The organism is Streptomyces sp. NPDC104106 (genome assembly GCF_055584345.1).
Genome location: NZ_JBVJMF010000007.1, coordinates 283,163 through 374,575, shown reverse-complemented (window position 1 = coordinate 374,575; position 91,413 = coordinate 283,163). Strand labels below are relative to the sequence as shown.

Here is a 91,413-nt window from a genome sequence, read left to right as displayed (position 1 = left end):
TCCGGCACGGACACCGAACCCGAAGCATCCGCCACGGACACGGCCGAGACCGAGCCCCAGCAGGCGCCCGAGACCGAGCCCCAGCAGCCGGCCGAGGCCGAGGCACCCGGCACGGACACCGAACCCGAGCAGATCACCGAGAGCCAGGACTCCGGCACGGACACCGAACCCGAAGCATCCGCCACGGACACGGCCGAGACCGAGCCCCAGCAGGCGCCCGAGACCGAGCCCCAGCAGCCGGCCGAGACCGAGGCACCCGGCACGGACACCGAACCCGAGCAGATCACCGAGAGCCAGGACTCCGGCACGGACACCGAACCCGACCAGCAAGCGGAGCCCGAAGCACCCACCACGGACACGGCCGAACCCGAGTCGACGGCACCGGCCGAAGAGCCCCTCGCGGAGACGACCGAAACAGAGGGCACGACCGAGGGCCACGCCCAGCCCCAGACGGAACCGCAGGCCGAACCGCAGGTCGAGACGACAGCCGAACCGGTGGCCCAGGCCGAGGCCGACGAAACGGTCGCGGAGGACGCCCACACCGAGCCCGAGTCCGCCGCCGTCGCCTCGGCCCCGGAGCCCACCCTCGAGGCCGCGAGCGCAGCGGAGGCAGAACCCGTCGCTCCGCAGGCAACCACCGAAGCGGCACCCGACAACGCGGCCACGCCGACCACGGACCCGGACCCGGCGACGACCACCCCGCAAGCCGCCGACGGCGAGGACACCCCACAGGGGCCACCCGCAGCCGACGACGAGAGCAGCACGGGTGGGGCGGGTGGGCACACCACCGCCGAAGCGCCGCAGGCCCAGGCACTCGCCGCCGCCCACACCGCCGCCACCACCGCCCTCGCCCGCACCTCCCTCACCGGCACCCGGGCGAAGCTCTACCTCGTGCTCGACCGCTCCGCGAGCATGCGGCCGTACTACAAGGACGGCTCCGCCCAGGCCCTCGCCGACCAGGCCCTCGCCCTCGCCGCCCACCTGGACGCCGAGGACGCCTCGGTCCACGTCGTCTTCTTCTCGACCGAGGTCGACGGCACCACCGACCTCACCCTCACCGAGTACCACGAGACGAAGATCGACGACGTCCACGCCGGCCTCGGCCGCATGGGCCGTACCAGCTACCACGCCGCCGTAGAGGCCGTACTCGCCCACTACGACCAGCACACCACCGACAAGAGCACCCCGGCACTCGTCCTCTTCCAGACCGACGGCGCGCCCGACGCCAAGACCCCCGCCACCCAGGCCCTCACCCAGGCCGCCGAGACGCACCCGGCCGTCTTCTTCTCCTTCGTCGCCTTCGGGGAGCACGACAACAAGGCCTTCGACTACCTCCGCAAGCTGAAGACCCCCAACACCTCCTTCTTCCACGCGGGCCCCACCCCCCGCGAGCTGACGGACGCGGAACTCTACGAAGGCGTACTGGCCGGCTGGCGGCCGTAACCCACAGTAGCCACCGCGCACCCCTCGGGCCGCCCCTTCCCAGCCGTCGAAACGGGAAGCGGGCGGCCCACCCCTGTCGGCTACGATTTCAAGGTTCGAAACCGCAGAAAAAGCAGCGACCTGGGAGCAGCCACGATGGCTCGACACCTCATCACCAGCGCCCTTCCCTACATCAACGGGATCAAGCACCTGGGCAACATGGTGGGGTCCATGCTCCCGGCGGACGTGTACTCCCGGTACCTCCGCCAGCGCGGCCACGACGTCCTCTACATCTGCGCCACCGACGAGCACGGCACCCCGGCCGAGCTGGCCGCCAAGGAGCAGGGGCTGCCGGTCGCCGAGTTCTGCGCGCAGGCGCACGACGCGCAGAAGGCGGTCTACGACGGCTTCCACCTCGCCTTCGACTACTTCGGCCGCAGTTCCTCGCCGGAGAACCGCGAGATCACCCAGCACTTCGCCCGCAAGCTCCACGAGAACGGCTTCATCGAGGAGCGGGCGATCCGCCAGGTGTACAGCCCGGCCGACGGCCGCTTCCTCCCCGACCGCTACGTCGAGGGCACCTGCCCCCACTGCGGTTACGACAAGGCCCGCGGCGACCAGTGCGAGAACTGCACCCGGGTCCTCGACCCCACCGACCTGATCAACCCGCGCTCGGCGATCTCCGGCTCCACCGACCTGGAGGTCCGCGAGACCAAGCACCTCTTCCTCCTGCAGTCCAAGCTGGAGAGCGAGGTCCGCGAGTGGGTCGCCCGGCACGACAGGGACTGGCCGCAGCTGGCCTCCTCCATCGCCCACAAGTGGCTGACCGAGGGACTGCACGACCGGGCGATCACCCGCGACCTCGACTGGGGCGTCCCGGTCCCGGCCGACACCTGGCCGGAGCTGGCCGCCGAGGGCAAGGTCTTCTACGTCTGGTTCGACGCCCCGATCGAGTACATCGGCGCGACGAAGGAGTGGGCCGACCAGGACCCGGAGAACCGCGACTGGAAGTCCTGGTGGTACGAGGCCGACGGTGTCCGGTACACCGAGTTCATGGCCAAGGACAACGTCCCCTTCCACACGGTGATGTTCCCGGCCACCGAGCTGGGCATCCGCGAGCCCTGGAAGATGGTCGACTACGTCAAGGCCTTCAACTGGCTGACGTACTACGGCGGCAAGTTCTCCACGAGCCAGAAGCGGGGCGTCTTCACCGACCAGGCCCTGGAGATCCTCCCGGCGGACTACTGGCGCTACTTCCTGATCGCCAACGCGCCCGAGTCCGACGACTCCTCCTTCACCTGGGAGCACTTCACGGCCACGGTGAACAAGGACCTCGCCGACACGCTCGGCAACTTCGTCAACCGGGTGCTGTCCTTCTCGAAGAAGCGCTTCGGTGACGAGGTCCCGGCCGGCGGCACCCCCGGCGAGGCCGAGGCGAAGCTCGGCGAGCAGATCGCCGAGCTCCTCGCCGAGTACGAGGGCCACATGGAGACGCTCCAGTTCCGCAAGGCGGCCGCCGCCCTGCGCGCCCTGTGGTCGGCCGGCAACTCCTACCTGGAGGAGAAGGCCCCCTGGCTGGAGATCAAGACCGACAAGGACGCGGCCGCGCTGACGCTGCGGACGGCGATGAACCTGATCCACCTGTACGCGGTGGTCTCCGAGCCGCTGATCCCGGCCACGTCCAAGGTCATGCGCGAGGCCTTCGCCCTGACCGAGGACAACGCCACCTGGGTCACCGCGCAGGAGGCGAAGGCCCTCGCCTCCGTCCCCGCCGGCACCGCCTTCACGGTCCCGCCGGTGCTGTTCGCCAAGCTGACCGACGAGGACCTGGCGGCGTACAAGGAGCGCTTCGGCGGCGACGAGGGCTGACGACGGAAGGGGGCGCCGAGCACGTGCTCGGCGCCCCCGCGGACTTCCGGGCAGATCCGAACGGACGGGTACTGGACCAGCGTCGGCGCGACGCATCGACGGCACGTGGCATCGGTCTGACCGACCTCTACAGCCTCGTTCACACGAGATCGTGGACCGGCTCCTTGCGCTGAACCCTGCCCGCTGCAAAGCAGAGGTGGCGAAGGGCCTGCACACGCCGGAGGCCAAGCGGCGCCGCGCTGCCGCTCGCAAGGCCAGGGCGAGGGCTCGGGCCGCCGCGCGCACCCCAAGACCGCCCCGGAGAACTTCGACGATGGCGGGCTCTTCCCTGAAGCGGACGCCTTGTTCTGAGCCGTATTGCAACGCGCCCCGTCCCTGATAACAACCAGGCACGGGGCGCTTGAAGTTGAGGAGTCAGCTCCCCGACGCGTACGCCACGAACTCCGCCCATGCCTCCGGCGCCAGCACGAGGCGGGGGCTGGCGTCCCGGTGCTTGGAGTCGCGGACGTGGATGGTGCCGGGAGCATGGGCGACCTCGACGCACGAGTTGCCGTCGTTTCCGCCGCTGTAGCTGCTCTTGAACCACGCCAGCCCGGAGGTTTCCCCGGCAGCGGTCTTGCGGATCATGTTTCTCCCAGCAGTTGCTCGATGCAGGCCAGCGACTCCCGGGGCGAGAGCGCCTGCGCCCGGATGGTGCCATACCGCAGTTCAAGGATGCGCAGGTGCTTGGGATCATGGATCGGCCGACCGTTGAACGCACCGTCGGAGCGGCCCGCCGCCGTACCGTCCACGAACTTGAGTAGTTCGATACGCCCGTCCAGGCCTGAGTGGGTGTCACACGACTCGTCAGTGGCCGCCGCGCCGGGAAGGGTTGCCGCCGGCCGGGGATTCTTCTCTGGCAGAGTCCGGTGTCGTGAACATCCCGGAACCCCATCACCGGCTGCTCGCCGACGTCGCCACCGCGGGCGGCGCGTACGGGCTGGTCCTCGCCGGCGGCTACGCCCTCCAGGCGCACGGTCTGCTCCGCCGGCCGCACGCGAACCTCGACTTCGCCACACAGAGCGCCGAGGGCATGGGAGTGATCGCCGGCGCCCTCGGCGCCGTACTGGAGGCGCGGGGCCGGCAGATGCGCGTGGAGTCCGTCAGCGCGCTGACCGCGCACGCGACGGTCACCGACCCGGACAGCGGCGAGCACTGCCCGCTCGCGCTGCACAAGGAGGCGTTCTGGCAGCCGCCGGAGCTGACCGAGTACGGCCCCACGCTGTCCCTGGAGGACGCGGTCGGTACGAAGATCCGCGCCCTGTACGACCGGGGCGCGGCCGTCGACCTCATCGACGCGCGGGCCGCGGCCGCCCGGTTCTCGCTGCCCGGTCTGGAGGAGCTGGGCCGCCGGCACGCCCACGACCCCTTCGACCTGCCCACCCTCCAGTCGCGTCTGACCGGCACGGACTTCTACGCCGACCGGGACTTCCGGGCGTACGGGCTGACGGAGGAGGAGGTCGTCGCCCTGCGCGCCTGGGCGCAGCGCTGGTCCGACGACATCGCCGAGCGCCTGCTGGAGGACGGCGCGTCCCCGGACGCCGAGCCCCCGGACGACGAGTCCCCCGCCACCGGCCCGGATGCGTGACTCCGGTCCCGGTGCGGGGGACTGACGAACGGCGCCGTACTACTTCGGCTGCGGCTTCCTGATGGTCAGGTGCAGCTCGCGCAGGCGGGACTCCTCCAGCTCGGTCGGGGCGCCCATCATCAGGTCCTGGGCGTTGCCGTTGAGCGGGAAGGCGATTGTCTCGCGGATGTTGGGCTCGTCCGCGAGGAGCATGACGATGCGGTCCACGCCGGGGGCGATGCCGCCGTGCGGCGGGGCGCCGAAGCGGAACGCGCGGAGCATGCCCGCGAACTCGCGCTCGGTGGTCTCGCGGTCGTAGCCGGCGATCTCGAAGGCCTTCAGCATGATGTCCGGCTCGTGGTTCCGGATCGCGCCGGAGGACAGCTCGACGCCGTTGCAGACGATGTCGTACTGCCAGGCCAGGATGTCCAGCGGGTCCTGGGTCTCCAGGGCCTCCATGCCGCCCTGCGGCATCGAGAACGGGTTGTGCGAGAAGTCGATCTTGCCGGTGTCCTCGTCCTTCTCGAACATCGGGAAGTCGACGATCCAGCAGAAGCGGAAGACGTCCTCCTCGAAGTGGCCGGCCCGCTTGGCGGCCTCGACGCGGACGGCGCCCATGATCTTGGAGACCTCGTCGAACTCGCCCGCGCCGAAGAACACCGCGTGGCCGGGGGCCAGCGAAAGACGCTTGGTCAGCTCGGCGACGTTCTCCTCGGTGAGGAACTTCGCGATCGGGCCGGACAGCGCGCCGTCCTCGCCCACGCGGACCCAGGCCAGGCCCTTCGCGCCGAGCGAGACGGCGAAGTCACCGAGCTGGTCGAAGAACTTGCGCGGCTGGTCCTGGACCGCCGGCACCGGCAGCGCGCGCACGTGCTTGCCGGCGAACGCCTTGAACTCCGAGCCCTCGAAGACATCGGTGATGTCCACCAGCTCCAGCTTGGCGCGCAGGTCCGGCTTGTCGGAGCCGTACTTCAGCATCGCCTCGCGGAACGGGATCCGCGGGAAGGGAGACGTCACATGGCGGCCGCCGCCGAACTCCTCGAACAGCTCCGTCATCAGCTGCTCGATCGGCTGGAAGACGTCCTCCTGCTCGACGAAGCTCATCTCGACGTCGAGCTGGTAGAACTCGCCCGGCGAGCGGTCGGCGCGGGCGTCCTCGTCGCGGAAGCAGGGCGCGATCTGGAAGTAGCGGTCGAAGCCGGAGATCATCAGCAGCTGCTTGAACTGCTGCGGTGCCTGCGGCAGGGCGTAGAACTTGCCCGGGTTCAGGCGCGAGGGCACGACGAAGTCGCGGGCGCCCTCGGGGGAGGTGGCCGTGAGGATCGGGGTGGCCATCTCGTTGAAGCCGAGCGCGGTCATCTTGTGGCGGATCGCGGAGATCACCGCCGTACGCAGCATGATGTTGCGGTGCATGCGCTCGCGGCGCAGGTCCAGGAAGCGGTACTCCAGACGCCGCTCCTCGTTGACCCCGTCCTCGGCGTTGATCGTGAAGGGCAGCGGGGCCGCGGCGCCGAGCAGCTCGACCTCGGCGACCTCGACCTCGATCTCGCCGGTGGGCAGGTCCGGGTTCACGTTCTCGGTTCCACGTGAAACAACGCGGCCGTCGACGCGGACCGTGGACTCCTTGGAGATCTTGTCCAGGGCCTCGTACGCGGGCGTGCCGGGGCGGGCGACGAGCTGCGTGATGCCGTAGTGGTCGCGCAGATCGATGAAGAGGATGCCGCCCAGGTCGCGCCGATTGTGCAGCCAGCCACTCAGCCGGACGTCGGTGCCGACGTCAGAGGCGCGGAGCTGGCCGCAGGTGTGGGACCTGTACCGATGCATCGTCGTTCATCGTCCTTCGTGGTGGGGTTCTCCCCGGCCGGCGTGCGCGGCCGGCCGGAACGGGCACGGGGCCCGGACCCATCAAGGGTACCGGGCACCCCAAGATCGGCTCCCCACCATTACCGCGCCCCCGCGCCCGCACGGCCACACGCCCCTTCGGTGGCATCCACGGGTCAGATCTTCTTAAAGTGGGTCAATGCGCACAGGCGAGCCCCTCCCGTCCGTCGGGGACGTCCTCGCCGCCCTCGCGACCGGGCTGTGGCACTGGGACACGGCCGCCGGTCTGGTCACCGTCGACGCGGAGGCGGCGCGGCTGCTCGGGCTGCCCGCGCGGGCCGTCACCCTCGCGGAGTCGCAGGCCCGGGCCCGGCTGCACCCGGTCGACTGGAACGAGATCACCGGTGTGGTCCCGCTGGCCGTCGCCGAGGGCACGCTCGCCGAGGTGCGCATCCGGGTCGTGGACGAGCAGGGGAACATCCTCCGGGTCGTCCGCAGCCGCTCGAAGCCGTCCTACGACCGCGAGCGGCAGGCGTTCGAGCTGATCGGCACCCTGCAGGAGGTCACCGAGCCGGTCCCTGGCACCCCGGCCGGGCGCGGCGCGGTCACCGGGGACTGGCGGCGCTCGCGGGAGGCGTTCCTGCTGGACGCGGGCCGGGCGCTGGCGGAGGCGCGCTCCACCGAGGAAGTGCTGCGGGTGGCCGGCGGTCTGTCGATGCCCGGTTTCTCCCCGGACGGGCTCCTGGTCTTCGGCGTCGAGGGCGACCGGCTGACCCTCATCGGCCAGCACGGGCACTCGCCCGGCGCCATGAACCCGTTCACGGACATGCCGCTGACCACCGACTACCCGGCCTCCGAGGTCGCCCGGACCGGCCGGGCCGTCTACCTCTCCTCCCCGGCGGAGTACAAGGAGCGCTACCCGGTCACCTGGCCGCTCGCCGAGCCCTTCGGCCGCCGCTCCTGGGCCTTTCTGCCGCTGACGGTCGCCGGGCGCACGATGGGCGCCTGGATGGCCGCCTTCAGCTACCCGGTGGCGTTCACTCCCGACGAGCGCGCCGTCCTCACCACGGTCGCCCGGATGCTCGCCCAGGCGCTGTCCCGGGCCAGTGCCGCCGAGTCCGAGCGGGAGCTGACGGAGGGCCTGCAGCGCTCCATGCTGCCCTCGCTCGGCCCGGAGGTCCCGGGCATGCGGGTGGCCGCCCGGTACATCCCGACCGGCGGCGGACTGCAGGTCGGCGGCGACTGGTACGACATGATCCCACTGCCCTCCGGCCGTTTCGCGGTGGCGGTCGGGGACGTCCAGGGGCATGACGTGCGCGCGGCGGGCCTCATGGGCCAGCTGCGCATCGCCCTGCGCGCCTACGCCGCCGAGGGCCACCGCCCGGACGCCGTGCTCTCCCGCGCCTCCCGCTTCCTGCACGGCATCACGCACGACGCCCGCGCCGACGAGACGGCCGATCCGCGCTTCGCGACCTGTGTGTACGCGGAGGTCGACCCGGCGACCGGGATGCTGGAGATCGCCCGCGCCGGGCATCCGCCCCCGGCGATCCGGATGGCCGACGGCACGGTGATGATGCGGCCGACGACGGGCGGGCTGCCGCTCGGCATCGACCCGGACGCCGACTATCCGACGACCCGGTTCGCCCTCGGTCCGGGCGAGACGATGATGCTGTGCACCGACGGGCTGCTGGAGACCGGCGGGCACGACATCGAGAGCGGCTGGCGGCGGCTGGGCGCGATCCTGGAGGCGCACGCGGGCCAGGGCGGGGTCGTCGATCCGGAGTCGCTGGCCGACGAACTGGTGCAGGGCGTGCACGGGCCGTCCTCGCACTACACCACCGGTCCGCTGGCCGACCGCCGCGAGGACGACATCGCGCTGGTGCTGCTGTGCCGGACGCCCGAGGGCGCGCTGCGGCGGCCGGTCCGGCGCAGCCTGCTGTCGGTGGCGCAGGACGAGCCCGAGCGGATCGCCGAGGCCCGCCAGCACCTGCGCGAGCTGCTGCACGACTGGTCCTCGCCGGACCAGGTCGACGCGGCGGTGCTGCTGGTCTCGGAGATGGTCACCAACGTCCTCGTCCACACCGACGCCGACGCCCTGCTGGTGGCCGAGATGACCGGCGAGCCGGGCGCGCGCCGGCTCCGCGTGGACGTCACCGACGCCGGCGACGACCTTCCGCACAAGCGCCGCCCCGGCGAACTGGCCTCCTCCGGACGCGGCCTGATGCTGATCGAACTGCTCGCCGGCGCCTGGGGCGTGGACCCGCGCGGCGAGGGCAAGAGCATCTGGTTCGAGCTGTACGAGTCCGGCGCCGGACCGGAGGCGGAGGCCACCGAGGGGGCCGCGTAGGAGGCGCGTGGTTCCTGGGCGCCCCTGAAGGCGGCCGCGGTCAGGCGGCGAACCCTCTCGCCGGCGAGTCGGGCGGGAAGGGGCGCAGGCCGGGCGCAGCAGGGGCCGAGCCCCTGCTGCGCCCGCACCTGCGTCGGCGCCGTCAGCCCTGCGGCCCGCTGTCGGTCATGCCGTGCACCGCCGGGACCGTTCCGAGCCGCCCCTTCTGGAAGTCCTCGAAGGCCTGCTGCAGCTCCTCGCGGGTGTTCATGACGAACGGCCCGTAGTGCGCCATGGGCTCCCGGATCGGCTGCCCGCCGAGGAGCACGACCTCCAGGTCCGGCGTGTGCGCGTCCTGCTTCTCGTCCGCGCGCACGGTCAGCGAGGACCCGGCGCCGAACACCGCGGTCTGACCGAGGTGGACCGGCCGCCGCTCGGTACCGACACTGCCCCGCCCCGCGAGGACGTACGCCAGCCCGTTGAAGTCCTCCCGCCAGGGCAGGGTGATCTCCGCGCCCGGCGCGAGGGTCGCGTGGATCATCGTGATCGGGGTGTGCGTGATGCCGGGACCCTGGTGGCCGTCCAGCTCACCGGCGATGACCCGCAGCAGCGCGCCACCGTCGGGGGAGGCGAGCAGCTGGACCTGACCGCCGCGGATGTCCTGGTACCGCGGGGCCATCATCTTGTCCTTGGCGGGCAGGTTCACCCACAGCTGGAGGCCGTGGAAGAGGCCGCCGGACACGACGAGGGACTCCGGGGGCGCCTCGATGTGCAGCAGGCCCGAGCCCGCGGTCATCCACTGGGTGTCGCCGTTGGTGATGGTGCCGCCACCGCCGTGGCTGTCCTGGTGGTCGAAGACTCCGTCGATGATGTACGTCACCGTCTCGAAGCCGCGGTGCGGGTGCCAGGGCGTGCCCTTGGGCTCCCCCGGCGCGTACTCCACCTCGCCCATCTGATCCATCATGATGAACGGGTCGAGATGGCGGTAGTTGATCCCGGCGAACGCCCGGCGCACCGGGAAGCCCTCGCCCTCGAAACCGCTCGGAGCGGTGGTGACGGCCAGCACCGGACGCGCGACGGCGTCGGGGGAAGCGGTCACGCGGGGCAGCGTCAGCGGGTTCTCGACGGTCACTGCAGGCATGGTCGGTACCTCCTCGTGCGCTCACTTTAGTTGAGCATTGAACTTTCTGCCAGCCCACAACACGAAGAGCCCGGAGGGCATTCCCTCCGGGCTCTCCCGGTCGAGACGGACGCGCGGCCCGGCCGCCGTCCGCGCAGCGACGGCGCCTAGCCGTACATCCGCCGCATCGCGAAGTCCACCATCTGCTCGACCGCCTTCGCGTCGAACACCATCCGGTGCTCGCCCTCCATGTCCAGGACGAAGCCGTAGCCGGTCGGCAGCAGGTCGATCACCTCGGCACCGGTGATCACGAAGTACTTGGACTCCTTGCCCGCGTACCGGCGCAGCTCCTTCAGCGAGGTGAACATCGGGATCACCGGCTGCTGGGTGTTGTGCAGGGCGAGGAAGCCGGGGGTGTCGCCGCGCGGGCAGTACACCTTCGACGTGGCGAAGATCTGCTGGAAGTCCTCGGCGGACATCTGCCCGGTGGTGAAGGCGCGCACCGCGTCCGCGAGCGACGGCGGGGACGGCTCCGGGTAGAGCGGCGGCTGCTGGCCGTACCCGCCGACACCGCCCTGCATCTGCTGCTGCGACGAGGCGTACTGCTGCTGCGCGGCGCCACCGCCCATGGGCTGGCCGTATCCGTACATGGCGCAAGAGTACCGAGGGGCGGCCTTCCGGCGGGCGGCGGGAAAATTATGTAGCGGCCACTAGAGAATAGGGGTACGGTCTTCCCAGCCGACCGCACAGCGACTCACCCGGGGGTATGCCATGTCCGACACCGCTTCCCGCCCCGCCCTGCTCCTCGCCCACGGCGCCGGCGGCTCCGTCGCCGCGAACTACGGCCCGGTGATGGCGCGGCTGACGGCCCGGTACCGGGTGATCGGCGCCGACTACCCCGGCTCGGGCGACACCCCGCGCGCACAGGGCCCGCTGGAACTCGACGCGCTGGCCGCCCGGTTGACCGCCGCGGCCGACGCGGCCGGGGCCGAGCGCTTCGCCGTCTCCGGCTTCTCGCTGGGCGCCCCGGTGGCGATACGGCTCGCCGCGCGGCACCCCGAGCGGGTCACGTCGCTCGTCCTGACCGCGCCCTTCGCCCGCGCCGACGCGCGGACGCGGCTCACCGCGCGCCTGTGGCGAGCGCTCCTCGACGCCGGGGACGCCGACATGCTCGGCCGCTTCAGCCTCGCGCACGGCCTGAGCCCGGCCGCGCTGGACGCGATGGACCCGGCGGAGCTGGAGCGAGCGGTGAAGGAGACGGGCACGGGCGCCCCGGAGGGCACGCCGGAGCAGGTGGAGCTGGTGGAGCGGCTGGACGTGACGGCCGACCTCGCCCGGATCGGCGCGCCCACCCTGGTGATCTCGCCGGCCGACGACGCCCTGATCCCGCCCCGGCTGCATCGCGCGGTGGCGGCGGGGATCCAAGGGGCCCGGCTGGTGGAGATACCGGGCGGCCATCTGCCGTTCGCCGAACATCCGGACCGGTGGGGCGAGCTGCTCGCGGACGGCGCCGAGTAGACCCTTCTCACACTTGAACGGGTAGGGGTTGCGTCTTATTACCGACGGGTAGCATCATCGGAGCTACTTGTTGGTACGTGAACTTAGGTGCGAGGAGCCAGTGCCTCGCCGATCTCTCTACGGAGCCGTCGCCATGGGGCACTACAAGTCGAATCTCCGCGACATCGAGTTCAACCTCTTCGAAGTACTGGGGCGCGACAAGGTGTACGGCACCGGCCCGTTCGAGGAGATGGACGTCGAGACCGCCAAGAGCGTCCTGGAGGAGCTGACCCGCCTCTCCGAGAACGAGCTGGCCGAGTCCTTCGCCGACGCCGACCGCAACCCCCCGGTCTTCGACCCGGAGACCAACACCGCGCCGGTCCCCGAGTCCTTCAAGAAGAGCTACCAGGCCTTCATGGACTCCGAGTACTGGCGCCTCGGCCTGCCCGAGGAGATCGGCGGCACCACGTCGCCGCGCTCCCTGATCTGGGCCTACGCCGAGCTGATCCTGGGCGCCAACCCGGCCGTGTGGATGTACTCCTCGGGCCCGGCCTTCGCCGGCATCCTGTTCGAGGAGGGCAACGAGGTCCAGAAGCACATCGCCAAGATCGCCGTGGAGAAGCAGTGGGGCTCCACGATGGTGCTCACCGAGCCCGACGCGGGCTCCGACGTGGGCGCCGGGCGCACCAAGGCGGTCCAGCAGGAGGACGGCTCCTGGCACATCGAGGGCGTGAAGCGCTTCATCACCTCCGGTGAGCACGACATGTCGGAGAACATCCTCCACTACGTGCTCGCGCGTCCCGAGGGCGCCGGCCCCGGCACCAAGGGCCTGTCCCTCTTCCTCGTGCCGAAGTACGAATTCGACTTCGAGACCGGCGAGCTGGGCGAGCGCAACGGCGTCTACGCCACCAACGTCGAGCACAAGATGGGCCTGAAGGCCTCCAACACCTGCGAGATGACCTTCGGCGACCGGCACCCCGCCAAGGGCTGGCTCATCGGTGACAAGCACGACGGCATCCGCCAGATGTTCCGCATCATCGAGTTCGCCCGCATGATGGTCGGCACGAAGGCGATCTCCACGCTCTCCACGGGCTACCTGAACGCCCTGGAGTACGCCAAGGAGCGCGTCCAGGGTCCGGACCTCGCGAACTTCATGGACAAGACCGCGCCCAAGGTCACCATCACCCACCACCCGGATGTGCGCCGCTCGCTGATGACGCAGAAGGCGTACGCGGAGGGCATGCGTGCCCTGGTGATGTACACCGCCTCGGTCCAGGACGCCATCCAGATCAAGGAGGCGAACGGTGAGGACGCCTCCGCCGAGCACGCCCTGAACGACCTGCTCCTGCCGGTCGTCAAGGGCTACGGCTCCGAGAAGGCCTACGAGCAGCTCGCCCAGTCGCTGCAGACCTTCGGCGGCTCCGGCTTCCTGCAGGAGTACCCGATCGAGCAGTACATCCGGGACTCCAAGATCGACACCCTGTACGAGGGCACCACGGCGATCCAGGGCCAGGACTTCTTCTTCCGGAAGATCGTCCGCAACCAGGGCGCCGCGCTGAACGGCCTCGCCGAGGACATCAAGAAGTTCCTGGCGCTCGGCACCGGCGGCGAGGAGCTGGCCGGCGCCCGTGAGCACCTGGCCAAGGCGGCCGTCGAGCTGGAGGCGATCGTCGGCCTGATGCTGACCGACCTCGCGGCCACCGAGCAGGACACCAAGAACATCTACAAGGTGGGCCTGAACACCACCCGCCTGCTGCTGGCCTCCGGTGACGTCATCGTCGGCTACCTGCTCCTCAAGGGCGCCGCGATCGCCGCGGAGAAGCTGCCCACCGCCTCCGCGAAGGACAAGGCGTTCTACACCGGCAAGATCGCCGCGGCGAAGTTCTTCGCGGCGAACGTCCTGCCGGGCGTCACGCTCGCCCGCAAGGTCGCCTCGGGTGTCGAGCTGGACCTGATGGAGCTGGACGAGGCCGCGTTCTGATTCCGTAGGTCCCCCCGCGGGCCCGCTCCCCTGACGAGGGGGAGCGGGCCCGCACCCGTCGTTAAGGTGAACCCATGAGCGCACCAGCTGCCCGCTTCGACCGCGGCCACACCGACGACCTGATGTCCTTCCTGGCGGCCGGACCGTCGCCGTACCACGCGGTGGCCGCCGCCGCGGAGCGGCTGGAGAAGGCGGGCTTCAGGCAGGTCGCGGAGACGGACGCCTGGGACGGCGCGTTCGGCGGGCGGTACGTGCTGCGCGGTGGCGCGATCGTCGCCTGGTACGTCCCCGAGGGCGCGCAGCCGCACACCCCGTTCCACATCATCGGCGCGCACACCGACTCCCCCAACCTGCGCGTCAAGCCGCGGCCGGACAGCGGGGCGCACGGCTGGCGCCAGGTCGCCGTCGAGATCTACGGCGGTCCGCTGATGAACTCCTGGCTCGACCGTGACCTGGGGCTGGCCGGCCGGCTGACCCTGCGCGACGGGTCCTCGGTCCTGGTGAACGTGGACCGCCCGCTGCTGCGCGTCCCCCAACTGGCGATCCATCTGGACCGCTCGGTGTCCTCGGAGGGCCTCAAGCTCGACAAGCAGCGTCACCTGCAGCCCGTGTGGGGCCTCGGCGACGACGTGCGCGAGGGTGACCTCATCTCCTTCCTGGAGCAGGAGGCGGGCCTCGCGGCCGGTTCGGTGGCGGGCTGGGACCTGATGGTGCATCCGGTGGAGCCGCCGGCCTACCTGGGCCGGGACCGCGAGCTGGTCGCCGGGCCGCGCATGGACAACCTGCTGTCGGTGCACGCGGGCACGGCGGCCCTGGCCGCCGCCGCGGCCTCCGGCGCCGCGCTCGGCCGCATCCCGGTCCTCGCCGCCTTCGACCACGAGGAGAACGGCTCCCAGTCGGACACCGGCGCGGACGGGCCGCTGCTCGGCTCCGTCCTGGAGCGCTCGGTCTTCGCCCGCGGCGGGTCGTACGAGGACCGCGCCCGCGCCTTCGCCGGCACGGTCTGCCTGTCCTCCGACACGGGCCACGCCGTCCACCCCAACTACGCGGAGCGGCACGACCCGACCCACCACCCCCGGATCAACGGCGGCCCGATCCTCAAGGTCAACGTCAACAACCGCTACGCCACCGACGGTTCGGGCCGGGCCGTCTTCGCCGCGGCCTGCGAGAGGGCGAACGTCCCCTTCCAGTCCTTCGTCTCCAACAACTCCATGCCGTGCGGCACCACGATCGGTCCGATCACCGCGGCCCGCCACGGCATCCGCACGGTCGACATCGGCGTGGCGATCCTGTCGATGCACAGCGCCCGTGAACTCTGCGGCGCCGACGACCCGTTCCTCCTCGCGAACGCCCTCGTGGCGTTCCTGGAGGGCTAGTCCGGGCCACGCCGGGTACCCGGACGGGACCGGAGATTCCGGCACCGAAAGGGGAGGCGAAGCCACATGGGGCTCGGCGGATGCATCATCCTCATCGCCGTGGGCGCCATCCTGACGTTCGCGACCGACTGGCACATGCACGGTGTCAACCTCACGGTCGTCGGCCTGATCCTGATGGCCGTGGGGCTGATCGGGGTCGCGACCTTCAGCAGCATCGCCCGGCGCCGGCGAGTCGTGGTCCCGCCGGCACCGGTGGTGGAGGAGGAGCCGCGCCGCCATCACCGCTACGGCGACGACGGCTACACCGACGGCTACGGCGTCTGAGACGGCCGGCCCGGGGAGACTGACGCGGTCTCACCCCGGGCCGGGCCGCCTACCGCTCGTCCATCGCCGCCTACCGCTCGTCCATCCCCGCCAGCACCAGCGGCAGCCGGTCCGCGCCGCCCGCGACGAGCCGGACCGGAACCCCCCAGTCCTGCTGGTGGACATGGCAGGCCGGGTACTCGTTGTCCGGGTCGTCGTCACAGGAGGCCGCCATCGCAGAGACGTGCAGCACGCCCTCCGGCACGTCGGGGTTCAGCTCCAGCTCGCGTATGAGGTCCGTGCCGGCGCCCGCGCCTTTGAGCAGCAGCTCGGACGGGGTCGAGGAGACCAGCAGGCGGGTGGAGGGACCGTACCGCGTGTCCAGCTTCTGGCCCGCCGGGGCCTGGAAGATCACGTCCACGCCGAGGCGGCCGGGGGCGACGTCGGTCGCCGCCCGCTGGGTGCGGTGGGCGACCGCCGCCACGCGCACCGCCTCCTCCGGCAGCCGCAGCCGGGTCAGCCGGTGCCGGGCCGACTCCACGACCAGGATGTCGTCGCCGACGAGGACGGCGTCGCTCGGTTCGCGCAGATCGGTGGCCAGCGTGGTGACCTCGCCGGTCGCCGGGTCGTAGCGGCGCAGGGCGTGGTTGTAGGTGTCGGCCACGGCCACCGAGCCGTCGGGGAGCGCGGTCACCCCCAACGGGTGCTGGAAAAGCGCCTGTTCGGCGGCGCCGTCCCGGTGGCCGAAGTCGAACAGGCCGGTGCCGACCGCCGTGTGGACCCGGCCGTCGAGGTCCACCCAGCGCAGGGCGCTCGTCTCGGAGTCGGCCAGCCACAGCCGCTCGGCCGTGGCCGCGAGGCCGGAGGGCTGGGCGAACCAGGCCTCGGCACCGGGCCCGTCCACCAGGCCCTCGTTGGTGGTACCCGCCGCCACGGCCACCGTCCCGGCGGCCGGGTCGTACGTCCACAGCTGGTGCACGCCCGCCATCGCGATCCACACCCTGCCGCCGAAGACCGCCACGTCCCACGGCGAGGAGAGATCCACCTCGCGCGCCGGGCCGGAGGTCCGGGACCCCTGCCACCACTGCCTGCCGGTACCGGCCAACGTGGTCACCGCGCCCGTGGCGAGATCCAGCCGGCGCAGCGCGTGGTTGACGGTGTCGGCCACGACCACCGAGCCGTCGTCGAGCAGGGCCAGCCCCTGGGGCTCGCTGAAGGCCGCCTCGTCGGGGCCGCCGTCCGTGAAGCCGCGCGTGCCGGAGCCGATGCGGCGCACGACGGTCTCGGCGTCCTCCGCCAGCTCCACCAGCTGGTGCCGGGTGGTGTCACTGACCAGCACGTGCCCCGACGGCAGCGGCAGAGCCTTGCCCGGGAAGCGCAGGGTGGTCGGCTCCGGCTCCGGCGGCACGTACGGACCGTCGCCCCGGCGCAGGGTGCCCTTCGCCTCGTGCTCGGCCTCCAGCTCCTCGACCAGCCGCTCGATGGCGTGCGCGTGGCCCTCGCCCGCGTGCTGGGCGACGACGTACCCCTCGGGGTCGATGACGACGAGCGTCGGCCAGGCGCGCACCGCGTACTGCTTCCAGGTGGCCAGCTCCGGGTCGTCCAGCACCGGATGCTCCACGCCGTAGCGCTCCACGGCGTCCACGACCGCCTGGTGCTCCGCCTCGTGCACGAACTTCGGGGAGTGCACGCCGATGACCACCACCGTGTCCCGGTGCTTCTCCTCCAGCTCGCGCAGCTCGTCCAGGACGTGCAGGCAGTTGATGCAGCAGAAGGTCCAGAAGTCCAGGACGACTATGCGTCCGCGCAGGTCGGCGAGGCTGTACTGCTTCTCGCCCGTGTTCAGCCAGCCGCCCTCGCCGATCAGCTCGGGGGCGCGGACACGGGCACGGCGTCGGGGTGCGGAGTCGGTCATGGATCCAAGAGTGCCACCCGGCTCCGACACCCGCTCACGTGCCTGTGGATAACTCGCTGGCCTGCGCCGACGCCGCGCCCACGCCCCCTTCAGCCCCGGTGGCTCAGGACAGGATGTGGCCGGTGGTGACGTCCACGTGGTCCGGCACTTCCTCGTGCCGGTCGCCGACCGAGAGGGTGCCGGTGGGCTCGAAGAGGAGGACCTTAGCGCGCCGGGGCGCGGACGGCTTGTGCTCCGTGCCGCGCGGGACGGTGAACACCGATCCCCTGGTCAGGACGACCGTGCGCTCACCGGCCGGCTCACGCAGGCCCAGGTGCACCTCGCCGTCCAGGACCAGGAAGAACTCGTCGGTGTCCTCGTGCACGTGCCAGACGTGCTCGCCCTCGAACTTGGCGACGCGCACGTCGTAGTCGTTGACGGCGGCGACGATTCGGGGGCTCCAGCACTCGTCGAAGGAGGCGAAGGCCTTGTCCAGGGAGATGGGTTCCATGGAGTCATCGTGGGGGTGGCCGGGCGCACCGCACGAGTGCTAGGAATCGCACATGCCGCAAGGATCCTCTCACCGGCGTCTGCCCCAGGCCCCTCGGGCCCCGAGGGCCCACCGCGTCGCCGTGATCGTCGACGAGGGCACCAATCCCTTCGAGGTGGGTGTCGCCACGGAGCTGTTCGGCCTGCCCCGGCCTGAACTCGGCTTCCCCGGACCGCTGTACGAGGTGGCGCTGTGCGCGCCCGCACGCGTGACGCGGATGAACCACGGCTTCTTCGCCCTGACCGGCGTGCCCGGCCTGGAGGCGGTGGACGAGGCCGACACCCTCGTCGTGCCGGGCCGCCCCGACAACGTCGTACCGCGCGGTGCCGACGTCCTCGACGCCATCGGCCGCACGCACGCGCGTGGCGCGCGTGTCGTCAGCTTCTGCACCGGCAGCTTCGCGCTCGCCGAGGCCGGACTGCTCGACGGCCGCCGCGCCACCACGCACTGGATGTGGGCGGACCTCTTCCGGGAACTGCATCCGAAGGTGCTGCTGGAGCCGGACGTGCTGTTCGTGGACGAAGGGGACCTCCTCACCGCCGCCGGCAGCGCGGCCGCGCTCGACCTCGGGCTGCACATCTGGCGCCGCGACCACGGTGCCGAACTCGCCAACGCCGTCTCCCGGCGCCTCGTCTTCGCCGCCCACCGGGACGGCGGTCAGCGGCAGTTCGTCGAGCGCCCGGTGCCCGACGTGCCGGACGCCTCGCTCGGCCCGCTGCTGGCCTGGGCACAGGCGCGGCTGGCCGAACCGCTGACGGTGGCGGACCTCGCCGCCCGCGCGGCCGTCAGCCCCGCCACACTGCACCGCCGCTTCCGCGCCCAACTCGGCACGACCCCGCTGGCCTGGCTCACGGGCGAGCGCGTGACGCTGGCCTGCCGGCTGATCGAGCGCGGGGAGGAGCGGCTGGACGTCGTCGCGGCCCGCAGCGGCCTCGGTACGGCGGCCAACCTGCGGGCCCGGCTGCGCCGCGAGACAGGGCTCAGCCCGTCGGCGTACCGCAGGCGCTTCGGACCGGCGGCCCGGTGATGACCGGTGCGGCGCGGGGAAGGGGTACCCGCATGAGACTCCTCGTACACGACCGGCTGCTCGGCATCGGCGACGACTACTGGATCGAGGACGAGCACGGCCGCAAGGTCTTCCTCGTCGACGGCAAGGCGCTGCGGCTGCGGGACACCTTTCAGCTGAAGGACGTCCATGGGCGCGTGCTGATCGACATCCACCAGAAGATGCTCGCCCTGCGCGACACCATGGTGATCGAGCGGGACGGCGAGGGCCTGGCCACCATCCGGCGCAAGCGGCTGTCTCTGCTGCGCAACCACTACCGGGTGTCCCTGGTCGACGGCACGGAACTGGACGTCAGCGGCAGGATCCTCGACCACGAGTTCGCCATCGAGTACGACGGCGAACTCCTTGCCGTGATCTCCCGCCGTTTCCTGTCGCTCCGGGACACCTACGGTGTCGACATCGTCCGGGAGGACGCGGACCCGGCCCTGCTGATCGCGGTCGCGGTGTGCGTGATCCACCTGGCGCAGAAGGAGCGCGAGGACTAGGAAGTGCCGGGACGCCGGAGGGGCTAGCCCTTCCGGTGCGGCGGGCGCAGGCCGAGCACGCGGTCCTTCAGGGCCGGGAACTGCTCGCGTGTGGCCGCCACCTTCGCCGGGTCGAGGTCGACCGTGAGGACCTCCTCGCCCGGACCCGCCTCGGCGAGCACCTCGCCCCACGGGTCCACCACGATCGAGTGACCCGCCTGCGGAACTCCCGCATGGGTACCGGCCGTTCCACAGGCGAGCACGAACGCCTGGTTCTCCACGGCCCGCGCCCGGGCCAGCAGCGTCCAGTGCGCGCGTCGCCGCTCGGGCCACCCCGCCGGGAGGACGAGGACCTCGGCACCGGCGTCGACCAGCCCGCGGAAGAGTTCGGGGAAACGGAGGTCGTAGCAGGTGGCCATGCCCAGCGTGGTCCCGGGCAGCCGGACCGTCACCAGCTCCTGCCCCGCGCCCATCAGCACGGCCTCGCCCTTGTCGAAGCCGAAGCGGTGGATCTTGCGGTAGGCGGCGGCCAGGTCACCGGAGGGAGAGAAGACGAGAGAGGTGTTGTAGAGGGGGCCTTCCGGATCGCGCTCCGGAACGGACCCCGCGTGCAGCCACACGCCCGCGTCGCTTGCCGCCTTGGCCATCGTCTCGTACGTCGGCCCGTCGAGCGGCTCGGCCTCCCGGCCGAAGTCCTCGTAGGCGAAGGCGCCGGTGGTCCACAGTTCGGGCAGGACCACGAGATCGGCACCGGCCTGCGCCCGGACCAGCGCGGCGGCCCGCTGCCGCCGGGAGTCGACCGGTTCGTCCTCGTTCACGGCGATCTGGATCAGCGAGGCGCGCACACTACCACCGTCCTGGCATTCGAGTCGTCCACACAGGCCTACGATCGTCACACGAAAGCACTGCCGGGCTGCCTGAAGGCAGCGTAACTTAGCCATTCAGACACCCGCCGCCGTGCCGCCGCCGCCCGCTGGCAACGCCGCCACAACCTGCCCGTGTACCGACCGCCGAGGGGTCCCGTTCCGTGAGTCTGCATCCCACCCTCCAGCCCTACGCCGACGCCTGGACGCACTCCATCGACGCGATATCCGAGATGGTGCAGCCGCTTGTCGAGGGCGAGTGGAACCGGCGGACTCCCTGCCCCGGCTGGTCGGTCCGGGACATCGTGTCGCACGTCATCGGCATGGACTGCGAGATGCTCGGCGACCCGCGCCCCATCCACTCCCTGCCGCGCGACCTCTTCCACGTCCGCACCGAGCACCAGCGCTACATGGAGATGCAGGTCGACAGCCGCCGCCACCACACGGCGCCGGAGATGACGGCCGAGCTGGAGTACACGGTCATCCGCCGAGGCCGCCAGCACCGCAACGAGTCCCGCGACCCCGCCACCACGCTGCGCGGCCCGCTGGGCCGGGAGATCACCGTGGAACAGGCGTACCGCAACCGGGCGTTCGACGTCTGGGTCCACGAGCAGGACCTGCGCACGGCCCTCGGCCTCCCCGGCAACCTCGACTCGCCGGGCGCGTACGTCGTCCGTGACGTCCTCCTGGACGCCCTGCCCAAGGTCGTCGCCAAGGACGCGGACGCGCCGCGCAGCTCGGCGATCGTCTTCGACGTGCACGGCCCGGTGGAGTTCCTGCGCACGATCCGCGTCGACATCCAGGGCCGGGGCACCCTGGAGACGGCGCCCGCCCTGGGCCCCGCCGCCACCCTCACCCTCGACTGGGAGACCTATGTCCGCCTGGCCTGCGGCCGTATCACCGCCGAGGCGGCGACGGACCGCGTGAAGACCGAGGGCGACCCGGACCTGGCGGCGGCGATCCTGCGCAACTTCGCGGTGACGCCGTAGACCCGTCGTCCTGCCTCTCCGCGGGCGGGAAACCCGGCCGACCGGCACCGCGGGCGTGCGCGGACGGAGAACGGCGCGGCTACACCGCGGGCACGTGCACCGTCTCGACCCGGCTGGCGACCAACTGCTCACGCTCACGCCGAGCGGCCCGCCCGCGGAGCCTCAGGATCTGCGACACCCCGAGCGCCTGCAGCACGAACACCGCCGAGAACGCGACGCCGTAATCGTCACCGGTGGCGTCCAGCAGCACGCCGATCGCGAACAGCGTCGTCATCGAGGCGATGAACCCACCCATATTGGTGATTCCCGATGCCGTCCCCTGTCGCTCGGGCGGGTTGGCGGGCCGCGCGAAATCGAAGCCGAGCATCGACGCCGGCCCGCACGCCCCGAGCACCACGCACAGCACCACCAGCAGCCACACCGGCGCATGGGCCCCGGGACACAGGAGCGTCGACGCCCACAGCAGCGCCGTGGTCGCCACGGTCCCGAGGGCCAGCGGCAGCCGTGCCGCGTGGTGCCGGGCGACGATCTGGCCGTAGACGAGCCCGATCACCATGTTGGACAGCACCAGCAGCGTGAGCAGCTCACCGGCCGTGGCCCTGCTCAGCCCCTGCGCCTCGACCAGGAACGGCATGCCCCACAGCAGCAGGAACACCATCGCCGGGAACTGCGTGGTGAAGTGCACCCACAGCCCCAGCCGGGTCCCCGGCTCCCGCCAGGCCGCCACGATCTGTCCCCGGACGTAGGCCGCACCCTGGTGCGGGGACGGCGCCGGCTCGTACCCCTCCGGGTGGTCCTTCAGGAACAGCAGCGTCAGCACCAGCACCACGACACCCGCGAGCGCGCTGCCCGCGAACGCCGGGGTCCAGCCGATACCGTGCAGCAGCTGGGCGATGACCAGGGTGGAGACCAGGTTGCCCGCCATGCCGACGAGCCCCGCGAGCTGCGCGACCAGCGGCCCGCGCCGGACCGGGAACCACCGCGTGCCGAGCCGCAGCACGCTGATGAACGTCATCGCGTCGCCACAGCCCAGCAGGGCCCGTGAGGCGAGGGCGGTGCCGTACGACGGCGAGAAGGCGAAGCCGAGCTGCCCGGCCGTGAACAGCACCGCGCCGATGCTCAGCACCTTCTTCGTGCCGAGCCGGTCGACCAGCAGGCCGACGGGTATCTGCATGCCGGCGTAGACCAGCAGCTGAAGTATGGAGAACGTGGACAGCGCGGAGGCGTTGACGTGGAACCGGGCGGCCGCGTCCAGACCCGCGACGCCCAGGGACGTACGGAAGATGACGGCGACGAAGTAGACGGCGACGCCTATGGACCACACCATGACGGCACGGCGGCCGCCCGGCGGGTCACCCGGGAGGGTGGGCCTGCCTATCGTGGCGCTCATCGCACCTCACCCCGCGCGAGGTGCTCGAACCAGCTCACGTGCCGGTGTACCACCCCGACGGCCGCCTCGGCGTCCCCGGCTCGCAGCGCGCCCAGGATCTCCTCGTGCTCGGCGAGCGTCTTGGCGATCCGGTCGGGGTGCGAGTGCATGACGGCGACACCCATCCGCAGCTGGCGGTCGCGCAGCTGGTCGTAGAGCCGGGAGAGGATCTCGTTGCCGCCGCTGCGCACGATCTCGGCGTGGAAGGCCCGGTCCGTCACCGCCGCCGCGGCCAGGTCACCGGCCGCGGCCTGCGCCTTCTGCTGCTCCAGCAGCTCGGTGAGCCGCTCCAGCAGCGCCGGCGGGGCCGGTACGGCCTTGCGCGCGGCGTGCTCCTCGACCAGCTGCCGGGTCTCCACGACGTCGGCGATCTCCTGCGCGGAGACGGGCAGCACGAGGGCGCCCTTCTTCGGATAGAGCCGGATCAGGCCCTCGGCCTCCAGCCGCAGCAGCGCCTCCCGCACGGGAGTGCGCGAGACCCCGACGGCCTCGGCCAGCTCGCCCTCGGTGAGCAGGGTGCCGCCCTCGTAGCGGCGGTCGAGGACGCCCTGTTTGACATGGGCGTAGACGCGGTCGGCGGCGGGTGGCTGCTTCATCGAGGTCGCTGGCTGCTGGACGGCCGTCTTCATGCCCACAGGATAGATACAACACGTACGCATACAGGCCCTCGTCCACGATGCGGACACGGCCGAAAGCGGTGGCAGCAACCGCACAACCATCTGTGCTACTTACGTGTCACACACGTGCGGCCCTCTGCACCCGCCACCTCAACTCGGCCGCACTCCTGGGGCATTCAAGACAATCGGGGTACTTCACTTTGATTACCGGCATTCACGGCACCCGTAGGACCCGTATCCGCACAGGCGCCGCCGTCGCCGTCACCTCCGGCGCACTGCTCGCGACCGGTGCCCTCACCGCGGTGCCCGCGCAGGCCGTCACGGCGCCCTCGATCGTGGCCAAGGGCGGCTACGTGATGAACAACACGACCGGTTCGACCCTCTACACGAAGACGGCGGACACCCGCCGCTCCACCGGCTCCACCACCAAGATCATGACCGCCAAGGTGGTGCTCGCCCAGTCGAACCTCGACCTCGACAAGAAGGTGACGATCCAGAAGGCGTACAGCGACTACGTCGTCAAGAACAACGCCTCCCAGGCACACCTGATCGTCGGCGACAAGGTCACCGTCCGCCAACTGCTGTACGGGCTGATGCTGCCGTCCGGCTGCGACGCCGCCTACGCGCTCGCCGACACCTACGGCTCCGGCGCCAACCGGGACGCGCGCGTGAAGAACTTCATCGGCAAGATGAACACCGCCGCGAAGAACCTGGGCCTGAAGAACACGCACTTCGACTCGTTCGACGGCATCGGCAACGGCAACAACTACTCGACGCCGCGCGACCTGACGAAGATCGCCAGCAGCGCGATGAAGAACGCGACGTTCCGCACCATCGTCAAGACGACGTCGTACACGGCGAAGACGGTCACCAAGACCGGCAGCACCCGCACGATGCAGACGTGGACCAACACCAACACGCTGCTCTCCAGCTACCGCGGCACCATCGGCGTGAAGACCGGCTCCGGCCCCGAGGCGGGCGCCTGCCTCGTCTTCGCCGCCACCCGCAACGGCAAGACCATCATCGGCACGGTCCTGGCCTCCACCACGTACGCGCAGCGCGCGACGGACGCCACGAAGCTCCTCAACTACGGCTTCGCCCGGCTCGGCTGACACCCCCGCAGGCATGAACGGGCCCGTCGCGGACAGCGGCGGGCCCGTCGCCGTTCCCGGGCCCGTATCCCGCATGGCGCCGAAATGGATTCCATGGTGCTAGTGTCATTAGCACCATGCTGCTGCGTCTGGACAAGACCGACACCCGCCCCCTGCACGAGCAGGTCGCGGCGGCGATCCGGCGGGCCGTCGCCGAGGGCGAGTGCCGCGCCGGCGACCGGCTGCCCTCCGCCCGCGATCTCTCCGAGGCCCTGGACATCAACGTGAACACCGTCCTGCGCAGCCTGCGCGAGCTGCGGGACGAGGGCCTGCTGGAGTTCCGCCGGGGCCGCGGGATCACCGTGGCCGAGGGAGCCGGCCGGCGCTCCGGACTGCAGATCAGGGTGCGCGAGCTGGTCGCGGAAGCCTCCCGGCTCGGCTACAGCCGCACCGACCTCATCGAGATGATCCGGGGGATGACGACACCGTGACCGATGGGGACGAGCTGAAAGGCGGCCCGAGCCGGGCCGCTCGCTGGGGGACCGCGGTATGGGTCACAGCCGTCGCCGCGCTGCTCGTCGGCCTGCCCTGGGCCGCGCACGGACGGCTCCCGGACCGCCTGGCCACCCACTGGAGCGGCGGTGACGCCCCTGACGGCTCGATGCCGCTGTGGGCCGCAGCCGTGTTCCCGGCCGGGATCTGGCTGCTCCTGGCCCTCGCGTTCTCCCTGCCCTGGCGCCGCTCCCGGACGCCGGCCACCGCACGTCCCTGGCGCGCGATGGCGCTGGCTCCCACCGGTACGGTCCTGCTCGCCGCGCAGGCGTCCGTCGTGCGGGCGAACCTCGACCGCACGGACTGGCACCAGGCCCGCCAGCCTGCCTGGACCATCGTGCTGGTCCTCGCCCTGGCGGGGGCCGCGCTGGCCGTCGCCTGGCGGCTGGCCGTCCGCCGCACCTCCGCCGCGCCCGCCACCGCGCCCCCCGAGCTGGACCTGCCCGAGGGCGAGCGGCTGGTGTGGTTCTCCCACGCGGCCAACCCCTGGCTGCAACTACTGGCCGCCGCGGCCGGGGTGATCGCCGTCGCCGCGCTGGTGGCCCTCGCCGTCGGCCTCGCGACCCCCACGGCACTGTGGCCGGTGTGTGCGGGCTGCGGCGTCACCGCTCTCGCCGGCGGCGTCTTCTCCTCGGTCCGGGCGAAGGTGTCGGAGGCCGGTCTGGAGGTGTCGTTCGGCCCCCTCGGCTGGCCCGCCCGCCACTGGTCGCCGACCGCCATCGAGTCCGCCCGCGCCGAGCGGCGCCTGCCGTCCCAGGTAGGCGGCTGGGGCTACCGCCTGAGCGGCCTCGGCACGACGGTCATGCTCCGCGCCGGTGACTGCCTGGTCATCCGGCCCCGGGGCCGCCGCAGCGACTTCGCGGTCAGCATGGACGACGCCGAGCGCGGGGCGGCCCTGCTGAACGCGCTGCGCCGACGGGGCTGAGGCCTGGGCAACGTCAGCGGGTGCCCTCCTCCCCGGCCGGCCGCGGGAGCCGGTCGTGCGGGAGCTTGTGGTGCGGGAGCCGGTCGTAGGTCTTGAAGGTGTAGGTGGCGTCATACGTCATCAGGTTCCCGTGGGTCGCCGGCAGGCCGAGCCGGTGGTCGAGGCGGGCGGTGAGCGGGCCGCAGTCTTCGACGGCAGGGGCGGTGAAAGTGTCGTCGTAGGCGGAGAACTCGATCAACGGTGGGTCCTGGGATATCCACGTGGAGGGACCGGAGCGCTTCATCCGGAAGTCGACGGGTGTGCTCGCCCCGATCGCGCAGCCACGCGGAAGCAGGGGGCTCACCAGCCGGAAGCGCAGGCTGAACTGCCCGGTGTAGAAGTCGGACCGGCCGCCGTACTCCGGCCGGATCGCCAGTCCCGGGGCAGTGGCGCGATCGCCGGCGGGAGTGCCGGTCAGACCGCCCGGTATCGCGGTCGGGGAGCTGTGCATCGCGCCCCACACCTGCCCGTTGCCGCCGTCCGGCATCGGGCCCTCGGCGTGCGTCATGGTGATCGGGGCGAGCGCCACCGAGACCTCGCCCATCGCCAACGTCGGCGCCGCAGTGTGCACTTCGCATCTCCAGCGCGCCGGGTCGACACCGTCGGGCAGGGGCGGGCAGTCCCGGAAGCCGGGCCCTGACGATGTGGGTGCGGGCGCGGCGTGTGCGACAGCCGGCGCGTACACCGCCGCCGCACCCGCGAGGACGGCAGCGCCCGCGACAGCTGCGAGACGGCGGGCGGGGGAGGAACCGGGGCGGGCGGCCGTGGATTTCTTCATGCCCTCAGCGTGCCGTCGGTGACCACCTCGCCACCATCCGTGACAACCCCCACGCCACCCTGATCCGTCCCTGACGCTCACTCAGGGCACGCGTGCCGCACGCCCATCGGCGGGAGGGGGCGGCCGTCAGCGGAGTCCAGGGATCCGGCGAAGTTCGCCGATCTTCAGCGCCCTGCCCACCAGCAGGTAGACGATCGCGAGGGCGAGCGTGCCGGCCAGGGTCGTCAGGATCGCCCCCGCCGTGCCGCCCCCCAGCACTCCCGCGCAGCCACGTGCCGCCGCCCAACCCGCCACCGCGCCCCCGGCCCCGGCGCACAGCAGCTTGGCGTATGTACCGCGCAGGGTGCCGTCGTCGAGGCGGCCGCCGGTGCGGCGGGCCAGCAGCCGGGCGGTGAGGGCGAGTCCGGCGAGGTAGGAGAGGGCGTAGGCACCGGCCATGCCGGTGACCGCCCAGCGTGCGGGCAGCAGCAGATGGCATGCGGTGGCGAGCGCGACGTTGACGACGCCGATCCACACGGCCATGAAGAACGGCGTACGGGTGTCCTCGAAGGCGTAGAAGCCGCGCAGCAGCAGGTACTGGGCGGAGAACGGGATCAGGCCGAGTCCGAAGGCCTGGAGCATGTACCCGAGCGGCCGGGCGGAGGCCGCGTCGGCGGTGCCGTGGGCGAAGAGCAGCGTCGCGATCTGCGGGCCGAGCGCGACGAACAGGAAGGCGGCGGGCACGATCACCACCCCGCTGATCCGCAGCCCCCGGGACAGATCGGAACGGAGGTCCGTGATCCGCCCCTCGGTCACCGCCCTGCTCATGCGCGGCAACAGGGCCGTGACCAGGGAGACGGTGACGATGGACTGCGGCAGCATCCAGATGCCCTGCGCGTAGCTGTACGCCGTGAAGCCCACGCCCGCCTTGGACAGCGCCTGGTCGGCGGCGTTGGCGTAGTTGGTGACGACCGTGAGCGCGACCAGGTTGGCGAGCACGAACAGCAGCGTCCACTTCGCCGCGTGGATCCCGGAGCCGAGCCCCGAGCCGCGCCAGTCGAAGCGGAACCTGAACCGGAAGCCCGCGGCACGCGCGAAGGGGATCAGGGACAGGGCCTGGACGGCGATACCGGCGGTGGTACCGACGCCCAGCCAGCGCACCTGGGCGTCGGTGATGTCACCGACGGTGTCCGGGACGGTCGTCATCCCCAGGTAAAGGCCGAACATGCCGATGAGGACCACGTTGTTCAGCACCGGCGTCCACATCATCGCGCCGAACCTGCCGCGCGTGTTGAGGACTTGGCCGTAGATCGTGAACACCCCGTAGAAGAAGATCTGCGGGAGCAGGAACCGGGCGAAGGTGACGGTGAGGCGGTACGCCTGGTGCCGGCCAGGGCTGTCCCGCATGTACAGGCCCACGATCTCAGGAGCCGCCCACACGGCGAGCACGGTGCCGACCGCCAGTACGGTGACGACGAGGGTGACGAGCCGCTGCTCGTAGGCCCGCCCGCCATCGGGGTGCGTCTGCCGGGCCCGTACGAGCTGCGGCACGAACACCGCGTTGAGCGCACCGCCGATCAGCAGGGTGTACAGGCTGGTCGGCACGGTGTTGGCCGTGTTGTACGTGGTGGCGAGCTGCCCGACGCCGAGCGCGGCGGCCTGCAGCACCTGCCGGATCAGCCCGGTGGCCCGGGACACCACGGTCCCACCGGCCATCAGCACGGACGACCGCGCGACGCCCGCCGCCGCCTTCGGCCTCGCGTGCGGGCCCGCTGTCTTCTCCCCCGTCACCATGGGCTCAATGTACGGGAGTTGAGATCACTCGTTCACAAGGTCACCGGCGATCGGGGTCCCGGTGACGGGGCTCAGGGTTCGGCGCGGTCGGGGGGAGCCGCAACCGCCTGATCCAGTTTTTTGCCGAGTATTCGTAAACCCGCGGTGAAACGCGCACTTCCGGCCACGTTGGCCATCCGTACGATGACAACATCAGCGCGGTAGTGGTAACTGCCGATGTCCGGGGGGGCGCGTACGACATGGTTCAAGGGGCAGGGCCGGGGCGCGATGGCAGCGCCGACCTCCGCGTTTCTTCCAAGGGCCTGACGACGCTCGCGAAAGACCTCGACGACATGCAGGACCATCTCGACAAACAGGTCCGGCGCATGGACGAGCTGGTCGACCGCATCGAGACGGGCTGGCGCGGGCCGGCGGCCACCGCGTACCGGGAGTTCCACCGGGCGACCGCCGAGGACGCCGTGCGCATCCGCGAGGTGATGAAGCAGCTGGAGGAAGCGGTACGGCTCAGCCGCGACGGCTTCTCCGAGCGGGAGCTGGACGTACTGGAACGAATGCGCCGCATCCATGTCGACATCGACAGCGAAGTGGACAGGCTCTCCACCCCGAACGGCGAGGCCGAATCGGCCGGCGGACCGACGCAACCACGCAGCAGTCTCGACTCGTTCTGATACGAGGAGCCACGACGTACCTGCGGCGACGGCATACGCAGGAAGTACCAGGGGGACGACATGTCGACCGAAGCGCAGCCCGCCGACGACCACATAGCCGTGTCCTTCGGCACGCTGCACGAACTCGCCGCGGAGCTGGAGGACATCCTCAAGAAGCTCAACGGCAAGCTCGAAGGCCTGTACGAGCGGGTCGAGCCGGTCGTCCTGTCGTGGCAGGGCGAGGCACGCGAGATCTTCGTCCAGAAGCTCGACGAGTGGGACCGCTTGGCCCAGGACCTCCAGGCAGCCCAGAAGTGGCTCCACGCGTACGTCACCACCGGCCACACCAACTACGCGGCCGCCCACAAGGCGGTCCTGCGCGGATGGGGAGCGGCCTGATGGGAAGCCTGCCGAGTGATGCGGAGCGCCGGCGGGAACGGGAGCAGCTCAGCACGGCCGCACCCGACGCCGGTGGCGGTTTCGAACTGAGGCCGCAGCACCTGTACTACACCTCGACCGTGGTGCGCGACGCGCAGTTCGACTACGACAAGGGCGCGACGACGCTGGTGAGCGCCCTCAACCAGTACAGCCAGTCGGCGGGCACGGGATCGGGACCCGACGCCTTCGCCAAGGCCTACATGCAGATCGCCGAGAAGTTCCTCCAGGTCTGGGCGGCCAGCGTGGTGAGCGTCGGCGGAGTCGCCGTCGGTCTGACCCTGGCGGCCAACAACTACCAGTCCGCGGACTGGGCTTCGCGTGGCATGTACGGTCCTGCGCCCCGCCGCACACCGCCCGTCGTCATCGACAAGGCACCCGACTACGGGAAGATCAACGACATCAAGTGGTCCGGGACCGGCAGAGATGCCGGCTCATGGGCCATCTCCGGGGTGCTGGGCGAGATCCCGGACTTCCTCGCCGGCGCCATCCGGCCGGCCATCGAGTACGGACTCAACCTCGGCAAGACCCATGAGATCACCCCGGGTGCCCGGGAGGACGACCTGAAGGGAATGGCATCCGCCTGGCGGGCGGCCGGGAGCACCGCGCTGAAGGCCGGCGACAACTTCACCTCGGTCATCAGCTACATAACGGCCCCGCACGGGAACAACGAGTGGCAGAGCGCCATGAACGGGTTCTGCCAGTCGATCTGGGGCACCACCACCTGGGGCCGCAGCCGGAACGCGCAAGGGCAGTTCGCCCCACAGGGCGGCCGCAGTTGGAAGACCGACGGGGATGTGGCACCCGCGCAGCGCCGGCCGATCCTCGAGGTACTGCACCACACCGCCGACACCTTGCAGAAGACGTGTGACGAGCTGGTCCAGGTCGCCAGGACCTGTCGGGAGACGACGACCCATCTGGCCGAGCACGCGGCCAAGGAGATGGTGGCGGATCTGACGACCCGGCTCGACCCTCTCGAACTGCTCAAACTGGCGGCCACCGACATGTTCGGCGAGTGGTGATGGCCTTCCGCAGGCACATGGACCGGGAGGCCGCGGACAGGGCCGTCGAGATCTACCAGCAGAAGTTCAGCGAGGCCGCCACCACGCTCCTCGCGCTGGAATGGGAGCTGGACGAGGCCCTCAGAAGCGCGCCCACGTTCGTCGCGGAGGACGCCAGGGCCGAGGCCTTTGGCGCACGAGCGCTCGATTCCTTCAAGCATGAGCACAAGTGGACCAATCCCGATGACACCAAGAACGGCGTCTACAAGATCGACCTGGCGGGCATGGAATGGCTCGACGGCGGACACACACTCGACAAACACGTGGGTAAGACCGACGCACAGCTCGCCCAACGCCTGCGGGACCAGGGCAGTTCGGCCACGCAGTCCTGGCCGTACGGAAAGCCGAGCATCGCAGCGGCATCAACCTTCGAAAGCGTCGAGAAGGCGCAGGAACTGACCCAGTACAACGTCGATGAGAATTCAGCGGAGATCACAGCATGGCTGAAGGGGCCGCCGCCGCCCACGAACGGCAGCGCGCCAAAACCGTTCGACGGCACCGCGCCCAACGGTGAGTACAGCGGCCGTAGTGTCTCCAAGCAGCCCACTGATCCGAACGACCCGCTGAGCGGCTATAAGGAGGGCGGTATGCAGGCGAAGGCCGTCCAGGTCAAGGGGATCAGGACCGTACTTAAGTACGATGACTCCCTGGACCCGCCCTTCGTCGTCCTCACCTCCATGCCGATCCCCTGACAGAACGACGAGAATCCATGACGAATCCGCCCACGCAGCAGGAATGGGAAGCGGCAGCGCTGCGCCTGTTCGAGGACGAATACGCCTTCGTGGCGACCGGTCCGCGCACCCACGACGACTGGCGCACCGATGTCCTGGCCGTCATGGCACGCACCAGTGGTGATCCGCGCGGATGGGTCACGCTTGACTGGGACAGCGAGGAAAACGCGGCGGACCCACAACGCGGCCCGTCCTTTCCGTTCGTCGTCTCCACGGAAGGCAGGCTGGCGGACATTCTGCACGAAGTGGCGCCCGAGTCCGCCGCCTGGTTGCTCGTGGCGATGACGGACGAGTGGTTCCAGGTGAAGAACATCCCGGACTTTCCTGCTCGCCGAGACACACTGCTCGCCGATGCCCGTACGCTGCTGAGCCGGTATTCGCCCGGCTGTACCTTCCACACAACGGCCGGAAACGCGAGCGGCGACCGGAACGCGGACTTCTTCCGTTCCGTCACCGGTGGCTTCGGAGTCACCGACTACATGTCGGATCTCGGGCTCATCGCCGTCTCGCCGGCGGAAGTCGGCGTCTTCTGGCGATTCAACACGTACTGATCGGACGGAGCCAAGGCCTGTGCGCACCCGAAGTTCCACATACCCCGACCGTGAAACCGCCCACTGGGCCACCCAGCAGGTCGTCACCGCGAACGAGCAGCTCATCCACCGCTGGCTCGCCGGGTCGACGCGGCCCCGCCTGACCGTTGAGGCGTCCTGGCCGTCCCGGCCCGAGCCGGTCGGCCGGGTGCTGTTGCAGGCGATGATGCTGGCCGGCCGGGATCCGGTCGACGTGCGTGCGGCCAGGGTGATCCTCAAGCGGGACGCGTCCCGCCCCCAGGGATTCGCCGTCCATGCCACGTTCCCGATCTATCTGTAGCGACCGTAGCGACCTGTAGAGGCAGACGACCGTGCCCCTGAGCCCTCTCGAACACGACCGCCGCTACGGCGAACTCGACCACGTCATGCGCGCCTACCTCGGGCAGCCCGCGGACGACACCCCGGAGCGGCCGAGCGGGGCCCTGGTCGCCTATCTCCGGCACACCTGGCACAGCCGCCCCTGGGCCCTCGCCACCGCGGAGCGGCAGCTGCGCGACTACGCCGACAACCCGCCGGGTCGGCTCCGGCTGCGTCTCGGCGAGTTCTACGCCGTTCCCGACACCGGCCTGGCCGAGGCGGACGTCCAGCAGTGGCTGTACTGCCTCGCCGACCACATCAGGCACAGCATCGAGACCGGCGATGTGCCGCCCCCCGCCGCCCCCGCCACCCACTGGGAATGGCACGCGCGCTTTCCCGAACTCGGCCAGTTCCTCGGCGGCTGGTTCTCCCAGGACATGCCCGACGAGTTCGGCGATCACGACGCGGCGGTCGATGACTACCGCGGCTCCACCGACCCCCAGCTCGCAGCCCGGCTCGTCGGAGAGCTGCACGAACTGCTGGCCCTGGACCTGGACGAGAGCGACTACGCCCTCGCCGTCGCCGAGCTGGGCATGGAAGTCGACGCACCGGCGCCCTACTCGCCGAGCGGCTGGCTGGCACGGGTCGCCGAACAGCTCTCCGCGCCGCGCGCCGACTACGGCCCGTCCGACTGAGGAAGGGGGTAAGTCTCCCCGGCCTGCGCTCAGCAGGTCGAGGCGTCCCTGGAACGCTTCTGTCCGCCGTCTCCCCTTTCCCGCAAGCTTCACGCGCAATCGTGAACTTGTGCGAGCCCCTCGAGTCCATCGCCGCGCGGACGGGGCTTTCCGTGCGGCGCGTCAACGCATGTCTGCGGCTGCTGCGCCGGCACGCCTGTATCCGTTCCCGGGGCGGTGCCGAGGAGGGGGCGCCGGTGTACGTGCTGAACCGGTGAGAGCGGGAGAACGGCCTGGAAGCAGAGAGGGCGGCCGCAAGTCGATGTTGCGGCCGTCCTCTCCTGGTGTCACAGGCTATCGGCTCGGCGCCCTCACGCCCACGAGATCAGCCTCTTCGGCTGCTCCAGGATCGCCGCCAGGTCCGCCAGGACCTTGGAGCCCAGCTCGCCGTCGACCAGACGGTGGTCGAAGCTCAGTGCCAGGGTCGTGACCTGACGCGGTTTGACCTTGCCCTTGTGGACCCACGGCTGGAGCTTGATCGCGCCCACCGCCAGGATCGCCGACTCGCCGGGGTTGAGGATCGGGGTGCCGGTGTCGACGCCGAAGACGCCGACGTTGGTGATCGTCACCGTGCCGCCCTGCATCGCCGCCGGGGACGTCTTGCCCTCGCGGGCCGTCGTCACCAGCTCGCCCAGCGCCTCGGCCAGCTGCGGGAGCGTCTTGTCGTGCGCGTCCTTGATGTTCGGCACGATCAGGCCGCGCGGGGTGGCCGCGGCGATGCCCAGGTTGACGTAGTGCTTGCGCACGATCTCCTGGCCGGCCTCGTCCCAGGACGCGTTGATGTCCGGGTTGCGCTTGATGGCCACGAGCAGGGCCTTGGCGATCAGCAGCAGGGGGTTCACGCGCAGGTGCTGGAACTCCCTGTCCTGCTTCAGCTCCTCGACCAGCTTCATCGTGCGCGTCACGTCCACCGTGACGAACTCCGTGACATGCGGGGCCGTGAACGCCGAGCCGATCATCGCCGCGGCGGTCGCCTTGCGGACGCCCTTGATCGGGATACGGGTCTCGCGCGCGGTGTCGTACGAGGCCGCGGGCGCCGGCGCGGGGGTCACGGGAGCGACCGGGGCGGCGGGAGCCTGGGCGGCCGCCGGTGCCGCCGCCGCGGGTGCCGCCGCCGCGTGGACGTCCTCGCGCGTGATGATGCCGTCGGGGCCGGACGGGGTCACCGTCTCCAGGTCGACGCCGAGATCCTTGGCCAGCTTGCGCACCGGCGGCTTGGCCAGCGGGCGGGGCTTGGTGGCGGCCGGGGCGGCGTGGCCGTTCAGCTCCGACTGGATCGCCTGCGCCGGGGCCGGCACCGTGACCTCGGGGCCCTTGCGGGGGCGGCGCTTGGTGGAGGACGTCGACACGCCGTAGCCGACCAGGACCGGCTGACGGCCCTCCGGCTTCGGCTCCTCCGCATCGGCGACGGGCTCGGCCTTCGGCTGCTCGGCAGGTGCCCCGGTGGCCGCGCCGCCCGCCACGGCCACCGCGATGATGGCCGTGCCCACGTCCACGGTGGTGCCTTCGGGGAAGTGCAGCGCGCGGACCACGCCGTCGTAGGGGATGGGCAGTTCGACGGCCGCCTTGGCGGTCTCGACCTCGCACACCACCTGGCCGTCGGTGACCGTGTCGCCGGGCTGGACGTACCACTTGAGGATCTCGGCCTCGGTGAGTCCCTCACCGACGTCCGGCATCTTGAACTCGCGTACGGACGCTTCCGTCATCGTCGTCACGAACCTCTCCTCAGTACGCCAGCGAGCGGTCGACGGCGTCGAGCACGCGGTCCAGGTCCGGCAGGTACTCCTCCTCCAGGCGGGCCGGCGGGTACGGGGCGTGGTAGCCGCCGACCCGGAGCACCGGGGCCTCCAGGTGGTAGAAGCAGCGCTCGGTGATGCGGGCGGCGATCTCCGCGCCGGAGCCGAAGAACACCGGCGCCTCGTGCACGACGACCAGCCGGCGGGTCTTCTCCACCGAGGCCTGGATCGTGTCGAAGTCGAGGGGCGAGACCGAGCGCAGGTCCAGGACCTCCAGGGACTTGCCCTCCTCGGCCGCCGCGTTCGCGACCTCCTGGCACAGCTTCACCATCGGGCCGTAGGCGGCCAGGGTGAGGTCGGTGCCCTCGCGGACGACCCGGGCCTTGTGCAGCGGGGCGGGGATCGCCTCGACGTCCACCTCGGCCTTGTCCCAGTAACGGCGCTTGGGCTCGAAGTAGATCACCGGGTCGTCGCTCTGGATGGCCTGCTGCATCATCCAGTAGGCGTCGGAGGAGTTCGACGGCGACACGATCTTCAGGCCCGCCACGTGCGCGAAGAGCGCCTCGGGGGACTCGGAGTGGTGCTCGACCGCGCCGATGCCGCCGCCGTAGGGGATACGGACGACGACCGGCATCTTGACCTTGCCCAGCGAGCGCGCGTGCATCTTCGCGAGCTGGGTGACGATCTGGTCGTAGGCGGGGAAGACGAAGCCGTCGAACTGGATCTCCACCACCGGGCGGTAGCCGCGCAGGGCGAGGCCGATCGCCGCGCCCACGATGCCGGACTCGGCCAGCGGGGTGTCGATGACGCGGCTGTCGCCGAAGTCCTTCTGCAGGCCGTCCGTCACCCGGAACACGCCGCCGAGCTTGCCGACGTCCTCACCCATGACCAGGACCTTGGGGTCGGTCTCCAGGGCACGGCGCAGCGACTCGTTGATGGCCTTGGCCATCGCCATCTTCTCGGCCATGTCAGTGACCCCCTTCACCCGCGGCGAAGCCGCTGTCGGACTCGGTCGCGAACGACGCCTGGTAGGCGGCGAACTGGGCGCGCTCCTCGTCGACGAGCGCGTGCCCGTCCGCGTACACGTTCTCGAAGATGGCGAAATGGTCCGGGTCGGGCATGGCGCGGACCACTTCGCGCACTCGTTTGCCCAACGCCTCGGACTCGGCCTCCAGTTCCGCGAAGAATCCCTCGTCCGCGTGGTTTGAGGCCTCCAGGTACCGGCGAAGGCGCAGGATCGGGTCCTTGGCCTCCCAGGCGGCGCGCTCGTCGTCGGCCCGGTAGCGGGTGGGGTCGTCGGACGTGGTGTGGGCGCCCATGCGGTAGGTGAACGCCTCCACCAGGGTGGGGCCCTCGCCGCTGCGGGCGCGCTCCAGCGCCCACCTGGTGACCGCGAGGCAGGCCAGCACGTCGTTGCCGTCCACGCGCACGCCGGGGAAGCCGTAGCCCTGGGCGCGCTGGTAGAGCGGCACGCGGGTCTGCTTCTCGGTGGGCTCGGAGATCGCCCACTGGTTGTTCTGGCAGAAGAACACCACGGGGGCGTTGTAGACCGCGGAGAAGGTGAACGATTCGGCCACGTCGCCCTGGCTGGAGGCGCCGTCGCCGAAGTAGGCGATCACCGCGCTGTCCGCGCCGTCCTTGGCGATGCCCATCGCGTAGCCGGTGGCGTGCAGCGTCTGGGAGCCGATGACGATCGTGTACAGGTGGAAGTTGTTGCTGTTCGGGTCCCAGCCGCCGTTGTTCACGCCGCGGAACATGCCGAGCAGGTTCGTGGGGTCGACCCCGCGGCACCAGGCGACGCCGTGCTCGCGGTAGGTCGGGAAGACGTAGTCGTCATCGCGCAGGGCGCGGCCGGAGCCGATCTGGGCGGCCTCCTGACCCAGCAGGGAGGCCCACAGGCCCAGTTCGCCCTGGCGCTGCAGGGCGGTGGCCTCGGCGTCGAAGCGGCGGGTGAGCACCATGTCGCGGTACAGGCCGCGCAGGTCTTCGGGGGTGATGCCGGCGACGTAGGCGTCGTACTCGGCGTTCTTGACCCGTTCGCCCTCGGGGGTCAGGAGTTGTACGAGTTCGGGCTCGTCACTCGTCTTCGCGGTGGTGCGGGTGGTGCGCTTGGTGCCGGTGGCTCCGGACGCGGTGCCGGTCCTGCCGGACTTCGTACCGGTACCGGTCCTGCTGCCGGCCTTGCCTGCGGCGCTGCGTCGCGGCTGGCGCGCGGCACTGCTGTCCACGGTCACGTGTGTGCTCCTCCGTCGTTCCGGCCCCCGGGGTTGCCGGTAGGCCAGTGCGGCTCACCTGTTGTCGACCACCGGGCACGGGGTGGGTGCCACTCGGCCGGGAACAGGCGTGACAGGTGCCCCGGCGAGCGCCCTGCAACCAACACGTTACCCAGTGCCGCTCATTTCTGTGAAACCCCATCTGACCTGCGTCTTTGATTGGATTTCCAAGTAAATTCGACGGAGCTGGAAGCCTGCTGGTCACAGCCTCGCGAAAGGCCGGAGCAAGCGCACGTTATCCCGCCCGCCCAGGTCACGGGAAGAGTTTGCGTGTGAGACCGACTCCGGACACGAGGAGGAAGATGTCAGGGCATTCCTCCGTCGAGCCCGCCATCGAGGCGGTCGGCGAGGCCCTCGTGGGCGCGATCACGGGGGGCGCGTCCGGCGATGCGCCGAAAGGAGCGGTCGCATCCCGCCGAGAAGACGATCAAGAATTACGATTCAGGTCCGAAAGCAACGGAAATCACGGATAAAGCCTGCCGCGTGACCGAAAGCGATCATCAGCGACTGCTTGTGACAACGCCCAGCTCACGGTGGCTTTTCGTGCCCTAGCATCTGCGGCGTGCCGCGCTCTTGTGTACCACCCCTTGTACCCCAAGCGCCCCCTCTGGGCGACGTGCTCCGTCTGTACTCCGCCGGTACGGCGCTCACCTGTGAACCGGTCATGCAGGGGCTGCTCAATCGCGGATACCGGGTGTGCACCACCCGCGGCAGCTATTTCCTCAAGCACCATTTCGACCCGGACACCGCCGACCCGGCCGCCATCGAACGCCGCCACCGGGCCACCCAGCGCCTGGCCGACCTCGGCGTCCCCGTGCCCGTGCCGCTCCCCTCCCGCGAGGGCCGGACCGTCGCCGTCGTGGGCGGTCACGCCTACGCACTGCACCCCTGGATCGACGGCAGGCACCGGCACGGCGGCCAGCTCACCCGGCCCGAGAGCGCCCGCCTGGGAGCGGTGCTGGGCGCCGTCCACGCCTGCCTGGAGCGCGTGATGCCGCCCAAGGGGCGCACGCGCCCGGCCACGAGCCCCCATCCCGTGGAGAGTGCCGACCCGGCCGACACCTTCGACCTCATCGACGACCTGCTCGGCCACGTCCGCCGCCACCGGCCCCCCGACGCCTTCGACGAACTGGCCCGGCACCGGCTCCTGGAGCGCCGCGCGCTCCTGGAGCAGCACGCGGACCGGCGCCCGCCGCGCGGGGGCTCGGTGGGGTGGGTGCACGGCGACTTCCACCCGTTCAACCTGCTCTACAAGGACGACGCCCCCGCGGCCATCGTCGACTGGGACCGGCTCGGCGTGCAGCCCCGCGCGGAAGAGGCCGTACGCGCCGCCGTGATCTTCTTCGTCCGCCCAGCGGGCGCCCTCGACCTGCCGAAAGTACGCGCCTACGCGCGCGCGTACCGCCGCGCGGCCGGTGCCACGCCCTCCGAGCTGGCGGCGGCCGTGCACCGCGTGTGGTGGGAGCGGCTGAACGACTTCTGGATGCTGCGCTGGCACTACGAACGCCGTGACACGCGCGCGGACTGCCAGTTCCCGGCCGCGTCGGCGCTCGTGGTGTGGTGGACATGCGAATACGACGCCGTCTGCGAGGCGTTCACCGACTGACGGCGCCCGGCCCGCGGTCCCTGGGCGCCGGCACGGCTCACGGGGAGGCTGTCACGGGCGCCGCGGGGCCCGCGGGGGACGTTCAGCCGGTGGTGTCGCCCACGATGCCGGTCGTACCGCCCGGGTTCGTGCCGCCGGCGGTGTTCGTCCCGGCCGTGTTGCCGCCGGCGGTGTTCGTCCCGGCCGTGTTGCCGCCGGCGGTGTTCGTCCCGGCCGTGTTGCCGCCGGCGGTGTTCGTGCCGGTGGTGTTGCCGCCGGTGGTGTTCGCCCCGGTCGTTCCCGTGTCCGTACCGCCGTTGCCGGCGGTGGTGCTGCCCGTGGACTGCGACGGCGACGTCTGCGGATTGGACGGGCCCGTGGTCTGCGACTCGGTGGTCTGCGGGTCCGACGGGGTGTATCCGGAGCCGCCCGAGTTGCTGTCCGAGCCGTTCTGCGTGCCGGGGGCGGTCGGCTGGTCGGTGGTGCTGTCCGACGGCGTCGGGGACGCCGAGTCGTCCTTCGTGGACGTGGAGTGCGACGTCGTCGGCTTGGTGTCGTTGCCGGTCTGCCCCGTGCCGCCCGTGCTGCCCTTGAGTGCCAGCGCGACGCCCGCCGCGATCGCGATCACCGCGAGGACGGCGACGATCCACACCTTGCCGCGCCCGCTGCCCTTGTTGCCGTGCCCCTCGAAGCCGCCGTCGTCGCCGCCGCCGTACCCGGCCGGCAGGATCGGCTGCGGGATCTGCGCGGTGCCGGAGCGGAAGTCGCCCGGGTGCTGCATCGCGGTCGTGCCCGTGAAGCCGCCCGGCGGGGTGTGGCGGCCGTCGTGCGACTCCACCGGTCCGGTGTTCCAGGTGCCGGTGTGGCCGCCCGCCTCGTAGAGCATCTGCAGGCCGTACTGGACCAGGCCGCGCATCTCCTCGGCCGTCTGGAACCGGTCGTCCGGGTCCTTGGCGAGCGAGCGCATGACCAGGCCGTCCAGCTCCGGCGGGCAGCCTCCGTCGCCGACCTGCGACGGCGGGACCGGCATGTCCTGGACGTGCTGGTAGACGACCGACAGCGGGGTCTCCCCGGTGAAGGGGGGCCGCAGGGCGAGCAGTTCGTACAGCAGGCAGCCGGTCGCGTACAGGTCGGATCGGTGGTCGACGGCCTTGCCGAGCGCCTGTTCCGGGGAGAGGTACTGCGGCGTGCCCATGACCATGCCGGTCTGGGTCATCGTCGTGGAGGCGCCGTGCAGGGCGCGGGCGATGCCGAAGTCCATGACCTTGACGGCGCCGCTGTGGGTGATGATGACATTCGCCGGCTTGATGTCACGGTGGACGATGCCATGCTGATGCGAGTACGCAAGCGCTTCCAGCACGCCGGAGACGATGATTAGGGCCTGCTCGGGGCCCGGCGCCTCGGCGTTCATCAGCAGGTCACGGATGGTGCGGCCCTCGACCAGCTCCATCACGATGTACGGCACGGACTGGCCGCCGACGAAGTCCTCGCCGGAGTCGTACACGGCGACGATCGCGTGATGGTTGAGGCCGGCGACCGACTGCGCCTCGCGCGTGAAACGGGCCTTGGAGACCGGGTCCTCGGCCAGGTCCGCGCGCAGCAGCTTGACCGCGACGGTCCGGCCCAGCCGGACGTCCTCGGCAGCGAAGACCTCGGCCATGCCGCCCCGGCCGAGCCGGTGGGTCAGCCGGTAGCGGCCGTCGCCCACGAGCCCGCCGTTGCCCCACATCTCCGGCGCGTCCGACATGCCGCCGCCACTCGCCTCGGGGTCGGACGGGCCCTGGGCGCGCTGCGTCTGTGCCATCAGTCCTCGCCGTCGTTTCTGCCCGCGGTGCGCGCGGTGTTGTCACGGTCTCCGTCGGCCACGCTACAGCCTCCGTGGGGGCCGCCGGTCCGGAACGGGAACCGGGACCAGCCACGAGCGTGACCGGCCATGAAACCTGTAGCACGCGCTGTCGTGCAAATTCTGTGTGCCGGTCGTACGCCTGCTGTAACGCTTGCGCGACGCTTCTTGCGCGTACGGTCACGGAACGGGCACCGAGCTTGACGTGTCAGTGCCCTGGGGCAGACTTGGCCGGGAATGACACTTTCGATCAAGGCCCTGCGATGAGCGAAGGCGCCGGACGGCCAGTGGGGGACGGGGAGAGATGAGCCAGGACGGCGCACACGGCCGGTACGCGGGGCAGGCCCTGGCCGGTGGCCGCTACCAGCTGCGGGACCTGCTCGGCGAGGGCGGCATGGCCTCCGTGCACCTGGCGTACGACGCCGTGCTCGACCGCCAGGTCGCGATCAAGACACTCCACACCGAACTCGGCAGGGAACAGGCCTTCCGCGAGCGCTTCCGCCGCGAGGCCCAGGCCGTGGCCAAGCTCACGCACACCAACATCGTCTCGGTCTTCGACACCGGCGAGGACGATCTGGGCGGTCTCGCGACGCCGTACATCGTCATGGAGTACGTCGAGGGCCGCCCGCTGGGCTCGGTCCTCGACGCGGACATCCGGCAGTACGGCGCCATGCCCGCCGACAAGGCGCTGAAGGTCACCGCCGACGTGCTGGCGGCGCTGGACATCAGCCACGAGATGGGACTGGTCCACCGCGACATCAAGCCGGGCAACGTGATGGTGACCAAGCGCGGTGTGGTCAAGGTCATGGACTTCGGCATCGCCCGCGCCATGCAGTCGGGGGTCACCTCGATGACCCAGACCGGCATGGTCGTCGGCACCCCGCAGTACCTCTCCCCGGAGCAGGCCCTCGGCCGCGGCGTGGACGCCCGCTCGGATCTGTACTCGGTCGGGATCATGCTGTTCCAGCTGGTCACCGGGCGGCTCCCGTTCGACGCGGACTCGCCGCTGGCGATCGCGTACGCGCATGTGCAGGAGGAGCCGGTCGCGCCCTCCTCGATCAACCGTTCCCTGCCGCCCGCGGTGGACACGCTGATCGCCCGCGCGCTGAAGAAGAACCCGAACGAGCGCTTCCCGACCGCCGAGGCCATGCGCGACGAGTGCCTGCGCGTCGCCGCCTCCCTGCAGGCGGCCGCGCCGAGCATCGTGCCGGGCGCCGGGCCGACACAGAGCGGCGCGGGCGTCGGCTCCGCGGTGTTCCCGCCGGTCGGCCAGAGCGCCCAGGCGGCCCCCGGCCCCGTGCAGACGCCGTACCAGCCGGGCCCGTACGGCACGCCGCAGACCTCCGCGCCGGCCTACGGCTACCCGCAGCAGGGCCAGGGCGGCTACCAGACACCGCCCCCGGCGGGCTACGCCCCGCAGCCCGTCCAGGCGCCGACCCCGCCGCCGTACACCGGCTCGGCCCAGCCGGCCACGCAGACCTCCGGCGTCGGCTCCGGCGGCGGCAAGAGCAACAAGCCGGTGATCATCGGTTCGGTCGCGGTGTCGCTGGTCGCGGTCATCGGCCTGGTCGTCGCGCTGACCCTGAACAGCGGCGGCGACAACAACGCCGGCGGTGGCGGCAGCGCGAGCCCGTCCACGGCCACCACCCACAGGGCGGGCTACCGCGGCCCGGACACGACCCGGGTCATCGACAAGACCCAGTGCACCGAGCCGACGGAGTCCTACACCGTCGCCAACAAGGTCCGGCTGCCCGACTTCCGGTACAAGGACATCGACTCGGTGAAGGCGTGCTTCCAGGCCGCGGGCTGGATGTACCAGGTCGTAACGCAGGACGAGAACACCTGGGGCAAGGGCACCGTCCTGTCCCAGTTCCCCGCCCAGGGCTCGGACGTCGACAAGAAGAACCCCGGCACCGTCCAGCTGACCGTCTCGACCGGCAATCCCCCGCAGTGACCGGGTGAGGCGGGACGGGCCGCCTGAGGCAGCGGGCGAGACCCTTCACGTCCGTCGTCACCGAGGGGACCGGCGATCGTCCGCCGGTCCCCTCGGAGTACGCCCTACAGGTACGGTCCGCCCGCGCGGCCGCCGGTGCGGTGCTCCTCCCCTTCGGGGCCCGTCACGCCGGGCGGGAGCGCGCGGCGCATCTGCTCCAGCTGGGCCCGCGCGGCCATCTGCTGGGCGAACAGCGTCGTCTGGATCCCGTGGAAGAGGCCTTCGAGCCAGCCCACCAACTGCGCCTGAGCGATGCGCAGTTCCGCATCGCTCGGGGTCGCGTCGTCGGTGAACGGCAGGGACAGCCGCTCCAGTTCCTCGACCAGCTCCGGCGCCAGGCCGTCCTCCAGCTCCTTCACCGAGCTGGCGTGGATCTCCTTCAGCCGTACCCGGCTGGCCTCGTCCAGAGGAGCCGCGCGCACCTCCTCCAGGAGCTGCTTGATCATGCTGCCGATCCGCATGACCTTGGCCGGCTGTTCCACCTGCTCCGTGACCGGGATCTCTCGGGAGTCCTCGTGCCCGTTGCCGCCGCCGAGCGCCATCCCGTCCTGGCCCACGACGAGGATCTGGGGATTCTCCGGCGACCGTTCGTTCCTCGGCATCTCCATGCCGCCATTCTCTCGCACCCGTACACCTCATCACCGTCGTGCCCCCTCCGGATAGTGATCCACCGTTTTGACCCGACGGAGCATTCTGAAATGCCTGGAATGTAAATGAATGTGAGGCTTATTTCCGTCGGTCATCCATCGATCACCGCGTCCGGGTTTCCGGGAGGTCACCGACGTGACTCCATGGCTGCGGCTCACGCCCCGCTCCGTACTCACACTCCGCTCCGTACGACTGCTGTTCGTCCTGGCGGTGGCGGCGGCCCTGCCAGCCTACGGCGCCGTCGTCGCGTACGCCCGTCCCGTCTGCGCCGCCGCTCCGAGCCCCGGGGCCTCGGCCGACCAGGGCCACCCGCACGGCCCCGGCCCAGCAGAGCGTCCGGGGCGCCCCGACCGCCCAGACCATGCGAGTCCTCCGTATCACGCCGTCCGGCCGGACGGGCCGAACGCGGCGGACAGCGCGGACGGCACGGACGGTGTGGGCGGCTCGAACCGTGGCGATCCGAGGAAGGCGGGGCAGCGGCCCGAGGGGCAGGGGCGGGGCCATCGGCCCGGCGACCACGGCCATGGTGACCGGGGCTTGCCCACCGCCGCCTCCGCGCCCGTCCCCATGCCCTCCGACTCCGCCTCCGCCTCGTACCGCCCCGAGATCGCCGAGCCGAGCCGGGCGGGCAGCGTGGCGGGCGAGGGCCGGCTGCGTCCGGGCCGACCCGACGGGCCCGCGGGCGAGGTGGAGGGCGGCGCCGCCCTCCCCACCCTGGCCACCGGCACGAGCCGCGCGGAGGAGCCGGAGACCCCGCTCCTCCCCAGTACGACGCCCGCCCCCGCGACCCCCTCCGGCCGGCCCGGTCTCGGCCAGGCCCCGCCGCAGAACACCGCCCGGCAGAGCGAGAGCGCCACCGAGCCGGTCCTCCGGATGCTTCCGCTCGGCAGCGGCCTGGTCCTCGTCGGCCTGGGCCTGGGCCTGGCCTTCCTCGGCCTGAGGCTGCGCAAGAGCTGACGCCGATGGCGGCCGTACCCGTAGCGGAAGGCTACGGCGCCACCAGCAGCACCTTGCCGACGTGGCCGCTGGCCTCCAGGACCCGGTGCGCCTCGGCCGCCTCCGGCATCGGCAGCTCGCGGTCGACGACCGGGCGGACGTGCCCGGAAGCGAGGAGAGGCCATACATGCTCGCGTACGGCGGCCACGATGGCCGCCTTCTCGCCGAGCGGACGGGCGCGCAGCGAGGTCGCACTGATCGCGGCCCGCTTGTTGAGCAGGGTGCCGATGTTCAGCTCGCCCTTCACCCCGCCCTGCATGCCGATGATCGCGAGCCGTCCGCTGACGGCCAGGGCCTGGACGTTGCGGTCCAGGTACTTCGCGCCCATGTTGTCGAGGATGACATCGGCGCCCGCCCCGTCCGTCGCCTGCTTGATCTCGGCGACGAAGTCCTGCTCGCGGTAGTTGATCAGGATGTCCGCGCCCAGTTCGGCACAGCGCTCCAGCTTCTCCTTCGTCCCCGCGGTCACGGCGACCTTGGCGCCGACGGCCTTGGCGAGCTGGATGGCCATGGTGCCGATGCCGCTGGAGCCGCCGTGCACGAGCAGCGTCTCGCCGGGCCGCAGATGGGCGACCATGAACACGTTGGACCAGACGGTGCAGACCACCTCGGGCAGCGCGGCCGCCCGCGTCAGGTCGACGCTCTCGGGCACGGGCAGCAACTGCCCGGCCGGTACGACGACCTTCTCGGCGTATCCGCCGCCCGCGAGCAGCGCGCACACCTGGTCGCCGACGGCCCATCCGGAGACGCCGGGGCCGAGCGCGGCGATCCTGCCGGAGCACTCCAGGCCGGGGTAGGGGGAGGAGCCGGACGGCGGGTTGTAGAAGCCCTGCCGCTGCAGGACGTCGGCACGGTTGACGGCGCTGGCCACCACCTCGACCAGCACCTCGCCCTCGCCGGGCGCCGGGTCGGGGACCTCCGCCCACACCAGCGCCTCGGGACCACCAGGTTCGGGAATCGTGATCGCATGCATGCTGGTGACGCTACCCCCCGTGGGCGTGCTTTCCGGGGCAGGCTCCCTGCTCCGCGCTCGGACCGCGGCCTGCTCAGCCGCTTGCCGACCTCACCGCGCACCCCGGGCCGAGCAGTCGGCCGGCCGCATTGGCGCTGACCAGTTCGAGCACGTCACTGCGGGTGGCGTCACCTGTCACCGATGGGTCATCACGTGGTCGCCCGCCTGGCGGGCCATGACGTCATGGCCCGGACGTTTCACGTGAAACACACCCCGATCCCGGCACTCGCCCACGGCAGGTCCAGCAGCTCGGCCTCCGCTCCCTGACGTGCTCCGCCGGGCGGTACGACGGCCAGCGCGTCCGCGGCGGCGACACCGCGGAGCATGGCCGGGCCGTTGTAGTGCAGCGGTACGGCACGGTCTCCGCGCAGGACCACGGGGATGAGCCGGGTGTCGTACGGGTGCCCATGGATCGCCTCTGTGAGCGGCAGCGCGTACGGCTCGGGGGCCGGGTGGGCGGCGAGGGTGCGCAGCAGCGGCTCGGCGAGCGTGATCAGGCCGGAGACGGCCGCGAGGGGGTTGCCGGGCAGGCCGACGAGGTGCTGGGCGTCCTTGGTGCGGGCCAGCAGCATGGGGTGACCAGGGCGCACCTTGACGCCGTCGACGAGGAGTTCGGCGCCGATGCGGTCCAGGACGGGGTGGACATGGTCGCGGGGGCCGGCCGCGGTGCCGCCGGTGGTGACGATCAGGTCGGCGTCGGAGCCGCTGACGGCCTGGTGCAGGGCCTCGGCGTCGTCGCCGATCCGGCGTACCGCGCCGACCTCGGCGCCGAGCGCGCGCAGCCAGGGCGGCAGCATGGGCCCGAGCGCGTCGCGGATCAGTCCGTCGTGCGGCAGCCCCTCGGTCAGCAACTCGTCGCCGAGGACGAGGACTTCGACGCGCGGCCTGGGCACGGCGGTGACGGTGTCGTATCCGGCTGCGGCGGCCAGGCCGAGGACGGCGGGGGTGACCAGGGTGCCGACGGGCAGCAACTGGTCGCCACTGCGGCACTCCTGGGCGCGCGGGCGGATGTCCTGACCGTGCGCCAGGTCGCGGGTGGCGTGCAGCCGTCCCTGCGCGTCGGTGCGGCCGTGCTCGCTGCGCAGGACCGCGGTGGTGTCGGCGGGGATGCGCGCGCCGGTCGCGATGCGTACGGCCTCGCCGTCGGTGAGCGGTTCAGGAAGGCCGTGCCCGGCGAGCACGCCCTCCTCCCGCACCTGCCAGGGGCCGGGTCCGGCGACCGCCCAGCCGTCCATCGCGGAGGTGTCGAAGGAGGGCAGGTCGGCGAGGGCGTCGAGGGGGGCGGCGAGGGCCAGGCCGAGGGCGTCGTCGAGCGGCACGGAGACCGGAACGGGGCGGGGACGTGAGCGGGCGGCGCGGGAGGCGGTCTCACGGGCCTGGCCCCAGGGGGTGGCCCGGTGCGGATCTTGGGGGTCCGGGGCGGGCGCGGGGCCGTGGCCGGCGCGGTCGTGCTTGGCTTCCCTCACGAGCGCCAGGGCCTCCTCGAGGTCGAGCTCGTCGCTGTCCTGCGCGGGCGCCCCGGCCCGGGTGCCGGGCCCGGTCATCCGGCGTCCCGGGTGCCCGGGCGGCCGCCGCCGTTCCCGCCCCCGCTGTTCTCTTCGTTCTCTTCCTCCCAGCGCAGTGCCAGCGCGGCCGCCTTGCGGGCGGCCTCGGCGACGGCTTCGGGGCCTCCCTTGCCCTGGGCCGCGGCGTAGCCGACGAGGAAGGTGGTCAGGGGGGCGGCGGGCCGGGCCACGCCGTGGGCGGCGTCGCGGGCCAGATCGAGCAGGACGCCGGTGTCGACGTCGAGGTCGATGCCCAGTTCGTCCTTGACTGCGGAGATCCATTCATCCAACACGTGCCCATGCTCCCTGATCCGTGCCCTGGCGTCGGCGATGTCGTCCCAGGTGTCGCAGTCGAAGGACGCGAGCGGGTCCGGGACGCGGATGAGTCGGAGGGCGCCGGTCAGCCGGCGCAGGGGCAGCCCGGTCAGGCCGTCGTCCGCGGACGCGAGACCGGCCAGTTCGCGGCGCAGCGCGCGGGTGCGGTATGCGGCCACGAGGGGCTGGTCGCGGCCGTCCGCGTCGGTGAGCAGCGCGCCGTCGGCGTCGCTGTCACCGACGGCGTCCAACAGGCGCTGGAGGGTGGCCGACTCGAGGAAGGGCAGGTCCGCGGAGAGCACGACGGCGTGCTCGGCGGTGGTCAGGCGCAGGCCCGCCTCCAGCGCGGCGACCGGCCCGGCGCCGGGCGGGTCCTCGCGCGCCCACAGCACCGGCCGCGCGGTGGGCCGCCGGGCGGCCACGACGACCGTCGTACGGGCGTCCGCGCAGGCCGTGAGTACCCGGTCGAGCAGCGCCCGGCCGCCGACCCGCAGCCCGGGCTTGTCGGCCCCGCCGAGCCGCCGGGCGGCGCCGCCGGCCAGCACGACGGCGTCGTACGGCACGGGCGCACCGGGCGTCCCTGGGGCGGCGGGGGCGTTGTGGCTCATCTCCCGAGTATGTCCTGCCCCGGCCTGCTTGTATGCGCCGTGCCGGTGTCCCGCAGGCGTCCCGCGGGTACCGCGAGACCTTCCGCGGGGCCCGTGCGCCGGGCCCCGCGGGTGTCACAGGGTGCGCAGGAGCACCGCCGGCTGTTCGACGCAGTCCGCCACGTACCGCAGGAAGCCGCCGGCCGTGTCGCCGTCGCACACCCGGTGGTCGAAGGTGAGCGAGAGCTGGACGACCTGGCGCACCGCCAACTCGCCCTCGTACACCCATGGTTTGGGGACGATACGGCCGACGCCGAGCATGGCCGCCTCGGGGTGGTTGATGATCGGGGTGGAGCCGTCGACGCCGAACACCCCGTAGTTGTTCAACGTGAAGGTCCCGCCGGTGAGTTCCCCGGGCGTCAGGGTGCCGGCACGGGCGGCCTCGGTGAGCCTGGCGAACTCGGCGGTGAGCGCCTCGGCATCGCGCGCGTGGGCGTCCCGGACGACCGGCACGACCAGCCCGCGTTCGGTCTGTGCGGCGAATCCGAGGTGGACCTGGTCGAGCCGGACGATCTCGCGTGCGCCGGTGTCGACGAAGGAGTTCAGCTCGGGGAAGCGCGCGAGGGCGGCCGTGCAGATCCGGGCGAGCAGCGCGAGCAGGGAGACCTTCGGGCCTCCCGCGGCGTTCATGGCGGCACGCGCGCGCATGAGTTCGGTCGCGTCGGCGTCGACCCAGCAGGTGGCGTCCGGGATCTCCCGGCGGCTGCGGGAGAGCTTGTCGGCGACGGCCCCGCGGACGCCCTTGAGGGGGATGCGGGTGCCTGCGGCGCTCGGAGCCGAAGGGGCCCGGCCCGTGGCGGGCGCGAGGGCCGTCGTGACGGACGACTCGGCCGTACGGCCGCCGCGGGCCGCCTCGGTCCGCAGGGCCTTCTCGACGTCCGCGCGCAGGATCAGCCCGTCCGGGCCCGAGCCCACGAGCTGCCGCAGGTCGACGCCGCCCTCGCGGGCCAGCCGGCGGACCAGGGGGGAGATCACGGGTACCGGGCCGTCGGCGTGGCGGGCGCCCGCGTGGACCGTCCCGCCGGACGCCGCAGCGGCGGAAGCCGCCGTCCCGCCCACGCGCGCCGCCCGGGGGGCGGCCGGGCCGGGGCGCCCTTCCCGGCCCGGCCCGGCGGGCACGCTGCCGGCCCCGGCGCCCTTCGCGACGGTGCTGCCGTTCGCGGCGTCCGTCACCGCCGGCGTCTGCCGCACCCTGCGGCGCCGGGCGGGCGCGTGCGTGGTGCCGTAGCCGACCAGGACGTTGCCGGAGCCCTCCGGCTCGGTAGGGTACGCGGGTTCGCCGACCGCGACGGTCAGCAGGGGCGCTCCGACCGGCAGTTCGCTACCCTCCTCGCCGAAGCGCGCGGTGATCACGCCGCCGTAGGGGCAGGGCACCTCGACCATGGCCTTGGCCGTCTCGACCTCGACCACCGGCTGGTCGACGGCGACGACGTCGCCGACCTGGACGAGCCAGCGGACGATCTCCGCCTCGGTGAGCCCTTCGCCGAGGTCGGGGAGCTTGAACTCCAGCACCTGTGCCATCAGCCCGCGGCCTCCCACTGCAGCCGGGCCACGGCGTCCAGGATGCGGTCGACGCCGGGCAGGTGGTGCCGCTCCAGCATGGGCGGCGGGTAGGGGATGTCGAAGCCGGCCACGCGCAGCACGGGTGCCTCCAGGTGGTGGAAGCAGCGCTCGGTGATCCGGGCCGCGATCTCGCCGCCCGGTCCGCCGAACCCGGTGGACTCGTGGACGACGACCGCGCGTCCGGTGCGCCGGACGGCGGCGCAGACCGTCTCGTCGTCGAACGGCACCAGCGAGCGCAGGTCGACCACTTCCAGGTCCCAGCCCTCGGCCTGGGCCGCCTCGGCGGCCTCCAGGCAGACCGGCAGGGAGGGGCCGTAGGTGATCAGGGTGGCGCTGCGGCCGGAGCGCCGGACGACGGCCCGGCCGATGGGCTCGACGTCCGTGGGGTGGTCGGGGTTCCAGGAGTCCTTCGACCAGTACAGCCGCTTGGGCTCCAGGAAGACCACCGGGTCGTCGCAGGCGATGGCCTGGCGCAGCAGGCCGTAGGCGTCGGCGACGGTCGCGGGCGTGACGACGTGCAGGCCCGGGGTGCCCATGTAGTAGGCCTCGGAGGAGTCGCTGTGGTGCTCGACGCCGCCGATGCCGCCGCCGTAGGGGACGCGGACGGTGAGAGGGAGCGGCATCCCGCCACGCGTGCGGTTGCGCATCCGGGAGACGTGGCTGACGAGCTGCTCGAAGGCCGGGTAGGCGAAGGCGTCGAACTGCATCTCCACCACCGGGCGCAGGCCGTACATGGCCATGCCGACGGCGGTGCCGAGGATTCCGGCCTCGGCGAGCGGGGTATCGGTGCAGCGGTCCTCGCCGAACTCCTTGGCGAGGCCGTCCGTGACCCGGAAGACGCCGCCGAGCGTGCCGACGTCCTCACCCATCACGTGCACGGTGGGGTCGGCGGCCAGCGCGTCGCGCAGCGCACGCGTGAGGGCCTGCGCCATGGTGGCGGGCTTGACGGCGACAGTGGTCATCGGGCCCCGCCTTCCGGCTCGCCGTGGTGCTCCTGCTCGGCGTCCAGTTCGGCCTGGAGCAGGGCGCGCTGCTCGCGCAACTGGGCCGTGGTCTCGGCGTAGACGTGGTCGAAGAGGTCCATGGGGTTCAGTTCCGGATCCCGGTTCATGCGTTCACGCAGGGAGGCGGCCATCGTCTCGGCGTCCTGCCGGGCGGCCTCGATGCCGGCCTCGTCGATCAGCCCGCGCGCGGTCAGCTCCGCTTCCAGCAACGCGATCGGGTCGTGCGCGCGCCAGGCCTCCACCTCGGTGTCGCCGCGGTAGCGGGTGGCGTCGTCGGCGTTGGTGTGGGCGTCGATGCGGTACGTGACCGCCTCCACCAGGGTGGGGCCGCCGCCCGCGCGCGCGTGCCGTACGGCGTCGCTGAGCACCTCGTGCACGGCCGCCGCGTCGTTGCCGTCGACCAGCCGGCCCGGCATGCCGTACCCGACGGCCTTGTGGGCCAGGGAGGGGGCGGCGGTCTGCTTGGCGAGCGGGACCGAGATGGCGAAGCCGTTGTTCTGCACGAGGAAGACGACCGGCGCCTGCCAGACGGCGGCGAAGTTCAGCGCCTCGTGGAAGTCGCCCTCGCTGGTGCCGCCGTCGCCGACCAGGGCGAGCGCGACCACGTCGTCGCCCTTGAGGCGGGCGGCGTGCGCGAGGCCGACGGCGTGCGGCAGCTGGGTGGCCAGCGGGGTGGACAGGGGGGCGACCCGGTGGGCGTGGGGGTCGTAGCCGGAGTGCCAGTCGCCGCGCAGCAGGGTGAGCGCCTCGACGGGGTCCACGCCGCGCGCGATGACGGCGAGCGTGTCGCGGTAGCTGGGGAAGAGCCAGTCGTGCTGCTGGAGGGCCAGGGCGGCGGCGACCTGGCAGGCCTCCTGGCCGGTGCTGGAGGGGTAGACGGCGAGGCGGCCCTGCTTCGTGAGCGCGGTGGCCTGGCTGTTGTAGCGGCGGCCGCGGACCAGCTGGGCGTAGAGCCGGCGCAGCAGGTCGGGGTCGGCCTTGGCGGCCGCTTCGGTGCCGAGGACGCGGTAGGGCTCGGCGTCGGGCAGCAGCGGCGCGGGGTCCATACGGGGCTGCCAGGCGGGCGGCGGCGATGGCCGGTACGCGCCCCGCTGCTCCATGACCGTCATGACGGCACCTCCTCGTGGGAGTGGCTACGGGAGGCGGGTCGGCTGTGACCCGCCTCACCTACCGATTGTTCGGTCGTCGGCACATTTTGGCTACAGCCACCTCCAGGCTGTGGACAAACGGTTCTCCACAGCCTGGAATGAACGCAGGACGTCCACGGCGAGGAAGCGGGGGGACATGGCAGCTGAACGATTGGCCGACGGGCCGCGGGACGGCGCCCCCCTGCCGCAGCCCCGCCCGCTGGACGCCATCGATCAGGACATCCTGAGGATCCTCCAGGCGGACGGCCGCGCCTCGATACGCTCGGTCGCCGAACGGGTCCACGTCTCGCGCGCCAACGCCTACGCGCGCATCAACCGGCTCGTCGAGGACGGGGTCATCCGCGGCTTCGGCGCACGCGTGGACCACGAGCGGGCAGGACACGGCACTTCGGCGTACATCACCCTGAAGATCGTCCAGAACACCTGGCGCACGGTACGCGAGCAGCTGCGGCAGCTGCCCGGTGCCTCCCACATCGCCCTGGTGGGCGGTGACTTCGACGTCCTGCTGCTGGTGCACACGCCCGACAACAGGGCGCTGCGGGAGCTGGTGCTCACGCGGCTCCAGGCCATCCCCGAAGTGCTCAGCACGCGCACGCTGCTGGTGTTCGAGGAGGAGGACCTGGAGCCGGAGGCGTAGGCGTGGGCCGCGGGTGGACCGCGGGCCGAGGCTCCTTCGGGTCAGTCGCGGCGCAGCCCGGAGAAGACCAGCCGGACGACCGCGTCGGCCACCTCGCGGTCACCGGCGCCGCGCGGATCCGGCCGGTACCACTCCACGATGGAGTTGATCATGCCGAAGACCAGCCGGGTGGCCAGCCGGACCTCCACGTCGCCGCGTACGTCGCCGTCGGCGGCCGCGGCCTTCAGCAGCTCGGCGACCCCGTGGTCGAAGTCGCGCCGCCGCTTGAGCGCCCAGCGCTCGGTCTCGGTGTTGCCGCGCACGCGCAGCAGCAGCGTCACGTACGGCAGCTCCCCTATGAGCACCTCGACCATGCGGCGCACGACGTGCTCCAGCCGGTCGACCGGTCGCCCCACGCGCGCGTGCTCCTCGTCGAGGATGGCGAACAGCCCGTCCAGGGCACGGCTGACGGCCCGGCGCAGCAGCTCCTCCTTGCCGCTGACGTGGTGGTAGATCGACGACTTGGAGATGCCGGCCGCCTTGGACAGGTGCTCCATCGAGGTGCCGTCGTAGCCACGCTCGTTGAAGACCCGCACGGCGACGGACAGCAGGGTCTCCGGGGTGTACGTGTCGCGTCTGGCCGTGGTCATGAGGCGCCCTCCCGCTTGTCGACGGCGTATGCGTGGCGGTAGAGCGCGAGCGAGGGCGCGTAGCGTCCGGACGGGTCACGCTCGTGCATCTCGTCCAGGACGTCGATCGCGAAGTCACGGCCGAGCCTGCGGTCCCATTCGAACGGGCCGAGCGGGTAGTTGACCCCGAGACGCATGGCCGTGTCGATGTCCTCCTCGGTGGCCACGCCCTTGGCGACGGCGTCGTGGGCGAGGTCGATGATCCGGGCGACCGTGCGGGCGACGATCATGCCGGGGACGTCGCCGATGACGCTGACGTCCTTGCCGAGCGCCTGGAACAGCCCGGTGGCCTCGGCCAGGGTGCGCGGCGAGGTGTCATGGCCGGCGGACAGGGCGATCCGGGTGGCCGCGCGGTAGTCGAGGGCCAGGTCGAAGTAGACGACGTCCCGGAACTCCACGGAAGTCTGCCCGTCGGCGAGGACCAGCTGCCCGCCGCCCGGCAGCACCAGGCGGGTGCCGTTGTCCTCGCCCTCCTCGCGGACCTGGATGCCCGCCTCGCGGATCAGCGCGAGCAGGTCGGCGGCGGGGCCGAGGTCGCCCTCGGCGACGACGTAGACGGGCGGCTGCTCCTTGTCCGCGGTGTGCGGCTCGGCCCGCTCGGCGCCCTCGGCGTAGTCGTACCAGCCGCGCCCGCTCTTGCGGCCGAGCCGGCCGGACTCGACCAGCCGTCGCTGCGCCAGGGACGGCGTGAACCGCACGTCCTGGAAGAAGGACTGCCACACGGAGTGCGTCACGGACTCGTTGACGTCCTGTCCGATCAGGTCGGTCAGCTCGAAGGCACCCATCTTGAAGCCGCCGCAGCCGCGCAGCACCGCGTCGATGGTGGCCGGGTCGGCCGCCTGTGCCTCGTAGACGGCGAAGGCCTCGGCGTAGAAGGGCCGGGCGATGCGGTTGACGATGAAGCCGGGGGTGTCCGCGCAGGCCACCGGGGTCTTGCCCCAGGCGCGGGCGGTCTCGTACGCGCGCGTGGCCGAGGTGACGTCGGTGGCGAACCCGGAGACGACCTCGACCAGGGGCAGCAGCGGGGCGGGGTTGAAGAAGTGCAGCCCGACGAAGCGCCCGGGATGGCGCAGGGCGCCGCCGATGGCCGTCACCGACAGCGAGGAGGTGTTGGTGGCGAGCAGGCAGTCCTCGGCGACGATGTCCTCCAGCGCGCCGAAGAGCTGCTGTTTGACGTCCAGCCGCTCCAGGACGGCCTCGACGACCAGGGCGCAGTCCGCGAGGTCGGCGAGGTCCGCCACAGGCCTGAGCCGGGTGCGGGCGGCGTCCCGGTCGGCGGCGCCGAGCCTGCCCTTCTCCACGAGCCGGTCGAGGCGGGCGCCGATCGCTTCGGCCGCCTCCCGGGCGCGCCCGGGAGCGGCGTCGTAGAGCCGCACGGGGTGGCCGGCGACGAGCGCGACCTGGGCGATGCCCTGGCCCATGGTGCCGGTGCCGACGACGGCCACGGGGCTGCTGAGGTCGAGTGCTGTCATGTGCGCGATCCTCCCGCACGGGGTTTTCCACAGATGCGGCGGTCCCCCTTGTCCCGACCGATCGTTCGGTTACTCTAGCCCTGACGATCCCATCCCGCTGCTCTTTCCGCCAGGTCGTGAACTCGACGGAGAGTTCCCCAGACGAGGAGTTGGTCCCGCATGGCCGCCGAACTGACCGTGTCCGAGCTGATCGCGAAGCACCGGCCCACTCTCGACCAGGCCCTGGAAGCGATCCGCACGCGCGCGTACTGGTCCCCGCACCCCGAGCACCCCAAGGCCTACGGCGAGAACGGCAGCCTGGACGCGGCGGCGGGCAAGGCCGCCTTCGACGCCGTGCTGCACACACGCCTGGACCTCGGCCAGCCCGGCACGGACGGCTGGACGGGCGGCGAGGTCTCGCCGTACGGCATCGAGCTGGGCGTGGAGTACCCGCACGCGGACGCGGACGTGCTGCTGCCCGCGATGAAGGCCGGACAGACCGCCTGGCGGGACGCCGGAGCGGAGACGCGCGCGGTGGTCTGCCTGGAGATCCTCAAGCGGATCAGCGACCGCACGCACGAGTTCGCGCACGCCGTCATGCACACGAGCGGACAGGCCTTCATGATGGCGTTCCAGGCGGGCGGTCCGCACGCCCAGGACCGCGGCCTGGAGGCGGTGGCGTACGCGTACGCGGAGCAGGTCCGCACGCCCGGCACGGCCGAGTGGACCAAGCCCCAGGGCAAGCGGGACCCGCTGGCCCTCACCAAGCGGTTCACGCCGGTCCCGCGCGGCATCGCCCTGCTCATCGGCTGCAACACCTTCCCGACCTGGAACGGCTATCCGGGCCTGTTCGCCTCCCTCGCCACCGGCAACGCGGTCCTGGTCAAGCCCCACCCGCGCGCGGTACTGCCGCTCGCGCTGACCGTTCAGGTCGCGCGCCAGGTGCTCACCGAAGCCGGCTTCGACCCGAACCTGGTCGCGCTGGCCGCCGAGCGCCCCGGCGAGGGCGTCGCCAGGACCCTGGCCACCCGCGCCGAGATCCGGATCATCGACTACACCGGCTCCACCTCCTTCGGCGACTGGCTGGAGGTCAACGCCCGCCAGGCGCAGGTCTACACCGAGAAGGCCGGCGTCAACACGGTGCTCGTGCACTCCACCGACGACTACAAGGGCATGCTGTCCAACCTGGCGTTCTCGCTGTCCCTCTACAGCGGCCAGATGTGCACCACCCCGCAGAACCTGCTCGTCCCCCGCGACGGCATCCGCACCGACGAGGGCTCCAAGACCTTCGACGAGGTCACCGCGGACCTCGCCCGCGCGGTGGACGGCCTCCTCGGCGACGACGCCCGCGCGAACGCCCTGCTGGGAGCGATCGTCAATCCGGACGTCAAGGCACGCCTGGAGGCCGCGGCCGGCCTCGGTGAAGTCGCCCTCGCCTCACGGGAGATCACCAACCCCGACTTCCCGGACGCGGTCGTGCGCACCCCCGTCATCGTGAAGCTGGACGGCGCGCGCAAATACTGGGAGGGGGCCGACGACCAGGCCGCCTACATGAGCGAGTGCTTCGGTCCCGTCTCCTTCGCCGTCGCGGTCGACTCGGCGGCCGACGCGGTGGAGCTGCTGCGCCGCACCGTCCGCGACAAGGGCGCGATGACGGTCGGTGCCTACACCACCGACCCCGAGGTCGAGCGGGCCGTCGAGGAGGTCTGCCTGGACGAGGCGGCCCAGCTCTCGCTCAACCTGACCGGAGGGGTGTACGTGAACCAGACGGCCGCCTTCTCCGACTTCCACGGCTCGGGCGGCAACCCGGCGGCGAACGCCGCGCTGTGCGACGGCGCGTTCGTGGCCAACCGGTTCCGGGTCGTCGAGGTGCGCAGGGAGGCCTAGGAAGCCGCAGGGCCGGCGCCCCCGGTGAGACTCCAGTGGTACAGCGTCATGGCCACACTGGTGGCCAGGTTGTAGCTGGAGACCTGAGGGCGCATCGGCAGGGACAGCAGATGGTCGGCACGCGCGCGCAGTTCGGCGGACAGCCCGCTGCGCTCGGAGCCGAACGCGAGGACCGCGTCGTCCGGCAGCTCCACGCCCCGGATGTCGTCCCCCTCGGGGTCCAGCGCGAACACCGGCCCCGGCGGGAGTTCCCCGACGCCGAGGCGCTCCACGGCGGTCGCGAAGTGCAGTCCGGCGCCGCCGCGTACGACGGTGGGGTGCCACGGGTCGAGTGTGCCCGTGGTGACCACCCCGGTCGCCCCGAATCCAGCGGCCAGCCGGATCACGGCCCCGGCGTTGCCCAGGTTGCGGGGGTTGTCCAGGACCACGACCGGCGCGCTGCGCGGGCTGCGGGCGAGCGCCCGCAGATGGGCCTCCCGGGAGGGCCGTACGGCGAGCGCCGCGACCCCGGTCGGGTGGGGCCGCGGCACCAGCGAGGCGTACGTCTGCGACGGCACCTCGGTGAGCAGGGCGTCCAGCGCGTCCCGCACGTCCCCGGCCAGTTCCTCGGCGAGGGCGAGCGCGGCCGCCCGGTCGGTGGTGACCGCGACCGGCACCTCGGCCCCGAAGCGCAGCGCGTGCTTCAGGGCGTGGAAGCCGTCGAGCAGCACGGCACCGCCGGCGTGCTCGCGCCACAGGATCAGCGGGTCGGTCATGCGGCGAACCCTACGCGGAGCCCGCCCGGCCCGCCGCGCTCGCCTCGGGGCTCCCCTCGGGCGACCGCGGCGCGGGCACCGTACGCTCCCCGCGCCGGGCGATGCGCGTACGCGCGCGTGCCGCCAGGGCGCCGAGCCGGCGCAGGAAGGACGTCGGCAGGAAGACCGCGTCCGCGGTGATCATCGCCAGCGAGAAGAAGGGCAGGCCCAGAACGACCGCGATCACCGCATGTTCCAGCATCATCGCCGCCAGCAGGACGTTCTTGACCCGCCGGTTGAACAGTGTGAACGGGAAGGCGACCTGCACCATGACCGTCCCGTAGGCGACGATCATCATGATCGTGCCGCTGGAGGACATCAGGTCGGCGAGGCCCGGCCAGGGTGAGAAGTAGTCCAGATGGAGCGGGTAGTAGACGGCGGTGCCGTCCTGCCAGCGCGAGCCCTGGATCTTGTACCAGCCGGCCGTCGCGTAGATCAGGCAGGCCTCCGCCATGATCACGACCAGCGCGCCGTTGTGCAGGATGTTGGCGACGACGTCCAGCAGGATCCTCGGGTCCCGGGCCTTCACCCAGCGGCCGACGGCCCACCACAGGGCCTGCCCCACCAGGGCCGTCCACAGCAGCGCGGGGATCTGCCAGCCGTTGTCGAACCGGCCGGTGACCGTCGCGAGAACGAGCGCCAGGCCGAGCACCGCCCACAGGGCCGGTCCCACCCGGTCGGCGGGAATCCGCTCCCCACGCGCGCGTGCGGCCTCGGCACGCTCCGCCCGCCGCGCGTCCAGCGACCAGACCTGCCCGCAGCGGGTGAACACCAGGTAGATCGACATCAGGTGCAGGACGTTGTCGCCGCCGTCACCCACGAAGACGCTGCGGTTCTGCAGGGACAGCACGCACACCATGAACAGCACGGACGCCGTCCGGGTGCGCCAGCCGAGCAGCAGCGCCAGGGCGGCGAGGATCGCCAGCAGATAGAAGCACTCGAACCAGAGCTGCGCGTCCGACCACATCAGGGCCGTGAAGGCGTGGTTGTCGGTGGTCAGCTCCTCGGCGAGGTTCCAGCCCCAGGGTCCGGCCGGGCCGTACAGCTCCTGGCGGTGGGGGAACTCACGCAGCAGGAACAGCAGCCAGGTCCCGGCGAACCCGATCCGGATCACGGCGCTCTGGTACGGCCCGAGAGCGGCACCGGTGACCCGGGCGATGCCGCGCGAGAGGTTCAGGGAGAGACGGTTCACCGCACACCCCCGGCGGCCTCGTCGGCGGGCACGGTCCACCAGGGCAGCACACGGTAGACGGCGTTGTCGGACACGTGCTCGGGGCTCCATTTCGGCGGCTGCACATTGGTGGTGCGAGAACGGACCTGGACCTGCCGGATGACGCCCAGCTTGCCGGGCGGATCGTTCCGGTACAGGCGCATCACCACGATCCGGCGCAGGTACGCCTCGGAGAGGGAGCCGCGCATGCCCACCGGCCGGTTGTCGACGCCGTGCGTGGCGGTGAAGAAGTCCCAGGCCCGCCGTACCTCGTTCTGCTCGGTGTGGCTGGGCGCAAGATTGCCCTTGATGGCGGCGCCGTCCTCGGCGGACAGGTCGGTCCACCCGGTGGTGCGCAGCTGTCCGTCCCCGGTCCGCACCTCGGCGCGCACCTGTACGGCGATGTTCTGCTGCAGCGGGTTGGGCGCGAACAGCTTCCAGTTCTGCTCGAACTCGGGGTACACCCACTGCTCTACGGCCTTGCCGTGCTGCTTCGTCACCGTGTTCGCGGGCGCGAGGCTGAGGAACACCATCAGCACGTGCACCCCGGCGGCGACCGCCACCAGGGCGAGCGCCAGTGCCGCGCCGACCTGGTAGCGGGGGGAGAGGGCGGCCACACCGGTAGGGGGCGCGGCGGGCGGCGAGGCCGAGCCGGCACCCGCCGGGGCCGCCGCCGACGCCTCCTCAGCCCCGTGCGTGCCGTCCACGTCGTCCACGCCTTCGGTACCTTCCCCGTCGTCCGGGTGCGCCGGATGGTCCGGCCGCAGGGGACGGCCCGAGTTTCCCGACTCGCCCTCCGACGGCTCCGCTTGTCCGGGCCGGACCGCCCAGGACGCCCGGCGCGGCTCGGCGGCACGGCCAGGCCCGTCGGCCGGCCCCGGCTCATCGGTCCGGCCGGCATGAGAGCGACCGGGGCCGGAGGGGCCGGAGCCGGGCCCGTCGGTGGCAGTGCCGCCGGCTCCCGCGCCGCCGGATTCGGCCGCAGGATGTTCCGGGAGACGCGCCCCGGCCGACCCTTCGGGGCCGGGCCCGGCCCCCGGGTCCTCGTCGTACGCGTCCATTCCGTCCCGTCCCCCGTCTCGGCTCGGTCATCTCGGTCCAGTCGTCCGGCCCAGCGACCGGCTCGGGTCCGCGGCGCCCGTCCCGAGCGCCCCACGGTTCCCGCACGCCACGATGCGGCGTCCGCACGGAACGGTACTCAGCCTCGGCCGCCGGGCGCAGCCCCGGGTACGACCCGGCTCCGTGGTCCGCACCACGCCGTACGGCGACGGACCCGGCGTACGCGGCTCCGCCCCGGTCGTCCACAGGCCGTCCGGCGGAGTTTTCCACAGCGGTTGACACTCCATAGCGGCCCGGCACACCATTGATATCGCACGGACCGAACGATCGGTCGGGACAGTGTTCACCGCAGAGCCCTAGGTCAGGGGGACCGCAATGGCCACAGCAGCCGCGCAGCGCACGGCCGGTACGGAGCCGGACGGCACGCCGGACACCGTCGACACGGCGGCCTACCAGCGCGCCTTCGACGCGGCCGTGGCCGCTGACGAGCGCGTCGAACCACGCGACTGGATGCCCGACGCCTACCGCGCGACCCTCGTCCGGCAGATCGCCCAGCACGCGCACTCCGAGATCATCGGCATGCAGCCGGAGGCCAACTGGATCACCCGCGCCCCCAGCCTGCGCCGCAAGGCGATCCTCATGGCCAAGGTGCAGGACGAGGCCGGTCACGGTCTGTACCTCTACAGCGCGGCGGAAACCCTCGGCACCAGCCGCGACGAGCTGCTCGACAAGCTGCACAGCGGCCGCCAGAAGTACTCGTCGATCTTCAACTACCCGACCCTGACCTGGGCCGACGTCGGCGCTATCGGCTGGCTGGTGGACGGCGCCGCGATCACCAACCAGGTCCCGCTGTGCCGCTGCTCCTACGGCCCATACGCGCGCGCCATGGTGCGGATCTGCAAGGAGGAGTCCTTCCACCAGCGCCAGGGGTACGAGCTGCTGCTGGCCCTCAGCAAGGGCACCGAGGAGCAGCACGCGATGGCGCAGGACGCGGTGGACCGCTGGTGGTGGCCCTCGCTGATGATGTTCGGGCCGCCCGATGACGAGTCGCAGCACTCCGCGCAGTCGATGGAGTGGAAGATCAAGCGCCACTCCAACGACGAGCTGCGCCAGCGTTTCGTCGACATCTGTGTTCCCCAGGCGGATTCCCTGGGTCTCTCCCTCCCGGACCCGGACCTGCGGTGGAACGAGGAGCGGGGGCACTACGACTTCGGCGCGATCGACTGGACGGAGTTCTGGGAGGTCCTCAAGGGCAACGGGCCGTGCAACGAACAGCGCATCACCCAGCGCCGCCGCGCCCACGACGAGGGCGCGTGGGTCAGGGAGGCCGCCGCGGCCTACGCCGCCAAGCACGCCCCCGGCAGCGCGAGCAGCACCGGCAACGCGGACAGCAGCACCGGCACCGCCGACACCTGTACGACCGGACCCGACACGGCTCACGACAAAGAAGCGGAGCGAGCATGAGCACCACCGACTGGCCCCTGTGGGAGGTCTTCGTGCGCTCCCGGCGCGGCCTCTCCCACACCCACGCCGGCAGCCTGCACGCCCCCGACGCCGAGCTGGCGCTGCGCAACGCCCGCGACCTGTACACCCGGCGCGGCGAAGGCGTCTCGATCTGGGTCGTCCCGGCCGCAGCGATCACCGCGTCCTCCCCGGACGAGAAGGACCCGTTCTTCGAGCCGGCCGCCGACAAGCCCTACCGCCACCCGACCTTCTACGAGATCCCGGAAGGAGTGAAGCACCTGTGACCGCCACCGGCCCCGCCACCGTCCCGGTGACCGCCGCGCTCGCCCTCGGTGACGACGCCCTGGTGCTCTCCCACCGGCTGGGGGAGTGGGCGGGCCACGCCCCCGTTCTGGAGGAGGAGGTCGCCCTCGCCAACATCGCCCTCGACCTGCTCGGCCAGGCCCGGGTGCTGCTGTCGATGGCCGGCGACGAGGACGAACTGGCCTATCTGCGCGAGGAACGCTCCTTCCGCAACCTCCAACTCGTGGAACAGCCCAACGGCGGCTTCGCCCACACCATCGCACGCCAGCTGTACTTCTCCACCTATCAGCATCTGCTCTACGCCGAACTGGCCGCAGGCGACGGCCCCTTCGCCCCCCTGGCCGCGAAGGCGGTGAAGGAGGTCGCCTACCACCGCGACCACGCCGAGCAGTGGACGCTGCGCCTCGGCGACGGCACCCGGACGAGCCACGAGCGCATGCGCCGTGCCACGGAGGCGCTGTGGAAGTTCACCGGGGAGATGTTCCAGCCGGTGGAGGGCCTGGACGCCGACTGGTCACTCCTGGACCGGCACTGGCAGGAGTCGATCGGGGCCATCCTCGGCCGGGCCACCCTGTCCGTCCCCGAGGGGCCGCGCACCGGAGCCTGGTCGGCGGGCGCCGGCCGACAGGGCCTGCACACCGAGCCGTTCGGGCGGATGCTCGCCGAGATGCAGCATCTGCACCGCAGCCACCCGGGGGCGACATGGTGACCGCCACCGCCCTGGAGGCGGAACTGCTGGAGCTGGCCGGGGCGGTGCCCGACCCCGAACTGCCCGTCCTCACCCTGCGGGAGCTGGGCGTGCTGCGCGCGGTCCACGTCGAGGGCGCCGACACGGTCCAGGTCGATCTGACCCCCACCTACACCGGCTGCCCCGCCATCGAGGCGATGACCCTCGACATCGAGCAGGTCCTGCGCGCCCACGGCATGCGCGAGGTCAGGGTCCGCACGGTCCTCGCACCGGCCTGGTCGACCGACGACATCACCCCTGAAGGACGCCGAAAACTCCAGGAGTTCGGCATAGCCCCGCCCCGCGTGCGCGACGGCTCCGGCCCGGTCCCGCTCTCCCTTGGCCCGACCCGCACTCTCCCCCAGGACAGCGCGCCGGACGCGGCACCGCACCCGGACCCGGTCCGCTGCCCGCACTGCGGCTCGGCCGAGACGGAGCTGCTGAGCAGGTTCTCCTCCACCGCCTGCAAGGCGCTGCGCCGCTGCCTGGCCTGCCGTGAACCGTTCGACCACTTCAAGGAGTTGTGATGGCGCGCTTCCACCCGCTCCAGGTGGCCGCGGTCGACCGGATCACCGACGACGCCGTCGCCCTCACCCTCACCGTCCCGCCCGCACTGCGCGAGGAGTACCGGCACGCGCCCGGCCAGCACCTGGCGCTGCGCCGCACCGTCGACGGCACGGAGGTCCGGCGTACCTACTCGATCTGCTCCCCCGCCCCCGACCCGGCCGGTCCGGGTCCGGACACCCTGCGGGTCGGTGTGCGGCTGGTGGAAGGCGGTGCCTTCTCCGCCTACGCGCTGAAGGAGATCAACGCCGGTGACGAGCTGGACGTGATGACCCCGGCCGGCCGCTTCACGCTGGACCCGGCGCCGGGGCGGTACGCGGCGATCGTGGGCGGCAGCGGCATCACACCGGTGCTGTCCATCGTGTCCACGCTGCTGGCGCGCGAGCCGGAGGCGCGGTTCTGTCTGATACGCGGGGACCGTACGGCCGCCTCGACGATGTTCCTGGAGGAGGTCGCCGATCTGAAGGACCGCTACCCGGACCGGTTGCAGCTGGTGACCGTGCTCTCCCGCGAGGAGCAGCAGGCGGGCCTGCCGTCCGGCCGCCTCGACCGTGAGCGGCTGACCGCGCTGCTGCCCGCGCTGCTGCCGGTGGACCAGGTCGCGGAGTGGTTCCTGTGCGGGCCGTACGGGCTGGTGCAGGGCGCCGAGCAGGCGCTGCGCAAGCTGTCCGTGGACCGCTCCCGTATCCACCAGGAGATCTTCCACGTGGACGCGGGCGCGCCCCCGGCCGCCTCCGCCCCGGCCCCCGCGCACAGCACGGTCACCGCCCGGCTCGACGGACGCGGCGGCACCTGGCCGGTGCGCGACGGCGAGACGCTGCTGGAGACGGTCCTGCGCAACCGGTCGGACGCGCCCTACGCGTGCAAGGGCGGAGTCTGCGGTACCTGCCGTGCCTTCCTGGTCGCCGGCGAAGTCCGCATGGACCGCAACTTCGCCCTGGAGACGGAGGAGACGGAGGCCGGGTATGTGCTGGCCTGCCAGTCGCATCCGCTGACCGAGCAGGTGGAGGTGGACTTCGACCGCTGAGACGCGCCCGGCCATTCCCTTCTCCTAGAACCTGTTTTATCTTGACGCACCGTCAGATCACCGGAAATCTCCGGAGGGACAGGCCGTGGACTTCACCTTCACTGAGGAGCAGCGGGCGGCGGCCGAGGCGGCGCGCGGGGTGTTCGCAGGGGTCGCGCCGGACGCGGTGCCCAGCCCGGCGCTCACCACCGGCGCCGTGGCAGAGACCTTCGACCGGGCGCTGTGGGCCCGGCTCGCCGAGGCGGACCTGCTGAGCCTGCTGCTCGACGAGGCGTACGGCGGCTCCGGCCTGGACGCGATCGCGCTGTGCCTGGTGCTGCGCGAGGCGGCCGGGGTGCTCGCCCGGGTGCCGCTGCTGGAGCACAGCGCGGCGGCGGCGGCCGTACAGGCGTACGGCGCGGCGGAGTTGGCGGATCGGGTGCTGGCCCGGGCCGGCCGGGGGGAGCTGGTGCTGACCGTGGCGGCGAACGGCCGCAGCGGCCACGACCCGGCCGAACTGGCCGTCGGCGCACGGCGGGACGGACCGGCGTGGGTGCTGGACGGGGTGCAGACAGCGGTGCCGTGGGCGTACGACGCGGACCTCGTGGTGGTCCCGGCCCAGGTCGAGGGGGCGGGCGCGGCGCGGACCGTGCTCGCGCTGGTGCCGCGGAAGCGGGCCGGGGTGGTCCTCGCCGAGCAAGTGTCCACCAGCGGGGAGCGGCTGGCCGAACTGCGGCTGGCATCGGTCCGGCTGGCGGCGGGCGAGGTCATCGAGGCCGAGGGTGCCTGGGAGTGGTTGCGTCTGCTGCTCGCCACCGGCACCTGCGCTCTGGCGCTCGGGCTGGGCGAGCGGGTACTGAGGATGACCGCGGAGTACACCGGGAAGCGGGAGCAGTTCGGGTATCCGCTCGCGACGTTCCAGGCGGTGGCCGTGCAGGCCGCGGACCGGTACATCGATCTGCGTGCCATGGCGGCGACACTCTGGCAGGCGGCGTGGCGGATCGCCTCCGGGGCGCCGGGAGCGCTGCCCGCCGCCGGGGATGTCGCGGTGGCGAAGATCTGGGCCGCCGAGGGGGTGCGCCGGGTGGTGCAGACGGCGCAGCATCTGCACGGCGGGTTCGGCGCCGACACCGACTGTCCGCTGCACCGCTATCACGCCTGGGCCAAGCACCTGGAGCTGGCGCTCGGCCCGGCGGCCGCGTACGAGGAGAGGCTCGGGGATCTGCTGGCGGCCCATCCGCTCGGCTGATCCCGGCCGCCTAGACGACCGTGCCCGGCCCGCCGTTCGCGTCGACGACAGGACGTCCCGCCGCCTCCCAGACCTGCATGCCGCCGTCGACGTTCACCGCGTCGATGCCCTGCTGGACCAGGTACATGGTCACCTGGGCCGAACGGCCGCCGGAGCGGCAGATGACGTGGACGCGCCCGTCCTGCGGGGCGGCCTCGGTCAGCTCGCCGTAGCGGGCCACGAAGTCGCTCATGGGGATGTGCAGCGCCCCCTCGGCGTGGCCCGCCTGCCACTCGTCGTCCTCGCGGACGTCCAGCAGGAAGTCGCCGTCCTTGAGGTCCGCGACCCCGACCGTGGGAACACCAGCTCCGAAACTCATGCCCCCGACGCTACCCGAAGGCCCGCCCGTGCCGGCCGGAGCACGGTCAGGGATCAGGCCTGCCCCAGCAGGGCGGCGAGTTCGGCCTCCCGCTCGGCGATGTCGGCGCGCAGCCGGGCGGCGATCTCCTCCAGCAGCCCGTCGGGGTCGTCCGGGGCGAGCCGGAGCATGCCGGCGATCGCGCCCTCCTCCAGTTCGCGGGCCACGTGGGTGAGCAGTTCCTTGCGCTGGGAGAGCCATTCGAGGCGGGCGTACAGCTCCTCGGCGGCGCTGGGCCGCCGCTCGGGCGGCACCGGTCCGGCCGCCCACTCCTCGGCCAGTTCCCTCAGCAAGGCCTCGTCGCCACGGGCGTAGGCGGCGTTGACGCGGGTGAGGAATTCCTCACGCCGCTTCTGCTCCTGCTCGTCCTGGACGAGGTCCGGGTGGGCCTTGCGAGCCAGCTCGCGGTAGAGCTTGCGGGCCTCCTCGCTGGGCCGCACCCGCTCCGGGGGCCGTACGGCCTGGTCGGTGAGCATAGCGGAGGCCTCCGGGAACAGGCCGTGGCCGTCCATCCAGCCGTGCAGCAGTTCCTCCACGCCCGGGATCGGCATGACCCGGGCGCGAGCCTCCTCGGCGCGGCGGACGTCCTCCGGGTCGCCGGTACGGGCGGCCCTCGCCTCGGCGATCTCGGCGTCCAGCTCCTCGATACGGGCGTAGAGAGGGCCGAGTCGCTGCTCGTGCAGCCGGGAGAAGTTCTCGACCTCGACGCGGAAGGTCTCCACGGCGATCTCGTACTCGATCAACGCCTGCTCGGCGGCCCGCACGGCCTGCTCAAGCCGCTCCTCGGGGCGCGGCGCCTGTTCGGCTTCCGGGGTCGTCACGGGCCCCAGCGTAGGCGATGCGGCATCCCGCCATGCGGCTGCGGGTCGTCCGCCGGCCGCGGCCCCGCCCGCCCCGTACGCCGGGCTCCCTTCGCCCACAGAAGTCCCCTTTCCCGTAGGCGCCCCTTCCGCCGGGCCCCGCAGACGAGGTCCCCCGCTCGCGCCAGGAGACCGATCCCCCCCCCCGCGCGACGGCGATTCCCCTGGCACCTGAGCCGCTACCGCTACACCCCCGGCTCCGCCGCGATCCGTCCCGACCGGATCCCGGCCAGCAGCTCGGCGTGATCCGCCTCCGTGCGGTCGGCATAGGCCACGGCGAAGGTGGCGATCGCCTCGTCCAGCTCCGTGTTCTTGCCGCAGTACCCGGCGATCAGCCGCGGCTCGGCGCTGTGGGAGTGGGCGCGGGCCAGGAGAGCGCCGGTCATGCGGCCGTAGTCGTCGATCTGACCGGGGGCGAGGGCGGCGGGATCGACGCTGCCCTTACGGTTGCGGAACTGACGTACCTGGTAGGGGCGCCCTTCGACGGTCGTCCAGCCGAGCAGTATGTCGCTGACGACCTGCATGTGCTTCTGCCCGAGGACCACCCGGCGGCCCTCGTGCTCGGCCGCCGGTGTCGCGAAGCCGGCCGTGGCCAGGTGCGGGACCAGTGCCGAGGGGCGGGCCTCCTTCACCTGCAGGACCAGCGGCTGCCCACGGTGGTCGAGGAGCAGGACGACGTAGGAGCGGGTGCCGACGCTGCCGGTGCCGACGACCCGGAAGGCCACGTCGTGCACGGCGTAGCGGGCGAGCAGCGGGTGCCGGTCCTCGCCGAGGGTGCGGACGTACGGGCCCAGGGCGGCGGCGACCGCCGCGGCCTCGGCGTCCGGGACGCGGCGCAGCACCGGGGCGGCGTCCACGAAGCGGCGCCCGCCGTCCCCGGCCGGCTCGGTCGACCTGGCCGCGAACCGGCCGCTGGTGTTGGCCCGCGCCTTCTCCGAGAGCCGCTGGAGGGTGCCGAGCAGGTCGTGGGCGTCGGTGTGCGAGACGAGTTCCTCGTCGGCGATGGCGTTCCAGGCGTCGAGCACCGGCAGCCTGGACAGCAGCCGCATGGTGCGCCGGTAGGCGCCGACGGCGTCGCGGGCCGCGGCCCGGCAGGTGTCCTCGTCGGCGCCGGCCTCCCGTCCGGCGAGCACCAGGGAGGCGGCCAGCCGCTTGAGGTCCCACTCCCAGGGGCCGTGGACGGTCTCGTCGAAGTCGTTGAGGTCGATGACGAGGTCGCCCCGGGCGTCGCCGTACAGGCCGAAGTTGGCCGCGTGGGCGTCTCCGCATATCTGGGCGCCGATCCGGGTCATCGGGGTGCGGGCGAGGTCGTGGGCCATGAGTCCGGCCGAGCCGCGCAGGAAGGCGAAGGGGCCGGCCGCCATGCGTCCGACGCGGATGGGGGTCAGCTCCGGGATCCGGCCGGCGTTGGACTCGACGACCGCGCTCACGGCGCCGGGGCGGGCGGCGTCCAGGTCGAGGATGCGGTGCGCGGCACGCGGCACGCTCGTGCGCAGCGCCTTGCCCTCCCGCTTGGGCGAGCCCGACGGCGGCCACTGGGCGAAGCCGCGCACCCGGGGCAGCCGCCCGCTCCCCCGCGGCGCCGCGTCCGCCCGCTCCACGTGACCACCGGCTCCGGTCACCGCGACCGCCTCCCCCGTACACGCACCGACCGGTCAACGGCCCGCGCGAACACCGACACGAACATCAACGCGTGCCGACCGTACCGCCGGTGGCCGGTACACGTCAGGGCCGGGACGGCCCGCGTCCACCGACGCGGACCAAAAAGGAGGAGTCGGCCGCCGGCACCCCGCGCGGCCTCCTCGGCGCCCCGCCGACCAGCAGCCCGTGAGATAGCTCACGCATCGAGCCTCACGCATCGCGCATACCGCGCACCGCACTCCACCGCCGTCCGCCCCGACAGGGGTGCGGTGTCTCACATCTGACGGCACAACGAGAAACGGGCCCCTGCGGTGACTTCCGTCACCGGCAGAGACCCGTTTCACGGTTCTTCTCTGTGCGCGAGGGGGGAGTTGAACCCCCACGCCCTTGCGGGCACTGGAACCTGAATCCAGCGCGTCTGCCTATTCCGCCACCCGCGCATTGGGTGTATCTTCCGGTTCCTTCCCTTTCGGGCCGACCCCTTCCGACACCCAGAACATTAGCACGTCGTACGGGGTGGATTCACATCCCTTCCCGTCGGCCCCCTCCGCTCCGCCCGCGTCCCCCGGGCATCCGCCCCTCCCGTGTCCCCGCGTCTCAGCGAGACCCGTTTCACGTATCAACCTCGTACCGGTACCGGCCGTCCCCCCGGGAGAAGGACCGAGTCCACAGCCGGGTGCGGGACACTGGTCTTCGCCCGCCTCTACGATCCATGGCAGGAACCGGCTGATCGCCGGGCGCGTAGATACGATCAATGAGCAAGGCGCGGTAGTACACAGCAGGACAGAGCACGGCAAGGAAACGGCAGGGACGGAGGAGGTGCCCCATGGGAGTCCTGAAGAAGTTCGAGCAGCGTCTCGAAGGTCTGGTGAACGGCACCTTCGCCAAGGTCTTCAAGTCCGAGGTACAGCCCGTGGAGATCGCCGGCGCGCTCCAGCGTGAGTGCGACAACAACGCCACGATCTGGAACCGCGACCGGACCGTCGTACCCAACGACTTCATCGTGGAGCTGAGCGCGCCGGACTACGAGCGCCTCAGCCCCTACTCCGGGCAGCTCGGCGACGAGCTGGCGGGCATGGTGCGCGACTACGCCAAGCAGCAGCGCTACACCTTCATGGGGCCGATCAAGGTCAACCTGGAGAAGGCGGACGACCTCGACACCGGTCTGTACCGCGTGCGCAGCCGCACCCTCGCCTCCTCCAGCAGCCAGCCGGGACAGCAGGCGCCCGCGGCCCCGCAGGGCGCGTCGGGCGGGTACGGCTACCCACCGGCCGCGCCCGCGGGCGCGCCCCCGATGCCGTCCGCGCCGCCGCCCGGCGCCCGCCCCGGCGGCTACGGCTACCCGCAGCCCGCCGCCGGCCAGCGGCCCCCGGCCGCCCCCGCGGGCGGCGGACAGACCCGCTACTGGATCGAGATCAACGGCACCCGCCACCAGATCTCCCGCCCGACGCTGGTGCTGGGCCGCAGCACCGACGCCGACGTGCGGATCGACGACCCCGGCGTCTCCCGCCGGCACTGCGAGATCCGGACCGGAACGCCCTCGACGATCCAGGACCTCGGCTCCACCAACGGCATCGTGGTGGACGGGCAGCACACCACCCGCGCTACGCTCCGCGACGGCTCGCGGATCGTCGTGGGCAGCACCACCGTTATCTATAGGCAAGCCGAAGGGTGAAGCGGGGGCAATGTCAGAGCTGACCCTCACGGTCATGCGGCTGGGTTTCCTGGCCGTACTGTGGCTGTTCGTGATCGTGGCCGTGCAGGTCATCCGCAGCGACCTGTTCGGTACGCGCGTCACCCAGCGCGGATCGCGTAGGGACACGGCGCGCCAGCAGCAGGCGGCCCGGCAGCAGCAGGCCGCCGCGCCCCCGCCGCAGCGCGGCCGGCAGGCCGCCCCGCAGGGCGGCGGCCGGCGCGGGCGCAACGCCCCCACCAAGCTCGTGGTGACCGAAGGCACACTGACCGGCACCACCGTCGCTCTGCAGGGCCAGACGATCACCCTGGGCCGGGCGCACGACTCCACGATCGTGCTGGACGACGACTACGCCTCCAGCCGCCATGCCAGGATCTACCCGGACCGCGACGGCCAGTGGATCGTCGAGGACCTCGGCTCCACCAACGGCACCTATCTGGACCGGTCCCGGCTGACGACCCCCACGCCGATCCCGCTGGGCGCGCCGATCCGCATCGGCAAGACCGTCATCGAGCTGCGGAAGTAGTGCTACGTCATGAGTGAGCGCGAGCGGAGCGAGCACGCAGCGGCAGGCCGCCACCCGGCCGCCGGCGCGCTCCCGACCGGAGGGTGGGCAGTGTGGCTCGACACGACCGGCTGTACCCGGAGCCGACGGGCGAGGTGGGCATGAGTCTGTCACTGCGCTTTGCCGCCGGATCGCACAAGGGCATGATCCGCGAGGGCAACGAGGACTCCGGTTACGCCGGTCCGCGCCTGCTCGCGATCGCCGACGGCATGGGCGGCCAGGCGGCCGGCGAGGTCGCCTCCTCGGAGGTCATCTCCACCCTGGTCACGCTCGACGACGACGTGCCCGGCTCCGACATCCTCACCTCGCTCGGCGTCGCCGTACAGCGCGCCAACGACCAGCTGCGCGCCATGGTCGAGGAGGACCCCCAGCTCGAGGGCATGGGGACGACGCTGACGGCACTGCTGTGGACCGGGCAGCGGCTCGGCCTCGTGCACGTCGGCGACTCGCGCGCCTACCTGCTGCGGGACGGCGTGCTCACGCAGATCACCCAGGACCACACCTGGGTGCAGCGGCTCGTGGACGAGGGCCGGATCACCGAGGAAGAGGCCACCACGCATCCGCAGCGCTCCCTGCTGATGCGCGCCCTCGGCAGCGCCGAGCACGTCGAGCCCGACCTGTCGATCCGCGAGGTGCGGGCCGGCGACCGCTATCTGATCTGCTCCGACGGGCTGTCCGGCGTCGTCTCCCACCAGACGATGGAGGAGACCCTCGCCAGCTACCAGGGCCCGCAGGAGACCGTGCAGGAGCTGATCCAGCTCGCGTTGCGCGGCGGCGGCCCCGACAACATCACCGTGATCGTCGCGGACGTGCTCGACCTGGACACCGGGGAGACCCTCGCCGGACAGCTGTCCGACCAGCCGGTCGTGGTCGGCGCGGTCGCCGAGAACCAGCACCATCTGCACGACAACGGGATCATGCAGACCCCGGCCGGCCGCGCCTCCCACCTGGGCCGGCGGAGCCAGGGGCACGGCGGCGGCGAGTTCGGCCCGCCCGGCTCCGGCGACACCACCGGCTACATCCCGGCGGACGGCTTCGCCGACTACGCCGACGGCGACTTCACCAAGCCGCGCAAGCGCGGCTGGCTGAGGGGCTCACTCTACGGCGCGCTCGCGCTCGCCGTGATCGGCGGCGGCCTCTACGGCGGCTACCGCTGGACGCAGACGCAGTACTACGTCGGCGCCAAGGACGAGCACGTCGCGCTCTACCGCGGGATCAGCCAGAACCTGGCCTGGGTGTCGCTGTCGAAGGTCGAGAAGGACCACCCCGAGATCGAACTCAAGTACCTGCCGCCGTACCAGCAGAAGCAGGTCAAGAACACGATCGCGGCGGGCGGACTGCAGCAGGCCGAGACGAAGATCGAGTCGCTGTCGGTGCAGGCCTCCGCGTGCAGGAAGCAGGCGGAGCGCACGGCCGCCGCCGAGTCGCAGAAGAACGCGAAGACGGGCCAGGGCGCGGCCGGAGGCACCACGGGGACCACCCGTACCTCCCTCACGTCCACGACGGCACCGACGCCGCACCAATCCGGTTCGACGTCCGCTTCGAAGAACCCGTCGAAGCCGCCGTCCGCGTCCGCCAGTCCCAACCCCGGCCCGAGCCTCTCCGAGGATGAGCAGAAGGTCGTCGATCAGTGCGGCAAGCAGTAGCCCCGCCGCGAGAGGCCCTGTCACACGATGAGCAGTACGACTAACTCGCCGACGCATCACACGTCCACGATCGGCGCGATCGGCGCGCCGAGCCGCCGCAACACCGAGCTGGCCCTGCTGGTCTTCGCCGTGGTCATCCCGGTGTTCGCCTACGCCAACGTGGGCCTCGCCGTCGACAGCAAGGTGCCCGCCGGGCTGCTGAGCTACGGGCTCGGCCTCGGCCTGCTGGCCGGCGTCGCCCATCTCGTCGTACGGAAGTTCGCGCCGTACGCCGACCCGCTGCTGCTGCCGCTGGCCACCCTGCTCAACGGGCTCGGTCTGGTGTGCATCTGGCGGCTGGACCAGTCGAAGCTGCTCCAGCAGATCCACGTCGCGGGCGGCAAGGCCACCAACCAGCTGCTGTACACGGCGCTGGGCATCGGGCTGTTCGTCGCGGTGCTGGTCCTCCTCAAGGACCACCGCACGCTCCAGCGCTACACCTACATCTCCATGGTGGGCGCGCTGGTCCTGCTGCTGCTCCCGCTGGTCCCGGGCCTCGGCCTGAACGTGTACGGCGCCAAGATCTGGATCCACGTCGGCGGTTTCTCCATCCAGCCCGGTGAGTTCGCCAAGCTGGTACTGGCGGTGTTCTTCGCCGGCTACCTGATGGTGAAGCGGGACGCGCTGGCCCTGGCCAGCCGCCGTTTCATGGGGCTGTACCTGCCCCGCGGACGTGACCTCGGCCCGATCCTCGTCGTCTGGGCGATGTCGATCCTCATCCTGGTCTTCGAGACCGACCTCGGTACCTCGCTGCTGTTCTTCGGCATGTTCGTGATCATGCTGTACGTCGCCACCGAGCGGACCAGCTGGATCGTCTTCGGCCTGCTGATGTCCGCGGTCGGCGCGGTCGGCGTGGCGAGCTTCGAGTCGCACGTGCAGCAGCGCGTCCAGGCCTGGCTCGACCCGCTGAAGGAGTTCAAGCTCAGCCGGCAGGGTGTCGGCGGCCACTCCGAGCAGGCCATGCAGGCCCTGTGGGCGTTCGGCTCGGGCGGCACCCTCGGCACCGGCTGGGGTCAGGGCCACTCCGAGCTGATCCGGTTCGCCGCGAACTCCGACTTCATCCTCGCCACCTTCGGCGAGGAGCTGGGACTCGCGGGCATCATGGCGCTCCTGCTGATCTACGGCCTGATCGCCGAGCGCGGCGTCCGTACCGCCCTCGCCGCGCGCGACCCGTTCGGCAAGCTGCTGGCCATCGGCCTGTCCGGCGGGTTCGCGCTCCAGGTCTTCGTGGTGGCCGGCGGTGTGATGGGCCTCATCCCGCTGACCGGCATGACCATGCCGTTCCTCGCCTACGGCGGTTCCTCCGTGATCGCCAACTGGGCACTGATCGGCATCCTGATCCGGATCAGCGACACCGCCCGCCGCCCGGCGCCCGCCCCCGCCGCCAACCCCGACGCCGAGATGACCCAGGTGGTCCGCCCGTCATGAACAAGCCCCTGCGCCGGATCGCGATCTTCTGCGGCCTCCTCGTCCTGGCCCTGCTGATCCGCGACAACTACCTCCAGTACGTCGAGGCCGACTCGCTGCGCACCGACAAGAACAACCGCCGGGTCGCCATCGAGCGGTACGCCTCCCCGCGCGGCGACATCATCGTGGACGGCAACCCGATCACCGGTTCCGTCGAGGCCAAGAGCGGCGACTTCAAGTACAAGCGCACGTACAAGGACGGGCCCATGTGGGCCCCCGTCACCGGCTACTCCTCGCAGGCCTTCGGCAGCACCCAGCTGGAGAGCCTCGACGACGGCATCCTCAGCGGCACCGACGACCGGCTCTTCTTCCGCAACACCCTGGACATGCTCACGGGCAAGCAGAAGCAGGGCGGCAACGTCGTCACCACGCTGAACGCGGCCGCGCAGAAGGCGGCGTTCGACGGGCTGTCCAAGCAGGGCGGCAAGGGCGCGGTGGTCGCGCTGGAGCCCTCCACCGGGAAGATCCTGGCGCTGGCCTCCTACCCGTCGTACGACCCGTCGTCCTTCGCGGGCAACACCCTCGGCTCGGACACCAAGAACTGGAACAAGCTCCAGAAGTCGAACGACCCGGCGGAACCGATGCTGAACCGGGCGCTGCGCGAGACCTACCCGCCGGGCTCCACGTTCAAGGTGGTCACGGCGGCGGCCGCGCTGGAGAACGGGCTGTACACCTCGGCCGACGAGCCCACGAACTCGCCGCTGCCGTGGACCATGCCGGGCACCACGACCGAGCTGAAGAACGAGGGCGACATCCCCTGCAAGAACGCCACCTTGCGGACCGCCCTGCAGTACTCCTGCAACTCGGTCTTCGGCAAGATCGGCGCTGATCTCGGCAACGCCAAGATGCTGACGGAGGCGAAGAAGTTCGGCTTCGACTCCCCGCAGGACACGCCGGTGCGCGCCTACCCGTCGCAGTTCTCCGACAACATGAACGCGTCGCAGACCGCGCTGTCCTCCATCGGCCAGTTCAACACCGCCGCGACCCCGCTGCAGATGGCGATGGTCGCCTCGGCGGTCGCCAACGACGGCAAGCTGATGAAGCCGTACATGGTGGACAAGCTCCAGTCGTCCAACCTCGACACCTTCTCGCAGACCCAGCCGGAGGAGCTGAGCCGGCCGCTGTCCTCGAAGAACGCGCAGGTCCTGCAGGACATGATGCAGACGGTGGTCGAGAAGGGCACCGGTACGAACGCGAAGATCCCCAATGTGACCGTCGGCGGCAAGACCGGTACCGCGCAGCACGGTGTGGCGAACAGCGCCAACCCGTACGCCTGGTTCATCTCCTTCGCGAAGATGCCCGACGGCAGCTCGCCGGTGGCGGTGGCCGTGGTGATCGAGGACGGGAGCGCCAACCGCGACGACATCTCCGGCGGCGGCCTCGCCGCTCCGATCGCCAAGAACGTCATGCAGGCGGTCATCAACTCCAAGAAGTGACCTCGACCACCCCGGGGAGTGACCCCCGTCACGTCTCCTTCACATCGTTGCACGTTGCGATACCGGTCCTGTATCGGGTTGCGGGCTTGGCCAGGTCACACAAAGCGAGCCGGGTACGGTAGGCCCGGACGGCAGCCTCCGGCGGCGTACGAGGAGTGCGCGGCCGGGACCGACGGAGAGGGCTGGTAGGTAGCTATGGAAGAGCCGCGTCGCCTCGGCGGCCGGTACGAACTGGGCCAGGTGCTCGGTCGTGGTGGCATGGCGGAGGTCTACCTCGCACATGACACCCGCCTCGGCCGCACCGTGGCAGTGAAGACCTTGCGCGCCGACCTGGCACGCGACCCTTCCTTCCAGGCCCGGTTCCGCCGGGAGGCCCAGTCGGCCGCCTCGCTCAACCATCCCGCGATCGTCGCGGTCTACGACACGGGCGAGGACTACATCGACGGGGTCTCGATCCCGTACATCGTGATGGAGTACGTCGACGGCTCCACGCTCCGTGAGCTTCTGCACTCCGGCCGCAAGCTCCTGCCGGAGCGCGCGATGGAGATGACCATCGGCATCCTCCAGGGCCTGGAGTACGCCCACCGCAACGGCATCGTGCACCGTGACATCAAGCCGGCGAACGTCATGCTGACGCGCAACGGCCAGGTCAAGGTGATGGACTTCGGCATCGCCCGCGCCATGGGCGACGCCGGCATGACGATGACGCAGACGGCGGCGGTCATCGGCACCGCGCAGTACCTCTCGCCGGAGCAGGCCAAGGGCGAGCAGGTCGACGCCCGCTCGGACCTGTACTCGACGGGCTGCCTCCTCTACGAGCTGCTGACCGTACGGCCGCCCTTCGTCGGCGACTCGCCGGTGGCCGTCGCCTACCAGCACGTACGCGAGGAGCCCCAGCCCCCGTCGGTCTTCGACCCCGAGATCACCCCCGAGATGGACGCGATCGTCCTGAAGGCGCTGGTCAAGGACCCGAACTACCGCTACCAGTCGGCCGACGAGATGCGCGCCGACATCGAGGCCTGCCTGGACGGCCAGCCGGTCGGCGCGACGGCGGCGCTGGGCGCGGTGGGCTACGGCGGCTACGGCGACGACCAGCCGACGACCGCGCTGCGGCAGGAGCCGGGCGCCGCACCGGCGACCACCATGATGCCGCCGATGAACCCGGACGACGGCGGCTACGGCTACGACGAGCGCCCGGACCGCCGGGGCCGGCAGCAGAAGAAGTCCCACACCTCCACGGTCCTGCTGGTGGTCGCGGGCGTGCTGGTGCTGGTCGGCGCGATCCTGATCGGCAAGTGGGCGTTCAGCGGGAAGACGAACGACACCTTCTCCGCCCCGAACTTCGTCGGCTCCACCTACGCCGACGCCCAGAAGATGGCCGTGAACTCCGACCTGAAACTGGGCACCCCCACCCGCAAGCCGTGCGAGAACCAGCCGAAGAACTCGGTCTGCTCCCAGGACCCGGCTGCGGGCTCGCAGGTGAAGAAGGGCGACACGATCAACCTGGTGGTGTCGACGGGGGCGCCGAAGGTGCAGGTGCCGGACGTCCGCGGCATCCAGTACGACCAGGCCGAGTCCCAGCTGAAGGACAAGGGGTTCCAGGTCGACAGGAAGGACGTGGTGTCCTCCCAGACCCCGGGCGTCGTCACCGGCCAGGACCCCGCCGGCGGCACCGAGATCCAGAAGGGCTCCACCATCACCCTCACCGTCGCCAAGGCGGAGGAGAAGGTGACCATCCCGGGCGACCTCGTCGGCAAGTCCTGTGACGACGCGAAGACCGAGCTGACCCAGCTGGGCCTGTCGCCGAGCTGCAACGACAGCCCCACGACCGACCAGACCCAGAACGGCAAGGTCGTCTCGACCAACCCGCAGGCGGGCGAGCAGGTCGTCAAGAACACCAACGTGGTGATCAACGTCGGCAAGTTCCAGGGCCAGCAGCAGGGCCAGGTGCCGAACGTCTTCGGCAAGCCCCTGAAGCAGGCCCAGCAGATGCTGCAGCAGGCCGGCTTCACGAACATCCAGGTCAACGGCCCGAACGACGACAAGGCCCGGGTCCTCGCCCAGACCCCGCCGCAGGGCACCCAGGCCGACCCGGGCACCACCCAGGTCGTCCTGACCACCCAGGACTTCGGCGGCGGTGGCAACGGCAACAACGGTGGGACGAACATCTTCGGCGGCACCTTCGGCTGACGACGTCCCTTACCAAGTGAGCCCTGGCATCCCATGAGGACGCCAGGGCTCACTTATGGGACGTCCAAGGGCTGTCCCGTAACTGGTCTTCGGGGTTTCGTGGGGGAGGCGGATCCTCCCTGCGGATGACGTACGTCGTCGCGGTTCGGATCATGATCGAGTCATGTCGATCAGGCACTCCCTGGGCGACACAGTGCGCCCCGTCCCGCGCCCGGCAGACCGCCTACTTGTGGGGGCCGTGGTTCATCGTCGGTGGTCTGGCCTTCGCGGGGGCCACCGCGCTGTATGTCCGCCAACACGGTGATCGGCGCATGATGCGCCTCTACGGCGCCGTGGGCGCGCTCGGTGCCCTGGTCCTGTCCTTGGCTTCGACGGCTACCGGGATCGGTTGAGAGCTGGTACGTAGCTGCTGGTCACGGGCGAGATGATCCCGCGGTGGCCGGTGTGATCACGGCGTCGGATCCGTCCTGGCTGGCCCCTTCACAGGGCTCAGCCCGCGCCGGTTTCGCAAGCTGGTGACCGTGCTGCGGCGCGGGGAAGCCGACACGGTCCGCCCGGGGCGGCCCCGGGGTCTCTCCGTGGAGGACCGGCTGCTGCTCGTAGCGGCCTACTGTGGACGAACTTGACGCTGCGCCGGCTCACCCCGCTCTTCGGGGTCTCCAAGTCGGCCGCGGACCGCGTCGTCAACCACCTCGGCCCACGGCTCGCGCTCCGTCCCCGCCGACGGTTCCGGAAGGACACCGTGCTCATCGTGGACGGCACCCTGGTGCCCACCCGTGATCACACGGTCGCCGAGCAGTCGAAGAACTACCGCCACTCCACGTTACGCAGAGAACCTCCGTCAGCCCCGCAGCTCCGTCGGCAACGTCCGCTCGCTGTCGACCTTCTCCACCCGGACCAGTTCGCCCCACACCACGTACCGGTACTCCGAGGTGTACACGGGTGTGCACGTCGTCAGGGTGATGTAGTGGCCCGGCCTGGTCGTGCCGGATTCCTTGGGGATCTGCGAGATGACCTTGACGTTGTACTTCGAGGTCTCGGGCAGGATGGAGAAGACCTTGTAGACGTACCAGTCGTCCCGGGTCTCGAAGACGATCGGGTCGCCCTTCTTCAGCTTGTCGATGTTGTGGAACTTCGCGCCGTGGCCGTCGCGGTGGGCGGCGAGGGTGAAGTTGCCGTCCTTGCGGGTCATGGGGAGCGTGGCCTTGACCGGGTCGGTGTAGTAGCCGGCCACGCCGTCGTTGAGGACGTCCGTGCCCGTGCCCTTCTCGACCAGCACCTCGCCGTTCTTCATCGCGGGCACGTGCAGGAAGCCGATGCCGTCGGCGGTGTCCAGCGCGCCGGGGCCGGAGTCCTTCGATCCCTGCGACTGCGCCCAGTGCTGACGGACCTTGTCGGCCTGGTTGTTCGCCTTGCGGTCGGCTATCACGTTCGTCCACCACAAGGAGTAGACGACGAACAGGGCGAGCAACAAGCCCACCGTGATGAGGAGTTCACCGAAGACGCTGACCGCCGTCGCGATCCTTCCGGGACGCCGGCGGCGCGCGGCGGGCTCCGGTTCGGACGCGTCCGTGTGTTCTTCGGTCTCGTCGGCGGTCGCTGCCAATGTCTTCCTCTGCCTACTCGATGAGCGCGTCCGGCTTGCCCTCGCTGCGCGGGCGTTCCTGGACCATCTTGCCCCAGACGATCAGCCGGTACTTGCTCGTGAACTCCGGCGTGCAGGTGGTGAGGGTGATGTAGCGGCCCGGCTGGGTGAAACCCGAGCCCCTCGGGACCGGGTCCAGCACGCTGGTGTTGGACGGCGAGGTCACCGGAAGCGTCGACGTCACCTTGTACACGTAGTACGTGTCCTGCGTCTCGACCACGACCGCGTCACCGGGCACGAGCTTGTTGATGTAACGGAACGGCTCGCCGTGGGTGTTGCGGTGCGCCGCGAGACCGAAGTTGCCGGTCTTGGCGTCGGGCATCGCCGTCTTCAGGGGGGGCTCGCCGTAGTGGCCGACCATGCCCTTGTCGAGCACCTTCGCGTTGCTGACGCCCTCCGCGATCGGCGCCACCACGTCCAGCTTGGGGATGTGCAGGATGGCGAAGCCCTGCCCCGGCGCGAAGACGCCCGGGTTGCGCTTGCCGCTGGCCCAGTCGTCCTGGAGCTGGTGGGTCTCGCTGCCCGCCTGCGCGTGCGCCCGGACGTTGGTCCACCACAGCTGGTAGGTGACGAACAGCAGCATCAGCACGCCGGTGGTGATGAACACCTCTCCGATCGCCCGGCTCGCGAGGGTGGCCGCGGACGGCTTGCGCAGCCGCGCCTGCCGCCGGGCCTCCACCCGGGACAGCGGCCGGCCGGCGTCCGGTGCCACGGAGGCCGCGGTCTCCTGGCCCCCGCCGTGCCGACCGCCCCCGCGCCCGCCGCCACGCCCGGCACCGTGGCGTCTGGCGGCCTTTCTGCGGGCCGCACGGCCGCCGACGGCGGGTTCCGGACCGGAGGCGACAGAAGAGCCCGCAGAAGCGCCCACGGCGCCGCCCTCGGGAATCCGCAGCGCCATCGTCTCGTCGTCGAGAGGGCCGCGGTACGGCCCCCCGGAGGGTTCCGCGTCCCACTGCCCGAGCGCACCGGAGGCCTCGTACGACTGATCCCCGTACGAGGCATCGGTCTCGCGCTCCGGGCGCAGCGCGGTCACGCCGTGGCCCTGCCCACCACCGGGGCGAGCCCCGCCGACCTCGCCACGGCACCGTGGTCGCCGCACTCCACCAGCCAGTTGGCCAGCATCCGGTGCCCGTGCTCGGTGAGCACCGACTCCGGGTGGAACTGCACGCCCTCGACCGGCAGTTCACGGTGGCGCAGGCCCATGATGATGCCGTCGTGCGTGCGGGCGGTCACTTCCAGCTCGGCCGGCACCGTGGCCGGCTCGGCGGCCAGCGAGTGGTAGCGGGTCGCGGTGAAGGGGGAGGGCAGGCCCGCGAAGACTCCCGTGCCCTCGTGCTCGACCAGCGAGGTCTTGCCGTGCAGCAGCTCGGGCGCGCGGTCCACCACGCCGCCGTAGGCCACCTGCATCGACTGCATGCCGAGGCAGACACCGAAGACGGGCACGCCGGTGGCCGCGCAGTGCCGGACCATCTCCACGCACACGCCCGCCTGTTCCGGCGTCCCCGGGCCGGGCGAGAGCAGCACGCCGTCGAAACCGTCCTGGGCGTGCGAGGTCGACACCTCGTCGTTGCGCAGCACCTCGCATTCGGCGCCGAGTTGGTACAGGTACTGGACGAGGTTGAAGACGAAGCTGTCGTAGTTGTCGACGACGAGAATCCGCGCGCTCACTGGTTGTTCACCGTCACATCGTTGAAGGGCAGCAGCGGCTCCGCCCACGGGAAGACGTACTGGAAGAGGACGTAGACCACGGCCAGGATCAGTACGAGCGAGATGAGCGCCTTCAACCACGCGTTCCCCGGCAGATGCCGCCAGATCCAGCCGTACATGCCGTTCCTTCCGTATCCCCACGGCACCTGACTCACGCCGTACAGCCACCAGACTAACGGCGGCTACTGGCGCAGGGCCGCCGGTTCGCCGTACGCCACAGGCTGGGTGGAATCCAGGTGCGCCCAGACGATCAGCCGGTGACTGTGGCCCCATTCCGGATCGCACGTGGTCAGGGTCAGATACCGGCCCGGTTCCGGATATCCCGAGGCACGGGGCACAGGGTCGATCACCGCGACGTCCGTCGGCACGGTTTTGTAGGGCCCTTTGTCGATCCGATACGTGAACCAGGTCGTCCCGTCCGTGAGGACCACCGCGTCGCCGGGCCGCAGCCTCGGGAAGTCCAGGAAGGGATCGCCGTAGGTGCGCCGGTGGCCGGCCACCGCGAAGTTGCCCTGCTCGCCGAGCCGGGCCGTGCCCTGGTAGTGGGCGAGCCCCTTCGCCAGCACGTCCCGGCCGGTGCCCTCCAGGACCGGCTTGTTCCACGTGAAACCGAACCGGGGGATGTACATGATCGCGAACGGCTTGCCGTAGTGGTACGGCGCCGGGACCGTCACGGTCACCGTCTTCTCGCCCGGAGCGTCGGCGGCCGGCCGCACGCTCCCCTTCGACCACTGCCGGTGCAACTGGTCGATCTGGTCACTCATGGCGCCGTCCGCGCGCACACCCGTCCAGAACAGGACGTAGGCGACGAAGAGCACGATGAGGGCGCCGACGGTGATGCACAGTTCGCTGAAGGTCCTGACGATCACACGCACCGGCGCCTCCGTGAGGGACGGCTACTGCACGGCTACTGCGCGACTACTGCACGGGCTTCGCGTCATGCAGATCCACTGTGCCGGAGTAACCGGGAAGAGTCACCGTCCCGGTGTCGGCGACTTTCCAGCCGAGGCCGTAGACGTTGACGTACACCATGTAGGTCTGGATCGCCTTGCTCGCGGCGAGCGCCTGCTGGAGCCGCCCCGGGTCCCCGACGGCCGTGATCGTGTACGGCGGGGAGTAGACGCGGCCCTGGAGGATCAGCGTGTTGCCGACGCAGCGCACGGCACTGGTGGAGATCAGCCGCTGGTCCATGACCTTGATGCCGGTGGCGCCGCCCTGCCACAGGGCGTTCACCACGGCCTGGAGGTCCTGCTGGTGGATGACCAGGTAGTCGGGCTGGGGCGCGGGGTAGCCGGGGAGCTTGGCGGTGGCGTTGGGCGGGGCGTCGTTGAGGGTGACGGAGACGCCGTGGCCCGTGAGCGGCCGCAGACCGGCGCTCGACTCCAGCCCGCCGAGTGTGCGGTCCTGGGCCTTGCTGGTCCCGGCGTCGCTCCGGGCGAGGGACTCGACGCTTCCGCGCAGGGCCGCGTTGGACTCGTCCAGCTCCTTGTTCTTGCGGCTGCGCTGCTGGATCAGGTCGGACAGCTTCAGCAGGGAGCCGTCCTGGCGGATGTCGGTGCCCTTGGCGGTGTTGAAGCTGGTGATGAAGATCAGCCCGGCCAGGGCGAAGACGGCCGCCGTGAGGACGCGCACCGGGCGCAGCCGCAGCCGGCGGCCGGTGCCGGAACCCGTTGATCCCGTCCGGGGGGAGTCGGCAGAATTGCTCAACGTACCCTTATCTCCTTCGGCGCCACGGAAGCACTACGCTAACGGACGCGCCAGACCCAGTTACCTGCGCGGCCACGCAGCGCATCGACAGGAGAGACCCTCGTGCCGAAGTCACGTATCCGCAAGAAGGCCGATTTCACGCCGCCGCCGGCGAAGCAGGCACAGGCCATCAAGCTGGACAGCCGCGCCTGGGTCGCACCGGTCATGCTGGCCATGTTCGTCATCGGCCTGGCCTGGATCGTCGTCTTCTACGTGACCGACGGCTCCCTGCCCATCAACGCGCTGGACAACTGGAACATCGTGGTCGGCTTCGGCTTCATCGCCGCCGGCTTCGGTGTCTCCACGCAGTGGAAGTAGTAGCTCTGCCCAGGGCTGTTCACTGAGTTATCCACAGCGTTGTCCACAGTGGGGAAAAAGAACGACGATCTGTGGATAACTCATCGGGCGTTGACGCCGGTGTGACTGCCCACGATCCGCCATACACCTGTTCGCCCCCTGTCTGAGCTGGGAAAACACATCCGAGTGACAGGGGGCACAGCTGTGCCCGCACACGATGCACAAGATCCGGCACACGCTGTGGACAACGGTTCGGTATCGAGCACGGCAACCTGCTCGGACGAGGTGATCCGGCGGCCTGCCCGGATCAGGCGAGCTGAGCGGTCCTGAGCACGGTGAGCACCACCACGGCGACGAGGACGACCGCACACGCGCCGTACTGGATCAGCGTCCGCTTCTCGCGCGGGGCGTGGACCATCGCGTAGCCGACGGCGACACCGGCGACCAGGCCGCCGATATGGGCCTGCCAGGCGATGTTCGCCCAGGTGAAGGTGATGATGAGGTTGATCACCAGCAGGGCGATGATGGGCCGCAGGTCGTAGTTGAGCCGGCGCATCAGCACGCCGGTCGCGCCGAAGAGGCCGAAGATCGCGCCCGAGGCGCCCAGCGAGGGCGTGCGGGGGTCGGCGAGAAGATACGTGAGGGCGCTGCCGGCCAGGCCCGAGACGACGTAGAGGGAGAGATAACGGGCCCGGCCCAGGGCCGCTTCCAGGGGGCCGCCGATCCACCACAGGCTGAGCATGTTGAACAGGATGTGGGTGAAGCCGCCGTGCAGGAACATCGCGGTCAGCAGGCGGTAGTACTGCCCCTCGGCGACACCCTCGAGGGGGCCGAACTGGAAGTACTGGGCCCGTCCGATCAGCGCGAAGTGCTCGGCGACGGTGTCGCCCAGCGCCTGCTGCGCCAGGAAGACGGCGATGTTGAGGCCGATCAGCACCTTGGTGAGCAGCCGGGGGTCGGCGGTCATCGTGCCGCCGGCGATCGTGCGCGGGCGGGCCGCGTCCGGGGCGTGGCCGGTGCCCGAACCTCCCCGCACGCACTCCGGGCACTGGAAGCCGACCGATGCGCTGATCATGCACTCGGGGCAGATGGGGCGGTCACAGCGGGAACAGCGCACGCCGGTCTCGCGGTCCGGGTGCCGGTAGCACACGGGCACGCTGTGGGCGGCGCCCTGCGTACTGCCTTCGGCCTGGTCCATCGGTTCCCCTTGCTCGTCGTAGGCCTGCCCCCGGCAATGCCCCGCCCCGCTCATCCTTGGTACGGACGAGCGGGGCGTTTGGTTCCCACGCGGGGCCGGGCCGCGATGACCGGCCCTTGCGCCGGCGCCTCAGTGATCAGGCGTACCTGAATCGGGCCTCGGCGGAAAGGCCTCGGTGATCAGGCCTCGCGCGTCTCGATGACGACCGACTCGATGACCACGTCGTCGACCGGGCGGTCGTTGCGGCCGGTCTTCACCTCGGCGATGGCCTGGACGACGGCCTGGCTGGCCTTGTCCGTGACCTCGCCGAATATGGTGTGCTTGCGGGTCAGCCACGCCGTCGGGGCGACGGTGATGAAGAACTGCGAGCCGTTGGTGCCCGGGCCGGCGTTGGCCATGGCCAGCAGGAACGGCCGGTCGAAGCCGAGATCCGGGTGGAACTCGTCCGCGAACTGGTAGCCGGGGCCACCGATGCCGCTGCCCAGCGGGTCGCCGCCCTGGATCATGAAGCCGCTGATGACACGGTGGAAGATCGTGCCGTCGTAGAGCGGCTTCGTGCTCTTCTCACCGGTGCCCGGGTGCTTCCACTCGCGCTCGCCCTTGGCCAGCTCGACGAAGTTGCGGACCGTCGCGGGCGCGTGGTTCGGGAAAAGCTGGACCTCGATGTCGCCGCGGTTGGTCTTCAGGGTGGCGTACAGCTGCTCAGCCACGATCTGCCTTCCGTTGTCCTCGTATGACCAACAGATCCTCGCACGGCCGCACCCGTGCACCCATATGCCCGCCCTCGCATGCCGCGCAAGCCGTCGGCAGGCATGATCCGTAAAAGGGTGGAAAGTCGAAATACCGTACGCCACCGAGGAGGAGGATCCCGTGACCCGCATCGACAGCGTGCGCGCCGCGACCGGCTCGGCGAAGGACAGCGTCCTGCACGCCGCGGAAGTGGTGGCGCCTTACGCCGACACGGCCAAGGAGCGTGCCGCGCTCTACGCGCAAGAGGCACGCGTACGGCTGGCGCCCGTGATGTCGCAGGCCGCCGAACAGGCCCGCGTGCAGTACGACGCGCGGCTCGCCCCACGGCTGGAGCAGGCCCGTGCGTATGTGCCGCCGAAGGTGGACCTGGCCGCGCAGGAGGCCGCCGTCCGCACCCGTAAGGCCGCCCGGCAGGCCGCCGAGTACTCACGTCCGAGGATCGAGCAGGCCAGGGCGGTGGCCGCGCCGGTGCGCGACGAGGCCACCGCCCGGGGTGCCGCCGCGCTGGCCGCGCTGCGCGGTCAGGTCTCGGCCGAGGACATCCAGAAGCTGGCCCGCAGGAACCAACGCCGCTGCCGGGGCGCGCGCGCGCTGAAGGGGCTGGCACTGCTGACCCTGCTGGCCGGCGGCGCCTTCGCGGCCTGGAAGTGGTGGGACAAGCAGACCAACCCCGACTGGCTGGTCGAACCCCCGGCCCCGACGGAGGTCGCCGAATCCGCCCACCTCACCTCGGTGGACGACACGTCCTCACTGGACCCCGAGGTGCAGGCCAAGCAGGCCGAAGAGGACGTGTCGAACGACGAGGACCGCGAGTAGGGCTCTCTTGGCCGACGTGCCGCAGGACGCCGAGTGCCGACTCGACGTCCCGGGGCACGTTTCACGTGAAACCACGGCGGCCCTTCGGCGGATACGGGGGTGCGGTCCCCGCACCGGCGATCACCCCTGCGGGGAAGGCCACCGGCCCACCCCGTCCGTACGGACCTTGCCTGGTCGCGGCCGCCGTCCGCCCATGCCCGGGGGCAGCCGTGGAAGGAGCCCCGCATCCGCCACCGGCGTCGGGGCAGGCACGGATACGACGGCGGGAGGGCCGTTCGCGGTCGCCACGAGCGCGAGGAAGGCCCCGCGGAAAGCCCGGGGAGGTATCCCGTGCCGACGGCGCGTCGATCCCCCCCGGACAAAGCCGATCCGGGGAGGAACTGACCGGGACCGGGAGCCGTCGGCGCACCGGCCCTCGCCGCTCGGGCCGCCGCGGCGCCCGGCCGGCCACGTCCTGGAGACCACTGCCACCGGCACCCGGAATTGTCCTGCGCCCGCCCGGACTTGAGCAGCCCGGGCCCGTCATCGCCGCCGATCTGTCGGCACGTCCCGCCACCGCCCACGAAAAATCCCCTCTGATCCGCGTTTCCGCAGGTCAGAGGGGATTTAAGGAGTGGAGCCTAGGGGAGTCGAACCCCTGACATCCGCCATGCAAAGACGGCGCTCTACCAACTGAGCTAAGGCCCCGGGAAGGGATGACCAGCCGGAGGAATCCCGTTCCGGCGGGCGTCGCAGACCAGAGTACCGGGTCACCCCGGGTATCCGGCAAAAAGATTGAGGGGTCCCCGCGTATGACCACGCTCCGTAAGATGCTCCGCGTGGTTCGCTACAGCGAACCGCGGTTTTCCGGGGAAGCGATGGGGAGACGCAATGGACGCCGCACAGCAGGAAGCCACCGCCAGAGCGCGGGAGCTGCAGCGGAGCTGGTACGGAGAGCCGTTGGGGGCGCTCTTCCGTAAGCTCATCGATGATCTCGGTCTCAACCAGGCCCGTCTCGCGGCGGTCCTGGGGCTGTCCGCTCCGATGCTCTCGCAGCTGATGAGCGGCCAGCGGGCCAAGATCGGCAACCCCGCCGTGGTCCAGCGGGTGCAGCTGCTGCAGGAGCTGGCGGCCCAGGTCGCGGACGGCAGCGTCAGCGCCGCCGAGGCGACGGAGCGCATGGAAGAGATCAAGAAGTCGCAGGGGGGCTCCGTGCTCAGCAACACCGCCCAGACGACGAGCGGTTCGGGCGCGCCGACGGTCAAGCGGGTGGTCCGCGAGATCCAGTCGCTGCTGCGCTCGGTGGCCGCCGCGGGCGACATCATCGACGCCGCGGACAGCCTCGCGCCGACCCACCCCGAACTGGCGGAGTTCCTCCGCGTCTACGGCGCCGGCCGCACCTCCGACGCCGTCGCCCACTACCAGTCCCACCAGAACTGACCCCTTGACCCCGTGGAAGGGGCACGGGGGCACGGGGCCGGTCGCGGGGCACGCGGGGTCCGGGGGGGTAATCGAAGCCGTAGTGGGGGTAGTGGGGGCGTAGCGGTCAGGGGGCAGGGGACACGCGGAGCCAGGGGGAGGAGCGGCGGGCTGCCATGGGTGAGGTCTTCGCCGGCCGGTACGAGCTGGCCGACCCGATCGGACGCGGTGGTGTGGGCGCCGTATGGCGTGCCTGGGACCACCGCCGACGGCGTTATGTTGCGGCCAAGGTGCTCCAGCAGCGCGACGCCCACTCCCTGCTGCGTTTCGTGCGCGAGCAGGCGGTCCGGATCGACCACCCCCATGTCCTCGCCCCGGCCAGCTGGGCCGCCGACGACGACAAGGTGCTGTTCACCATGGACCTCGTCGCCGGCGGCTCCCTGGTCCACCTCGTCGGCGACTACGGCCCCCTGCCGCCGGCGTACGTGTGCACCCTGCTCGACCAGTTGCTGTCCGGCCTCGCCGCCGTCCACGAGGAAGGCGTCATCCACCGGGACGTCAAGCCCGCCAACCTCCTCCTCGAAGCCACCGGAACCGGCCGGCCCCGACTGCGGCTGTCCGACTTCGGCATCGCCATGCGGCTCGGCGAACCCCGCCTGACCGAGACCAACCTCGTGGTGGGCACGCCCGGTTATCTCGCGCCGGAGCAACTGCTCGGCGCGGAACCCGACTTCCCCGCCGACCTGTTCGCCGTGGGCCTGGTGGCCCTGTATCTCCTCGAAGGCGCCAAGCCTGACGCCAAGGCGCTCGTGCGGTACTTCACCGAGCACGGGACGCCCGGGCCTCCCAAGGGCGTCCCCGAACCGCTGTGGCAGGTCGTCGCCGGGCTGCTCCAGCCCGACCCTGCCGCCCGCTTCCGCACCGCCACGGGTGCGCGCAAGGCGCTCGCCTCCGCCGCGCAGCTCCTGCCGGAGCCCGACCTCGACGACGAGCTGATCGAGGTATTCGACCAACTCGGGCCCCTTCCACCGGGGTTCGGCCCCGACGGTCCCCTCGCCAGGGCCTCCGGCGTCGCCGTCGAACCGACTCCGGGAAGCGACACCGGTGGCGGTGGGGATCCGAGCGGTTCGGGCGGCGGTGGGCGTTCCGGCCCCGTCGGCGCGGTACGGCTCCCGGGCACCGGGCCGTTACCGGACACCGGCTCCCGCTCACACACCGGTTCCCTGTCGGACACCGGCAGCTTCCGCCTGCCACCGCCCCAAGGGACCCCCGCCCCCCAGCCGTACGCCTCGACCCCCCAGTCGTACGCCTCCGCTCCCCGCCCCTACGCCGTCTCCCCCCGCACTCCGGCAGAGCCGTCCCCGTTCCCCTACGCGGCTCCGCAGGCCGGTGGCCTCCAGGCCCCTGTCCACCGCCCCCGCGCCGAGCCGTCCGTGACCGATCCGCCCGCCACCGATCCGTCCGTGACCGACCGGTCCGTGACCGTCTCCTACACCGCGCGCGACCCGCGCGTCCCTCTTTCAGCCCAGCCGGTTCCGCCTGGCCCTGCCCCCGCCCACGGCCACGGCCGACGCGGGCGGCGTGCGCGCAGGGACCGGCGCCGGGCCGGGCCGCCGGCCAGGGTCGCGATACCGATCCTGCTGCTGGCGCTGGCCTGTTACGCGGTGGGCTTCTGGGCGCTGGTCCGGATCTGAGCGCGGCGGGCTACGAGCGTCCAGCCGCCGAGCACCGCGAGCAGCAGGGTCCCCGTGCCGATCCCGCCGGCCGCGACCAGCGCCATCGCGGGATCACCGCCGCTCCCGGTCCCGCTCCCCGTCCGCCCGGCGGCCCCGGTGATCACGGCCTGCCGGTCCTCCTGCGTGACCGTGAAGACGTTCCCCGGCACCGGGCGGCCGGCGTACTCCGGGCCCGCGTGCGCCTGCCCGGACACCCGGACCCCCAGCGTCACGGCGAACGGCCCCCGCCCGAAGGTGCCGGCCAGCCGCTCGCTGAGATGCAGGACCAGGTAGTAGTCGCCGGCGAAACGGACGGAGGTCACCGCGGCGGGGACGGCGTAGCGGTTGGCGTACTCCACCGGCGGGACCGGGGCGAGCGCGCCTGACCTCTGCGTGCCGGTGTAGCCGAGGGCCACGTCCTCGACGGGGCCGCGCACGGGGTTGTGGAGGGAGAGGTCCAGGGCGCCGCCGACATAGCCGTGGCCCGGGGCGGCGCCCAGTTCGGCGAAGACGTGCAGCTGCTGGCCCCAGTCGAGCGGCACCTTGTAGAACCGTGTGTCGCCCGGCATCAGCTCGGTGCGCCAGACTCCCTGGCCGAGCGCACGCGCGGAGGCGAAGCCCGCGCCGCCTGACCTCTCCTTCGGTGCGCCACCGAGTGGCTCGGGCGAGGCGGAGTCCCAGGTCTGCGGCGCGGTGGTGGCACCGGGACGCGCCGGGCGCGGTTCCGTGGCGGGCGCGATCTCCAGGTCCCACGGCCGCGCCGAACCGGCCGCCGGACCCGCACCGGAAGCGCCGCCGGAGACCGCGCCGGCCGCACCACCCGGAGCCCCGCTGTCCAGGCGCTGGACGAACACGTAGTACGTCCCCTCGCCCTGGCACACCGGCCGGCCGGTCTCGCGCTCCCCCAGCGCGGTGACCGGGTGCGGGCTGAGCGCGGCGCCGAAGCGGGCATCGGCGAAGGAGCAGTGCGTGCCCCTCGCGTCCCGGACCGTCACGCTGATGCCGTCGGTGCTGGCCACGGTGGCGCCGACCGGGGGTACGGCGGTGACGGGGACGTATGCCGTGTCGGCGGCCCTGAGCCGGATCCGGTAGGAGAGGGTGCCGTTCGGCGGCAGGGTGCTGCGGTAGACACCGCCGGGTTCCAGCCGCCCGGCGTCCGCGGTGCCCGCCCCGCCCGCCACCGGCCGGGCACCGGGCGCGAACGCGTACGACGTGCCGTCCGCGGCAGCGGCCGTGGCACCGGGCAGCACGACCACGGCGACGAGGCCGAGCAGAACAAACAGGGCAGCCGCAACAACCGGACAGACCGGGAGAACCAGGGCGACCAACGAAGCCCGGAAGACAGTGGAGACCCGGGAGACCGTGCAGGCCGGGGAGAGGGGGGCGACCGGGGCGGCACAGCGCCCCGGTCGCAGGGCCGACCACCACGCCGTCCGTCGCCGCAGCCTCCGCCCCCGCATGTCCCGGCCTCCCCGGTGGTCACCATCGCCCGTCGGCTCGTGGGCCCGCGTCGGCCCGTCACCCGACGGCCCGTGGCCCATCCTGCCTCGCACGGACCTGGACCATCCGGGGAACGCGTACAGCCGTCCGAAACGCCCGGCCACGCCTGGCCGGAACCCTGCGGCGCTCGCCGTGTCCCGCGAAACGCGTACCGCACCCCGCGCGCCCCCGCAAACGCAGAACCCCGGCCGCTGCGGCGGCCGGGGTCTCCTCAGATTCTGGTATCAGGCACTCAGGAACCCGTGGGCACGGAGTCAGTCGCCTCCGTCCACAGATCCTGCTCGGCGCGATCCGCCTGGATCTGGCGGTACACGAGGAGCCCGCCGATGGCGGCCAGTGCGACCAGGAGCAGCTTCTTCACCGCGCGACCTCGTCTTTCCTTGACGTAGGGGACCTCTGGCGCCCGACTATACACACCGGCCGATATCGATCGGTGACCTGCTTCGGGGCTCAACTCCCGCCCCGGAACCCGCAATAGCGCAGGTCCGGGCAGGCACGAGGGCCGATCCGATCGGAGGGTGATCACACCCCCACGGGCGGTTACTTTGCTCCCTCTTCGCTCACCCTCACCAGCCTTTGGGAGGGTTTCCGACCCCCCTTCCGCCATCCGGGTGGTGTTCATCGGAACATCGACGCGCCACGGGCGTCGGTCCACCACTTCGCGACCCTCATACACATCATGAGGAAAGTACGCAAATCGCCCAACCCGAAAGTGAGGGGACATGACCGAGAACAAGGTCATGAAGCTGTGGACCGCCATCGTCACCGCCTTCCTCGCGCTGTGCACGGCGCTCGGACTCGTCACCGCCACCACCGCCACCACCGCGGCGGCCGCACCCCGGAGCGAGACCCCCGACACCGCCACCGCGACGCGGACCGTCCCGGCGATCCCCACACCACGCCACTGGGCCCGAGCCCATGCCAGTGCGCTTCCCCCCACGATGAAGCAGCGGATCCGGGCCGAGGCCCACGGAAAGACCCCCAGTTGCCGGCACCGCCCCGACGACGCGACCGAGGCCGACAGGCACCGGCTCCTCGACACGACGGAGGCGGAAACGACGGCACACCCCGACCACTCCTCGTCGGAGTCCCTCGACTGCTGAACCCCGCCCCATGAGCAGTACCGCAGCCGTCTCGACGAAAGGCGACTTGCGTACCATCAGTCGACACGGAACGACCCCCGGCCGGACCCGGCCGGGGGTCTCGCGCTGTATCCGGAAAGGTGGTGGGTGCCGGTGAGTACCGCCGTGACCCGGCGCGTCACCGTGGTCACCGCTGTCCACGGCCCGTCCGCCCGGTTCCTGCCGGACGCCTACGCGTCCCTGCGCGTGCAGCGGCTCCCCGAGGGCTGGGAGTGGGAGTGGGTGATCCAGCAGGACGGGACCACGGACGAGGTCCGCCCGTACGTCCCCGACGACACGCGTGTGAGCTTCCACCAGGGCCGGCCGGGAGGGCCAGGAACCGCCCGGACGATCGCGCTGGCGCACGCCGGGGGCGTGTACGTCAAGGTCCTGGACGCCGACGACCGGCTCACCCCGGGCGCGCTGGCCCGCGACCTGGCCGTACTGGAGGCCGACCGCGGCATCGGCTGGACGACCTCCCGGGCCCTCGACCTGCTGCCCGACGGCTCCACCGCCGGCTTCCCCGGCGACCCGGAGGAAGGCCCGCTCGAACGCGGTGTCGTCCTCGACCACTGGAGGCGCAACGACTTCCGCCCGCCCGTCCATCCGGCGACCCTCTGCGTGCGCCGGGGCCTGCTGGTCGCCCTGGGCGGCTGGATGGCCCTGCCGGCGTCCGAGGACACCGGTCTGCTGCTCGCACTCGGCGCGGTCAGCCGCGGCTGGTTCTCGTCCGAGGTCGGGCTGCTGTACCGCAAGTGGGAGGGCCAGATGACGGGACAGGCGTCCCACACCGACCCCGCCGAGCGCACGGCCCGGATGGCGGTGGTCGAGGAGAGGGCAAACGAACTGGCGGCCCTCACCTGGAGCTATCCGCCCGCGTGGTGAACCGCGCGGGTCAGGCGGACGGTCCTGCGAGCACGATCGCCTGCGAGGGGCACTTCTCGGCCGCTTCCCGGACCTCCGGCGCGTCGCCGGACTCCGCGCGGCCGGGCCGTACGACGCCGTACCCGTCCTCGAACGCGAACACGTCCGGCGCCCGATACGCGCACTCCGCGGAGCCGTAGCACAGGGAGCGGTCGACGGAGACCTTCATACGTCCTCCAGGCGTCATCTGACTTCCAGGACGTCACTGCCCGCCTCACCGCACCCTGAACCGACCCACTTCACGAGGACGAACGGCGCCGCCCTGGCGGACCCGAGCGGGGTCTGTGCGTGCACCTGCAAGGCGGAGGAGCGAGTCGACGCGAGAGAGCGAGCGCGGGGGAGCCGGCGAGTGACGACAACGCCGCAGAGGTGCGGGCCAGACGCCGCGGCGCCGGGATGATCCGACAGCCCCTCTAGGGCCGACCGCCCGCGGCCGAGAGCCAGTGGGCCACCCGGCGCACCGTCGGCTCGTCGAGCAGATCGGCCATCG

Annotated in this window: 86 protein-coding genes, 2 tRNA genes and 4 pseudogenes (1 of these 92 running past the window's edge); 47 read left to right on the top strand and 45 right to left on the bottom strand. The window is 71.5% G+C overall.

Annotated elements, in window-relative coordinates:
• Positions 1-1,443 (top strand): VWA domain-containing protein (locus ACZ60X_RS19695; protein ID WP_469599896.1); only part of this gene is annotated, 1,443 nt, incomplete at its 5' end.
• A 135-nt stretch (positions 1,444-1,578) separates the two neighbouring features.
• Complete coding sequence (gene metG, locus ACZ60X_RS19690; protein WP_469599894.1) at positions 1,579-3,291, top strand: methionine--tRNA ligase; 1,713 nt, start codon at positions 1,579-1,581, stop codon at positions 3,289-3,291.
• A 414-nt stretch (positions 3,292-3,705) separates the two neighbouring features.
• Here the strand turns inward: metG and ACZ60X_RS19685 are convergent, their stop codons facing one another.
• Together ACZ60X_RS19685 and ACZ60X_RS19680 are read right to left on the bottom strand one after the other, a co-directional pair.
• Entirely contained in the window at positions 3,706-3,918 is a 213-nt protein-coding gene (locus ACZ60X_RS19685) for a DUF397 domain-containing protein (protein ID WP_469599892.1), read from the bottom strand.
• Positions 3,915-4,133: pseudogene (locus ACZ60X_RS19680) on the bottom strand (Scr1 family TA system antitoxin-like transcriptional regulator); the annotation flags it as partial. The gene ACZ60X_RS19685 and the pseudogene ACZ60X_RS19680, both read right to left, overlap by 4 nt.
• Before the next feature lie 71 nt (positions 4,134-4,204).
• On the opposite strand from ACZ60X_RS19680, the gene ACZ60X_RS19675 reads away from it, so the two are divergent.
• Positions 4,205-4,918 carry a nucleotidyl transferase AbiEii/AbiGii toxin family protein gene (locus ACZ60X_RS19675; RefSeq protein WP_469599890.1) on the top strand — a complete coding sequence of 238 codons (714 nt, stop codon included), beginning with the start codon at positions 4,205-4,207 and terminating at the stop codon, positions 4,916-4,918.
• A 39-nt stretch (positions 4,919-4,957) separates the two neighbouring features.
• On the opposite strand, the gene aspS is transcribed toward ACZ60X_RS19675, so the two are convergent.
• The gene (gene aspS, locus ACZ60X_RS19670; RefSeq protein ID WP_469599888.1) at positions 4,958-6,721 is read right to left on the bottom strand and encodes an aspartate--tRNA ligase; all 1,764 of its coding nucleotides are present in this window, start codon (positions 6,719-6,721) and stop codon (positions 4,958-4,960) included.
• A 196-nt stretch (positions 6,722-6,917) separates the two neighbouring features.
• Here aspS and ACZ60X_RS19665 point away from each other — a divergent pair, with 196 nt between their 5' ends.
• On the top strand, positions 6,918-9,065 hold the full coding sequence (locus ACZ60X_RS19665) for a SpoIIE family protein phosphatase (RefSeq protein ID WP_469599886.1): 2,148 nt from the start codon (positions 6,918-6,920) through the stop codon (positions 9,063-9,065).
• A gap of 142 nt (positions 9,066-9,207) precedes the next feature.
• Here ACZ60X_RS19665 and ACZ60X_RS19660 read toward each other — a convergent pair whose 3' ends face one another.
• Together ACZ60X_RS19660 and ACZ60X_RS19655 are read right to left on the bottom strand one after the other, a co-directional pair.
• Entirely contained in the window at positions 9,208-10,185 is a 978-nt protein-coding gene (locus tag ACZ60X_RS19660) for a pirin family protein (protein ID WP_469599884.1), read from the bottom strand.
• A 146-nt stretch (positions 10,186-10,331) separates the two neighbouring features.
• Positions 10,332-10,814, bottom strand: a complete 483-nt coding sequence (locus ACZ60X_RS19655; protein WP_469599882.1) for an SseB family protein — start codon at positions 10,812-10,814, stop codon at positions 10,332-10,334.
• A gap of 121 nt (positions 10,815-10,935) precedes the next feature.
• On the opposite strand from ACZ60X_RS19655, the gene ACZ60X_RS19650 reads away from it, so the two are divergent.
• The 4 genes from ACZ60X_RS19650 (at position 10,936) to ACZ60X_RS19635 (ending at position 15,342) form a co-directional block, all read left to right on the top strand.
• Positions 10,936-11,682: an alpha/beta fold hydrolase gene (locus ACZ60X_RS19650; RefSeq protein ID WP_469599880.1), complete on the top strand. Its 747-nt coding sequence runs from the start codon at positions 10,936-10,938 to the stop codon at positions 11,680-11,682.
• Positions 11,683-11,815: 133 nt separating this feature from the next.
• Positions 11,816-13,642 (top strand): acyl-CoA dehydrogenase, encoded by a 1,827-nt coding sequence (locus ACZ60X_RS19645; RefSeq protein WP_469599878.1) that lies wholly within the window; start codon positions 11,816-11,818, stop codon positions 13,640-13,642.
• A 74-nt stretch (positions 13,643-13,716) separates the two neighbouring features.
• Positions 13,717-15,018 (top strand): M18 family aminopeptidase, encoded by a 1,302-nt coding sequence (locus ACZ60X_RS19640; protein ID WP_469599876.1) that lies wholly within the window; start codon positions 13,717-13,719, stop codon positions 15,016-15,018.
• Positions 15,019-15,084: 66 nt separating this feature from the next.
• Positions 15,085-15,342, top strand: a complete 258-nt coding sequence (locus ACZ60X_RS19635) for a DUF6458 family protein (RefSeq protein WP_469599874.1) — start codon at positions 15,085-15,087, stop codon at positions 15,340-15,342.
• A 70-nt stretch (positions 15,343-15,412) separates the two neighbouring features.
• Here the strand turns inward: ACZ60X_RS19635 and ACZ60X_RS19630 are convergent, their stop codons facing one another.
• Positions 15,413-17,236 (bottom strand): NHL domain-containing thioredoxin family protein, encoded by a 1,824-nt coding sequence (locus ACZ60X_RS19630; RefSeq protein ID WP_469599872.1) that lies wholly within the window; start codon positions 17,234-17,236, stop codon positions 15,413-15,415.
• A gap of 103 nt (positions 17,237-17,339) precedes the next feature.
• A complete protein-coding gene (locus ACZ60X_RS19625) occupies positions 17,340-17,726 on the bottom strand; it encodes a cupin domain-containing protein (RefSeq protein WP_469599870.1) in 387 nt (128 codons plus the stop codon).
• Positions 17,727-17,778: 52 nt separating this feature from the next.
• On the opposite strand from ACZ60X_RS19625, the gene ACZ60X_RS19620 reads away from it, so the two are divergent.
• Positions 17,779-18,792 carry a helix-turn-helix domain-containing protein gene (locus ACZ60X_RS19620; protein WP_469599868.1) on the top strand — a complete coding sequence of 338 codons (1,014 nt, stop codon included), beginning with the start codon at positions 17,779-17,781 and terminating at the stop codon, positions 18,790-18,792.
• Positions 18,793-18,824: 32 nt separating this feature from the next.
• On the top strand, positions 18,825-19,316 hold the full coding sequence (locus ACZ60X_RS19615) for an LURP-one-related/scramblase family protein (RefSeq protein WP_469599866.1): 492 nt from the start codon (positions 18,825-18,827) through the stop codon (positions 19,314-19,316).
• A 23-nt stretch (positions 19,317-19,339) separates the two neighbouring features.
• Here the strand turns inward: ACZ60X_RS19615 and ACZ60X_RS19610 are convergent, their stop codons facing one another.
• Complete coding sequence (locus ACZ60X_RS19610; RefSeq protein ID WP_469599864.1) at positions 19,340-20,140, bottom strand: carbon-nitrogen family hydrolase; 801 nt, start codon at positions 20,138-20,140, stop codon at positions 19,340-19,342.
• A 182-nt stretch (positions 20,141-20,322) separates the two neighbouring features.
• On the opposite strand from ACZ60X_RS19610, the gene ACZ60X_RS19605 reads away from it, so the two are divergent.
• Complete coding sequence (locus ACZ60X_RS19605; protein ID WP_469599862.1) at positions 20,323-21,147, top strand: maleylpyruvate isomerase family mycothiol-dependent enzyme; 825 nt, start codon at positions 20,323-20,325, stop codon at positions 21,145-21,147.
• A 79-nt stretch (positions 21,148-21,226) separates the two neighbouring features.
• Here the strand turns inward: ACZ60X_RS19605 and ACZ60X_RS19600 are convergent, their stop codons facing one another.
• Both ACZ60X_RS19600 and ACZ60X_RS19595 read right to left on the bottom strand, forming a co-directional pair.
• Positions 21,227-22,537: an MFS transporter gene (locus ACZ60X_RS19600; protein ID WP_469599860.1), complete on the bottom strand. Its 1,311-nt coding sequence runs from the start codon at positions 22,535-22,537 to the stop codon at positions 21,227-21,229.
• Positions 22,534-23,205: a GntR family transcriptional regulator gene (locus tag ACZ60X_RS19595; RefSeq protein ID WP_469599858.1), complete on the bottom strand. Its 672-nt coding sequence runs from the start codon at positions 23,203-23,205 to the stop codon at positions 22,534-22,536. Before ACZ60X_RS19595 ends, ACZ60X_RS19600 begins: the two co-directional genes overlap by 4 nt.
• 188 nt (positions 23,206-23,393) lie before the next feature.
• Here ACZ60X_RS19595 and ACZ60X_RS19590 point away from each other — a divergent pair, with 188 nt between their 5' ends.
• The 3 genes from ACZ60X_RS19590 to ACZ60X_RS19580 all read left to right on the top strand — a co-directional run bounded on the left by ACZ60X_RS19590 (position 23,394) and on the right by ACZ60X_RS19580 (position 25,761).
• A complete protein-coding gene (locus ACZ60X_RS19590) occupies positions 23,394-24,305 on the top strand; it encodes a D-alanyl-D-alanine carboxypeptidase family protein (protein ID WP_469599856.1) in 912 nt (303 codons plus the stop codon).
• 116 nt (positions 24,306-24,421) lie between these two features.
• Positions 24,422-24,775, top strand: a complete 354-nt coding sequence (locus ACZ60X_RS19585) for a GntR family transcriptional regulator (RefSeq protein ID WP_469599854.1) — start codon at positions 24,422-24,424, stop codon at positions 24,773-24,775.
• Entirely contained in the window at positions 24,772-25,761 is a 990-nt protein-coding gene (locus ACZ60X_RS19580) for a DUF1648 domain-containing protein (protein ID WP_469599852.1), read from the top strand. Before ACZ60X_RS19585 ends, ACZ60X_RS19580 begins: the two co-directional genes overlap by 4 nt.
• A 13-nt stretch (positions 25,762-25,774) precedes the next feature.
• On the opposite strand, the gene ACZ60X_RS19575 is transcribed toward ACZ60X_RS19580, so the two are convergent.
• Together ACZ60X_RS19575 and murJ are read right to left on the bottom strand one after the other, a co-directional pair.
• Positions 25,775-26,578 carry a hypothetical protein gene (locus tag ACZ60X_RS19575; RefSeq protein ID WP_469599849.1) on the bottom strand — a complete coding sequence of 268 codons (804 nt, stop codon included), beginning with the start codon at positions 26,576-26,578 and terminating at the stop codon, positions 25,775-25,777.
• Between the two features lie 126 nt (positions 26,579-26,704).
• Complete coding sequence (gene murJ, locus ACZ60X_RS19570; RefSeq protein WP_469600067.1) at positions 26,705-28,273, bottom strand: murein biosynthesis integral membrane protein MurJ; 1,569 nt, start codon at positions 28,271-28,273, stop codon at positions 26,705-26,707.
• Positions 28,274-28,590: 317 nt separating this feature from the next.
• Here murJ and ACZ60X_RS19565 point away from each other — a divergent pair, with 317 nt between their 5' ends.
• The 8 genes and pseudogenes from ACZ60X_RS19565 to ACZ60X_RS19530 form a co-directional block, all read left to right on the top strand.
• Positions 28,591-29,019 carry a WXG100 family type VII secretion target gene (locus ACZ60X_RS19565; protein WP_469599847.1) on the top strand — a complete coding sequence of 143 codons (429 nt, stop codon included), beginning with the start codon at positions 28,591-28,593 and terminating at the stop codon, positions 29,017-29,019.
• 60 nt (positions 29,020-29,079) lie between these two features.
• Entirely contained in the window at positions 29,080-29,397 is a 318-nt protein-coding gene (locus ACZ60X_RS19560) for a WXG100 family type VII secretion target (protein WP_469599845.1), read from the top strand.
• Positions 29,397-30,455, top strand: coding sequence for a hypothetical protein (locus tag ACZ60X_RS19555; protein WP_469599844.1), 1,059 nt, complete (start codon positions 29,397-29,399; stop codon positions 30,453-30,455). The genes ACZ60X_RS19560 and ACZ60X_RS19555 overlap by 1 nt, the downstream gene beginning before the upstream one ends.
• Entirely contained in the window at positions 30,455-31,186 is a 732-nt protein-coding gene (locus ACZ60X_RS19550; RefSeq protein ID WP_469600065.1) for an RNase A-like domain-containing protein, read from the top strand. Before ACZ60X_RS19555 ends, ACZ60X_RS19550 begins: the two co-directional genes overlap by 1 nt.
• A gap of 17 nt (positions 31,187-31,203) precedes the next feature.
• On the top strand, positions 31,204-31,776 hold the full coding sequence (locus ACZ60X_RS19545; RefSeq protein ID WP_469599841.1) for a hypothetical protein: 573 nt from the start codon (positions 31,204-31,206) through the stop codon (positions 31,774-31,776).
• 7 nt (positions 31,777-31,783) lie between these two features.
• Positions 31,784-32,095, top strand: a pseudogene (locus ACZ60X_RS19540) (RNase A-like domain-containing protein); the annotation flags it as partial.
• Between the two features lie 31 nt (positions 32,096-32,126).
• Positions 32,127-32,807, top strand: a complete 681-nt coding sequence (locus ACZ60X_RS19535) for a contact-dependent growth inhibition system immunity protein (protein WP_469599839.1) — start codon at positions 32,127-32,129, stop codon at positions 32,805-32,807.
• Positions 32,808-32,914: 107 nt separating this feature from the next.
• Positions 32,915-33,064 (top strand): annotated as a pseudogene (locus tag ACZ60X_RS19530) (DNA-binding protein); the annotation flags it as partial.
• Between the two features lie 93 nt (positions 33,065-33,157).
• On the opposite strand, the gene ACZ60X_RS19525 reads toward ACZ60X_RS19530, so the two are convergent.
• The 3 genes from ACZ60X_RS19525 to pdhA (ACZ60X_RS19515) are packed head-to-tail and all read right to left on the bottom strand — an operon-like array spanning position 33,158 to position 36,816.
• Positions 33,158-34,561: a dihydrolipoamide acetyltransferase family protein gene (locus ACZ60X_RS19525; RefSeq protein WP_469599837.1), complete on the bottom strand. Its 1,404-nt coding sequence runs from the start codon at positions 34,559-34,561 to the stop codon at positions 33,158-33,160.
• Between the two features lie 10 nt (positions 34,562-34,571).
• Entirely contained in the window at positions 34,572-35,549 is a 978-nt protein-coding gene (locus ACZ60X_RS19520) for an alpha-ketoacid dehydrogenase subunit beta (RefSeq protein ID WP_469599835.1), read from the bottom strand.
• A gap of 1 nt (position 35,550) precedes the next feature.
• Positions 35,551-36,816 carry a pyruvate dehydrogenase (acetyl-transferring) E1 component subunit alpha gene (pdhA, locus tag ACZ60X_RS19515; RefSeq protein WP_469599833.1) on the bottom strand — a complete coding sequence of 422 codons (1,266 nt, stop codon included), beginning with the start codon at positions 36,814-36,816 and terminating at the stop codon, positions 35,551-35,553.
• 646 nt (positions 36,817-37,462) lie between these two features.
• Here pdhA (ACZ60X_RS19515) and ACZ60X_RS19510 point away from each other — a divergent pair.
• Entirely contained in the window at positions 37,463-38,461 is a 999-nt protein-coding gene (locus ACZ60X_RS19510) for a phosphotransferase (RefSeq protein WP_469600062.1), read from the top strand.
• Positions 38,462-38,543: 82 nt separating this feature from the next.
• Here ACZ60X_RS19510 and ACZ60X_RS19505 read toward each other — a convergent pair whose 3' ends face one another.
• Positions 38,544-40,244: a protein kinase domain-containing protein gene (locus ACZ60X_RS19505; RefSeq protein ID WP_469599831.1), complete on the bottom strand. Its 1,701-nt coding sequence runs from the start codon at positions 40,242-40,244 to the stop codon at positions 38,544-38,546.
• A gap of 343 nt (positions 40,245-40,587) precedes the next feature.
• Between ACZ60X_RS19505 and ACZ60X_RS19500 the strand changes: the two genes are divergently transcribed.
• On the top strand, positions 40,588-42,237 hold the full coding sequence (locus ACZ60X_RS19500) for a protein kinase domain-containing protein (protein WP_469599829.1): 1,650 nt from the start codon (positions 40,588-40,590) through the stop codon (positions 42,235-42,237).
• A gap of 104 nt (positions 42,238-42,341) precedes the next feature.
• Here the strand turns inward: ACZ60X_RS19500 and ACZ60X_RS19495 are convergent, their stop codons facing one another.
• On the bottom strand, positions 42,342-42,884 hold the full coding sequence (locus ACZ60X_RS19495) for a bacterial proteasome activator family protein (RefSeq protein WP_469599827.1): 543 nt from the start codon (positions 42,882-42,884) through the stop codon (positions 42,342-42,344).
• Between the two features lie 577 nt (positions 42,885-43,461).
• Between ACZ60X_RS19495 and ACZ60X_RS19490 the strand changes: the two genes are divergently transcribed.
• A complete protein-coding gene (locus ACZ60X_RS19490) occupies positions 43,462-43,881 on the top strand; it encodes a hypothetical protein (RefSeq protein ID WP_469599825.1) in 420 nt (139 codons plus the stop codon).
• 31 nt (positions 43,882-43,912) lie between these two features.
• On the opposite strand, the gene ACZ60X_RS19485 is transcribed toward ACZ60X_RS19490, so the two are convergent.
• From ACZ60X_RS19485 to pdhA (ACZ60X_RS19460), 6 genes are all read right to left on the bottom strand, one after another.
• Positions 43,913-44,893, bottom strand: coding sequence for an NAD(P)H-quinone oxidoreductase (locus ACZ60X_RS19485; RefSeq protein WP_469599823.1), 981 nt, complete (start codon positions 44,891-44,893; stop codon positions 43,913-43,915).
• Positions 44,894-45,129: 236 nt separating this feature from the next.
• Entirely contained in the window at positions 45,130-46,476 is a 1,347-nt protein-coding gene (locus ACZ60X_RS19480; RefSeq protein WP_469599821.1) for a molybdopterin molybdotransferase MoeA, read from the bottom strand.
• A complete protein-coding gene (locus tag ACZ60X_RS19475; protein WP_469599819.1) occupies positions 46,473-47,399 on the bottom strand; it encodes an NTP transferase domain-containing protein in 927 nt (308 codons plus the stop codon). The genes ACZ60X_RS19480 and ACZ60X_RS19475 overlap by 4 nt, the downstream gene beginning before the upstream one ends.
• Positions 47,400-47,513: 114 nt before the next feature.
• Complete coding sequence (locus ACZ60X_RS19470; RefSeq protein WP_469599817.1) at positions 47,514-48,959, bottom strand: dihydrolipoamide acetyltransferase family protein; 1,446 nt, start codon at positions 48,957-48,959, stop codon at positions 47,514-47,516.
• On the bottom strand, positions 48,959-49,963 hold the full coding sequence (locus tag ACZ60X_RS19465) for an alpha-ketoacid dehydrogenase subunit beta (protein ID WP_469599814.1): 1,005 nt from the start codon (positions 49,961-49,963) through the stop codon (positions 48,959-48,961). The genes ACZ60X_RS19470 and ACZ60X_RS19465 overlap by 1 nt, the downstream gene beginning before the upstream one ends.
• Entirely contained in the window at positions 49,960-51,114 is a 1,155-nt protein-coding gene (gene pdhA, locus ACZ60X_RS19460) for a pyruvate dehydrogenase (acetyl-transferring) E1 component subunit alpha (protein ID WP_469599812.1), read from the bottom strand. The genes ACZ60X_RS19465 and pdhA (ACZ60X_RS19460) overlap by 4 nt, the downstream gene beginning before the upstream one ends.
• Positions 51,115-51,289: 175 nt before the next feature.
• On the opposite strand from pdhA (ACZ60X_RS19460), the gene ACZ60X_RS19455 reads away from it, so the two are divergent.
• The gene (locus ACZ60X_RS19455) at positions 51,290-51,790 is read left to right on the top strand and encodes an Lrp/AsnC family transcriptional regulator (RefSeq protein ID WP_469599810.1); all 501 of its coding nucleotides are present in this window, start codon (positions 51,290-51,292) and stop codon (positions 51,788-51,790) included.
• 41 nt (positions 51,791-51,831) lie between these two features.
• Here the strand turns inward: ACZ60X_RS19455 and ACZ60X_RS19450 are convergent, their stop codons facing one another.
• Positions 51,832-52,419, bottom strand: coding sequence for a TetR/AcrR family transcriptional regulator (locus tag ACZ60X_RS19450; protein WP_469599808.1), 588 nt, complete (start codon positions 52,417-52,419; stop codon positions 51,832-51,834).
• Positions 52,416-53,930, bottom strand: a complete 1,515-nt coding sequence (locus ACZ60X_RS19445; protein WP_469599806.1) for a 3-hydroxyacyl-CoA dehydrogenase — start codon at positions 53,928-53,930, stop codon at positions 52,416-52,418. The genes ACZ60X_RS19450 and ACZ60X_RS19445 overlap by 4 nt, the downstream gene beginning before the upstream one ends.
• A 159-nt stretch (positions 53,931-54,089) precedes the next feature.
• On the opposite strand from ACZ60X_RS19445, the gene paaN reads away from it, so the two are divergent.
• Positions 54,090-55,796, top strand: coding sequence for a phenylacetic acid degradation protein PaaN (gene paaN, locus ACZ60X_RS19440; RefSeq protein WP_469599804.1), 1,707 nt, complete (start codon positions 54,090-54,092; stop codon positions 55,794-55,796).
• Here paaN and ACZ60X_RS19435 read toward each other — a convergent pair.
• The 3 genes from ACZ60X_RS19435 to ACZ60X_RS19425 are packed head-to-tail and all read right to left on the bottom strand — an operon-like array spanning position 55,793 to position 58,516.
• On the bottom strand, positions 55,793-56,551 hold the full coding sequence (locus ACZ60X_RS19435) for a TrmH family RNA methyltransferase (protein ID WP_469599802.1): 759 nt from the start codon (positions 56,549-56,551) through the stop codon (positions 55,793-55,795). The genes paaN and ACZ60X_RS19435 overlap by 4 nt on opposite strands.
• 10 nt (positions 56,552-56,561) lie before the next feature.
• Positions 56,562-57,782, bottom strand: a complete 1,221-nt coding sequence (locus tag ACZ60X_RS19430; RefSeq protein WP_469599800.1) for an HTTM domain-containing protein — start codon at positions 57,780-57,782, stop codon at positions 56,562-56,564.
• Complete coding sequence (locus ACZ60X_RS19425; protein ID WP_469599797.1) at positions 57,779-58,516, bottom strand: DUF5819 family protein; 738 nt, start codon at positions 58,514-58,516, stop codon at positions 57,779-57,781. Before ACZ60X_RS19425 ends, ACZ60X_RS19430 begins: the two co-directional genes overlap by 4 nt.
• A 718-nt stretch (positions 58,517-59,234) precedes the next feature.
• Between ACZ60X_RS19425 and paaA the strand changes: the two genes are divergently transcribed.
• The 6 genes from paaA (at position 59,235) to ACZ60X_RS19395 (ending at position 64,172) form a co-directional block, all read left to right on the top strand.
• Positions 59,235-60,323, top strand: a complete 1,089-nt coding sequence (gene paaA, locus ACZ60X_RS19420; protein ID WP_469599795.1) for a 1,2-phenylacetyl-CoA epoxidase subunit PaaA — start codon at positions 59,235-59,237, stop codon at positions 60,321-60,323.
• Positions 60,320-60,607 carry a 1,2-phenylacetyl-CoA epoxidase subunit PaaB gene (paaB, locus tag ACZ60X_RS19415; RefSeq protein WP_014673816.1) on the top strand — a complete coding sequence of 96 codons (288 nt, stop codon included), beginning with the start codon at positions 60,320-60,322 and terminating at the stop codon, positions 60,605-60,607. Before paaA ends, paaB begins: the two co-directional genes overlap by 4 nt.
• A complete protein-coding gene (paaC, locus tag ACZ60X_RS19410) occupies positions 60,604-61,335 on the top strand; it encodes a 1,2-phenylacetyl-CoA epoxidase subunit PaaC (protein ID WP_469599792.1) in 732 nt (243 codons plus the stop codon). The genes paaB and paaC overlap by 4 nt, the downstream gene beginning before the upstream one ends.
• Positions 61,329-61,880 (top strand): 1,2-phenylacetyl-CoA epoxidase subunit PaaD, encoded by a 552-nt coding sequence (gene paaD, locus ACZ60X_RS19405; RefSeq protein WP_469599790.1) that lies wholly within the window; start codon positions 61,329-61,331, stop codon positions 61,878-61,880. Before paaC ends, paaD begins: the two co-directional genes overlap by 7 nt.
• Complete coding sequence (locus tag ACZ60X_RS19400) at positions 61,880-62,944, top strand: 2Fe-2S iron-sulfur cluster-binding protein (RefSeq protein WP_469599788.1); 1,065 nt, start codon at positions 61,880-61,882, stop codon at positions 62,942-62,944. The genes paaD and ACZ60X_RS19400 overlap by 1 nt, the downstream gene beginning before the upstream one ends.
• A gap of 85 nt (positions 62,945-63,029) precedes the next feature.
• Complete coding sequence (locus tag ACZ60X_RS19395; protein WP_469599785.1) at positions 63,030-64,172, top strand: acyl-CoA dehydrogenase family protein; 1,143 nt, start codon at positions 63,030-63,032, stop codon at positions 64,170-64,172.
• Positions 64,173-64,182: 10 nt separating this feature from the next.
• Here ACZ60X_RS19395 and ACZ60X_RS19390 read toward each other — a convergent pair whose 3' ends face one another.
• The 4 genes from ACZ60X_RS19390 to ACZ60X_RS19375 all read right to left on the bottom strand — a co-directional run bounded on the left by ACZ60X_RS19390 (position 64,183) and on the right by ACZ60X_RS19375 (position 67,510).
• Positions 64,183-64,530: a rhodanese-like domain-containing protein gene (locus ACZ60X_RS19390; RefSeq protein WP_469599783.1), complete on the bottom strand. Its 348-nt coding sequence runs from the start codon at positions 64,528-64,530 to the stop codon at positions 64,183-64,185.
• Positions 64,531-64,583: 53 nt separating this feature from the next.
• Positions 64,584-65,390 carry a hypothetical protein gene (locus tag ACZ60X_RS19385; RefSeq protein ID WP_469599781.1) on the bottom strand — a complete coding sequence of 269 codons (807 nt, stop codon included), beginning with the start codon at positions 65,388-65,390 and terminating at the stop codon, positions 64,584-64,586.
• Between the two features lie 224 nt (positions 65,391-65,614).
• Entirely contained in the window at positions 65,615-67,051 is a 1,437-nt protein-coding gene (locus ACZ60X_RS19380) for a DUF2252 domain-containing protein (RefSeq protein WP_469599779.1), read from the bottom strand.
• A 375-nt stretch (positions 67,052-67,426) separates the two neighbouring features.
• Positions 67,427-67,510: transfer RNA gene (locus ACZ60X_RS19375), tRNA-Leu, on the bottom strand.
• Between the two features lie 386 nt (positions 67,511-67,896).
• On the opposite strand from ACZ60X_RS19375, the gene ACZ60X_RS19370 reads away from it, so the two are divergent.
• The 8 genes and pseudogenes from ACZ60X_RS19370 to ACZ60X_RS19335 all read left to right on the top strand — a co-directional run.
• The gene (locus ACZ60X_RS19370) at positions 67,897-68,745 is read left to right on the top strand and encodes an FhaA domain-containing protein (RefSeq protein ID WP_469599777.1); all 849 of its coding nucleotides are present in this window, start codon (positions 67,897-67,899) and stop codon (positions 68,743-68,745) included.
• 10 nt (positions 68,746-68,755) lie between these two features.
• Complete coding sequence (locus tag ACZ60X_RS19365; RefSeq protein WP_469599774.1) at positions 68,756-69,289, top strand: FHA domain-containing protein FhaB/FipA; 534 nt, start codon at positions 68,756-68,758, stop codon at positions 69,287-69,289.
• Positions 69,290-69,429: 140 nt separating this feature from the next.
• Complete coding sequence (locus ACZ60X_RS19360) at positions 69,430-70,974, top strand: Stp1/IreP family PP2C-type Ser/Thr phosphatase (protein WP_469600060.1); 1,545 nt, start codon at positions 69,430-69,432, stop codon at positions 70,972-70,974.
• A gap of 27 nt (positions 70,975-71,001) precedes the next feature.
• On the top strand, positions 71,002-72,441 hold the full coding sequence (locus tag ACZ60X_RS19355; protein WP_469599772.1) for an FtsW/RodA/SpoVE family cell cycle protein: 1,440 nt from the start codon (positions 71,002-71,004) through the stop codon (positions 72,439-72,441).
• Positions 72,438-73,916 carry a peptidoglycan D,D-transpeptidase FtsI family protein gene (locus ACZ60X_RS19350; protein WP_469599770.1) on the top strand — a complete coding sequence of 493 codons (1,479 nt, stop codon included), beginning with the start codon at positions 72,438-72,440 and terminating at the stop codon, positions 73,914-73,916. The genes ACZ60X_RS19355 and ACZ60X_RS19350 overlap by 4 nt, the downstream gene beginning before the upstream one ends.
• 195 nt (positions 73,917-74,111) lie before the next feature.
• Positions 74,112-76,106, top strand: a complete 1,995-nt coding sequence (gene pknB, locus ACZ60X_RS19345; RefSeq protein WP_469599768.1) for a Stk1 family PASTA domain-containing Ser/Thr kinase — start codon at positions 74,112-74,114, stop codon at positions 76,104-76,106.
• Between the two features lie 125 nt (positions 76,107-76,231).
• On the top strand, positions 76,232-76,498 hold the full coding sequence (locus ACZ60X_RS19340; protein WP_469599766.1) for a hypothetical protein: 267 nt from the start codon (positions 76,232-76,234) through the stop codon (positions 76,496-76,498).
• A gap of 43 nt (positions 76,499-76,541) precedes the next feature.
• Positions 76,542-76,929: pseudogene (locus ACZ60X_RS19335) on the top strand (transposase family protein); the annotation flags it as partial.
• An 18-nt stretch (positions 76,930-76,947) separates the two neighbouring features.
• Here ACZ60X_RS19335 and ACZ60X_RS19330 read toward each other — a convergent pair.
• From ACZ60X_RS19330 to ACZ60X_RS19305, 6 genes are all read right to left on the bottom strand, one after another.
• Entirely contained in the window at positions 76,948-77,712 is a 765-nt protein-coding gene (locus ACZ60X_RS19330; protein WP_469599763.1) for a class E sortase, read from the bottom strand.
• Between the two features lie 13 nt (positions 77,713-77,725).
• Positions 77,726-78,784, bottom strand: a complete 1,059-nt coding sequence (locus ACZ60X_RS19325) for a class E sortase (RefSeq protein WP_469599761.1) — start codon at positions 78,782-78,784, stop codon at positions 77,726-77,728.
• Positions 78,781-79,419, bottom strand: coding sequence for an aminodeoxychorismate/anthranilate synthase component II (locus tag ACZ60X_RS19320; RefSeq protein ID WP_469599759.1), 639 nt, complete (start codon positions 79,417-79,419; stop codon positions 78,781-78,783). Before ACZ60X_RS19320 ends, ACZ60X_RS19325 begins: the two co-directional genes overlap by 4 nt.
• The gene (locus ACZ60X_RS19315) at positions 79,416-79,577 is read right to left on the bottom strand and encodes a hypothetical protein (protein WP_469599757.1); all 162 of its coding nucleotides are present in this window, start codon (positions 79,575-79,577) and stop codon (positions 79,416-79,418) included. The genes ACZ60X_RS19320 and ACZ60X_RS19315 overlap by 4 nt, the downstream gene beginning before the upstream one ends.
• Before the next feature lie 63 nt (positions 79,578-79,640).
• A complete protein-coding gene (locus tag ACZ60X_RS19310; RefSeq protein ID WP_469599755.1) occupies positions 79,641-80,333 on the bottom strand; it encodes a class E sortase in 693 nt (230 codons plus the stop codon).
• A 43-nt stretch (positions 80,334-80,376) separates the two neighbouring features.
• On the bottom strand, positions 80,377-81,165 hold the full coding sequence (locus tag ACZ60X_RS19305; RefSeq protein WP_469599753.1) for a DUF881 domain-containing protein: 789 nt from the start codon (positions 81,163-81,165) through the stop codon (positions 80,377-80,379).
• Positions 81,166-81,267: 102 nt separating this feature from the next.
• Here ACZ60X_RS19305 and crgA point away from each other — a divergent pair, with 102 nt between their 5' ends.
• A complete protein-coding gene (gene crgA, locus ACZ60X_RS19300; RefSeq protein ID WP_469599751.1) occupies positions 81,268-81,522 on the top strand; it encodes a cell division protein CrgA in 255 nt (84 codons plus the stop codon).
• Positions 81,523-81,808: 286 nt separating this feature from the next.
• Here the strand turns inward: crgA and ACZ60X_RS19295 are convergent, their stop codons facing one another.
• The gene (locus ACZ60X_RS19295) at positions 81,809-82,699 is read right to left on the bottom strand and encodes a rhomboid family intramembrane serine protease (RefSeq protein ID WP_469599749.1); all 891 of its coding nucleotides are present in this window, start codon (positions 82,697-82,699) and stop codon (positions 81,809-81,811) included.
• Positions 82,700-82,878: 179 nt separating this feature from the next.
• The gene (locus tag ACZ60X_RS19290) at positions 82,879-83,409 is read right to left on the bottom strand and encodes a peptidylprolyl isomerase (protein ID WP_469599747.1); all 531 of its coding nucleotides are present in this window, start codon (positions 83,407-83,409) and stop codon (positions 82,879-82,881) included.
• 160 nt (positions 83,410-83,569) lie between these two features.
• Between ACZ60X_RS19290 and ACZ60X_RS19285 the strand changes: the two genes are divergently transcribed.
• Positions 83,570-84,265 (top strand): DUF5324 family protein, encoded by a 696-nt coding sequence (locus tag ACZ60X_RS19285; protein ID WP_469599745.1) that lies wholly within the window; start codon positions 83,570-83,572, stop codon positions 84,263-84,265.
• A gap of 614 nt (positions 84,266-84,879) precedes the next feature.
• Here ACZ60X_RS19285 and ACZ60X_RS19280 read toward each other — a convergent pair.
• Positions 84,880-84,952 (bottom strand) — tRNA-Ala (locus ACZ60X_RS19280).
• Positions 84,953-85,135: 183 nt separating this feature from the next.
• Here ACZ60X_RS19280 and ACZ60X_RS19275 point away from each other — a divergent pair.
• Positions 85,136-85,684 carry a helix-turn-helix domain-containing protein gene (locus ACZ60X_RS19275; RefSeq protein ID WP_469599743.1) on the top strand — a complete coding sequence of 183 codons (549 nt, stop codon included), beginning with the start codon at positions 85,136-85,138 and terminating at the stop codon, positions 85,682-85,684.
• Between the two features lie 155 nt (positions 85,685-85,839).
• Positions 85,840-87,357: a serine/threonine-protein kinase gene (locus ACZ60X_RS19270; RefSeq protein ID WP_469599741.1), complete on the top strand. Its 1,518-nt coding sequence runs from the start codon at positions 85,840-85,842 to the stop codon at positions 87,355-87,357.
• Here ACZ60X_RS19270 and ACZ60X_RS19265 read toward each other — a convergent pair.
• Positions 87,321-88,838, bottom strand: coding sequence for a hypothetical protein (locus tag ACZ60X_RS19265; protein WP_469599739.1), 1,518 nt, complete (start codon positions 88,836-88,838; stop codon positions 87,321-87,323). The two genes, ACZ60X_RS19270 and ACZ60X_RS19265, sit on opposite strands and share 37 nt — an antisense overlap.
• 272 nt (positions 88,839-89,110) lie before the next feature.
• Entirely contained in the window at positions 89,111-89,239 is a 129-nt protein-coding gene (locus tag ACZ60X_RS19260) for a DLW-39 family protein (RefSeq protein WP_003999697.1), read from the bottom strand.
• A 361-nt stretch (positions 89,240-89,600) separates the two neighbouring features.
• Here ACZ60X_RS19260 and ACZ60X_RS19255 point away from each other — a divergent pair, with 361 nt between their 5' ends.
• Both ACZ60X_RS19255 and ACZ60X_RS19250 read left to right on the top strand, forming a co-directional pair.
• Positions 89,601-89,981 (top strand): DUF6344 domain-containing protein, encoded by a 381-nt coding sequence (locus tag ACZ60X_RS19255; protein ID WP_469599737.1) that lies wholly within the window; start codon positions 89,601-89,603, stop codon positions 89,979-89,981.
• A 132-nt stretch (positions 89,982-90,113) separates the two neighbouring features.
• Positions 90,114-90,884: a glycosyltransferase family 2 protein gene (locus ACZ60X_RS19250; RefSeq protein ID WP_469599735.1), complete on the top strand. Its 771-nt coding sequence runs from the start codon at positions 90,114-90,116 to the stop codon at positions 90,882-90,884.
• 10 nt (positions 90,885-90,894) lie between these two features.
• Here ACZ60X_RS19250 and ACZ60X_RS19245 read toward each other — a convergent pair whose 3' ends face one another.
• Both ACZ60X_RS19245 and ACZ60X_RS19240 read right to left on the bottom strand, forming a co-directional pair.
• Entirely contained in the window at positions 90,895-91,092 is a 198-nt protein-coding gene (locus ACZ60X_RS19245; protein WP_469599733.1) for a ferredoxin, read from the bottom strand.
• 244 nt (positions 91,093-91,336) lie between these two features.
• On the bottom strand, positions 91,337-91,413 hold the 3' portion of the coding sequence (locus tag ACZ60X_RS19240; RefSeq protein ID WP_469599731.1) for a hypothetical protein. It continues 421 nt past the right edge of the window; only the last 77 of its 498 coding nucleotides appear in the window; its start codon lies off the right edge, out of view; it ends in the stop codon at positions 91,337-91,339.

Excerpts from the sequence above, each read along its gene's own strand:
- metG (WP_469599894.1), top strand. The coding sequence starts at position 1,579 with ATGGCTCGACACCTCATCACCAGCGCCCTTCCCTACATCAACGGGATC.
- ACZ60X_RS19685 (WP_469599892.1), bottom strand. The coding sequence starts at position 3,918 with ATGATCCGCAAGACCGCTGCCGGGGAAACCTCCGGGCTGGCGTGGTTC.
- aspS (WP_469599888.1), bottom strand. The coding sequence starts at position 6,721 with ATGCATCGGTACAGGTCCCACACCTGCGGCCAGCTCCGCGCCTCTGAC.
- ACZ60X_RS19665 (WP_469599886.1), top strand. The coding sequence starts at position 6,918 with ATGCGCACAGGCGAGCCCCTCCCGTCCGTCGGGGACGTCCTCGCCGCC.
- ACZ60X_RS19660 (WP_469599884.1), bottom strand. The coding sequence starts at position 10,185 with ATGCCTGCAGTGACCGTCGAGAACCCGCTGACGCTGCCCCGCGTGACC.
- ACZ60X_RS19655 (WP_469599882.1), bottom strand. The coding sequence starts at position 10,814 with ATGTACGGATACGGCCAGCCCATGGGCGGTGGCGCCGCGCAGCAGCAG.
- ACZ60X_RS19650 (WP_469599880.1), top strand. The coding sequence starts at position 10,936 with ATGTCCGACACCGCTTCCCGCCCCGCCCTGCTCCTCGCCCACGGCGCC.
- ACZ60X_RS19645 (WP_469599878.1), top strand. The coding sequence starts at position 11,816 with ATGGGGCACTACAAGTCGAATCTCCGCGACATCGAGTTCAACCTCTTC.
- ACZ60X_RS19640 (WP_469599876.1), top strand. The coding sequence starts at position 13,717 with ATGAGCGCACCAGCTGCCCGCTTCGACCGCGGCCACACCGACGACCTG.
- ACZ60X_RS19635 (WP_469599874.1), top strand. The coding sequence starts at position 15,085 with ATGGGGCTCGGCGGATGCATCATCCTCATCGCCGTGGGCGCCATCCTG.
- ACZ60X_RS19630 (WP_469599872.1), bottom strand. The coding sequence starts at position 17,236 with ATGACCGACTCCGCACCCCGACGCCGTGCCCGTGTCCGCGCCCCCGAG.
- ACZ60X_RS19625 (WP_469599870.1), bottom strand. The coding sequence starts at position 17,726 with ATGGAACCCATCTCCCTGGACAAGGCCTTCGCCTCCTTCGACGAGTGC.
- ACZ60X_RS19620 (WP_469599868.1), top strand. The coding sequence starts at position 17,779 with ATGCCGCAAGGATCCTCTCACCGGCGTCTGCCCCAGGCCCCTCGGGCC.
- ACZ60X_RS19615 (WP_469599866.1), top strand. The coding sequence starts at position 18,825 with ATGAGACTCCTCGTACACGACCGGCTGCTCGGCATCGGCGACGACTAC.
- ACZ60X_RS19600 (WP_469599860.1), bottom strand. The coding sequence starts at position 22,537 with ATGAGCGCCACGATAGGCAGGCCCACCCTCCCGGGTGACCCGCCGGGC.
- ACZ60X_RS19595 (WP_469599858.1), bottom strand. The coding sequence starts at position 23,205 with ATGAAGACGGCCGTCCAGCAGCCAGCGACCTCGATGAAGCAGCCACCC.
- ACZ60X_RS19585 (WP_469599854.1), top strand. The coding sequence starts at position 24,422 with ATGCTGCTGCGTCTGGACAAGACCGACACCCGCCCCCTGCACGAGCAG.
- ACZ60X_RS19575 (WP_469599849.1), bottom strand. The coding sequence starts at position 26,578 with ATGAAGAAATCCACGGCCGCCCGCCCCGGTTCCTCCCCCGCCCGCCGT.
- murJ (WP_469600067.1), bottom strand. The coding sequence starts at position 28,273 with ATGGCCGGTGGGACCGTGGTGTCCCGGGCCACCGGGCTGATCCGGCAG.
- ACZ60X_RS19565 (WP_469599847.1), top strand. The coding sequence starts at position 28,591 with ATGGTTCAAGGGGCAGGGCCGGGGCGCGATGGCAGCGCCGACCTCCGC.
- ACZ60X_RS19560 (WP_469599845.1), top strand. The coding sequence starts at position 29,080 with ATGTCGACCGAAGCGCAGCCCGCCGACGACCACATAGCCGTGTCCTTC.
- ACZ60X_RS19555 (WP_469599844.1), top strand. The coding sequence starts at position 29,397 with ATGGGAAGCCTGCCGAGTGATGCGGAGCGCCGGCGGGAACGGGAGCAG.
- ACZ60X_RS19550 (WP_469600065.1), top strand. The coding sequence starts at position 30,455 with ATGGCCTTCCGCAGGCACATGGACCGGGAGGCCGCGGACAGGGCCGTC.
- ACZ60X_RS19545 (WP_469599841.1), top strand. The coding sequence starts at position 31,204 with ATGACGAATCCGCCCACGCAGCAGGAATGGGAAGCGGCAGCGCTGCGC.
- ACZ60X_RS19520 (WP_469599835.1), bottom strand. The coding sequence starts at position 35,549 with ATGGCCGAGAAGATGGCGATGGCCAAGGCCATCAACGAGTCGCTGCGC.
- ACZ60X_RS19505 (WP_469599831.1), bottom strand. The coding sequence starts at position 40,244 with ATGGCACAGACGCAGCGCGCCCAGGGCCCGTCCGACCCCGAGGCGAGT.
- ACZ60X_RS19500 (WP_469599829.1), top strand. The coding sequence starts at position 40,588 with ATGAGCCAGGACGGCGCACACGGCCGGTACGCGGGGCAGGCCCTGGCC.
- ACZ60X_RS19495 (WP_469599827.1), bottom strand. The coding sequence starts at position 42,884 with ATGGAGATGCCGAGGAACGAACGGTCGCCGGAGAATCCCCAGATCCTC.
- ACZ60X_RS19485 (WP_469599823.1), bottom strand. The coding sequence starts at position 44,893 with ATGCATGCGATCACGATTCCCGAACCTGGTGGTCCCGAGGCGCTGGTG.
- ACZ60X_RS19480 (WP_469599821.1), bottom strand. The coding sequence starts at position 46,476 with ATGACCGGGCCCGGCACCCGGGCCGGGGCGCCCGCGCAGGACAGCGAC.
- ACZ60X_RS19475 (WP_469599819.1), bottom strand. The coding sequence starts at position 47,399 with ATGAGCCACAACGCCCCCGCCGCCCCAGGGACGCCCGGTGCGCCCGTG.
- ACZ60X_RS19470 (WP_469599817.1), bottom strand. The coding sequence starts at position 48,959 with ATGGCACAGGTGCTGGAGTTCAAGCTCCCCGACCTCGGCGAAGGGCTC.
- ACZ60X_RS19465 (WP_469599814.1), bottom strand. The coding sequence starts at position 49,963 with ATGACCACTGTCGCCGTCAAGCCCGCCACCATGGCGCAGGCCCTCACG.
- pdhA (WP_469599812.1), bottom strand. The coding sequence starts at position 51,114 with ATGACGGTCATGGAGCAGCGGGGCGCGTACCGGCCATCGCCGCCGCCC.
- ACZ60X_RS19455 (WP_469599810.1), top strand. The coding sequence starts at position 51,290 with ATGGCAGCTGAACGATTGGCCGACGGGCCGCGGGACGGCGCCCCCCTG.
- ACZ60X_RS19450 (WP_469599808.1), bottom strand. The coding sequence starts at position 52,419 with ATGACCACGGCCAGACGCGACACGTACACCCCGGAGACCCTGCTGTCC.
- ACZ60X_RS19445 (WP_469599806.1), bottom strand. The coding sequence starts at position 53,930 with ATGACAGCACTCGACCTCAGCAGCCCCGTGGCCGTCGTCGGCACCGGC.
- paaN (WP_469599804.1), top strand. The coding sequence starts at position 54,090 with ATGGCCGCCGAACTGACCGTGTCCGAGCTGATCGCGAAGCACCGGCCC.
- ACZ60X_RS19435 (WP_469599802.1), bottom strand. The coding sequence starts at position 56,551 with ATGACCGACCCGCTGATCCTGTGGCGCGAGCACGCCGGCGGTGCCGTG.
- paaA (WP_469599795.1), top strand. The coding sequence starts at position 59,235 with ATGGCCACAGCAGCCGCGCAGCGCACGGCCGGTACGGAGCCGGACGGC.
- paaB (WP_014673816.1), top strand. The coding sequence starts at position 60,320 with ATGAGCACCACCGACTGGCCCCTGTGGGAGGTCTTCGTGCGCTCCCGG.
- paaD (WP_469599790.1), top strand. The coding sequence starts at position 61,329 with ATGGTGACCGCCACCGCCCTGGAGGCGGAACTGCTGGAGCTGGCCGGG.
- ACZ60X_RS19400 (WP_469599788.1), top strand. The coding sequence starts at position 61,880 with ATGGCGCGCTTCCACCCGCTCCAGGTGGCCGCGGTCGACCGGATCACC.
- ACZ60X_RS19390 (WP_469599783.1), bottom strand. The coding sequence starts at position 64,530 with ATGAGTTTCGGAGCTGGTGTTCCCACGGTCGGGGTCGCGGACCTCAAG.
- ACZ60X_RS19370 (WP_469599777.1), top strand. The coding sequence starts at position 67,897 with ATGGGAGTCCTGAAGAAGTTCGAGCAGCGTCTCGAAGGTCTGGTGAAC.
- ACZ60X_RS19365 (WP_469599774.1), top strand. The coding sequence starts at position 68,756 with ATGTCAGAGCTGACCCTCACGGTCATGCGGCTGGGTTTCCTGGCCGTA.
- ACZ60X_RS19360 (WP_469600060.1), top strand. The coding sequence starts at position 69,430 with ATGAGTCTGTCACTGCGCTTTGCCGCCGGATCGCACAAGGGCATGATC.
- ACZ60X_RS19355 (WP_469599772.1), top strand. The coding sequence starts at position 71,002 with ATGAGCAGTACGACTAACTCGCCGACGCATCACACGTCCACGATCGGC.
- ACZ60X_RS19350 (WP_469599770.1), top strand. The coding sequence starts at position 72,438 with ATGAACAAGCCCCTGCGCCGGATCGCGATCTTCTGCGGCCTCCTCGTC.
- pknB (WP_469599768.1), top strand. The coding sequence starts at position 74,112 with ATGGAAGAGCCGCGTCGCCTCGGCGGCCGGTACGAACTGGGCCAGGTG.
- ACZ60X_RS19340 (WP_469599766.1), top strand. The coding sequence starts at position 76,232 with ATGACGTACGTCGTCGCGGTTCGGATCATGATCGAGTCATGTCGATCA.
- ACZ60X_RS19315 (WP_469599757.1), bottom strand. The coding sequence starts at position 79,577 with ATGTACGGCTGGATCTGGCGGCATCTGCCGGGGAACGCGTGGTTGAAG.
- ACZ60X_RS19295 (WP_469599749.1), bottom strand. The coding sequence starts at position 82,699 with ATGGACCAGGCCGAAGGCAGTACGCAGGGCGCCGCCCACAGCGTGCCC.
- ACZ60X_RS19275 (WP_469599743.1), top strand. The coding sequence starts at position 85,136 with ATGGACGCCGCACAGCAGGAAGCCACCGCCAGAGCGCGGGAGCTGCAG.
- ACZ60X_RS19270 (WP_469599741.1), top strand. The coding sequence starts at position 85,840 with ATGGGTGAGGTCTTCGCCGGCCGGTACGAGCTGGCCGACCCGATCGGA.
- ACZ60X_RS19265 (WP_469599739.1), bottom strand. The coding sequence starts at position 88,838 with ATGCGGGGGCGGAGGCTGCGGCGACGGACGGCGTGGTGGTCGGCCCTG.
- ACZ60X_RS19255 (WP_469599737.1), top strand. The coding sequence starts at position 89,601 with ATGACCGAGAACAAGGTCATGAAGCTGTGGACCGCCATCGTCACCGCC.
- ACZ60X_RS19245 (WP_469599733.1), bottom strand. The coding sequence starts at position 91,092 with ATGAAGGTCTCCGTCGACCGCTCCCTGTGCTACGGCTCCGCGGAGTGC.